Annotated in this window: 111 protein-coding genes, 1 rRNA gene, 1 other RNA gene and 1 pseudogene; 65 read left to right on the plus strand and 49 right to left on the minus strand. The window is 59.8% G+C overall.

The genetic code is table 11. From position 1 onward, the window contains the following. Positions 1-109 (plus strand): 5S ribosomal RNA (rrf, locus tag ACJ8HA_RS16255); the annotation flags it as partial. Between the two features lie 256 nt (positions 110-365). Further along, entirely contained in the window at positions 366-1,676 is a 1,311-nt protein-coding gene (locus ACJ8HA_RS16260) for an MFS family transporter (protein ID WP_025304008.1), read from the plus strand. Positions 1,677-1,712: 36 nt separating this feature from the next. Here ACJ8HA_RS16260 and pssA read toward each other — a convergent pair whose 3' ends face one another. From pssA to trxC, 4 genes are all read right to left on the minus strand, one after another. Further along, positions 1,713-3,068 (minus strand): CDP-diacylglycerol--serine O-phosphatidyltransferase, encoded by a 1,356-nt coding sequence (pssA, locus tag ACJ8HA_RS16265; protein WP_025304007.1) that lies wholly within the window; start codon positions 3,066-3,068, stop codon positions 1,713-1,715. A gap of 152 nt (positions 3,069-3,220) precedes the next feature. Next, on the minus strand, positions 3,221-5,869 hold the full coding sequence (locus tag ACJ8HA_RS16270) for a bifunctional acetate--CoA ligase family protein/GNAT family N-acetyltransferase (protein WP_351165264.1): 2,649 nt from the start codon (positions 5,867-5,869) through the stop codon (positions 3,221-3,223). Positions 5,870-5,917: 48 nt separating this feature from the next. Then, entirely contained in the window at positions 5,918-6,607 is a 690-nt protein-coding gene (locus tag ACJ8HA_RS16275) for a tRNA-uridine aminocarboxypropyltransferase (protein WP_038629863.1), read from the minus strand. Between the two features lie 115 nt (positions 6,608-6,722). Further along, entirely contained in the window at positions 6,723-7,142 is a 420-nt protein-coding gene (gene trxC, locus ACJ8HA_RS16280) for a thioredoxin TrxC (protein ID WP_004928868.1), read from the minus strand. A 207-nt stretch (positions 7,143-7,349) separates the two neighbouring features. Here trxC and ACJ8HA_RS16285 point away from each other — a divergent pair, with 207 nt between their 5' ends. Next, entirely contained in the window at positions 7,350-8,438 is a 1,089-nt protein-coding gene (locus ACJ8HA_RS16285; RefSeq protein WP_442515401.1) for a tRNA/rRNA methyltransferase, read from the plus strand. Between the two features lie 60 nt (positions 8,439-8,498). Here ACJ8HA_RS16285 and emrB read toward each other — a convergent pair whose 3' ends face one another. The 7 genes from emrB to ACJ8HA_RS16320 form a co-directional block, all read right to left on the minus strand. Continuing rightward, complete coding sequence (gene emrB / locus ACJ8HA_RS16290; protein ID WP_043143795.1) at positions 8,499-10,037, minus strand: multidrug efflux MFS transporter permease subunit EmrB; 1,539 nt, start codon at positions 10,035-10,037, stop codon at positions 8,499-8,501. A 17-nt stretch (positions 10,038-10,054) separates the two neighbouring features. Then, complete coding sequence (gene emrA / locus ACJ8HA_RS16295) at positions 10,055-11,227, minus strand: multidrug efflux MFS transporter periplasmic adaptor subunit EmrA (protein ID WP_043143796.1); 1,173 nt, start codon at positions 11,225-11,227, stop codon at positions 10,055-10,057. Positions 11,228-11,250: 23 nt separating this feature from the next. After that, positions 11,251-12,702: an efflux transporter outer membrane subunit gene (locus tag ACJ8HA_RS16300; RefSeq protein WP_025304002.1), complete on the minus strand. Its 1,452-nt coding sequence runs from the start codon at positions 12,700-12,702 to the stop codon at positions 11,251-11,253. A gap of 27 nt (positions 12,703-12,729) precedes the next feature. Continuing rightward, positions 12,730-13,248, minus strand: coding sequence for a transcriptional repressor MprA (mprA, locus tag ACJ8HA_RS16305; RefSeq protein ID WP_025160249.1), 519 nt, complete (start codon positions 13,246-13,248; stop codon positions 12,730-12,732). Between the two features lie 161 nt (positions 13,249-13,409). Then, positions 13,410-13,757 carry an L-valine transporter subunit YgaH gene (gene ygaH / locus ACJ8HA_RS16310; protein ID WP_025304001.1) on the minus strand — a complete coding sequence of 116 codons (348 nt, stop codon included), beginning with the start codon at positions 13,755-13,757 and terminating at the stop codon, positions 13,410-13,412. Beyond that, a complete protein-coding gene (locus ACJ8HA_RS16315; protein ID WP_025304000.1) occupies positions 13,747-14,493 on the minus strand; it encodes an AzlC family ABC transporter permease in 747 nt (248 codons plus the stop codon). The genes ygaH and ACJ8HA_RS16315 overlap by 11 nt, the downstream gene beginning before the upstream one ends. A gap of 121 nt (positions 14,494-14,614) precedes the next feature. Next, entirely contained in the window at positions 14,615-15,814 is a 1,200-nt protein-coding gene (locus ACJ8HA_RS16320) for an MFS transporter (protein ID WP_025303999.1), read from the minus strand. Positions 15,815-15,919: 105 nt separating this feature from the next. On the opposite strand from ACJ8HA_RS16320, the gene ACJ8HA_RS16325 reads away from it, so the two are divergent. Further along, the gene (locus ACJ8HA_RS16325) at positions 15,920-16,798 is read left to right on the plus strand and encodes a LysR family transcriptional regulator (RefSeq protein WP_016929849.1); all 879 of its coding nucleotides are present in this window, start codon (positions 15,920-15,922) and stop codon (positions 16,796-16,798) included. Between the two features lie 30 nt (positions 16,799-16,828). On the opposite strand, the gene proX is transcribed toward ACJ8HA_RS16325, so the two are convergent. The 3 genes from proX to proV form a co-directional block, all read right to left on the minus strand. Then, positions 16,829-17,830 carry a glycine betaine/L-proline ABC transporter substrate-binding protein ProX gene (proX, locus tag ACJ8HA_RS16330; protein WP_142591353.1) on the minus strand — a complete coding sequence of 334 codons (1,002 nt, stop codon included), beginning with the start codon at positions 17,828-17,830 and terminating at the stop codon, positions 16,829-16,831. Between the two features lie 69 nt (positions 17,831-17,899). Next, the gene (gene proW / locus ACJ8HA_RS16335) at positions 17,900-19,006 is read right to left on the minus strand and encodes a glycine betaine/L-proline ABC transporter permease ProW (RefSeq protein WP_049296142.1); all 1,107 of its coding nucleotides are present in this window, start codon (positions 19,004-19,006) and stop codon (positions 17,900-17,902) included. Continuing rightward, complete coding sequence (gene proV / locus ACJ8HA_RS16340) at positions 18,999-20,201, minus strand: glycine betaine/L-proline ABC transporter ATP-binding protein ProV (protein WP_016929846.1); 1,203 nt, start codon at positions 20,199-20,201, stop codon at positions 18,999-19,001. Before proV ends, proW begins: the two co-directional genes overlap by 8 nt. Positions 20,202-20,327: 126 nt before the next feature. On the opposite strand from proV, the gene ACJ8HA_RS16345 reads away from it, so the two are divergent. Beyond that, positions 20,328-20,591, plus strand: a complete 264-nt coding sequence (locus ACJ8HA_RS16345; protein ID WP_127146528.1) for a hypothetical protein — start codon at positions 20,328-20,330, stop codon at positions 20,589-20,591. 16 nt (positions 20,592-20,607) lie between these two features. Here ACJ8HA_RS16345 and ACJ8HA_RS16350 read toward each other — a convergent pair whose 3' ends face one another. Together ACJ8HA_RS16350 and ACJ8HA_RS16355 are read right to left on the minus strand one after the other, a co-directional pair. Continuing rightward, positions 20,608-21,294 carry a response regulator gene (locus ACJ8HA_RS16350; protein ID WP_025303996.1) on the minus strand — a complete coding sequence of 229 codons (687 nt, stop codon included), beginning with the start codon at positions 21,292-21,294 and terminating at the stop codon, positions 20,608-20,610. A gap of 32 nt (positions 21,295-21,326) precedes the next feature. Further along, entirely contained in the window at positions 21,327-22,919 is a 1,593-nt protein-coding gene (locus ACJ8HA_RS16355; protein ID WP_060434285.1) for an ATP-binding protein, read from the minus strand. A 326-nt stretch (positions 22,920-23,245) separates the two neighbouring features. On the opposite strand from ACJ8HA_RS16355, the gene ACJ8HA_RS16360 reads away from it, so the two are divergent. Further along, a complete protein-coding gene (locus tag ACJ8HA_RS16360) occupies positions 23,246-24,601 on the plus strand; it encodes a 2-hydroxycarboxylate transporter family protein (protein ID WP_033635692.1) in 1,356 nt (451 codons plus the stop codon). Positions 24,602-24,699: 98 nt separating this feature from the next. Here ACJ8HA_RS16360 and ACJ8HA_RS16365 read toward each other — a convergent pair whose 3' ends face one another. Beyond that, positions 24,700-25,671 (minus strand): patatin-like phospholipase family protein, encoded by a 972-nt coding sequence (locus tag ACJ8HA_RS16365; protein WP_025303993.1) that lies wholly within the window; start codon positions 25,669-25,671, stop codon positions 24,700-24,702. Positions 25,672-25,877: 206 nt separating this feature from the next. Between ACJ8HA_RS16365 and ACJ8HA_RS16370 the strand changes: the two genes are divergently transcribed. From ACJ8HA_RS16370 to ACJ8HA_RS16390, 5 genes are all read left to right on the plus strand, one after another. Beyond that, the gene (locus tag ACJ8HA_RS16370) at positions 25,878-26,822 is read left to right on the plus strand and encodes an MBL fold metallo-hydrolase (protein ID WP_089196200.1); all 945 of its coding nucleotides are present in this window, start codon (positions 25,878-25,880) and stop codon (positions 26,820-26,822) included. Positions 26,823-26,975: 153 nt separating this feature from the next. Beyond that, complete coding sequence (locus ACJ8HA_RS16375; protein WP_025303991.1) at positions 26,976-27,716, plus strand: SDR family oxidoreductase; 741 nt, start codon at positions 26,976-26,978, stop codon at positions 27,714-27,716. Positions 27,717-27,780: 64 nt separating this feature from the next. Then, positions 27,781-27,975 carry a DUF1289 domain-containing protein gene (locus tag ACJ8HA_RS16380; protein WP_049205216.1) on the plus strand — a complete coding sequence of 65 codons (195 nt, stop codon included), beginning with the start codon at positions 27,781-27,783 and terminating at the stop codon, positions 27,973-27,975. 77 nt (positions 27,976-28,052) lie between these two features. Beyond that, positions 28,053-28,340, plus strand: coding sequence for a CopG family ribbon-helix-helix protein (locus tag ACJ8HA_RS16385; RefSeq protein WP_038872812.1), 288 nt, complete (start codon positions 28,053-28,055; stop codon positions 28,338-28,340). Then, a complete protein-coding gene (locus tag ACJ8HA_RS16390; protein WP_043138388.1) occupies positions 28,340-28,627 on the plus strand; it encodes a type II toxin-antitoxin system RelE/ParE family toxin in 288 nt (95 codons plus the stop codon). The genes ACJ8HA_RS16385 and ACJ8HA_RS16390 overlap by 1 nt, the downstream gene beginning before the upstream one ends. A gap of 43 nt (positions 28,628-28,670) precedes the next feature. On the opposite strand, the gene nrdF is transcribed toward ACJ8HA_RS16390, so the two are convergent. The 5 genes from nrdF to ACJ8HA_RS16415 all read right to left on the minus strand — a co-directional run bounded on the left by nrdF (position 28,671) and on the right by ACJ8HA_RS16415 (position 33,125). Continuing rightward, positions 28,671-29,642, minus strand: a complete 972-nt coding sequence (gene nrdF, locus ACJ8HA_RS16395; protein ID WP_033639549.1) for a class 1b ribonucleoside-diphosphate reductase subunit beta — start codon at positions 29,640-29,642, stop codon at positions 28,671-28,673. Between the two features lie 8 nt (positions 29,643-29,650). Beyond that, positions 29,651-31,795 carry a class 1b ribonucleoside-diphosphate reductase subunit alpha gene (gene nrdE, locus ACJ8HA_RS16400; protein ID WP_071845116.1) on the minus strand — a complete coding sequence of 715 codons (2,145 nt, stop codon included), beginning with the start codon at positions 31,793-31,795 and terminating at the stop codon, positions 29,651-29,653. Then, complete coding sequence (gene nrdI / locus ACJ8HA_RS16405; protein WP_004928930.1) at positions 31,777-32,181, minus strand: class Ib ribonucleoside-diphosphate reductase assembly flavoprotein NrdI; 405 nt, start codon at positions 32,179-32,181, stop codon at positions 31,777-31,779. Before nrdI ends, nrdE begins: the two co-directional genes overlap by 19 nt. A gap of 9 nt (positions 32,182-32,190) precedes the next feature. Continuing rightward, positions 32,191-32,421 carry a glutaredoxin-like protein NrdH gene (nrdH, locus tag ACJ8HA_RS16410; protein ID WP_004928934.1) on the minus strand — a complete coding sequence of 77 codons (231 nt, stop codon included), beginning with the start codon at positions 32,419-32,421 and terminating at the stop codon, positions 32,191-32,193. Positions 32,422-32,693: 272 nt separating this feature from the next. Next, positions 32,694-33,125, minus strand: coding sequence for a carboxymuconolactone decarboxylase family protein (locus ACJ8HA_RS16415; RefSeq protein WP_089196199.1), 432 nt, complete (start codon positions 33,123-33,125; stop codon positions 32,694-32,696). Between the two features lie 95 nt (positions 33,126-33,220). Here ACJ8HA_RS16415 and pdxR point away from each other — a divergent pair, with 95 nt between their 5' ends. Then, the gene (gene pdxR, locus ACJ8HA_RS16420; protein ID WP_060448127.1) at positions 33,221-34,645 is read left to right on the plus strand and encodes a MocR-like pyridoxine biosynthesis transcription factor PdxR; all 1,425 of its coding nucleotides are present in this window, start codon (positions 33,221-33,223) and stop codon (positions 34,643-34,645) included. A gap of 67 nt (positions 34,646-34,712) precedes the next feature. Here pdxR and ACJ8HA_RS16425 read toward each other — a convergent pair whose 3' ends face one another. Next, complete coding sequence (locus tag ACJ8HA_RS16425) at positions 34,713-35,021, minus strand: DUF883 family protein (RefSeq protein WP_004928950.1); 309 nt, start codon at positions 35,019-35,021, stop codon at positions 34,713-34,715. Positions 35,022-35,250: 229 nt separating this feature from the next. Here ACJ8HA_RS16425 and asr point away from each other — a divergent pair, with 229 nt between their 5' ends. After that, the gene (gene asr / locus ACJ8HA_RS16430; protein ID WP_060445240.1) at positions 35,251-35,556 is read left to right on the plus strand and encodes an acid resistance repetitive basic protein Asr; all 306 of its coding nucleotides are present in this window, start codon (positions 35,251-35,253) and stop codon (positions 35,554-35,556) included. A 195-nt stretch (positions 35,557-35,751) separates the two neighbouring features. Here asr and ACJ8HA_RS16435 read toward each other — a convergent pair whose 3' ends face one another. Then, positions 35,752-36,132 carry a DUF4440 domain-containing protein gene (locus ACJ8HA_RS16435; protein ID WP_089196198.1) on the minus strand — a complete coding sequence of 127 codons (381 nt, stop codon included), beginning with the start codon at positions 36,130-36,132 and terminating at the stop codon, positions 35,752-35,754. Continuing rightward, positions 36,129-37,511, minus strand: a complete 1,383-nt coding sequence (locus ACJ8HA_RS16440; RefSeq protein WP_049205208.1) for an MFS transporter — start codon at positions 37,509-37,511, stop codon at positions 36,129-36,131. Before ACJ8HA_RS16440 ends, ACJ8HA_RS16435 begins: the two co-directional genes overlap by 4 nt. A 105-nt stretch (positions 37,512-37,616) precedes the next feature. Here ACJ8HA_RS16440 and ACJ8HA_RS16445 point away from each other — a divergent pair, with 105 nt between their 5' ends. The 3 genes from ACJ8HA_RS16445 (at position 37,617) to ACJ8HA_RS16455 (ending at position 40,225) form a co-directional block, all read left to right on the plus strand. Continuing rightward, positions 37,617-38,522, plus strand: coding sequence for a LysR family transcriptional regulator (locus ACJ8HA_RS16445; RefSeq protein ID WP_025303981.1), 906 nt, complete (start codon positions 37,617-37,619; stop codon positions 38,520-38,522). Between the two features lie 89 nt (positions 38,523-38,611). Further along, complete coding sequence (locus tag ACJ8HA_RS16450; protein ID WP_089196196.1) at positions 38,612-39,784, plus strand: MFS transporter; 1,173 nt, start codon at positions 38,612-38,614, stop codon at positions 39,782-39,784. 102 nt (positions 39,785-39,886) lie between these two features. Further along, positions 39,887-40,225 carry a DUF2002 family protein gene (locus ACJ8HA_RS16455; protein ID WP_025303979.1) on the plus strand — a complete coding sequence of 113 codons (339 nt, stop codon included), beginning with the start codon at positions 39,887-39,889 and terminating at the stop codon, positions 40,223-40,225. A gap of 26 nt (positions 40,226-40,251) precedes the next feature. Here ACJ8HA_RS16455 and ACJ8HA_RS16460 read toward each other — a convergent pair whose 3' ends face one another. Both ACJ8HA_RS16460 and ACJ8HA_RS16465 read right to left on the minus strand, forming a co-directional pair. Further along, on the minus strand, positions 40,252-40,698 hold the full coding sequence (locus ACJ8HA_RS16460) for a DUF1198 family protein (protein ID WP_025303978.1): 447 nt from the start codon (positions 40,696-40,698) through the stop codon (positions 40,252-40,254). A gap of 67 nt (positions 40,699-40,765) precedes the next feature. Next, positions 40,766-41,101 carry an MbeD/MobD family mobilization/exclusion protein gene (locus ACJ8HA_RS16465; protein WP_004928976.1) on the minus strand — a complete coding sequence of 112 codons (336 nt, stop codon included), beginning with the start codon at positions 41,099-41,101 and terminating at the stop codon, positions 40,766-40,768. Positions 41,102-41,285: 184 nt separating this feature from the next. Between ACJ8HA_RS16465 and smrA the strand changes: the two genes are divergently transcribed. Next, the gene (gene smrA / locus ACJ8HA_RS16470) at positions 41,286-41,858 is read left to right on the plus strand and encodes a DNA endonuclease SmrA (RefSeq protein ID WP_049205202.1); all 573 of its coding nucleotides are present in this window, start codon (positions 41,286-41,288) and stop codon (positions 41,856-41,858) included. A gap of 50 nt (positions 41,859-41,908) precedes the next feature. Here the strand turns inward: smrA and ACJ8HA_RS16475 are convergent, their stop codons facing one another. After that, positions 41,909-42,322: a DoxX family protein gene (locus ACJ8HA_RS16475; RefSeq protein ID WP_016929826.1), complete on the minus strand. Its 414-nt coding sequence runs from the start codon at positions 42,320-42,322 to the stop codon at positions 41,909-41,911. 192 nt (positions 42,323-42,514) lie between these two features. Here ACJ8HA_RS16475 and ACJ8HA_RS16480 point away from each other — a divergent pair, with 192 nt between their 5' ends. Together ACJ8HA_RS16480 and ACJ8HA_RS16485 are read left to right on the plus strand one after the other, a co-directional pair. Beyond that, entirely contained in the window at positions 42,515-42,745 is a 231-nt protein-coding gene (locus ACJ8HA_RS16480; protein ID WP_025303975.1) for a (4Fe-4S)-binding protein, read from the plus strand. Position 42,746: 1 nt separating this feature from the next. Next, on the plus strand, positions 42,747-43,025 hold the full coding sequence (locus tag ACJ8HA_RS16485) for a GNAT family N-acetyltransferase (RefSeq protein ID WP_025303974.1): 279 nt from the start codon (positions 42,747-42,749) through the stop codon (positions 43,023-43,025). A gap of 32 nt (positions 43,026-43,057) precedes the next feature. On the opposite strand, the gene ACJ8HA_RS16490 is transcribed toward ACJ8HA_RS16485, so the two are convergent. After that, positions 43,058-43,240: a YodC family protein gene (locus tag ACJ8HA_RS16490; protein ID WP_025303973.1), complete on the minus strand. Its 183-nt coding sequence runs from the start codon at positions 43,238-43,240 to the stop codon at positions 43,058-43,060. A 120-nt stretch (positions 43,241-43,360) separates the two neighbouring features. On the opposite strand from ACJ8HA_RS16490, the gene ACJ8HA_RS16495 reads away from it, so the two are divergent. Next, on the plus strand, positions 43,361-43,876 hold the full coding sequence (locus ACJ8HA_RS16495; RefSeq protein WP_442515402.1) for a DUF1543 domain-containing protein: 516 nt from the start codon (positions 43,361-43,363) through the stop codon (positions 43,874-43,876). On the opposite strand, the gene ACJ8HA_RS16500 is transcribed toward ACJ8HA_RS16495, so the two are convergent. Continuing rightward, the gene (locus ACJ8HA_RS16500) at positions 43,871-44,797 is read right to left on the minus strand and encodes a LysR substrate-binding domain-containing protein (protein ID WP_089196193.1); all 927 of its coding nucleotides are present in this window, start codon (positions 44,795-44,797) and stop codon (positions 43,871-43,873) included. The two genes, ACJ8HA_RS16495 and ACJ8HA_RS16500, sit on opposite strands and share 6 nt — an antisense overlap. Positions 44,798-44,882: 85 nt before the next feature. Here ACJ8HA_RS16500 and ACJ8HA_RS16505 point away from each other — a divergent pair, with 85 nt between their 5' ends. Continuing rightward, on the plus strand, positions 44,883-45,383 hold the full coding sequence (locus ACJ8HA_RS16505; protein ID WP_025303970.1) for a GNAT family N-acetyltransferase: 501 nt from the start codon (positions 44,883-44,885) through the stop codon (positions 45,381-45,383). A 59-nt stretch (positions 45,384-45,442) separates the two neighbouring features. Here ACJ8HA_RS16505 and ACJ8HA_RS16510 read toward each other — a convergent pair whose 3' ends face one another. Then, a complete protein-coding gene (locus ACJ8HA_RS16510; protein ID WP_089196192.1) occupies positions 45,443-46,177 on the minus strand; it encodes a class I SAM-dependent methyltransferase in 735 nt (244 codons plus the stop codon). Between the two features lie 98 nt (positions 46,178-46,275). Here ACJ8HA_RS16510 and ACJ8HA_RS16515 point away from each other — a divergent pair, with 98 nt between their 5' ends. The 7 genes from ACJ8HA_RS16515 to ACJ8HA_RS16545 all read left to right on the plus strand — a co-directional run bounded on the left by ACJ8HA_RS16515 (position 46,276) and on the right by ACJ8HA_RS16545 (position 52,310). Continuing rightward, the gene (locus tag ACJ8HA_RS16515; protein WP_043138456.1) at positions 46,276-46,728 is read left to right on the plus strand and encodes a GNAT family N-acetyltransferase; all 453 of its coding nucleotides are present in this window, start codon (positions 46,276-46,278) and stop codon (positions 46,726-46,728) included. A 112-nt stretch (positions 46,729-46,840) separates the two neighbouring features. Next, the gene (locus ACJ8HA_RS16520) at positions 46,841-47,257 is read left to right on the plus strand and encodes a DUF2946 domain-containing protein (protein ID WP_235614425.1); all 417 of its coding nucleotides are present in this window, start codon (positions 46,841-46,843) and stop codon (positions 47,255-47,257) included. Positions 47,258-47,328: 71 nt separating this feature from the next. Next, a complete protein-coding gene (locus ACJ8HA_RS16525; protein WP_197813309.1) occupies positions 47,329-48,990 on the plus strand; it encodes a DUF2534 family protein in 1,662 nt (553 codons plus the stop codon). A 352-nt stretch (positions 48,991-49,342) separates the two neighbouring features. Next, positions 49,343-49,990: a hypothetical protein gene (locus ACJ8HA_RS16530; protein WP_072271560.1), complete on the plus strand. Its 648-nt coding sequence runs from the start codon at positions 49,343-49,345 to the stop codon at positions 49,988-49,990. Further along, positions 49,950-50,174 (plus strand): hypothetical protein, encoded by a 225-nt coding sequence (locus ACJ8HA_RS16535; protein ID WP_055317294.1) that lies wholly within the window; start codon positions 49,950-49,952, stop codon positions 50,172-50,174. Before ACJ8HA_RS16530 ends, ACJ8HA_RS16535 begins: the two co-directional genes overlap by 41 nt. A 607-nt stretch (positions 50,175-50,781) precedes the next feature. Continuing rightward, a complete protein-coding gene (locus ACJ8HA_RS16540) occupies positions 50,782-51,603 on the plus strand; it encodes a hypothetical protein (RefSeq protein WP_074055572.1) in 822 nt (273 codons plus the stop codon). Beyond that, the gene (locus ACJ8HA_RS16545) at positions 51,600-52,310 is read left to right on the plus strand and encodes a hypothetical protein (protein WP_197813311.1); all 711 of its coding nucleotides are present in this window, start codon (positions 51,600-51,602) and stop codon (positions 52,308-52,310) included. Before ACJ8HA_RS16540 ends, ACJ8HA_RS16545 begins: the two co-directional genes overlap by 4 nt. A gap of 201 nt (positions 52,311-52,511) precedes the next feature. Here ACJ8HA_RS16545 and ACJ8HA_RS16550 read toward each other — a convergent pair whose 3' ends face one another. The 5 genes and pseudogenes from ACJ8HA_RS16550 to smpB form a co-directional block, all read right to left on the minus strand. Further along, a complete protein-coding gene (locus tag ACJ8HA_RS16550) occupies positions 52,512-53,072 on the minus strand; it encodes a HEPN domain-containing protein (RefSeq protein WP_197813313.1) in 561 nt (186 codons plus the stop codon). A 2-nt stretch (positions 53,073-53,074) separates the two neighbouring features. Continuing rightward, a complete protein-coding gene (locus ACJ8HA_RS16555) occupies positions 53,075-53,464 on the minus strand; it encodes a hypothetical protein (protein ID WP_074055569.1) in 390 nt (129 codons plus the stop codon). A 346-nt stretch (positions 53,465-53,810) separates the two neighbouring features. Further along, positions 53,811-54,011: pseudogene (locus ACJ8HA_RS16560) on the minus strand (tyrosine-type recombinase/integrase); the annotation flags it as partial. A 109-nt stretch (positions 54,012-54,120) separates the two neighbouring features. Continuing rightward, positions 54,121-54,484: a transfer-messenger RNA gene (gene ssrA, locus ACJ8HA_RS16565) on the minus strand. A 49-nt stretch (positions 54,485-54,533) separates the two neighbouring features. Further along, a complete protein-coding gene (gene smpB, locus ACJ8HA_RS16570; RefSeq protein WP_016929804.1) occupies positions 54,534-55,016 on the minus strand; it encodes an SsrA-binding protein SmpB in 483 nt (160 codons plus the stop codon). A 161-nt stretch (positions 55,017-55,177) separates the two neighbouring features. Here smpB and ACJ8HA_RS16575 point away from each other — a divergent pair, with 161 nt between their 5' ends. Beyond that, complete coding sequence (locus tag ACJ8HA_RS16575) at positions 55,178-55,612, plus strand: type II toxin-antitoxin system RatA family toxin (protein ID WP_197811334.1); 435 nt, start codon at positions 55,178-55,180, stop codon at positions 55,610-55,612. Then, positions 55,605-55,889 (plus strand): RnfH family protein, encoded by a 285-nt coding sequence (locus ACJ8HA_RS16580; protein ID WP_039568596.1) that lies wholly within the window; start codon positions 55,605-55,607, stop codon positions 55,887-55,889. The genes ACJ8HA_RS16575 and ACJ8HA_RS16580 overlap by 8 nt, the downstream gene beginning before the upstream one ends. Before the next feature lie 118 nt (positions 55,890-56,007). On the opposite strand, the gene bamE is transcribed toward ACJ8HA_RS16580, so the two are convergent. From bamE to nadK, 3 genes are all read right to left on the minus strand, one after another. Next, entirely contained in the window at positions 56,008-56,346 is a 339-nt protein-coding gene (gene bamE / locus ACJ8HA_RS16585; RefSeq protein ID WP_004929101.1) for an outer membrane protein assembly factor BamE, read from the minus strand. A gap of 240 nt (positions 56,347-56,586) precedes the next feature. Further along, a complete protein-coding gene (recN, locus tag ACJ8HA_RS16590; protein WP_049204928.1) occupies positions 56,587-58,248 on the minus strand; it encodes a DNA repair protein RecN in 1,662 nt (553 codons plus the stop codon). A gap of 86 nt (positions 58,249-58,334) precedes the next feature. Beyond that, positions 58,335-59,213, minus strand: coding sequence for an NAD(+) kinase (nadK, locus tag ACJ8HA_RS16595; protein ID WP_019452304.1), 879 nt, complete (start codon positions 59,211-59,213; stop codon positions 58,335-58,337). Positions 59,214-59,338: 125 nt separating this feature from the next. Between nadK and grpE the strand changes: the two genes are divergently transcribed. Continuing rightward, positions 59,339-59,923 carry a nucleotide exchange factor GrpE gene (gene grpE / locus ACJ8HA_RS16600; RefSeq protein ID WP_025303955.1) on the plus strand — a complete coding sequence of 195 codons (585 nt, stop codon included), beginning with the start codon at positions 59,339-59,341 and terminating at the stop codon, positions 59,921-59,923. Between the two features lie 56 nt (positions 59,924-59,979). Here grpE and ung read toward each other — a convergent pair whose 3' ends face one another. Next, entirely contained in the window at positions 59,980-60,663 is a 684-nt protein-coding gene (gene ung / locus ACJ8HA_RS16605) for a uracil-DNA glycosylase (RefSeq protein WP_033635636.1), read from the minus strand. 346 nt (positions 60,664-61,009) lie between these two features. Here ung and grcA point away from each other — a divergent pair, with 346 nt between their 5' ends. The 3 genes from grcA to ACJ8HA_RS16620 all read left to right on the plus strand — a co-directional run bounded on the left by grcA (position 61,010) and on the right by ACJ8HA_RS16620 (position 63,287). Then, the gene (gene grcA / locus ACJ8HA_RS16610; protein WP_004929114.1) at positions 61,010-61,393 is read left to right on the plus strand and encodes an autonomous glycyl radical cofactor GrcA; all 384 of its coding nucleotides are present in this window, start codon (positions 61,010-61,012) and stop codon (positions 61,391-61,393) included. 183 nt (positions 61,394-61,576) lie between these two features. Beyond that, positions 61,577-62,539: a DUF2974 domain-containing protein gene (locus tag ACJ8HA_RS16615; RefSeq protein WP_025303953.1), complete on the plus strand. Its 963-nt coding sequence runs from the start codon at positions 61,577-61,579 to the stop codon at positions 62,537-62,539. Further along, the gene (locus tag ACJ8HA_RS16620) at positions 62,532-63,287 is read left to right on the plus strand and encodes an ankyrin repeat domain-containing protein (RefSeq protein WP_442515403.1); all 756 of its coding nucleotides are present in this window, start codon (positions 62,532-62,534) and stop codon (positions 63,285-63,287) included. Before ACJ8HA_RS16615 ends, ACJ8HA_RS16620 begins: the two co-directional genes overlap by 8 nt. A 52-nt stretch (positions 63,288-63,339) precedes the next feature. Here the strand turns inward: ACJ8HA_RS16620 and srmB are convergent, their stop codons facing one another. Beyond that, positions 63,340-64,662 carry an ATP-dependent RNA helicase SrmB gene (srmB, locus tag ACJ8HA_RS16625; RefSeq protein WP_025303951.1) on the minus strand — a complete coding sequence of 441 codons (1,323 nt, stop codon included), beginning with the start codon at positions 64,660-64,662 and terminating at the stop codon, positions 63,340-63,342. A 99-nt stretch (positions 64,663-64,761) separates the two neighbouring features. Here srmB and trmN point away from each other — a divergent pair, with 99 nt between their 5' ends. Then, positions 64,762-65,541: a tRNA(1)(Val) (adenine(37)-N(6))-methyltransferase TrmN gene (gene trmN / locus ACJ8HA_RS16630; protein WP_025303950.1), complete on the plus strand. Its 780-nt coding sequence runs from the start codon at positions 64,762-64,764 to the stop codon at positions 65,539-65,541. Between the two features lie 38 nt (positions 65,542-65,579). On the opposite strand, the gene nadB is transcribed toward trmN, so the two are convergent. Next, complete coding sequence (nadB, locus tag ACJ8HA_RS16635; protein ID WP_197813319.1) at positions 65,580-67,181, minus strand: L-aspartate oxidase; 1,602 nt, start codon at positions 67,179-67,181, stop codon at positions 65,580-65,582. A 214-nt stretch (positions 67,182-67,395) separates the two neighbouring features. Here nadB and rpoE point away from each other — a divergent pair, with 214 nt between their 5' ends. Genes rpoE through rseC form a run of 4 tightly spaced genes read left to right on the plus strand, consistent with a single transcriptional unit; the run spans position 67,396 to position 70,087 of the window. Continuing rightward, positions 67,396-67,971: an RNA polymerase sigma factor RpoE gene (gene rpoE / locus ACJ8HA_RS16640; RefSeq protein WP_004929136.1), complete on the plus strand. Its 576-nt coding sequence runs from the start codon at positions 67,396-67,398 to the stop codon at positions 67,969-67,971. 30 nt (positions 67,972-68,001) lie between these two features. Next, the gene (gene rseA / locus ACJ8HA_RS16645) at positions 68,002-68,655 is read left to right on the plus strand and encodes an anti-sigma-E factor RseA (RefSeq protein WP_016929795.1); all 654 of its coding nucleotides are present in this window, start codon (positions 68,002-68,004) and stop codon (positions 68,653-68,655) included. Then, a complete protein-coding gene (rseB, locus tag ACJ8HA_RS16650) occupies positions 68,655-69,611 on the plus strand; it encodes a sigma-E factor regulatory protein RseB (RefSeq protein WP_025303948.1) in 957 nt (318 codons plus the stop codon). The genes rseA and rseB overlap by 1 nt, the downstream gene beginning before the upstream one ends. Continuing rightward, positions 69,611-70,087 (plus strand): SoxR-reducing system protein RseC, encoded by a 477-nt coding sequence (rseC, locus tag ACJ8HA_RS16655; protein WP_004929144.1) that lies wholly within the window; start codon positions 69,611-69,613, stop codon positions 70,085-70,087. Before rseB ends, rseC begins: the two co-directional genes overlap by 1 nt. On the opposite strand, the gene ACJ8HA_RS16660 is transcribed toward rseC, so the two are convergent. Beyond that, on the minus strand, positions 70,084-70,920 hold the full coding sequence (locus tag ACJ8HA_RS16660) for a hypothetical protein (protein ID WP_164067825.1): 837 nt from the start codon (positions 70,918-70,920) through the stop codon (positions 70,084-70,086). The genes rseC and ACJ8HA_RS16660 overlap by 4 nt on opposite strands. A gap of 519 nt (positions 70,921-71,439) precedes the next feature. Between ACJ8HA_RS16660 and lepA the strand changes: the two genes are divergently transcribed. The 7 genes from lepA to acpS all read left to right on the plus strand — a co-directional run bounded on the left by lepA (position 71,440) and on the right by acpS (position 77,991). Next, the gene (gene lepA / locus ACJ8HA_RS16665) at positions 71,440-73,239 is read left to right on the plus strand and encodes a translation elongation factor 4 (protein ID WP_173888356.1); all 1,800 of its coding nucleotides are present in this window, start codon (positions 71,440-71,442) and stop codon (positions 73,237-73,239) included. Positions 73,240-73,271: 32 nt separating this feature from the next. Then, on the plus strand, positions 73,272-74,249 hold the full coding sequence (lepB, locus tag ACJ8HA_RS16670) for a signal peptidase I (protein ID WP_015378805.1): 978 nt from the start codon (positions 73,272-73,274) through the stop codon (positions 74,247-74,249). A 235-nt stretch (positions 74,250-74,484) separates the two neighbouring features. Then, positions 74,485-75,165, plus strand: coding sequence for a ribonuclease III (rnc, locus tag ACJ8HA_RS16675; RefSeq protein WP_004929158.1), 681 nt, complete (start codon positions 74,485-74,487; stop codon positions 75,163-75,165). Then, positions 75,162-76,070 carry a GTPase Era gene (gene era, locus ACJ8HA_RS16680; protein WP_025303944.1) on the plus strand — a complete coding sequence of 303 codons (909 nt, stop codon included), beginning with the start codon at positions 75,162-75,164 and terminating at the stop codon, positions 76,068-76,070. Before rnc ends, era begins: the two co-directional genes overlap by 4 nt. Positions 76,071-76,076: 6 nt before the next feature. Continuing rightward, a complete protein-coding gene (recO, locus tag ACJ8HA_RS16685; RefSeq protein ID WP_004929165.1) occupies positions 76,077-76,808 on the plus strand; it encodes a DNA repair protein RecO in 732 nt (243 codons plus the stop codon). A gap of 71 nt (positions 76,809-76,879) precedes the next feature. Next, positions 76,880-77,611, plus strand: coding sequence for a pyridoxine 5'-phosphate synthase (gene pdxJ / locus ACJ8HA_RS16690; protein ID WP_025303943.1), 732 nt, complete (start codon positions 76,880-76,882; stop codon positions 77,609-77,611). Beyond that, positions 77,611-77,991, plus strand: a complete 381-nt coding sequence (acpS, locus tag ACJ8HA_RS16695; RefSeq protein ID WP_004929169.1) for a holo-ACP synthase — start codon at positions 77,611-77,613, stop codon at positions 77,989-77,991. Before pdxJ ends, acpS begins: the two co-directional genes overlap by 1 nt. A gap of 44 nt (positions 77,992-78,035) precedes the next feature. Here the strand turns inward: acpS and ACJ8HA_RS16700 are convergent, their stop codons facing one another. The 3 genes from ACJ8HA_RS16700 to ACJ8HA_RS16710 all read right to left on the minus strand — a co-directional run bounded on the left by ACJ8HA_RS16700 (position 78,036) and on the right by ACJ8HA_RS16710 (position 80,924). Further along, positions 78,036-78,296, minus strand: coding sequence for a YfhL family 4Fe-4S dicluster ferredoxin (locus ACJ8HA_RS16700; RefSeq protein WP_025303942.1), 261 nt, complete (start codon positions 78,294-78,296; stop codon positions 78,036-78,038). A gap of 91 nt (positions 78,297-78,387) precedes the next feature. Further along, a complete protein-coding gene (locus ACJ8HA_RS16705; RefSeq protein ID WP_197825282.1) occupies positions 78,388-79,932 on the minus strand; it encodes a sulfatase-like hydrolase/transferase in 1,545 nt (514 codons plus the stop codon). 143 nt (positions 79,933-80,075) lie between these two features. Then, positions 80,076-80,924, minus strand: a complete 849-nt coding sequence (locus tag ACJ8HA_RS16710; RefSeq protein WP_016929788.1) for a MurR/RpiR family transcriptional regulator — start codon at positions 80,922-80,924, stop codon at positions 80,076-80,078. 167 nt (positions 80,925-81,091) lie between these two features. On the opposite strand from ACJ8HA_RS16710, the gene murQ reads away from it, so the two are divergent. From murQ to yfhb, 3 genes are read left to right on the plus strand one after another with little or no spacing between them, the layout of a single operon-like run. Further along, on the plus strand, positions 81,092-81,985 hold the full coding sequence (murQ, locus tag ACJ8HA_RS16715) for an N-acetylmuramic acid 6-phosphate etherase (RefSeq protein ID WP_025303940.1): 894 nt from the start codon (positions 81,092-81,094) through the stop codon (positions 81,983-81,985). A gap of 18 nt (positions 81,986-82,003) precedes the next feature. Next, entirely contained in the window at positions 82,004-83,371 is a 1,368-nt protein-coding gene (locus ACJ8HA_RS16720; protein ID WP_025303939.1) for a PTS transporter subunit EIIC, read from the plus strand. A gap of 3 nt (positions 83,372-83,374) precedes the next feature. Further along, positions 83,375-84,031 (plus strand): phosphatidylglycerophosphatase C, encoded by a 657-nt coding sequence (gene yfhb, locus ACJ8HA_RS16725; protein ID WP_025303938.1) that lies wholly within the window; start codon positions 83,375-83,377, stop codon positions 84,029-84,031. Between the two features lie 45 nt (positions 84,032-84,076). Here the strand turns inward: yfhb and ACJ8HA_RS16730 are convergent, their stop codons facing one another. Beyond that, a complete protein-coding gene (locus ACJ8HA_RS16730; protein WP_127146612.1) occupies positions 84,077-85,129 on the minus strand; it encodes a DUF2157 domain-containing protein in 1,053 nt (350 codons plus the stop codon). 117 nt (positions 85,130-85,246) lie between these two features. On the opposite strand from ACJ8HA_RS16730, the gene tadA reads away from it, so the two are divergent. After that, positions 85,247-85,753 carry a tRNA adenosine(34) deaminase TadA gene (gene tadA / locus ACJ8HA_RS16735; RefSeq protein WP_049204917.1) on the plus strand — a complete coding sequence of 169 codons (507 nt, stop codon included), beginning with the start codon at positions 85,247-85,249 and terminating at the stop codon, positions 85,751-85,753. Here the strand turns inward: tadA and mltF are convergent, their stop codons facing one another. Beyond that, positions 85,754-87,214, minus strand: coding sequence for a membrane-bound lytic murein transglycosylase MltF (mltF, locus tag ACJ8HA_RS16740; RefSeq protein ID WP_025303935.1), 1,461 nt, complete (start codon positions 87,212-87,214; stop codon positions 85,754-85,756). A 274-nt stretch (positions 87,215-87,488) separates the two neighbouring features. Here mltF and purL point away from each other — a divergent pair, with 274 nt between their 5' ends. The 15 genes from purL (at position 87,489) to ACJ8HA_RS16815 (ending at position 109,418) form a co-directional block, all read left to right on the plus strand. Continuing rightward, the gene (gene purL, locus ACJ8HA_RS16745) at positions 87,489-91,382 is read left to right on the plus strand and encodes a phosphoribosylformylglycinamidine synthase (protein WP_197819548.1); all 3,894 of its coding nucleotides are present in this window, start codon (positions 87,489-87,491) and stop codon (positions 91,380-91,382) included. An 887-nt stretch (positions 91,383-92,269) separates the two neighbouring features. After that, positions 92,270-93,706, plus strand: a complete 1,437-nt coding sequence (locus tag ACJ8HA_RS16750; RefSeq protein WP_025303933.1) for a sensor histidine kinase — start codon at positions 92,270-92,272, stop codon at positions 93,704-93,706. 3 nt (positions 93,707-93,709) lie between these two features. Further along, a complete protein-coding gene (gene qseG, locus ACJ8HA_RS16755; RefSeq protein ID WP_050505132.1) occupies positions 93,710-94,582 on the plus strand; it encodes a two-component system QseEF-associated lipoprotein QseG in 873 nt (290 codons plus the stop codon). Continuing rightward, on the plus strand, positions 94,579-95,919 hold the full coding sequence (gene glrR, locus ACJ8HA_RS16760) for a two-component system response regulator GlrR (RefSeq protein WP_025303931.1): 1,341 nt from the start codon (positions 94,579-94,581) through the stop codon (positions 95,917-95,919). The genes qseG and glrR overlap by 4 nt, the downstream gene beginning before the upstream one ends. 130 nt (positions 95,920-96,049) lie before the next feature. Beyond that, positions 96,050-97,672 (plus strand): NAD+ synthase, encoded by a 1,623-nt coding sequence (locus ACJ8HA_RS16765; RefSeq protein ID WP_025303930.1) that lies wholly within the window; start codon positions 96,050-96,052, stop codon positions 97,670-97,672. A gap of 11 nt (positions 97,673-97,683) precedes the next feature. After that, positions 97,684-98,022: a nitrogen regulatory protein P-II gene (gene glnB, locus ACJ8HA_RS16770; protein WP_004847623.1), complete on the plus strand. Its 339-nt coding sequence runs from the start codon at positions 97,684-97,686 to the stop codon at positions 98,020-98,022. A 204-nt stretch (positions 98,023-98,226) separates the two neighbouring features. Then, positions 98,227-99,150: a LysR substrate-binding domain-containing protein gene (locus ACJ8HA_RS16775; RefSeq protein WP_004941365.1), complete on the plus strand. Its 924-nt coding sequence runs from the start codon at positions 98,227-98,229 to the stop codon at positions 99,148-99,150. Between the two features lie 115 nt (positions 99,151-99,265). Beyond that, positions 99,266-100,729 carry a gamma-aminobutyraldehyde dehydrogenase gene (locus tag ACJ8HA_RS16780; RefSeq protein WP_043138131.1) on the plus strand — a complete coding sequence of 488 codons (1,464 nt, stop codon included), beginning with the start codon at positions 99,266-99,268 and terminating at the stop codon, positions 100,727-100,729. Positions 100,730-100,802: 73 nt separating this feature from the next. Then, complete coding sequence (ydcS, locus tag ACJ8HA_RS16785; protein WP_025303928.1) at positions 100,803-101,957, plus strand: putative ABC transporter substrate-binding protein YdcS; 1,155 nt, start codon at positions 100,803-100,805, stop codon at positions 101,955-101,957. 53 nt (positions 101,958-102,010) lie between these two features. Further along, positions 102,011-103,039, plus strand: coding sequence for an ABC transporter ATP-binding protein (locus ACJ8HA_RS16790; protein WP_015378790.1), 1,029 nt, complete (start codon positions 102,011-102,013; stop codon positions 103,037-103,039). 1 nt (position 103,040) lies between these two features. Next, positions 103,041-103,985, plus strand: coding sequence for an ABC transporter permease (locus ACJ8HA_RS16795; protein WP_025303927.1), 945 nt, complete (start codon positions 103,041-103,043; stop codon positions 103,983-103,985). Continuing rightward, on the plus strand, positions 103,975-104,781 hold the full coding sequence (locus ACJ8HA_RS16800) for an ABC transporter permease (protein ID WP_004941378.1): 807 nt from the start codon (positions 103,975-103,977) through the stop codon (positions 104,779-104,781). Before ACJ8HA_RS16795 ends, ACJ8HA_RS16800 begins: the two co-directional genes overlap by 11 nt. A gap of 35 nt (positions 104,782-104,816) precedes the next feature. After that, entirely contained in the window at positions 104,817-106,241 is a 1,425-nt protein-coding gene (patD, locus tag ACJ8HA_RS16805) for an aminobutyraldehyde dehydrogenase (RefSeq protein WP_049200734.1), read from the plus strand. Between the two features lie 85 nt (positions 106,242-106,326). Beyond that, the gene (locus tag ACJ8HA_RS16810; RefSeq protein ID WP_148123688.1) at positions 106,327-108,237 is read left to right on the plus strand and encodes an NAD(P)/FAD-dependent oxidoreductase; all 1,911 of its coding nucleotides are present in this window, start codon (positions 106,327-106,329) and stop codon (positions 108,235-108,237) included. Then, positions 108,234-109,418, plus strand: a complete 1,185-nt coding sequence (locus tag ACJ8HA_RS16815) for a c-type cytochrome (protein WP_260516130.1) — start codon at positions 108,234-108,236, stop codon at positions 109,416-109,418. The genes ACJ8HA_RS16810 and ACJ8HA_RS16815 overlap by 4 nt, the downstream gene beginning before the upstream one ends. 37 nt (positions 109,419-109,455) lie before the next feature. On the opposite strand, the gene hmpA is transcribed toward ACJ8HA_RS16815, so the two are convergent. Then, complete coding sequence (gene hmpA, locus ACJ8HA_RS16820; protein ID WP_043138113.1) at positions 109,456-110,646, minus strand: NO-inducible flavohemoprotein; 1,191 nt, start codon at positions 110,644-110,646, stop codon at positions 109,456-109,458. Positions 110,647-110,671: the final 25 nt, after the last annotated feature.

Raw genomic sequence — 110,671 nt, forward strand, 5'->3', positions numbered from 1 at the left:
GCAATAGCGCGGTGGTCCCACCTGACCCCATGCCGAACTCAGAAGTGAAACGCCGTAGCGCCGATGGTAGTGTGGGGTCTCCCCATGCGAGAGTAGGACACTGCCAGGCATCAAATAAAGCCGAAAGCCCTGAACTGACGTTCAGGGCTTTTTGCTATGTGTAAAATGGAAAATCCCCGTTGTAATCCGCTTCAGCTTTCATCGTACTGTTTAATATTCATCACAAAACCAACGCATTGTTTCTCTGAATATCAGATATTCTTCGTCCGCTATTAAGTTTGGCTGTTAACTTATAAATAACAATAAAGTAACACCTGGCGGCAGGACGCCGAATTTCATCATTGCTATGGCTCGGAGAAAACATCATGACAGAAACAACCTCGGCTCTTGGGGATGAGCACGGCACCGAACAGGGAGCGCTGGATAACAAGAAACGCATTTTCGCTATCGTCGGGGCTTCGTCAGGCAATCTGGTGGAGTGGTTTGATTTTTACGTCTACTCCTTCTGCTCAATCTACTTTGCTGCCTCATTTTTTCCGGCGGGCAACAGTACGACACAGCTGCTGCAAACCGCCGGGGTATTCGCCGCCGGCTTCTTCATGCGACCTATCGGAGGTTGGTTATTCGGCTACATCGCTGACAAGCATGGCCGGAAAAACTCGATGCTGATTTCGGTCTGCATGATGTGCGCCGGATCGCTGGTGATCGCCTGCCTGCCGACTTATGAATCAATCGGCAGCTGGGCGCCGGCGCTGCTGCTGATTGCCCGCCTGTTCCAGGGGTTGTCGGTAGGGGGGGAATATGGCACCAGCGCCACCTACATGAGCGAGGTGGCAATCAAGGGGCGGCGTGGCTTCTACGCCTCGTTCCAGTACGTGACGCTGATCGGCGGGCAACTGTTGGCGCTGCTGGTTTTGGTGATCTTACAGCAAATATTGTCCGGCGAAGAGCTGAAAGCCTGGGGATGGCGTATTCCGTTTGCCTTGGGGGCGGTGTTGGCGGTGGTTGCGCTGTACCTGCGCCGCTCGCTGAATGAAACCTCCGATGCGAAGACGCGTAACCACAAAGATGCCGGTTCGCTGACGGGGCTGTGGAAGAACCGCAAGGCATTCCTGATGGTGCTGGGCTTTACCGCCGCCGGTTCGCTGACCTTCTACACCTTCACCACCTACATGCAAAAATACCTGGTGAACACCGCTGGTATGGACGCCAAGCTGGCCAGCGCCATCATGACCGTGGCGCTGTTCGTCTTTATGCTGCTGCAGCCGGCGGTAGGCGCGTTTTCGGACAAAATCGGCCGTCGCAGCTCGATGCTGATCTTCTCAGCCTTCGCCACGGTGTTGACGGTGCCGATCCTGTTTGCCTTGAAAGAGGTGACCAACCCCTTTATGGCGTTCGGTCTGATCGTGTTGGCGCTGTTCGTTGTCAGCTTTTACACCGCGATCAGCGGGTTGCTTAAAGCCGAGATGTTCCCGCCGGAGGTACGCGCGTTAGGGGTAGGCTTGTCTTATGCGGTGGCGAATGCCCTGTTCGGTGGTTCGGCGGAATATGTCGCGTTGTCGCTTAAATCGTTTGGCGTGGAGAACGCTTTCTTCTGGTATGTCTCCGGCATGTGCCTGCTGGCGCTGCTGGTCTCGCTCCGGTTGCATCGCAAAGGCAAGGAGATACAGCTGTAATAAAAACCCCGGCCTTGGCCGGGGTCAGCATACCGCTTACAGGATACGGCTAATCAGCCGATCGATGCGGATACGGCGCAGACGCCGAATCAGCTTACGCACCTTGATCGGGTACTGCTGAATGCTTTGCAGCTCCTGATAATGGCCGACCACGGTGGTGTGAGTGCGGATGCATTCCAGCTCTTTTTGCCGCTGCTCGCGCATTTCCTGCTTGGGATCGTGGATCAGAATGGCGTTTTCCAGATCCAGCCGCCAGGCGCGCGGGTTGAGATTATTGCCGGTAATCAGCTGCCACTCTTCGTCTACCCACATGCCTTTCAGGTGATAGCTGTTATCGCCATCCTTCCACAGACGCACGATCAGCTGTCCGGTGTCGATATAACGCTGCAAGCGGCTCAGAAAGCGGCGCAGGTTGATCTCGTACAGGTAGGGCAGCGCGCCGATGATTTTGAACGGCTGGTCCTCCGGAATATAGAAGTCGTTGGCGGTCTTGTCGCCGACGATGATCTCCACCTGTTTGCCCTGGCGCAGCAGATAAATGATGTTGCGCACCAGCAGCGCCGGCAGGTTGAAATAGGGAGTACACAGCGTCAGTTTCTGGTCGGCGCACGACATCAGGTGATGAATGGTTTTATTCAGCACGCTTTGCTTGCCAAGCCCAACCAGCGGCGTCACCGCCAGCTCATCGTTGCCGGCCTTGCCGCGGAAGTGGTAACCCGCGCGGCGCAGGGCGAAACGGAACAGACGGGTCTCGTTTTTGATCTCCGGGCTTTTCGGCCGATCGCTGCGATCGAGGCGTTGTACGGCGCCGGCGGTGAGCAGATGCTGCTTGATGTAATCGATCAGGGTATCGGCCAACACCTCATTGGTGATCAGCTGGTAGCGATCGTAACGGTATTTCTCATGCTGATGCAGATAAACGTCGTTGATGCTGGCGCCGCTGTAGATCACGGTATCGTCGACCACAAAGCCCTTCAGGTGCAGAACGCCCAACGCTTCGCGGGTATTGACCGGCACGCCGTAGATCGGCACCGACTGTTCCGGATGTTGGCTGGCCATGGCGCAGTACCAGTCGGCGTTGGTATTGGCGGCGGCGGCGCCGATTCGCCCGCGCTGTGCGCGGTGCCAGTCGACCAGTACGCAGATTTCCAGCTCGGGCCGACGCTGCTTGGCTTGATACAGCGCGTTGAGGATCTCGCGCCCGGCGTCGTCATGCTCCAGATACAGGGCCACCAGATAGATGCGTTGGGTGGCGTTGGCGATGGCGCTCAGCAGCGTGGTGCGAAAATCGGACGGCGCGTACAACGTACGAACATCAGCAACCGTCTGGGGGAGTTTGGGCAGTTGTGCAAGGTGTTGTTGATGTTTGCTACGTTTAAATTTTGACAACATCACAGTGCGTTTCTTCTCTCATGATTGATGGCCGGAACGCCACAGGCATAAAAACAATAAACCGAATAATCGGGCGATAATACCATTAGTTGCCCCGATTGTGCGTATGTTTTGGCGTTAAGTGGTGGATTCGTAGCGCATTGCGACGCAGGTCACTGCGCGTCGGCGGCCTGCAGCGGCAGCGTCAGATTGACGATGCCGTCCTCAAGCTGCACCTCGATGCCAAAGCCCAGTCGCTGCGCCAGCGCGATCATGCCGCGGTTATTCGGCATGGTGATGCCGCTCAGGCGGGTCAGGCCATGCGCGCGCGCGTAGGCGATCATTTTCTCCAGTAGCTGACGGCCTAGGCCCACGCCTTTGAGATCGGAACGCACCAGTACGGCGAACTCGGCGTCGGTGTTGTCCGGATCGGACAGCGCGCGGGTCACACCGATGATCTCGTCTGCGCGCACCGCCACAAAGGCCATTTCTCGATCGTAGTCGATCTGCGTCATGTTGGCCAAATCGTCATGGGTAAACTCGTTGATCTCGCTGAAGTAGCGATAATAGAGGTCTTCCTTGGTCACCCGGTCGATGAAATGTTTCAGCGCCGGTTCGTCTTCCGGCAGGATCGGGCGGAACAGGCACTGGCTGCCGTCTTTCAACGCGATGGTCTCTTCCAGCTCATGCGGATAAGGGCGGATCGCCAGCCGCGCCTGCGGATCGCCGCTGAACGGCGCGAGCTGCATCGAAACGTCCAGCAGGGTGAATTCGCTGCCGGAGGCCAACACCGGGTGAATATCCAGCCGGGCGATCTCCGGGCAGTCGAGGATCAGGTTGGAGACCTGCACCAGCAAGCGGCTTAGTCCAGGGATATCTAAAGGCCGCAGCGCGCTGCGCCCGCGGATCTTGCCGCCTTTCACCGCCTGCAGCACCAGATAACGCGCCAGCGCCATGTTCAGCGGCGGCAGCGCGACCGCCACCTGATTTTCCTGGCGCCACTCCACGCCGCCTTCACCCAGCATGATCAGCGGGCCGAAAATGGCATCCTGCTCCACCGCGATGCGCAGCTCCTGGGCGCCGGCGCGGTTGGCCATGCTCTGCACCAACAGGCCATGGATGCGCGCCTGGGGGTAGGTACGCTTCACACGGTCAAGGATCGCCTCCGCCGCGCGCTGCACTTCGGTCGCGGTGCGCAGGTAGAGCATCACACCCTGAACTTCCGATTTGTGCGGAATATCCGGCGAACGCAGCTTCAGCGCCACCGGGTAGCCGATCTGTTCGGCGATATGTACCGCTTCGGCGCTGTCTTCAGCGATCCAGGTTGGCAGGGTGCTCAGGTCATAAGCCTGCAGAATGGATTGCACCTCGTGGGTATCCAACTGGGTGGCACCTTCGGCCAGCGCCTGATGGATCAGGCGGTGAGCGTCGGCGGTATTGGCGGTCAGGCCGACCGGCAGCGCCGGGGTCTCTTTCAGTTGCTTTTGGTTGCGGCGGTATTCCACCATATGCATAAAGGCGGTGACCGCGCCTTCCGGCGTGCGGTAGGTGGGAATGGCGGCCTCGGTAAACTGCCGGCGCGCCTCTTGAGAAGAGTATTCGCCGCACCAGTTGGTCAGCAAGGTGATGCGCTTGCCGCGCGTATGGCGATGCAGCGCGTCAATCAGCCGCTGCGCCGTGGCGGTGCCCGGCGCCGCCGCACTCGGCGCATGGATCAGAAGCAGCGCGTCATAGTCGTGGCTGTCGAGCAGCGCTTCGAGAGCCGCCAGGTAGCGCTGCGGCGTGGCGTCGTCGCGCAGATCGAGCGGGTTGCCGGCGCGAATGAAATCCGGCAGCGCGTCGCTCAGCTTCGCCAGGCTTTCCTCGCTCAGCGTCGCCAGCTTGCCGTTGCGGCCGAGCAGTTCGTCCAGCGCCATCGCCGCCGGCGCCGCGCCGTTGCTGACGATCATCAACCGTTCCCCCCGCAGCGGATGCATATGGCTGAGGGTTTCCACCGCGGAGAACAGCTCGTGAGTATCCTGCACGCGCAGCAGGCCGGCGCGCTGGATGGCGGCGTCATAAGCGGCGTCCAGCCCCAGCTGGCTGTTGAGCAGTAATTGCGCCTGTTGGCTGCGGCCGCTTTTGATCACCAGAATGGGCTTGTTGCGTGAGGCGCTGCGCGAGGCGGAGAGAAAGCGTCGTGCGTCGCTGATGTTTTCCAGATACAGCAGGATGGCGCTGGTCTTGCTGTCGCGCGCCAAAAAGTCGAGCAGGTCGTCGACGTCGATGTCCAGGCTGTCGCCCAGCGCGATGAAGTAGGAGAAGCCGACTTCGCGCTGCTGCGCCCAGTCGAGAATGGTGTTGGCCACGGCGGCGGACTGCGAGATAAACGCCAGCTTGCCCTTTTGGATCGGCACCGGCGAGAAGCTGGCGTTGATGCCCTGCCACGGCGCCAGCAGCCCCAGGCTGTTGGGGCCCAACAGCCGCATGGCGTGGCGCTGCGCGCAGGCCTTCAGCTCGGCGAACTGTTCCGGTGGCGAAGAGAGCACGATGGCGGTTTTGCAGCCGCGTTGGCCCAGCGCGTCGATCAGCACCAGATTACGCTTGGCGTGGGTGCAGATGATCGCCAGATCCGGCGTCAGCGGCAGGCTGGCGACGTCGGGATAGGCCATGACGCCGCATACCGCCTTGTAGCGCGGCGTAACCGGCAAGATGGGCCCACCGAAACCGCCGGCCAGCAGGTTGCTCATCATCAGGTTGCCGGCGCGGCCCGGCTGCTGCGAAGCGCCCAGCACGGCGATCGATTTGGGACGTAGTAGCGCTTCTAACCCTCGCTGGCTCATGCACGGCTCCTTTTGGCAACGTTACGCCTGATTTTAGGCGCTTTATGGCTACATTGCTGTGACCGGTGCCTCCGGCCGGGTCGGTTTTCCCGCCAGATACTGTTGACGGAAATAGCGGAAATGCTGATTCAATCCGTCGGCGGCCGGCAGATCGCCCGCCTGTTGCAACAGGGCGGCGGCCACTTCCGCCGTGCAGTGCTGCTCGGCGCGGCTGGCTTCGCGCAGCTGATAGTCGGATGCGGCATCGACGTTGAGTGAAAACACCGGGAATTGATTGAGATACGGGCTTTTACGGAACATTTTGCGCGCTTCTGCCCAGGTACCGTCCAGCATGATGAACAGCGGCGGTTTACCGCCGACGGGCAGCTCATTGAACACCGGCCGTTCGGCGTCGGCGTAGGACGCGGGGAACACCACATAAGGCTGCCGCGTCGGATCGTTGATGGCTGCCAGCAGGGCGGGATCGACCTCGGTACGCGACCAGAGGAACGCCTGGGTGTCCGGCAGGATATCGGCGATCAGGCGCCCGGTGTTGCTGGGCTTGAGCGGCTCGGCGCCGAACATGATCAGGCAGAAGCGGCTGCCGGCCTGCTGCGGGCGAATGGTGTCACACAGGCAGTTTTTATGCGGCAGCAGGCAACCCTGACAACGCGCCACCCGGCAACCGCGCGCTAAAAAAGGGCGGGTGGCGCGGTCTAAACGGAATTGGCGCAGGCGAAGTACGGCGTTGTCGGTCATAACGATCCTGGGGGAAAAACCGCTATTGTAACGCAGAAAAAAGCCCGCCGGGAGGGGCGGGCTCGATCGGGGCGCGTTCGCGCGCGATGGCGGGATACGGCCTATACTTGCGGAATCACACTAACTCGTTGAGCCAGTTGTCAAACGGCGCCTTCGGCATCGCGCCGTTGAGCATGTCGACCATCTTGCCCTGACGGAACACCATGATGGTCGGGATGCTGCGGATGCGGAAACGGGCGCTCAGCTCCGGTTCGGCTTCGGTGTTCACTTTCACGAAGCGCACTTTGCCGGCGCGCTCTTCGGCCACGTCTTCAAAGATCGGCGCAAAGCTGCGGCACGGGCCGCACCACGGCGCCCAGAAATCGACCACGACCGGCAGATCGTCCTGCAGCAACTGGTCCAGCGTGGCGGCGGTGGCGTTGATCACTTCACCGTCGAAGAGCTCGTGGCCGCAGCGGCCGCATTTCGCGTTGTCCGCCAGACGTTCTTCCGGCACACGGTTGGTGGCATTGCAAGCTGCACAAACTGTATTCATGTTGACCTCGGGTACTGAGAAAACCGGGTCCCCGCAACGCGGTTGCGGAGATGTTTCTTTAATGCTGACAATTATCGGCAAAACCCGGCGCGTGAACAATGAGGTTTGTTCAATGGATGTGATAGTTGGGAGCTTTTAGCGCAAGTTGGTGGCTTCGTGCACCAACATCAGGTAATCTTCGCGCCCTGCGCGTTGGTGGAGAAGACAATGAACGATTCATTTAGTGGCAAGAACGGTAAAGTCAAAGTGATGTACGTCCGCAATGACGACGACAATGGCGATGACCGCAACAAGAATAAACGTCCGGCTGGCAAAGGCCGTCCGGCTGACGGTGCGCGCTCGGGCCGCACTGGTCAAGACAAGGCGCGTGGCGGCAACGATCGCCGCGGCGCCGACTCCCGCCGCAGTGAAAGCGATCGTCCTCGCCGTCCGGCGCGCACTGAAGATCGCGGTGGCAACGAGTCACCGTGGAGAACCGTCTCGCGGGCACCGAATGAAGAGCCGGCGTTCGATCACGGTGGCATCAGCGGCAAAAGCTTCATCGATCCGGAACAGCTGCGCCGCCAGCGCGCGGAAGAAACCCGCGTTTACGGTGAAAACGCCTGTCAGGCGCTGTTCGCCAGCCGCCCGGAAGCGATCGTGCGCGCCTGGTTCGTGCAGTCGGTCACGTCGCGCTTCCGTGAAGCGCTGCGCTGGATGGCTGCTAACCGCAAAGCCTACCACGTGGTGGATGAGGAAGAGCTGGCCAAGGCTTCCGGCACTGAGCACCACGGCGGCGTCTGCTTCCTGATCAAAAAGCGTCAGGGCCTGGATGCGCAGACCTACCTGAAAACCGCACCGGCGACCGACTGCGTGCTGGCGCTGGAAGAAGTGGGCAACCCGCACAACCTGGGCGCCATCGTCCGTTCGTGCGCCCACTTCGGCGTCAACGGCGTGCTGCTGCAGGATCCGGCGCTGCTGGAGTCCGGCGCGGCGGTGCGTACCGCAGAAGGCGGCGCGGAGCACATCAAGGCGATCAACGCCGATGATTTCCTGTCGGTGCTGGATACCTTCCGCAAGGCGGGTTACACCATCGTCACCACCTCCAGCCACAAAGGCACCGCGCTGGCGCAGGCCAAGCTGCCGGCCAAGATGGTGCTGGTGCTGGGCCAGGAGCGTGACGGCCTCAGCGACGGCGCCTGGCAACAGGGCGACATGAACGTGTCTATCGGCGGCACCGGCAAAGTGGAAAGCCTGAACGTTTCCGTGGCGACCGGCATTCTGCTGGCGGACTGGTGGCGTCAGAATCAGGCGTAATCTGTTCTACGTCGGATAAAAAAACGGGCGCCCCAGGGCGCCCGTTTCGTTTATTGAAGCTTAGTGAGCGCCGCCGCCCCCACCGCCGCCAGAGCTGAACGGCGGTTTCGCCACCCATACCAACACCAGCAGTACCAGGAACACCCCGGCCGACAGCCAGAAGATCTCGTTGGCGGAGATGATCAGGCCCTGGGCGGTGATCTCGTTAGCGATATACGCCGACGCCTGCTGCTTGCTCATGCCGAGCTGCTCCAGTTGCCGGTACATCTCCTGCGACTGCGGGTTGTACGGGTTGACGAACTCCGTCAGCTGCGAATGGTGCTGCGATTCGCGCTGCGTCCACAGGGTGGTGGTGATCGAGGTACCGATCGAGCCCGCCAGGGTTCGCGTGAAGTTCGACAGGCTCGATGCCGCCGCCATACGCTCCGGCGGCAGGCCGGACAGCGTGATGGTGGTCAACGGCATGAAGAAGCAGGCGATGGCGAAGCCCTGGACGAACTGCGGCCAGGCGGAAGCGCCGAAGTCCATGCCCGGTTCAAACGTATAGGCGCGCCAGTAGAAGCACACGGCATACATGATGAAGCTGAAGGTCACCAGCCTGCGCATGTCGAGCCGGTTGCCGAACTTGCCGATGATCGGCGACAGCAGCACTGGGATCAGCCCGACCGGCGCCGACGCCAGCCCGGCCCAGGTGGCGGTATAGCCGTACACCTCTTGCAGCAGCTGCGGCAACAGCACGATGGCGCCGAAGTACAGCATGTACGCCAGACTGATGCACAGGCAGCCGATGGTGAAGTTGCGCGACTTGAACAGCGACAGATCCACCACCGGATGGTCATCCGTCAGCTCCCAGACCACCAGGAACAACAGCGCTACGACCGCCACGACGGTCAGGGTGATGATCTCGGTCGAGTTGAACCAGTCCAGCTCCTTGCCCTGATCGAGCATCACCTGCAGCGAACCGATGCCGACGATCAGCAGCACCAGTCCAACCGTGTCGATCGGTTTGATCTCGGTTTTGGTTTCTCGCCCCTTCAGCGTCGCCATCGCCGCCATGATAACGAAGGCGCCGATCGGGATGTTGATGAAGAAGATCCAACCCCAATGGTAGTTGTCGCTGATGTAACCGCCGAGGATCGGCCCGAAGATCGGCGCGACGATAACGGTCATCGACCAGAGCGCCAGGGCCATCGCTCGCTTGGCGGGCGGGTAGTTGTTCAGCAACAGGCTCTGCGACAGCGGGATCAGCGGCCCGGCCACCACGCCCTGGATCACGCGGAAGAAGATCAGCATGCCGAGGCTGTTGGAGATGCCGCACAGCCAGGAAGCGAGGACGAACAGCGCGGTGGACCAGAGGAACAGCCGCACTTCGCCGATGCGCTTCGCCAGCCAGCCGGTGATCGGGATCGAGATGGCGTTCGCCACGCCGAACGAGGTGATCACCCAGGTCCCCTGCGAGTTGGAAGACCCGAGGTTACCGGCAATGGTGGGGATCGCCACGTTGGCGATGGTGGAGTCCAGCACCTGCATGAAGGTCGCCATGGCGAGCGCGACCGTCATCCAGGCGAGCTGGGCGCCTTCAAGCGGTTTCTGTGGCAAGATGGCCTCCCGCGCGCTTAGCCGGCGTTCGCATGGATCACGTCAGCGATCAGCTGGTTAACCGGCGCCAGATTCAACGCCAGCGCGTCGCTCTGGTACAGCGGTTTGTCGCGCACCACGTCAGACAGCACGCGGCCGTCCAGATTGGCGGTGTCGACGGTCACCAGCGTCGAAAGACCGATGCGCAGCGGATGATCGGCCACCTGCTTGGCGTCGAGCTCAATACGCACCGGCAGACGTTGCACCACCTTGATCCAGTTGCCGGTGGCGTTCTGGGCCGGCAGCAGCGAGAAGGCGCTGCCGGTGCCCATATCGATACCGACCACTTTGCCTTGATACACCACGTCATCGCCGTAGACATCGCTGACTACCGTTGCCGGCTGGCCGATACGCATGTTGGCGATCTGGGTTTCCTTGAAGTTGGCGTCAACCCAGATGTGATCGGCCGGCACCACCGCCATCAGCGGCGAACCGGCGGCGATCTGCGCGCCGACCTGCACGCTGCGGCGCGAGACATAACCGGTAATGGGGCTGATCACTTTGGTACGCTGCAGCGCCAGCCAGGCGTCACGCATCTGCGCGGCGGCCTGTTGGATTGCCGGCTGCTGTTCCAGCGGGGTATTCAGTACCATCGCCTGGTTGGCGTTGTATTGCTGCACCGCCACTTCCAGCGCGGCCTTGGCGCTGTCGACCGCATCGCGAGCGTGTTGCAGCTCTTCGCGGCCGATGGCGTCAACGCTGCCCAGCACCACGCGGCGTTTCAGATCGTTCTCGGCCTTGCTCAGATCGGTCTTGCGCAGGGCGATGTTGGCCTGATACTGCTTGCTGTTGATGATCAGCTGGTGGGTCTGACGCACGCTGTTGGCCAGGCCGGTTTTGGCGCGTTCAAACGCCTGCTCGGCATCGGTCGGATCGAGCGTCAGCAGTACGTCACCCTGCTTGACGTAGTCGGTGTTGTCGAAATTGACGCTGTTCACGCTACCGGACACCTGGGCCATGATCTGCACCTGGTTGCCGGAGACGTAGGCGTCGTCGGTTTCCTGATGATGACGCAGCACCAGGAACCAATACACTAAGTAAGCCACCCCTATAACAATGAAAATAACCGTCAGCAACAGCAGCCAAAATTTACGCTGCTTCTTTTTGCCGCTCGGCTGCTGCGGGTTTTGGATTTCCGCGCTCGCGCTCATGGTGTTCTCCAAGCCTTATATTATTATGCTTTCGAATCCGCTGCGGCCGGGGCCTGATAGCCACCGCCCAGCGCACGGATCAGTCCTATCTTCGCCTGCAGTAAGTTGCTGCTGGCATTTAACTCCGCCTGTTGCTGCTGCAATAGCTGCGTCTGGCTGGTCAACAGATCGTCGCGCCCGATAATCCCTGCCTGGTAACGGGCGTTAGCGACCTGATACACCTGTTGCATCGACTGGGCCGCGGACGCCGCCTGCAGCTGCTGTTGCGCAGAACTCTGCTGGATGGTGATGGCGTCGGCGGTTTCCTGTACCGCATTCAGGATGGTTTGGTTATAGGATTCCACCGCTTCGTCATACAGCGCGGATTCCTCGCCCAGCTTGCTGCGCAGCGCCCCGGCGTGGAAGATCGGCAGCGAAATCGCCGGCATCACGTTCCAGGCCTGGCTGGCCGCTTCAAACAGATTCGGGCTGGTGCCACTGGTGTTGGTGGTCATCAGGCCGGCGAAGGCTGAAATGGTCAGGCTGGGGTAAAACTCCTTACGTGCGGCGCTGACGCGCTGGCTGTAAGACTCCACCAGCTGGCGTTGCGCGGCGATGTCCGGGCGTTTGCCCAGCAGATCCGCCGTCAGCTCGCCCTGCGGTGCCATCAGGTTGTCTGCGGGCAACGGCACCTGACGCAGGTGCTGCATGGCGTTCGGCCCTTGGCCCGCCAGCGCGGCGAGCTGGTGTCTGAGCTGTTCGATTTGCGACTGCAACTGCAGAATCTGCTGTTTAGCGACGTCGGACTGCGCCTGGGTTTGTTGCGGCACGTCGACGCCGGTCAGCCCGGCCTGATAGCGCTGTTGGCGCAGCGCGGTCAGGCGTTCATTGTTGTTCACTTCCTGCTGCAGCAGCTTCTCGAGCGCCAGATTGCTTTGCAGCTGGTAGTAGGCGGACGCCACCGAACTGGTCAGCGTCAGCGCCGCCTGTTCCTGCTCGGCGCGCGCAGCGTTCACTTGCGCTTTGGCGGCGTTCACCTGGTTGCGGTATTTACCCCACCAGTCGAATTCGTACGCCAGGTTCAACCCCAGGGAGTTGGAGCTTGAATAGATCGGCTTATGCGGATACCCCAACCCCATATTGACGTTTTGCGGCACGCGTTGACGCTGGGTGCTGGCGTTCAGATCCAGGTTCGGCCCGTTGGCGGCGTTGGCTTCGCCCACCACGCTCTGCGCTTCGCGCACGCGGGCGGCGGCTTGACGCAGGGTCGGCGAGTTTTGCAGCGTCTGCGTCATCAGGGCATCCAACTGCGGATCCTTGAGGGCGCGCCACCACTGCGGGCTGACGGCCAGCGAACTGACTTTCGGCTGAGCCAACTGCAGGCTCTGCGGATCCATCAGCGTGGATTGCGGGGCAATATTATCGGTAGAAGCACACCCGGCCAGCAGCAATACGGCGAACAGCGGGGTGAATCTCCAGTTAAATGGGGATCGCATAATAGGTACCTGAACAGAAATTGTGAATTAGGATAACTGTTCTGTGATTTCCATTTGATCCAGACGTGCCAGCAATTTGCGCGTCAGCTGTTCCAGCTGTTTTTGCTCATCGTCGGTCAGCGTGGACCACAGGAAATGCAGACATTGGTGCTGCGGCGGCAGCAGTTGACTGAGAAATTCTTCCCCCTGCGGCGTCAGATGTAGATGCAGGCAGCGGCGATCGTTATCGCTTTCACGGCGCTCGATCCAACCGCGTTTCTCCAGCTCGTCGGCGATGCGGGTCGCATTGGTGCGCGAGGAGCCTAAGGCAGAGCTTAGCTCAGAAGGTTGGATGCTGTGGCTCTCCTGCGCATCCAGGGTAATCAGCGCCATAAACAGTGTTTCGTTAATCCCCTGCGCCTTCAGCATCTTGTTGCGATTTTCCAGCAACTTGCCTTGCATGTGCATGCACAGGCGGGTCAGCAGGATTTCCTGATACGGGAAATCTTTCTGCCGGGTGGCGCGGAAATTCAGCATTTGTTCTATGGGGGCAAACGAGCTTTCCATAATTTAGGGCCTCATTAATTTCGTTCGAGATAGTAACGACGGTGACTAATAATGTAAATGTTCAGCCGTGCGGATAATTTAGCAATTCGTGTCATTTGTCAGAGTTTGTAAAGATGTGGCGCATGAAAACGCCAAAGCGAAGCCAAACGTTCGGCGCGGCGTCAGCCTGGACCGAAAAGCATTAACAGCTTTAATGTGACGCCAAAGGCCGTCGCGCCGAGCAGCGTCGACAGAATGATGCTTTTACTGCGGTAGAAGCACAGCGCCAGCGCGGCGAACCCCGCCAACGTCGGCAGCAGCTTGTCCGGTTCGCGCATCACCACCGGCGTGCTGGAGACCACCAGCAGGGCGCAGATCGAGGCGATGCCAATGCTGTCGAGTAGCAGGGCGGCTTTACCGCGTTTGAGGCCGGGCTGGGCGCGCGCCGGCGCCAGCCGCAGCGGCAGATAACGGAACAAGTAATTGGCGCAGCCCACCACCAGGCCGATCACCAGCACATCAGTGTTCATGGCTGGCCTCCGCAGGGGCAGGTTGGAACAGAGCGGCGACGCAACCGGCGCCGATGCCGGCCAAAATGGCGACCGGGATGGAGAACAGCACCACGCCGAGCAGCGCACCGGCCAATGAGGCAGCGATGGTCAGGCTCTGCGGGCGCCGGAAAGCGGCCAGCAGGAAACTGAGAAACAGCGCCGGCAGCATGAAGGCCAGCGAGGCCTCGATCACCGGGAACTGCTCCAGCGGGCCGTTGCCGAACAGCGCGCCGAGCGCGGTGCCGGCTACCCAGGAAAGCCAGGAACAGAGCGCGATGCCCAGCATCCAGTTTTCGCTCCAGCTGCGGTTATTGCGCATCAGCTTGGCGGTGGCGGCGGCGAAGACCTCATCGGTCAGACCAAAAGCCCACATTGCCGTTTTACCGGGCGACATGCGCGAGACGATACGGTGACGCAGCGCCGGGCCGTACAGCAGGTGGCGCACGTCCATCGCCATCACCGTCAACGCGGAGACCCACAGCGACATGCCGGCGCTCAGCAGGGCGGTGATCACGAACTGGCTGGCGCCGGCGTAGATGATGCAGGAGAAGAAAAGGCTTTCCAGCGGGGAAAAGCCCAGTTTGACGGCGCTGAGGCCGAAGGCGAACGCCACCGGGACATACCCGATGACGATCGGCAAACTGTCGACGACGCCGTTGGCGAAGGTGGCGCTGACGGCGGGCGGATTGAGGCTGTCTGCAGCTTGGCTTTGCATGGTTGTGGATCGCAGGGTAGATAGGACTTCAATAGTTTATGCCCAGAACATTACCAGAGAGTAAGTAATGTTTATACCCTGCACCGCTAATAAATTTCTTTAGTGACTATTTGCACGATAATCAGATTGTCGCTGGCCCTTGCGGATCGTGGTGCTTGCCGAGCCACCAGGTCAGCAGGTTGAGCAGGCATAACACCCCGCCGGCGGCGGCCACGCCGTACCAGCCGGCATGCTGATAGGCCGAGGCGGAGAGCAGAGAACCGAGCGCGCCGCCGATAAAGTAGCTGGTCATGTAGCCGGCTGTCAGGCGGTTGCGCGCGTCCGGCATGATGCGGTACATCACGCTCTGGTTGGTGACGTGCACCGCCTGCACCGCCAGATCGAGGATCAGAATGCCGGCGATCAGCGCCCATAGCGACTGTTTGGCTAACGCGATAGGGATCCAGGACAGCAGTAACAACACCAGGCCGACGGTGGTGGTCAACCCGGCTTTACCTTTGTCCGCCAGATGTCCGGCGCGCGAAGCGGCCAGCGCCCCGGCGGCGCCCACCAGGCCGAACAGCCCGATCACCCCCTCGGAATAGTTGAACGGCGGCGCGGCGAGCAGAAAGGCCATTGAGGTCCAGAGCACGCTGAAGTTGGCGAACGAAAGGGCGCCGAGGATGGCGCGGGTGCGCAGCAACGGCGTGCGGCAGAACAGGCTGAAGATCGAGGCCAGCAGCTGCGGATAGTTCAGCCCGGAGTGTTGCTTATAGCGCGGCAGCGCGCGCCACAGGATCAGCGCCATCAGGATCATCAGCACGCTGGCGACCCAGTAGATGGTGCGCCAGCCGCCGAACGACGCCAGCGCGCCCGCGACGGTTCGCGCCAGCAGGATGCCGAGCAGCAGGCCGCTCATGATGATGCCAACGGTCTTGCCGCGCTTTTCCGGGTGGGCCAGCGTGGCGGCCAGCGGCACCAGGATCTGCGCCACTACCGAGAACAGCCCGGTGAGCGCGGTGCCGAGGATCATCATCGGCAGCGTGGCGGAGGTGGCGGTGATCAGCATGCCCCCGGCGGCCAGCAGCGTCATGAACACGATCAGGCCGCGGCGTTCGAACATATCGCCGAGCGGCACCAGCAGCAGCAGGCCGGTGGCGTAACCGAGCTGCGCGGCGGTGACGATAAAGCCGGCCTGGTTGACCGACAGGTTGAAACTGGTGGCGATGGTTTCCAGCAGCGGTTGCGCGTAATAGTTGCTGGCGACCGCCAGGCCGGTGGCGATGGCAATCAGCACGGTCAGCGCCGGGCTGAGGCCCGGATGGGCGTTTTGTGGATTCATGATTTTTTCATCACGGGAAGAAGATAGCGCGCAGTATCCGGCAACGCGTCTGCGGAAACCAATGTATAATTTTCATTTGATTTATCTCATTTCAAGATAGATGCCATGAACCTGAAACAGATCCGCTATGCGCTGGCGGTGGCGGAAGAACAGAGTTTCACCCGGGCGGCGCAGCGCTGCCATACGGTGCAGTCGGCGCTCAGCCACCAGATCGCAAAACTGGAAGAAGAGCTGGGCTGTACGCTGTTTGAACGCACCTCGCGACGGGTGCGGTTGACCCCCGCCGGCCAGGCTTTCATTCCGTCTGCGCAGCGCCTGTTGGCGGCGCAGCAGGCGCTGGTGGAAGAGGTGACCGCCGCCGGCGATGCGGTGTCCGGCACCCTGACCATCGGCACAATTTCAACCATAAACGCGATTGATCTGACCGAAAAACTCGACAAGTTTCATCGCCACTATCCGGCGGTGAACATCCGCCTGTACGTTGGCATGAGCGAAGCCCTGCTGGAGGATGTGCGTCAGCAGAAGTGCGATATGGCGTTCGTCGGCATCTGGCCCGGCGATGTCGATTTACTGCCGATGTCGCACCGGCAGTTGACCGATGAGCCATTGGTGGCGCTGGTGGCGCCGCAGCACCCGCTGGCCAACCGCGAGCGGGTGAACCTGCAGGCGTTGGCGGAAGTGCCGCTGGTGGATTTCTACAGCGGCACCGGTGCGCGACGCCAAACCGATCGCGCCTTCCAGGCGGCGGGTATCCGCCGGCACGTCAGTTTTGAAATCGATCATATCGAATGGCTGGAAAATCTGGTGCGGCGCGGATTGGCGGCGGGTATCGTACCTGTCTCGACCGCGCAACGCTTAAGTGCGCTGGTGTCGATTCCGATTGAAGACGGGCCGCGGCGCCAGGTGTATTGCATCTGGCCGCAGCCTTTGTCGAACGCCGCCGCACGTTTTTTACAGTTCAGCGGCATCGATATGGCGGGGTAGGGGCGCGGCAAAGGCGGCGCCCCTGAACGGTTACGACTTCGCCGCTTCGGCGGCGGTTTTCACCCAGCCGTCGAAGGTCGCCTGGTGCGCCTTGATCCAGCCGTTAACGTGGTTCTGGATATCGGCTTCCGAAGCCTGGCCTTCATGCATGCGCAGGTTTTGCGCATTGATGTCGGCGATCGGCAGCTTCATGATGGCGAACAGCTTGGCGGCCGCAGGATTGGCTTCGGCCCACTGCTTGTTGGCGGCGATGCGCATGGTGTTGACCGGGAAGCCGTAGTTGGCGCCGTTAGGCAGCTTGGTGTCGACGTTCTTCTGCTCGCCCGGCAGCGAGGAGAACGGCACCTGCAGCCAGACCACGTCGCGGCCCGGCGCCATCACATCACTGACCCAGTACGGTGTCCAGGTGTAATACAGCACTGGTTTGCCCTCTTTGTAGCGGGTGATGGTGTCGGCGATCATCGCCGCGTAGTTGCCCTGGTTATGCTCGACGGTGTTGCTCAGGCCATAGGCCTTGATGTGGTGATTGATCACCGCTTCGCAGCCCCAACCCGGGGTGCAGCCAGTCAGATCGGCCTTGCCGTCGCCGTTGGTGTCGAACAGCTTGGCGATCTTGGGATCCTTGAGCTGTTCGACGTTGGTGATGTGATACTGCTCGGCGGTTTTCTTGTCGATCAGGTAACCCTGCGCGGCGCCGTTGACGTAGACGCCTTCGCGGTAGAACTTGGCGTCGCCGCCGGCGGCCTTGTACTGATCGGCGTGCAGCGGGTCCCAGTTGACCGCGATAAAGGTCGCATCGCCGGAGGCAATGGAGGTGTAGGCGACGTTGTAATCCACTTCACGCGGTTCCTTCACGTCGTAACCCAATTTCTCCAGCGCCTTGCTGACCAGCAGCGTCTGGAACGTCTCTTCGGAAATGGTGCTTTGCACCGGCTGTACCGCGATCCCCTTGCCGGGTAAGTCTGCCGCGATGGCGCTCTGTGAGCCAATCAGCGTCGTCAGGGCGAGAGCCCAGATGCCCGTGGTGCGCATAGTGTTTCCCCTCTTTCGATGTGGTGGTGTCATAGCCCGCCGGGGCCGCAGCCGCCGGCGGGAAAAGCGTCAGGCCTGTTTGATGAACGGGCGAGTCAGCAGCCCGATGGGGCCGCGGCGATACCAGCGGCCGATGCCCTTGCTGCGGCGATCGCGCCCCAGCGATTGGGTGAGGCGATCGAGAATGATCGCCAGGATTACGATGCCGACCCCGCCGACGGCGGCCAGGCCCATGTCCAGCCGGCCGATGCCGCGCAGCACCATCTGCCCCAGACCGCCGACCGCGATCATCGAGGCAATGACGACCATCGACAGCGCCAACATCAGGGTCTGGTTCACGCCGGCCATGATGGTCGGCATCGCCAGCGGCAGCTGCACCTTGAACAGCAGCTGCCGCGGGCTGGCGCCGAAGGATTCGGCGGCCTCGATCAGATCTTCCGGCACCTGCTTGATGCCCAAAATGGTCAGGCGCACGATCGGCGGCAGCGCGAAGATAATGGTGACCACCACGCCCGGCACGTTGCCGATGCCGAACAGCATGACGATCGGCACCAGGTAGACGAAGGCCGGGGTGGTTTGCATCGCGTCGAGCAGCGGCCTTATCACCTTGGCAGCGTGCTTGCTGCGCGCCAGCCAGATGCCGAGCGGCAGGCCGATAAGAATGCAGAAGAACAGCGCGGTCAGCACCAGCGCCAGCGTAACCATCGCCTGCGACCAGGCGCCGATGGCGCCGATGGCGACCAGGGAGAGCAGCGTGGCGGCGCCCATGCCGAGGCCCGAGACCTGCCAGGCGAGCAGCGAGAACACCAGAATGGCGATCGGCGCCGGCATGCCCAGCAGCAATTGCTGGAAGCCACTCAAGATCATATCCACCGGCACGCGAATGCCCTGGAACAGTGGGCGGAAGTGCAGCACCAGCCAGTCGATGCCTTGCGTGACCCAGGAGTCGAACGGCACCCAGGCCTTATGGAACGGGTCGAGCAGGCTGAAGTGTTCAGGCTGCGCCGGGGCGCTGCTGAGCCAATCTGCGCCTTGTCCGGCGGCGTCATGAGCGGCCGGCGGCGGCGCGCTGGACCAGGCGTCGCCGGCGTTGGCGGCGGCATCGTGAGCGGGTGCTGCGCCGGCATCTGCCGGTGCGGTAGCCCAGGGATCTTGGGTTTGCGTGGTATCACTCATTGGTTGAGCCCTCCTTGTCCAACGCCTGCAGCAGCATGGCCTTGGAGATGATGCCGAGATAGTTATGTTCTTCGCTCACCACCGGCACCGCGCAGGGCGCCTGGGCGACCAGGGAAATCAGATCGCTGAGCGGCGTATCGGCCGGCACGGCGGCAGGGGCCTCGAGCAGGGCATCGTCCAGCGTTTGATTGGCGGACAGCGCCTTTTTCAGCGACTCTATCGACACCACGCCAATAAATTTCTTCCCGCGTTCAACAACATAACCATAATCACGGTCCTCATCGCGCAGCAGCTGCAGCGCCGATCGGGGGCCAAAGCCGGGGGTTTTGCGGATCAGCGTCACCGGGCGCCGTTGGGCGATATCCTTGGCGCTGAACACGTGACTGATGTCCACGCCGCGGAAGAAGGTGCGCACATAGTCGTTGGCCGGGTTGTTCAGGATCTCGTCCGGTGTGCCGACCTGGATCACCTCACCGCCCTGCATGATGGCGATGCGATCGCCGATACGCATCGCCTCGTCCAGATCGTGGGAAATAAACACGATGGTGCGCTGATGCTGGGCCTGTAATTTCACCAGCTCATCCTGCATTTCGGTGCGAATTAACGGATCGAGCGCCGAGAAAGCCTCGTCCATCAATAATATATCCGGGTTATTGGCCATGGCGCGGGCTAATCCTACGCGCTGACGCATACCGCCGGATAATTCATCCGGATAAGACAGCGCATAATTCTCCAGCCCGACCTGACGCAGGGCATCCAGCGCTTTTTCCTGACGTTCCTGCAACGGTATGCCGGCTAATTCCATACCAAAGGCGGTATTATTCAGGACATTCATGTGCGGCATCAGCGCGAAGGATTGAAATACCATGCTGATCTTATTTCGCCGCACGGTGCGCAGCGCGGTGTCGGATATTTTGGCGATGTCCTCACCGTCGATCAGCACCTGACCGCGGGTGGGTTCTATCAGACGATTGAGAAGGCGTACCAGGGTGGACTTGCCGGAACCGGAGAGCCCCATGATGACAAATATCTCGCCTTCTTCAATGGCCAGAGTGGCGTCTTTTACGCCGAGCGATAAGCCGGTTTTTTCAAACAGCCGATCTTTTGTCAGACCTTTATCCAGCAGTTTGAATGCGCGTTCCGGGTGTTCGCCAAATATCTTATACAGGTTCTTTACTTCGAGTTTAATTGCCATGCAATTTGCTGTTTCCTCTGGTTTAATTAACGCGTTATGGGCTGTCCTTAGCAAAATAAAAGAGCTTTTTACCCTAACACAGTGAATATCTGAGACAACCCTCAATGTCATTTAAATGGGATATTAGTGGTTTACATCAAGGTTTTAATTAGCTATGGTAATTTGGCCCGTGACTCAAAATTGACGGCCGTTATTCGCCATAATGGTTTGGTTTTTGAGGAAATAACGCGGTGTGGGGCGATGAGCTATTTCGGTTTTACGCCTGCCGTTCGGATAATAAAAAACCCGACCAGAGGCCGGGTAAAAGTCATCAGTATTTCATCAGTTTTAACGACAGGTGCCGATATCGAGGGGGATATCGTCGAGCGCTATGTTATCGCCGTAATATGACAGCCAGATGGCAGCCTCAGGCCTTGCGGTACAGCCGCCGCGGATGGCCAATATTGCCGTACAACATCTCTACCCGCACGAACTGGGTGGCGACGCAATATTCCAGATAACGGCGGGCGGTGGTCTTGCTGATGCCGACCTGCTCCACCACGTCTTCCACCGCATGCGCCACCGTCGGCTGGGCGATAAACAGCGCCTGCACCAGCTCTAGGGTATTGGTTTCGATGCCTTTAGCGCTCGGCTCGCTGGAGAACTGCTTCGACTGCAGGTTGTACAGCGCATCGACGTTATCCTGATCGATGATCTTGAAGGTACGCTGGGTCTGTACGAACTGCATGAAACGTTCGAGCGAATTGCGCAGCCGCTTGTAGGACACCGGCTTGATGATGTAGTCGAAGGCGCCGTTGCGGATCGCTTGGCTGCAGGTATGCATGTCGCTGGCGGCGGTGATGAAGATCACCGAACAGGCGGGGTTCTTCACCGCCGGCTCTTCCATCAGCTCGATGCCCTGACCGTCCGGCAGAAAGTTATCCAGCAGGATCAGGCGCGGCTGGTGCGCGTTGGCTTTGGCTCGCGCTTCGGCCAGCGTAGCGGCGTAAGCCACCACCCGCAGGTTGAAATTTTTCTCGATGAACTCCGCGTGCAGCGTCGCCAGTTGCGGCTCGTCTTCCACGATCAGAACGTCCAGTGCTTGGTGTGACATAATCGGGTGCTCAAAAAATCGGGTTATGGGTTTTATTTAGGGATAAATATAGAGAATATCGCGCCGTGCGGCTCGTTGTCCGACACTTCTATGCTGCCATGCGCCTGCGCCACGTGGCTGGCGACCAGATGCAGGCCGATGCCGTGGTCGCTTTTATCCGCTTTGGTGGTGACGCCCTGTTCAAACAGCGTATCACGAATCTCCTCAGCGATGCCGGTACCGCGATCCGCCACCTCGATCACCAGCTCGTCGCTGCCATCGCTGATATAGAGTTCGATCGCATCGTGCGGCGCCGGGCGGTGCAGCGTCGCCTCCACCGCATTATCCAGCAGGTTGCCGACGATCGACATCAGTTCGGTCTCATTCAGCGCCGCCGGGATCTGCCGCAGCTGGCAGGCCGGATCGAAGCGCAGCTCGATGCCTTTTTCTCTGGCGCTGGAATATTTGCCCAGCAGCAGGCCGCACAGCGCCGCCGAACTGAAGCGCTGCGAGATGAAATCGAGGATCTCCTGCGCGCCCTCCGACTGGGCTTCCACATAGCGAATAGCCTCGTCGTAGCGCTGCATATGCAACAGCCCGGCCAGCGTGGCGGTCCAGTTCAGCTGCTCGTGGCGCATGATGCGCAGGTTGTCGGCATAGCGTTTCACCTGGCTGAGCTGGCTGCTCAGGGTATTGATGTCGTTCTTGTCGCGGAAGCTGATCACCCAGCCTTGCAGCTCCTGCTCCTGCATGATGCGCACCCGGCTGGCGATCACCCGCACGTGGTTGAAGCGGCACACTTCGTCGTGCGTATCCTGGCCCAGTTGCGCGGCGGCGAAGAAGTCCGGCTGCGCCTGGATCACGTCGCCGATTGGTCGGCCCAGCAAGCTGGCGGCGGGCTGGTGTAGATCCAATAGCTCGCGCGCCGCATGGTTGATGGTGATGATCCGCAATTGCGGATCGATGGCGATCACGCCCTCATAAATGGCTTCCAGCAGCGCTTTTTGCTGGCGCACCAGCAGCGCGATCTCTTTCGGTTCCAGCCAGAACATCTGGCGCTTGAGATTTTTCGACAGCAGCCAGGAAAAAACGAACAGGGCAATCAGCAGCAGCACGATAGAGCCGATAATTTGCGTCAACGTCCTGGCATTTAAATTATCGATATGCGATTTCAAATAACCGACGGAAACGATGCCGATCACCTGATTATTTTCATCCAGGATCGGCGCCTTGCTGCGTAATGATACGCCGATGCCGCCCTTGCGAATGGAAATAATGCTTTTCCCTTCCAGCACCTCTTTATTATCGCCGCCGATCATCGGTGTGCCCAGGCGGCCTTCGTATTCGGAATGATAAAGATGGCGGGCATGATTATCGCCGATGACGATATAGCTGGCGTCGCTGCTGGCGCGGATTCTTTTCATCAGTGCGGCGATCCTGGCGGCGTCGTTGTTTTCCACCGCGTCCACCAGCGAAGGGATAAGGGCGATTTCCCGCGCCTGCACCTGGGCGCGGGCGCCGAGATCGCGGTGCAGTTGCGCATCCAACTGGTAATAGGTATAGGCGCCGATACAGGTCAGCAGCAGGCAGGAGAAGGCCACCAGGCACAGAAACAGTTTGATTTGAAATGAGAGTTTGAGGCGCATGGTGGAGCTTCACCGTAAAGAGATCCTGAAGCCTTACCCTATCACGATAAGCGGGGTCTGTAATATTGCGCTCGATCAACTTGTGATCCCTCACACGGGATTAGAGTGAACCGGACGAGAATTGTTCGCCTGCGATAAAGTTGATAAGCTTTAAAATAAAAGCGGTATTAACACCATTAAAACCACGCCGGTTTTTACATAATCTTAATTAACCCCATAGAAACCATAACCACCATTAAAAACCCTTTTTAACTTTGAACATAGTCACAGCAGATAATCCGTGCGCTTCTCTATGATGGCTGAACAAACTAATAAGAGGCCAGATTATGAGCACAACAGATGATTCTTACCTCGTAGCCAAAGACAAGGCCGCCGATATTCCTCTGCGTGAGAAATGGTGGCGGATACTGGACAATTATAAAGTAGGGATTATTCCGTTACCGTTCTTTATTCTGGCCGGCGTATTGATTCTGCTCGACTGCCTGGAAGGCAAATTGCCGAGCGATATCGTGGTGATGGTGGCTACCCTGGCGTTCTTCGGTTTCGCCTGCGGCGAATTCGGCAAGCGCCTGCCGCTGATCGGCAAAATGGGCGCGGCGGCGATCTGCGCCACCTTCATTCCTTCCGCGCTGGTGCACTATGGCCTGCTGCCGGACGTGGTGGTGGAGTCGACCACCAAGTTCTACAAATCGACCAACATTCTTTATCTCTACATCTGCTGCATTATCGTCGGCAGCATCATGAGTATGAACCGCCAGGTGCTGATCCAGGGCTTCCTGCGCATCTTCATTCCGATGCTATGCGGCGAGATCGTCGGCATGCTGGTGGGGATGGGCGTCGGCATGGCGCTGGGCCTGGAGCCGTTCCAGATCTTCTTCTTCCTGATCCTGCCGATCATGGCCGGCGGCGTGGGTGAAGGGGCGATCCCGCTGTCGATGGGCTACGCGGCGATCCTGCACATGGAGCAGGGCGTGGCGTTGGGGCGCATTCTGCCGATCGTGATGCTCGGCAGCCTGACCGCCATCGTCATCGCCGGCCTGCTCAACCAATTGGGCAAGCGTTATCCGCACCTGACCGGCGAAGGCAGCCTGATGCCGAGCAAGCAGGGCGACAGCGACATGAACGCGGTGGAAAAAATCAGCGGCAAGGTGGACGTCAGCACCATCGCCTGCGGCGCGCTGCTGGCCATCCTGCTGTATATGGTAGGCATGCTGCTGCACCGCCTGATCGGTCTGCCAGCGCCGGTGGGCATGCTGTTCGCCGCCGTAGCGGTGAAGCTGGCGCACGGGGTGTCGCCGCGCATTCAGGAAGGCTCGCAGGTGGTGTACAAATTCTTCCGCACCGCCGTGACTTATCCGATCCTGTTCGCGGTCGGGGTGGCCATCACGCCGTGGCAGGAGCTGGTGGACGCGTTCACCGTACAGAATCTGATCGTGATCGTCACCACCGTCAGCGCGCTGGTGGCGACCGGTTTCTTCGTCGGCAAGAAAATCGGCATGCATCCTATCGACGTGGCGATTGTCTCCTGCTGCCAGAGCGGGCAGGGCGGCACCGGCGACGTCGCGATCCTCACCGCCGGTAACCGCATGTCGCTGATGCCGTTCGCCCAGATCGCAACCCGTATCGGCGGCGCTATCAACGTCTCGCTGTCGCTGCTGGTATTAGCCAAGTTCTTCGTATAACTCCTATAAATCCTTAGCGTTACTTTGCCTTTCCCCGCCCCCGCGGGGATTTTTTTTGCCCGCGCGCCGGCCGTACGCGCAGGAAGGGATAATACCGGTTACGCTGCCTGTTTCATGGCGGCGTCATACCACGCGAAGTAGCGCTCTACGCCGCGACGGCCGGATTCGATCAGCGCGCGTTTCTTCTCCTCGCTGATGCCGAACTCCAGCGTGCCGACGTCGAGCGTATCGACATACACGGTGCGCTTCCAGTCATCGCTGTCCAGATGCACCTTGGTTTGGATGTCCAGCATCACGTTGGCCACCGCCAGGGTGAAATCAAACAGGTTGTTGACCGGCGTGCGCGGGCCGGCCTGACCGGCGGCCTGGGCGATTTCGCCGGCGGAGTCGAGGCGAAGGCCCAGGGTGCGGGTGTTGATGCGTTGGCTGGAGGCGTCGATGTAAGGCGGCGTGGCGGAGAAGTCATAGTCGAACAGTCGCACCGGGTAGTTGTCGATCATGCCGCCGTCGATGCACAGGTCGCCCAGAGTATTGTTCTTCGCCACGAAGGCGAAGGGGAACGACATCGAAATGCGCAGGCCGTCCGCCACTTTCATGCGCGGCGTGGTACGGTGAGAATAAACCTCTCGCTGGCCGCTGTTGAGGTTGGCGCCGATAAAGTAAATCGACTTGAACCCTTTCGCCGCCTTCATCGCTTCGAACTGCTCGAAGGTGATATCCGGGTTGCCGGTATACTGCTTGATAATATCGCGTGACCATTGATAGAAATAATCGCCGGGCGCGATGCCGTATTGATTAAACAGGCGATAGGCATCCTGGATCGTACCGAAAAAGCCGCCGTTATAATCGAGGAATTTTTTAAAATCCATCGCCGACAGAATCTTGGTGACGTCCGCCGAGCTGCAGCCCAGGCCGACCAGCAGCGCGGCGATGGCGCCCGCCGAGGCGCCGGAGGTTTGCTTGATCTGCGGCATGATGCCTTTGGCTTCCAGCAATTCCAGCGCGCCGCCATAGGCGATGCCTTTTACGCCGCCGCCTTCAAAGACCAGATTTTCGAATTGGTAGTTCATGATATTTCCTCACTCGTGGTTTAGGGAGTAAGAAAAATAACGAAGTCGCGAACCGGAAAATATTGATTGGGGTTGTGTGAGTCGGCAAACAAAATTATTCATAATAAATATATTGTTCATATATTTATCAAAGGCATTTATTAAACAGGCGCATCGGGATTTTTGCGTCAATACTTAGCGCTGTTCAATTCTCGCAAGGAGTCATCATGTTCTGGAAACGTTGTCTGCTGGGCGCGGCGCTGGCCGTTATGTCATTACAGGCCGGGGCCGCCGCGCCGCAGGCTAAAACCCCGACGCCGGGATTTTATCGCATCATGCTGGGCAGTTTTGAAGTGACCGCGTTGTCCGACGGCATCATTCGTTTGCCGGCGGACAAGCTGTTGCTAAACACCACGCCGCAGCAGATCGCCGCCGGGTTGGCCGAGCGGCATCAAAGCCTGCCGGTGGTCACCTCGGTCAATGCCTATCTGATCAATACCGGCGATAAGCTGGTGATGATCGACAGCGGCGCCGGCCAACTGCTGGGCGACGGCCTGGGCAAGCTGGCGGATAACCTGCGCGCGGCGGGTTACCAGCCGGAGCAGGTGGATGAGATCTACCTGACCCACATGCACCCGGACCATCTCGGCGGCCTGACGCACGACGGCAAGGCGGTATTCCCCAATGCGGTGGTGCGCGCCGCCAGCCAGGACGCGGACTTCTGGCTAAGCGCGGACAAACTGAAACAGGCTAGCGCGGGCAGTAAAAGCAACTTCGAACGGGCTCAGGCGGCGATCAAGCCGTATCAGGCGACCGGTCACTTTAAGCCGTTCAGCGGCGACGGTGAGCTTTCCCCGGGCATTGCCGCCTTTGCCGCCCACGGCCATACGCCGGGGCATAGCGTGTATCAGGTGACCAGCCAGGGCCAGAAGCTGTTGCTGTTGGGGGATCTTATCCACGTGGCAGCGGTGCAGTTGCCGCATCCGAAGGTGGCTATCAGCTTTGACAGCGACGCCAAGGCGGCAGTCGCTCAGCGGCTGCGGATATTTGGCGACAGCGCGCGGCGGAGCGAGCTGGTGGGGGGCGCACACCTGTCGTTCCCGGGGTTGGGGTATCTGAACCGCCAGGGCGACGGTTACACCTGGGTGCCATTGAACTACGGCGCGCTGTAAGGGAGATGGCCGCCCAACGGGCGGCCATCGTAAGCGCCTTGGGGACATTGTTCGATAATTTGGGATGATGATGCCAGAGAATCGGGGCTTATTCGCCATGATAAAGAGTGCATGATTAACATTACCCTCGTCGTTTTCTTTAAGGATCTCCCGATGAATCAGAAAACTCCCTCCGTCGCCATCGTCACCGGCGCATCGCGCGGTATCGGCGCCGCCATCGCCGAGCGCCTGGCCGCCGATGGCTTTGCCGTCATCATCAACTATTCGGGCAACCCGGCGCCGGCCTATGAGCTGGTGGGCAAGATAGAACAGCGCGGCGGCCGCGCCTTGAGCATCAAGGCCGACGTCAGCGATGCGGCTGCGGTTGCCCAGCTGTTCGACAGCGCCGAACAGGCGTTTGGCGGCGTCGACGTTCTGGTCAATAACGCCGGGGTGATCGCGCTAGCGCCGGTGGCGGACATGCATGATGAAGACGTGGATCGCCTGCTCGACATCAACCTGAAAGGCAGCTTCAATGCGATGCGCGAGGCGGCGAAGCGCCTGCGCGACAACGGCCGCATCATCAACTTCTCTTCCAGCGTGGTGGGGTTGCTGCAGCCGGGTTACGGTATGTATGCCGCCAGTAAGGCGGCGATCGAAGCGCTGACCAGCGTGCTGGCGAAAGAGCTGCGCGGCCGCAATATCACGGTGAACGCCGTCGCGCCGGGGCCGACCGCCACCGGTTTGTTCCTCGACGGCAAAACCCCGGAGCTTATCGAGCGGCTGGCGAAGATGGCGCCGCTGGAGCGCCTGGGCACGCCGGACGATATCGCTGCAGCGGTGGCTTTCCTCGCGGGGGCCGACGGCGGCTGGATCAACGGCCAAACCCTGCGCGCCAACGGCGGCATCATCTGATTGACGACGCGCCGCCGCAGGATCGGGTATCCTGTGGCGGAACTCATCACATCAAGGGCAGCGTATGGCGGGCGACAATCAGCAATTCCAGCACGGCGTGAGATCGCCCTGCGTCAGCCTGTGTCGCATCGACGACGAAACCCAGCAGTGCCGGGGATGCCGGCGCACGCGGGCGGAAATCGCCGCCTGGCCGACCGCCAGCGACGCGGAGAAACGCGCTATTTGGCGGCAGCTTGAGCTGCGTCAATCGGTGAAATAATCCTCTGCATTATTGCGCTGTCAGACTTCATGTAGCACAATTGAGCTACATGTGATTGACCGACGTTGGGAGCGATTATGTCGACGACGACCATCCGTATTCCAGATGAGCTTAAAGCCCGAGTCGCTGCCGTCGCCGAGCAGGCTGGCGTGACGTCTCACAGCTTTATTTTGCAGGCAATAGCGGAGAAAACGCAGCAAGAAGAGTTGCGCCGCGACTTTGAGAATGAAGCGGAAAAACGCTATGCCAAGATAATTGCGACGGGAGAGACGGTCTCTTGGAAAGAGATGCGCGGTTATTTGGAAAATTACGCAGCCGGTAACACTGACGCTGTTAAACCTCCGGTAAAAAAATTGGGGCGCTGATGGCAAACGTCGAGTTGGCGCCAGAGGTCAGGGATGATATCGAACGTATTCTCGCTCATTTGGCTCAGTATGGTGCCGTGGATCCAGGGCGGCGCATTCAGGAAATCATCCAGGCGATTGCGGTATTGGAACATAATCCATTGATCGGACGAGCCCTTGGCTCAGGGCTGCGTGAATTGATTATTGGGCAGCAAGTTCGCGGTTATTTGGCGCTCTACAAATATATCCCTGATATCGATACGGCGTTTGTTCTGGCGATCCGTAGTCAGAAAGAACAAGGGTATTGAATGCACGATACCGGCCTGAAAGACCGGTATCGCTGTCATGTTCTCAGAAGTCCCAGTCCTCATCCTCGGTGTTGACCGCCTTGCCGATGACGTAGGACGACCCTGACCCGGAGAAGAAGTCGTGGTTTTCGTCGGCGTTTGGCGACAGCGCCGACAGGATCGCCGGGTTGACCTCCGCCATCGCCGGTGGGAACAGCGCTTCATACCCCAGGTTCATCAGCGCCTTGTTGGCGTTGTAGTGCAGGAAGGTCTTCACATCTTCCGTCCAGCCGACGCCGTCGTACAGCTCCTCGGTGTAGCGCACCTCGTTGTCGTACAGGTCCTGCATCAGATCGAAGGCGAAATTTTTCACCTGTTGGCGCCGTGCGGCGTCCACTTTCTCCAGCCCTTTCTGGAACTTATAGCCGATATAGTAGCCGTGCACCGCCTCGTCGCGAATGATCAGGCGGATCAGATCGGCGGTGTTGGTCAGCTTGGCGCGGCTGGACCAGTACATCGGCAGGTAAAAGCCCGAATAGAACAGGAACGACTCGAGGAACACGCTGGCGACCTTTTTCAGCAGCGGATCGTCGCTGCGGTAGTGCGCCAGAATGATGCCGGCTTTCTTCTGCAGCGCGCGGTTTTCCTCGCTCCAGCGATAGGCGTCGTCCACGTCCGGCGTTTGGCACAGGGTGGAGAAGATTGAGCTGTAAGAGCGGGCGTGCACCGCCTCCATAAAGCTGATGTTGGAGTACACCGCCTCTTCGTGCGGCGTCAGCGCATCGGCGATCAGGGCCGGCGCGCCGACGGTGTTCTGGATGGTGTCCAGCAGCGTCAGCCCGGTAAACACCCGAATGGTTAGCTGCTGCTCCTTCGGCGTCAGCGTGGCCCAGGACGGGATATCGTTGGACAGCGGCACCTTCTCCGGCAGCCAGAAGTTGGAGGTCAGGCGGTTCCATACCTCCAGATCCTTGTCGTCTTCGATAATGTTCCAGTTGATGGCGCGCACCAGCGGCGCCGATGTTACGGTCGTCATAAATTGCCTCACAGCGCGCAGGACACGCAGCCCTGCACCTCGGTGCCTTCCAGCGCCATCTGGCGCAGGCGGATGTAGTAAATGGTCTTGATGCCTTTGCGCCAGGCGTAGATCTGCGCGCGGTTGATGTCGCGGGTGGTGGCGGTATCGCGGAAAAACAACGTCAGCGACAGCCCCTGATCGACGTGTTGCGTTGCGGCGGCATAGGTATCGATGATTTTTTCCGGGCCAATCTCGTAGGCATCCTGGTAATACGCCAGGTTGTCGTTGGTCATGTACGGCGCCGGGTAGTAAACGCGGCCGATCTTGCCTTCCTTGCGGATCTCGATACGCGAGACGATCGGATGGATGCTGGAGGTGGCGTTGTTGATGTACGAGATGGAACCGGTCGGCGGCACCGCCTGTAGGTTCTGATTGTACAGCCCGTGCATCATCACCGACTGGCGCAGCGCGCGCCACTCGTCGCGGCCCGGAATGGCGATGCCGGCGGCGGCGAACAGCTCGCGCACCCGCTCAGTCTGCGGCAGCCAGTCGCGCTCGGTGTACTTGTCGAAGTACTCGCCGCTGGCATAGCGCGAGTGCTCAAAGCCGTCGAACGCGCCGCCACGTTCTATCGCCAGCCGGTTCGAGGCGCGGATGGCGTGATAGGCCACGGTATAGAAATAGAGGTTGGTGAAGTCGATGCCTTCTTCCGAGCCGTAGAAAATGCGCTCGCGCGCCAGGTAACCGTGCAGATTCATCTGGCCCAGGCCGATGGCGCGGGCGCTGCGGTTGCCCTCGGCGATCGACGGCACCGAGCGGATATCGCTCATGTCGGCCACCGCGGTCAGCGCGCGGATCGCGGTCTCGATCGCCTTGCCGAAGTCCGGCGCGTCCATGGTTTTGGCGATATTCAGCGAGCCGAGGTTGCAGGAAATGTCCTTGCCGATGCGATCGTAGCTCAGATCTTCGTGATAGGTGCTGGCGCGGTTGACCTGCAGGATCTCCGAACACAGGTTGCTCATGTTGATGCGCCCGGCGATCGGGTTCTCCCGGTTGACCGTGTCCTCGAACATCACGTAGGGATAGCCGGATTCGAACTGGATCTCCGCCAGCACCTGGAAGAACTCGCGTGCGTTGATGCGCGACTTGCGGATACGCTTGTCGTCCACCATCTCGCGGTATTTTTCACTGACGCTGATTTCAGACAGCGGCGTGCCATACACCCGTTCGACGTCGTAGGGCGAGAACAGGTACATCTCTTCGTTGTTCTTCGCCAGCTCGAAGGTAATATCCGGGATCACTACCCCCAGCGACAGCGTCTTGATGCGGATCTTCTCGTCGGCGTTTTCCCGCTTGGTGTCGAGAAAACGCAGGATATCCGGGTGGTGGGCGTTGAGATACACCGCGCCGGCCCCCTGGCGCGCGCCGAGCTGGTTGGCGTAGGAGAAGGCGTCTTCGAGCATTTTCATGATCGGAATGACGCCGGAGGACTGGTTCTCGATGCGCTTGATCGGCGCGCCCACTTCGCGAATATTGCTCAGCATGAAGGCTACGCCGCCGCCGCGTTTCGACAGCTGCAGCGCGGAGTTCACCGCCCGGCCGATCGATTCCATATTGTCTTCGATGCGCAGCAGGAAGCAGGAGACCAGCTCACCGCGCTGGCGTTTGCCGCAGTTGAGGAAAGTCGGCGTGGCCGGCTGGAAGCGGCCCGAAATCATCTCCTCCACCAGATCCTGCGCCAGGGCGGTGTCGCCCGCCGCCAGTGTCAGCGCCACCATGCACACCCGGTCTTCGTAGCGTTCCAGATAGCGCTTGCCGTCGAAGGTTTTGAGCGTATAGCTGGTGTAGTACTTGAAGGCGCCGAGGAAGGTCTCGAAGCGGAATTTCTTGGCGTAGGCCTGCTGGAACAGCTGCTTGATAAACGGGAATTCATACTGCGCCAGCACCTGCGGCTCGTAGTAGCCTTCCTCCACCAGATAGCGCAGCTTTTCCTCCAGGTTATGGAAGAACACGGTGTTTTGGTTGACGTGCTGCAGGAAGTAGTGCCGCGCTGCCAGCCGATCTTTATCGAACTGGATCCGGCCTTCCGCATCGTAAAGATTGAGCATCGCGTTGAGCGAATGGTAATCCAGCGCGCCCGTCTCGGGCCTGGTCAGTTCTGTCGTTGCCAAAATGCGGTTACTCCCTGTCTAACGTTTTCAACGTCTTGCGTCGTGCCGAGCAGCTCGAAGCGGTACAAAAAAGGCACCTGGCATTTTTTGGCGATGATGTCGCCGGCGATGCCGTACGCTGCGCCGAAGTTGGTGTTCCCAGCGGCGATGACGCCGCGCAGGTATGAACGGTTTTGCGGAACGTTGAGAAAGCGGATCACCTGGATCGGCACCGCGCCGACGGCGCTGCCGCCGCCATAGCTGGGTACGATCAAGATATAGGGTTGTTCCATCAGCAATTTGCTGCGGGCGCCGGCGATCGGAATGCGGATCGCCGGCAGGCCCAGTTTCTCAACGAACCGATGGGTGTTCTCCGAACTGCTGGAGAAATAGACCAGCGGATTCATCGTCGAGCCTCAGCAGGTGAGCGCCAGCGCGCCGATTTTGTCCGGCCGGAAACCGGACCAGTGGTCGTCACCGGCGATAATCACCGGAACCTGCTGATAACCTAAGGATTTAACGTGGTTCAGCGCCTGCTGATCCTGGGTGAGGTCGATCACCTGATAATCAATCCCCTGTTTATCAAATGCGCGATAAGTGGCGTTGCACTGGACACAGTCCGGCTTACTGTAAATAATAATGCTCATGATTCGCATTTACCTTTAGGCTGAAGGAAAGGCGGGCAAGTCAGATAACGGAGCATCGTTCCTGGCGTTTCTGACGGCGTTATCAACCGAACGACATTCCCTGCGGCTGACTCATAAAATACTATATGTAGATATTTGTTTTATCAACCACGCTATATATGGTGTTTTGTGGGGTTGGGTGCGCAGGCCGCGCTGGGGCTGGAAAAGGCGAGGGAAAAATTTTTTGCGGGTGAGAAATTCCCCCTCTCAGTGAAGAGGGGGAGTCGAGCGCATTACTGACGCATGCTGACGGCCAGACGATTAAAGGCGTTCATGATGCTGATGGCGAAAGTCAGATCGGCGATCTCGGTATCGCTGAAGTGCGCTTTCAGCGTCTCGAAAGCGCTGTCCGGCGCGCCGGTGGCGGCGATCAGCGTCACTGACTCGGCCCATTCCAGCGCGACGCGCTCGCGCTCGCTGAATTCATGGCTGACGCGCCAGCCCGCCAGCGTATCCAGCTTGGCATGGCTGAAGCCGCTTTCACGCAGCGCTTTGCCGTGCATGTCCAGGCAGTAGGCGCAGCCGTTGATCTGCGAAACGCGCATAAACATCAACTCGATGGTCGCCTTGTCCAGGGCGCCTTTCTCCAGCGCCATCAGCGCGCCCACCATATTTTTGTACGGGGCGGGCGCCAGCTCGGCATAGTTCAAACGTTGCTTAATCATGGTCAACCTCAATCGGTAGTAACGAAATCATGGCGCTACTTTAGCGGCCTTATGGTCTATGCTATAGGGCCATAAAATGATTATTTAACCGGGCCATAATGCCAACTTTCCTGACCTCGCTGCGGCTGGACAGCCGGCTCGCCGAGCCGCTGTACCGGCAGATTTACCAGCGGATTAAAGACGCCATTACCCAGAGCAGCCTGGCGGCAGGCAGCCGGTTGCCCTCAGTGCGCGGGTTGGCGAGCGATCTGGGCGTGGCGCGCGCTACGGTGGAAAGCGCCTACGCGCAACTTATTGCCGAAGGTTTCTTGCAGAGCCGCGGGCAGGCGGGCACCTATGTCTCGCCACAGCTGCCACACATGCCGCCGGGCGCGGTCCCCGCTGCGCCACCGCTGGCGGCAATGGCGCCCGATCCGCTGCAGCCGCAAGGCATGCTGCAGCCTTTCCAGCTGGGGGTACCGGCGCTGGACGCGTTTCCACGGGCGCTGTGGCAGCGCATTGTCGCCCGCCAGCTGCGCGGTTCCACGGTGGCTTCTCTGGCACTGCCGCCGGCCGGCGGCCTGTCTGAGCTGCGTGAGGCGATCGCCCATTACCTGCATTTGTCGCGCGGCATCAGCTGTCGGCCGGAGCAAATTTTCCTCTGTGCCGGTTATCCGGCGTTGTTGGACTGGGTGACGGAGACGCTGTTACATGCCGGCGACGCGGTATGGATCGAAGATCCCGGCTATCCGGTCACGCGTCCGCTGCTGCTGGCCGCCGGCGTCAGGCCGGTCGCCGTGCCGGTGGATGAACAGGGCATGGACGTGGCCGCCGGTATTCTGACGGCGCCTGAGGCGCGGCTGGCGGTGGTGACGCCGACCCATCAAAGCCCGCTCGGCGTCTCGCTCAGCCTGGCGCGGCGCATGGCGCTGCTCGACTGGGCGCAGCAGCGCGGGGCCTGGATCCTCGAGGATGACTACGACAGCGAGTTTCGCTATCACGGGCGGCCGCTGCCGCCGCTGAAAAGCCTCGATGTTCAGGGTCGGGTGCTGTACGCCGGCACCTTCAGCAAAACGCTGTTCCCGGCGCTGCGCATGGCTTATCTGGTGGTGCCCGTCGGTCTGACGGAAACATTCGCGCGCAGCAGCCGGCTGCGTGGCTGCGGTTGCCCGCCGCTGCTGCAGGCCGGCGTGGCGGATTTTATCCGGCAAGGGCATTTCTATCGCCACCTGAAACGCATGCGGCCGTTGTACCGCCAGCGGCGCGAGTGGCTGACGCAGGCGTTGGAGCGACAGCTGGGGGCGTGGCTGACGACGGTGCCGCAACAGGGCGGTATTCAGCTGTTGGCCCGGCTGCGCGACGGCTTGGCGGATGCGCCGTTGGCGGCGCAAGCCTGGCAGCAGGGGCTGGCGGTGCAGGCGTTGTCTGACTGGCGAATCGACCATCCGGTGGGGCAAGGGTTACTGCTGGGGTTCGCCAATTTCAGCCGGCGAGAGGAGGCGGAGCGGGCGGTACAGGGGCTGGCGCAGCTGTTTCGCTAAAATTAAACGGCCCGCGATTTCCGCGGGCCAGACGCACATCTGTTTTATCTTTATGACTGCAGGGGTGTTAACGCCGGGCCAGCAGCACGCCGAGCACGATGCCGACGGCGGCACCGATCCCTACGCCCTGCCAAGGTTTGTCACGCACATAGCTGTCGGCTTGATCGACGGCGTCGCGCGCATGCTGTGTCAGACTGGTGGAGCCGTTGAATCGCGCCCGAGCGTCGCGCAGCACGCCTTTCGCCTTGCTGTGCAGCTCTTTCAGTTCCTCTTTGGTCTTGTCACCGGACTCGCGCAACACTTCATCCAGCGTATCGGCCAACAGAGTGACGTCCTGATCGATATCGCGTTCTGTTCTTTCCGCTTTCTTAAACATTCAGCTCTCCATTTCGACACATGTCTTTTAAGTGTAGACCATGCCGAGAATTGTGTGGCCGATCACGGAAAAAAACCGCCGTCACGCAGGTGTTTGCCGGTGCGTGGGCTTTGTACATTTGGTTACTCGGCGAAACCAATCACTCACGGAAGCGGCGGTTTGATTCCACTAGTATCTGTTTCAACGGCTCCACCGGAGCTTACCGAAACAACACTCTGAGGATTTAAAGATGAAAAAAGTATTAGCGCTGATCGTTGCTGCCACTATGGGTCTGTCTTCTGTTGCTTTCGCTGCTGATACCGCAGCTACTGCTCCGGCTACCACCACCGCGCCAGCTGCGACCACCACTACCGCTGCGCCAGCGGCTGCTGCTGAAAAAGCGCCAGCTAAAGCAACGCATCACAAGAAAGCCAAGCACCACAAAAAAGCGCCAGCCCAGAAAGCTCAGGCCGCTAAAAAGCACCACAAAAAAGCGCCAGCTCAGAAAGCCCAGGCTGCTAAAAAACACCACAAAAAAGCCGGTAAAAAAGCTTAATTAAGTGATGTTTGCGGAACCGGAAGGTTCCGCACTCTCCAGCCCGTATTCCAGACACCCGGTTCTTCCGGGTGTCTTCTTTTGAGGCGACGAACGATGATCCATCGCTATCTGTTTGAAGTCATTTTCAGCGCGGTAACCCTGTGTGGGGTGATCGTCGGTTGGGAATTGTTTTTGGCCGGCAGCTTCCTGTGATCATTGCGCTGCGGCAGTTTCGTGCAAATGCCGCCAGCCGAGCGCGTCGGGCAGGCGTTCAAACACCACCGTGGAGTAGCGCAGCGTGGCGGTTTGTCCCGGCAGACTCTGTTTTTCCCGGTAGCTGACTACCGCGCCCGTCGGCCATTCGGCCACCAGCTTCATCTCTTCTATCTCGATTTCCAATCCCGGTTTGGCGGCGCGATGCGCGCGGAAAAAAGCGCACAGCGCGGTGAAATCCAGCGGCGCGCCGTTCAGCGCGATCATGCTGAATTCCGGCGTAAAGCGCGCCAGCAGCGCTTGCTCTTCTCCGGCGCCTTTGCCCAGCCAGCGTTCAATGGCGATGTGGGCGTCGATCACTTCGGTAAAATACGGGTTCATAAAGCATCCTGTTGAGCGTTGAGTTGGCGCACGATGGCGCGGTTGGCGAGGCGCAGGCACAGCAACAGCGGGATAAATACGCTGGCGCCCGCCAGAATGAAGCAGGTTCGGTAGGCCGCCGCGGGCGGCAACACGGCCAGCAGCAGATTCAGCAGCAGGCTGAGCAGCGCCACGCCGAGGCAAAAACTGAGCTGGCGGTTGATGTTCCACAGCGCGCTGGCGTCCGCCAATTGGCCGTCGGGGATCTGCAGGAACGCGCTGCTCTGTGCGGTGCTGCTGCACAGGCTGCCGCCAAACCCCATCAGGGCGAAGGCGGCGATCTGCAACGCGTGCTGCCCGGCCAGGTCGATCTGCGCCAGCGTCAGCATGCCGGCGCCTTGCAACAGACAGCCGGCGATCAGCAGCGGCCGCGGGCCGAGGCGGTTAAAGCTTTTGCCGGTCAGCGTGATGGCCAGGAACGACGCCAGCGCCCAGGGCAGCATCAGGCCGCCGACCTGTGCGGCGGGCATCCCCAGCTGGTTTTGCAAATACAGCATCGCCACCAGGCTGACGCCGATGAACAGGCCGGGAATGCACAAATAAACCGCCATGGCGTTGCGCAGCAGCGGATCGGCGACCAGCCGCAGGTTCAGCAGCGGCTGCGGGGTACGCAGGCTATGGCGCAGATAATAGGCCAGCACCAGCAGACCGGTGGCCAGCAGCGCCGCGCCGGAAGCTTGATGGCCGGCTTCGCTCAGCCGGGTCAGGCCGAGCAGCAGCAGCGTCAGCGCCGCGCAGGCGCTCAGTAATCCTGTCGCGTCGAGCGGTTTGCGCGCCGCCGTCGGCGTTTCCGCACGCAGCCACAGCGCCGCCAGCGCCAGTGCCAGGGCCGCCAGCGGCAGGTTGGCGAAAAACACCCAGCGCCAGTCCAACCGATCGACGAGCCAGCCGCCCAGCGCCGGTGACAGCGCCGGTGCCAGCAGCCCCACCAACATGATGGCGGCCGACAGCCCGGCGCGTTCATGGCTGCGGTACAGCTGATAGGTCAGCGTTTGGCCGATGGGGATCAGCAAGCCGCCGCCCATGCCCTGTAGGGTGCGCCAGCCGATCAGCGCGCCGATGCTGTCGGCGTTGCCCGCGCCGAGGGTGGCCAGCATGAACAACGCCAGCGACAGCAGAAACACCCGCCGTCCGCCGATGCGCTGCGCCAGCCAGGCGCTGAGCGGGATCACCAGCGTCAGGCCGAGAATATAGCCGTTGCTGACCCACGCCAGTTGGCTGACCGACGCCCGCATCGCCTGGCCGATGGCGGGGTAGGCGACGTTGGCGATAAACATATTGATCAGATCGACGAAAAAGCCGAGCAGATAGACGATTGCCACTTTGCTGCGATAAGACATGGTGCCTCCGGTTGAAGGCGAGCAGTGTATCGGGGGGAAAAGTGCGGATAAATCGGCGGCGGGCGATTACACTGTCAAAATTATTTTGACAATAAGGGCGACGAAATGCTGAATTTGCAGCGTCTGGCGATCTTTGCGGCAGTGGTGGAAGCGGGCAGCTTTACCGCGGCGGCGGCGGCGCTGGGACAAACCAAGGCGGTGGTGAGCTTTAACGTCAAGCAGCTGGAGAACGAGCTGGGGGTGTCACTGCTGGCGCGCAGCACCCGGCGGCTGTCGCTGACCGATGCCGGCGAACGCTTCTACCAGCGCAGCCTGCAGCTGCTGCAGGAGGCGGAAAATGTGCTGGACGACGTGCGTCGCGATCATCACGGGCTGAGCGGCGTGCTGCGTATCACCAGCACGCCGGAGTACGGCGCCCAGGTGGTGGTGCCGGCGCTGGCGGCATTTTCGCGACAGCATCCGCGGCTGCGCATCCAGCATGTCTCTTCTTCTTATCATGCCGATCTGATCTCTGAGCGCTTCGACGTGGCGATCCGTCTGGGCCAGCTGGCGGATTCCAGCCACCGCGCGGCGCTGATCGACAGCTTTGCCATCTTTCCGGTGGCGTCGCCGGGTTATCTGGCCGACCGGCCGATTCATTCGCTGACGGATCTGGCGCAGGCGCAGTGGATCGCCCACAGCCGGCTCAGTTCGCCGCTCAGCTGGCAGGTGGTCACGCCGCAGCGCGAAGCGGTGCTGTTCAAGGTTGCGGACGCCGCCACGCTTACCGGCGACAGCGCTGCGGCATTGTTGGCGTTCGCCCTGCATGGCGCCGGGGTGGCGCTGCTGCCGGCGTGGCTGGCGCAGCCCGACATCGATGCCGGCAGGCTGCAGCGGTTACTGCCGGATCACCGTTTCCCCGAGCAGAGCATCTATGCGCTCTACCCGAATACCCGTCACGTGCCGGAGAAGGTGCGGGCGTTTATCGATTTTCTGCGCGCGCGGGTGGCGGCAAAATCGTTAGCGAAATAATAATTCGTTATAACTCTCTCATTTATCATCAAATCTCATCGGGGTATGCTGGAGGGCTTCGTCTACCCGTCCGATGCGAGCCACCTTCGATGACCGCAGAAAATAACCTCCAGCTGAACCGACGTATTTTGTCCGTGGTGATGTTCACCTTCGTCTGCTACCTGACCATCGGCCTGCCGCTGGCGGTGTTGCCGGGATTTGTGCATGACCACCTGGGCTACAACTCGGTGTTGGCGGGCCTTATCATCAGCGCGCAATACTTCGCCACGCTGTTCAGCCGCCCGCACGCCGGGCGTTACGCCGATCAGCTGGGGCCGAAGAAGGTGGTGCTGTTCGGCCTGGCCTGCTGCGGTGCCAGCGGCCTGTTTTACGCGCTGGCGTTCGGCGTTGACGGTTACCCGTGGCTCAGCCTGCTGTTGCTGTGCGTGGGGCGGGTGTTTCTCGGCGTCGGCGAAAGCTTCGCCAGCACCGGTTCCACGCTATGGGGCATCGGCCGGGTCGGGGCGATGCACACCGCGCGGGTGATTTCCTGGAACGGCGTTGCCACCTACGGGGCGATGGCGGCCGGGGCGCCGCTTGGCGTGTACCTGAATCAGCAGTGGGGATTGGCCGGGGTGGCGGCGCTGATCGTGCTGGCGGTTGCGGTGGCGCTGCTGTTGGCGAGCGGCAAGCCGGACGTCTCGATCGCCGCCGGGCAGCGCATCGCCTTTAGCGCGGTGTTCGGCCGCATCTGGGCCTATGGTCTCGGTCTGGCGATGGGCACCGTCGGTTTCGGCGTGATCGCCACGTTCATCACACTTTACTATGCCGACAAAGGCTGGAGCGGCGCGGCGTTTTCGCTGACGCTGTTCAGCTGCGCCTTCGTCGGCATTCGCCTGATCTTCAGCAACGTCATTAACCGCCACGGCGGGTTGAAGGTGACGCTGGCGTCGTTTCTGGTCGAGATCGTCGGGCTGCTGTTGATCTGGCAGGCTGGTGAGCCCTGGATGGTGCAAACCGGCGCGTTGCTGGCCGGCGCCGGTTTCTCGCTGGTGTTCCCGGCGCTGGGCGTCGAGGCGGTGAAACAGGTGCCGCCGCAGAACCAGGGCACGGCGCTCGGCACCTATTCGGCGTTCCTCGACCTGGCGCTGGGCATCACCGGCCCGCTGGCCGGGCTACTGATCGGGCAGACGGGCGTGCCGTCGATCTATCTGGCGGCGGCGCTGCTGGTGGCGCTCGGGGTGTTGCTCACCCTGCGCCTGCTGCAGCGCAGCCGGGCCTGATTCAGGAATAGTCCGAAACCCGGATTCCTTCCCAGAAAATCATTGTTTCGGTGAATGATTACGGTAAGGTCGCTCAGCGGTCCAGAATGAGAGGAGGAATCGATGTATTTACGGCCGGATGAAGTGGCTAAAGTGTTGGAGAATACCGGCTTTGAGCGTGATTATGTCACCGATCAGGCCTATGGTTACCGCAAGGGCGCACACTACGTGTATGTGAATCGCGAAGCGCGGATGGGCAGAACCGCGTTGGTGATCCACCCGGCGCTGAAAGAGAGAAGCGTGCATTTCGCCACGCCGACCTCCCCGGTGCGCTTCAGCGAGCAGTATCTGGAGTTTCCCCTGGATTTAAGCAGCGACACCCCGAACCAGCGCTACGGCATCGCACACGGCTTCAGCTCGCGCGAAGCGCTTTCGCGCTACCTTTACAGCATGTTCCTGTAATCGGTCCCCCGACCCGGGGGACGCTATCAGCCGTGGGCCAACGCTTCGCGGTTGAAACGCTCGTTGTAGGCGCGGCGGAATTGCGCCAGTTCAAACGCATCAATATCCAGCTCGGCGAAGTAAAACAGCGCCGCTTCGGTGTGCTCGGCGTGTAGCTCCGGTGACAGCCCGGCGCGCAGCAGCACGTCACGCCACAGGGCAATCTGCTCGTCGTCCGCCTGTTTGATAAACGTCAGGTAGATGAACAGCAGATAAGCCGCCTGGTGCATCTCTTCGGTGTAGCCATTGTTCAGCATGCGGATAAAGGTCTGGCTTTGGCGGCCGCCCATTTCCTGGATCATCGATTCGATCAGCATCGGCTTGACCCTCAGCAGATGGGCCAGCGAATCGATGGCTTTGCGGGTGTCGGACGTCAAGATGCGGTAACCGATAATGAATACGACGATCAGGGCGGCGAGGATGATCCAGGTCATTTAGGCTTTATTACACTCTCAATACGCCAGAAGAGGGGCGGGAGGCGCTGTGCGACAGCGCCCGCTATCAATGCTGTTCGCCGCTGAAATTACCGACCGCGCTCTGTTGGCGCAGGTGGTGATTGAAGGTGGCCGCGTCTTTGGCCAGCGCGTCCAGATGGGCGCCGAGCATTTTGATCTGCTTGACTAGCGCATGCTGTTCCGGCACCGAACTGGCGGTGCTCAGTTTGCGCGCCAGTTGTTCATTCTGCGCCCGCAGCGCGGCTTCGCGCTGTTTGGCTTCTTCCAGCAGTTGCTGCAGCGCCTGGTAGCTCTGCTGCCATTCGCGGTGTTGCCGTTCGAAGCTGCTCTGCAACTCATTCATCGCATTTTGAAACTGGATTTCCAGCTCGCGCATTGTCATGGGCTCGATCCTTTGCGGCACTCAATGATGGCTTAGCAGTATAGCGAAAACTGTTCGCAAGCTCACCCGTTGACGACAAATGAGACAAATGCCGCTGACAATTCCCGGCTTGCAACCGCGCCAAGGCGTCTTACAATCGACCCCATTCCCAGCCGTAAAGGCTGCCGTTCAAGAGAGGTGGAACATGAGCGAGCAGGAAAAAGACTTTTTTGAACAGGCGATGGCGGACGTGGTGCCGCTGGAGAGCGGACGGCAGACGCTGTACCTCAAGCCGCAGGCGGCGGTGGACAAAAGCGCGCGGCGCGAAGCGCAGCGGCTGCGGCAGGAAAACTTCCTCAGCACCGATTTTCTCGAGGTGATCCCCTGTGAACAGCCGCTGGAGTTCAAAGGGGAAGGCATTCAGCAGGGCGTGCTGGACAAACTGCGCAACGGGCGTTACCCGCCGCAGGCGTCGCTGAACCTGCTGCGTCAGCCGGTTGAAGCCAGCCGGCAGGCGCTGTTCCGTTTCATTATGCAGGCGGAGGCGCAAAATCTGCGTTCGCTGCTGATCGTGCACGGCCGCGGGCGGCAGAACGAAAGCCATCCGAATATCGTGCGCAGTTACGTCGCCAAATGGCTGGCGCAGTTTGAGCAGGTGCAGGCGTTTTGCCGCGCTTTACCGCGCGACGGCGGCGAGGGCGCCTGCTATGTCACGCTGCGTAAATCGGCGCAGGCCAGGGCAGAAAACTTTGAGCGCCACGCCAAGCGCAGCCGGTGAAAGGATAGCCGAAATAAAATGGCCGGCGCATATCGCCGGCCATCGATGAATTATTTATTAAATATTTTATAGTCCAGCGAATAACGGCCGGCGCCGGTCACCGCCAGCAGCAGCAAACCGCCAATGATGCTGATGTTTTTAAAGAAGTTGATTTCGTTGCCCATCATTTCCATGCCGGTCATTTTCCAGAACGGATGGCCGATAAACGCGGTGCCCAAAACATACAGGGCAAAAATGACCGCGATAGGGCGAGTAAACAGGCCGAGAATAAGCGCGATGCCGAAAATAAACTCCACCACCACGGCAACGATCGCCGCCAAATAAGGCATCGGCGTGCCATAGCCTTCCATCGCCGTGACGGTCGCACCGAAGTTGACCAGTTTCATCCAGCCGAAAATGATAAACAGAACCATCAGTAGAATACGGGACAGCAGAATTACGCCGTCTTTTGAGCTATCACCCATTTCGAACTCCTTAGCCACTGTCGGAATTATGTTGTCTTACTGAATAAATATTAGAACAATTTACGTTTTTTTCTAGCGGCGACGGGCGGTTGCGCCACTTTTTTCGTTGGGTGAGACGCGTGGTGAAGCCGACGGCATTGCCTATACTTGAGCCTGGAGCAAAAACAATAAAACAGGCAATGTGAGGCCAAGATGGATGAGGAATTGACCGCCGCCGGTTACCGCCGTTATTCCGGCGACAAGATTGACGTTTATTTTAACAGCGCGATATGCCGCCATTCCGCCAACTGCGTGCGCGGCAACGCGGCTATATTCACCTTGAACCGCCGGCCGTGGATTATGCCGGACAATGCCGAGCCGGCCGAGGTGAAACGCGTTATCGACACCTGCCCCAGCGGCGCACTGAAATATAGGGAGAAATAATATGGATCATAAAATACTGGCAGACGAGAAGCGTTTTTATATCAATGATGAGCAGGGCAAGCTGATCGCCGAGATCTCTTTCGTGCCGAGCGGCGACAAGCTGACCATAATCGATCACACCTGGGTGGATGAGTCATTGAAGGGGCAGGGCGTCGGCAAAAAGCTGGTGGCGTTGGTGGTGGAGAAAATGCGCGCGGAGCAGCGTAAAATCATTCCGCTATGCCCGTTCGCCAAGCATGAGTTCGATACCACCCCAGCCTATCAGGACATTCGCGCCTGAGGCGATAACGGGGCGCGGCGCGCCCCGGTCATTCAGCAGACGCCGAAATCGCCGTCTTCGTGGTACAGCGCCACGTCGCTGGCCTGCACCTCCGTGCGCTGCTCTTTGCCCAGTTCATTCCAGCTGCAAACCAGGGTTTCGCCGTCGATCGCTACCACGGTCATCTTTGGGCCGCCGGTGGTGCGTTGAACAAAATCACCGATATTGAATGCCATGCGTTCCTCCACAACAGATTAAACCTCATCTATTGATAACACAGAATGCCGCCGCCGTTGGCAGGAGTTTCGTTATGTATTAATTTATACAGCGATTATCACCAGGGAGAGCAGACTAACATGCCGGGATTATTGATGTTTTATGTGGGCGGTACGGCGCCGGGCGCCAATATTGAGTTGCACGACGTGCAGTTTGCGGCGGCGGATCGGCCGGAAGAGGCGTATCCGCTGCTGCGTGAAAAGTGGTTCGGCGATAAGCGCAAGGTGCATGTCGACGGCTATGCGCGCATCGACTGGGCGGACGGTTACGACGTGAGCCTGAAGCCTGCGCCGTTTACCGATGAAGAGAAGCTGTTTTTCGTCAACGTGGGCGGCTACCGCAGCGATGAGCTGGCGGAATTGCACCAGTTCGGCCTGTTTGTGGCGCGCTCCGCCGACGAGGCGAAGGAGAAAGCCAAACGGGTACTGCTGACGGACAGCGCGCAGCAGCACAAGGATGACCTGGCCGACGTGGACGACTGCCTGCTGCTGCACGCGCTGCAGGGCTACCACGTTCATTTGCGCGCCAACCCGCACGGCAAACCGGCCCGGCCGCTGTGGCAGGGGTATCTGCCAATCGGCGAACCCGCGTTATAACGCCGCCAGCGCCTGCAGCTGTTGCCGCAACCAGCGGCAGGCCTCCGGCCGGCCGTTCTTGCGGTGCAGGTAGATTTTGATCTGATACGGCGGCACCGGAAACGGCAGGGGATGGATATCCAGCGCCGCCGCCTGCCGCAATTTTTGCGCGGCGTAACGCGGCATGCTCATCACCAGTTTGCTGTCGGCGACGATGAACGGCGCGCCCAGCAGCGAAGGCGTGCGGATGGCGATATCGCGCTGCAGCCCCAGTTTGTCGAGCTGGTAGTCAATGACGCCACGCTGTTCGTTCCACGGTGTCACCACCAGATGACGCGCCTGCAGGTAGTTTTCCAGCGTCAGCTCGCCGTATTTCGCGCTGAACGCGGGCGAACAGATCGCCACATACTCATCCTCTAGCCAGCTCACCTCGTCGATCTCCGGGTAGCTTTCGCCGTCAGTTTCGGTAAAGCCCAGCGCGAAGTCGATGCGCCCCGCCAGCAGATCGTTCAGCGCCACCTTGCGCTCGGAATAGCGCAGCTGAAACGACAGCCCGGGCGCCAGGCGCTGCATCTGCGCCATCAGCGCGGGAAACACCGCGAAGGCGGTGTAATCGGTAATGGCGAAGGTGAAGCTCTCCCGGCTTTCGGCGGGGACGAAGCGCGGGCGCGGATGCAGCCCTTTGGCCAGCAGCGCCAGACTTTCGCTGACGGCCGGGGCCAGGCTGTCGGCATACACCGTTGGGTGCATGTCGTTGCCGACCCGGTAGAACAGCTCGTCCGCCAGCGCCTTGCGCAGCCGGATCAGCGCGTGGCTCAGCGCCGACGCGCTGAGGGCCAGCTCTGCCGCTGCGCGCGTCACCGATCGCAGCCGATAGACCGCTTCGAACACCAGCAGCAGGTTGAGATCGAGGCGTTTCAAATCCAGATGCATGATATTCATTACCTGTTGATGAAAATGCAGTTCATACAGTATTGGAGGCGCGATATGCTGGCAAGCACAGTCATTAACACACTCAGGATTTGCCATGACCATTGAGATTTATCCGGCGCAAAAAAGCGACGCCAAACTGATTCTGGATATGATTATCGAGCTGGCAGTGTACGAAAAGGCGCGCGAGCAGGTGCTGGCCAGCGTGGAAGACATCGAACGCAGCCTGTTTGGGCCGGGCGCCTGTTCCGAAGCGCTGATTTGTACGGTGAACGGCGAGCCGGCGGGTTATGCGGTGTTCTTTATGAGTTACTCCACCTGGCTGGGTAAAAATGGCATCTATCTGGAAGACCTGTACGTGGCGCCGAAGCATCGCGGCGCGGGCGCCGGTAAAAAGCTGCTGCGACACATCGCCCAGCTGGCGTGCGAACGGCAGTGCGGTCGCCTGGAGTGGAGCGTGCTGGACTGGAACCAACCGGCCATCGATTTCTACCTCAGCATCGGCGCGCAGCCGCAGGGCGAGTGGGTGCGCTATCGTATGGAAGGCGAGGCGCTGACGCACTTCGCGGCGCACGGGGCGGCGTTGCCGGCACAATAGCCGTTGGGGGGAGGCGGCCTCCCCAACTGTGGTGATGTGAACGGTTTACTGCGGATCAATCAGGCGGGTTTGCGGGCGGCGAGAATGAAGATCATCGGGCGCTCCTGCTCTTCGCCCAGCGCCGGATTAGCGGCGATTTGCTGCGCGCTGGGGCCCCATTCGTTCAAATGCTGGATGATAAACCCTTGCTGCGCCAGCGGGTTGATATAGCCGCCAAGCGTGCGGTGCTGCTTGATGACGCCTTCCGCCAGCCAGTTGGAAACGCGCTGGCCTTCTCGCTGGTAACCGTTGAGCGGCCAGGATTTCTGCCCGTTGCCGTCGGTCAGCCAGCCCTGCTGCGCCGGGGCGGTGTAGATCGGGTGCTCGGCGGTGAAGATGAACTGCCCGCCGGGTTTCAGCGCGGCGTAAACCGTGGCGAACAGCGCGGGCAAATCCTCGAGGTAGTGCAGCGTCAGCGAGCTGTAGACCAGATCGTAACTTTCCGGCGGCAGCTGCAGCTGCGCCAAATCCTGCCGACGGTACTCGATACCCGCGTCGGCGGTCATCTCCCGCGCCTTGGCCAGCATCTTGTCCGAGACGTCCAATCCCAGCACGTCGGCGGCGTCCTGTTCGCGTGCGCTGCGGCAGAACCAGCCGTAGCCGCAGCCGAGATCGACCACGCTTTTGCCCTGCAAATCCGGCAGGATACGGCGGATGGCGGGCCATTCCGGCGCGCCGTCCAGGCCGTGCTGCGAGCGGCTGAGCTGCGCATAGCCGTCGAAGAAGGCCTGATTGTCATAGATGTTTTGCGTCATGATGACTCCTTAGTGAATGACGGCGGCGGAATGCCGCTGCCATACCGTGCATATTGCTGCATAATTCTACGCTGACAACATGAATAACGGGAATGACGATGGACATGATTTCGGTGCGGCAAGCGCCCGAGCTGGCGCCGCGCGCCATTGCGTATTTTCAGCGGCACTGGGCCACGGCAGAGACGCTGATGATGTATGAAGACGCCATCAACCGCAGCCTCGGCGCCGCCAACCCGCTGCCGCAGTGGTACCTGCTGATGGAAAATGACCAGATCCTCGGCTGTGCGGGGCTCATCACCAACGACTTTATCAGCCGTGGCGAGCTGTATCCCTGGCTGTGCGCGCTCTACGTAGAAGAGACGCAGCGCGGCAGGGGCTACGGCGCCAAACTGATTGAGCATGTAGCTGCGGAAACCCGCCGGCTGGGCTTCCCGCAGCTGCACCTGTGCACCGATCTGGAAGGGTATTACGAACGCAGCGGCTTCGTTTATAACGGGCTCGGGTATCACCCCTGGGGCGAAGCCTCACGGGTCTATTCACGGGCGCTGTGATCGCCCTCGCCGGGGGCGTGTAAGACAAACCTGACTTTTCTTTCACCTCATCGCGCAACGCGGGTTACACTGGCCGCTTGTTCGCCACCGACCGGGTTAATTCGCCGCCGCGATGAGAGTGCCACGTCAGCTACAGCAACGCGTTACCGCCTGCATCGCCATTATGGCGGTGCTGTTGCTGTTTGTGGCGCCGGTGGTGTCGAAATCGCTGATGCACCACCCGATGATGGGCGGCATGATGCAAACGGACGCCGCTATGCCGCACGACATGCACGGGATGGCGATGCCCGCCGCCGAGCATGCCGGCCACCACGGCATGGATCCTGCGGAGATGATTTTCTGCGGCTATTGCGAGCTGCTGATCCACGTGCCGCTGCTGCTGTGGGCATTCGTCCCGCTGCTGTGGCTGATGACGCGCATCGCGCGCCTGCTTTGCGCGCCGCGCATCGTTTCTCCGCCCCTTCGGCGCCTGACTCTGCGGCCGAGCCCGCGCGGGCCGCCCGGCCAACCGTTTTTCCCTATTGCTTGATCATGGGTAACGCCGTCCGTATCGCTGCGGACGGTTTGCCTGCGCGCACAGTTTGAAAAACGAGAAAGGCCATGTCTTCAATAACTAAAACTCCACCTGCCGCATCGCCGCGTGGCGCGATGCTGAACCTGATCAGACGGCTGCATTTTTATATCGGCCTGCTGGTCGCTCCTTTTATTCTGGTCGCAGCACTGACCGGCACGCTGTATGTGCTGACGCCGCAGCTTGAAGAGGCGCTGTATCGTGATGCGCTTTTCACTGAACCGCACGGGCAGGCGAGATCGCTGGCTGACCAGATCGCCGCCGCCCGCCGCGCGGTGGGTGACGAGGCACGCATTTACGCCGTGCGCCCGGCACCCGGCGCAATGGACACCACGCGCGTGCAGTTCGCGGGCGCCGATCTGGGCGCTTCCGAGTCGCGCGCGCTATTTGTCGACCCTTACACTCTGGCGATCAAGGGCGATATGACGGTGTACGGCACCTCCGGCGTGCTGCCGCTGCGCACCTGGCTGGACAAGCTTCACAGCAGCCTGCTGCTTGGCGATCTGGGGCGCAACTACAGCGAGCTGGCGGCCTCCTGGCTGTGGGTGGCCGCGCTGGGGGGCGTGGCGCTGTGGCTGGCGACGCGGCCGAAGCGCAGGCTGAAAAAGGCAAAAGGGGGCTTCGCCGCCAGCCGCCATTGGCATATCACGCTGGGCGTGGCGCTGCTGGCCGGGCTGCTGTTCTTCTCGGCTACCGGGCTGACCTGGTCGCAGTGGGCCGGTGGCAACATCGACGCGCTGCGGGCCAACCTGGGCTGGCTGACGCCGCAGGTCAACACCAGCCTGCAGGCCGATGCGCCGCAGATGCCGGCCGATCCGCACGCCGAGCACCGCGGGATGATGCCGGGCATGAAGATGAACCCTGCCGTGCAGGCCAATGCGCTGAACGGCGACTGGGATCGGGCGCTGCACGCTGCGCGCGCCGCCGGGATCGACGCCGCCAAGGTCGAGCTGCGCCAGCCGAAAGGCGAGGGCAAAGCCTGGACGGTAACCGAAGTGGATCGCAGCTGGCCGACGCAGGTGGACGCGGTTGCCATCGCGCCGCAAAGCTTCGCCGTCATCGATCAGGTGCGGTTCGACACCTTCCCGCTCATCGCCAAGCTGACCCGCTGGGGCATCGACGCCCACATGGGCATTCTGTTCGGCTTGCCGAATCAGCTGCTGCTGGCGGCGTTTGGCCTTGGGCTGTGCTTGATGATCGTGCTGGGTTACCGCATGTGGTGGAGTCGCCGCCCGGCGGCGGGGGCGCAGCATCCGGTGCAGACGCTGGTTGCCGCCTGGCTGGCGCTTTCCCTGCCGGCGCGCGCCGCCACGCTGCTGGTGGCTTCCGCACTGGGGTATTGCCTGCCGGTGATGGGCGTGAGCCTCGCGGCGTTGCTGCTGGTGGACGTATGGCGCTGGCGCGGCCAGCGGCAAGGCCTTCAGAACGAAACGCCGGAAGCGGCCGCCCGCCGCGCCGAGGTGCGCAAGTTCCGCGCGGCGGTGGCGACCGTGGCGGTGGCGGTCGGCTGCGTGATGGGCCGGGCGATCCTCGGCGGCACCGTCGAACAGTTTCAGCTGCCGATCGGTGACTGGAGCGCACAGATGGTGATCATGCAGAGCCTGATGGTGCTGCTGTATACGCTGGTGTTCACCCTGCTGCTTTCCATTCCGCTGTGGTATTTCTTCCTGGGGGAGAAAGAGGGGCGGTGAGGTAGCGTCCGGCATGCCTGCGGGCATGCCGGATATTTGGGAATAGGGCTTAAGCGCGTATCATCTCACCAGATAGGCAATTTCCACTGAAAGGAAGCGAACGATGACGTTTGAATAAGTGTGGGATATGTGTAACTAAATGTATTTATTAATATTTTTGTGCTGTGCTCTATCCATCTGCGCAATTTTGTTCAGAAAGATTTTTCAGTTCTGATCTTCTATAAAATATCCCATCGGGCCGTGCCAAGCCTGGGGCTTTGGCGTACTCCCAAACTGAAAAATGCGTGAATTGGTAATCGCTCCCTGGTTTGGTTATTCTCTGAGCTGGACACATTTTGCTTAAGGAAAGCGAATGGACGCAAAGCAAATTGCACATGGAATTTTGGATGGAATTTCGACTATTCCCAGCGGGATGTATCATGGCGTTGTTCGCACTTGGCAGGGGGCTGGATTGGCTGGTAGTAGCCTCAAGACTAGAAACCAAGAAGAAACAGAACGTTTCGCCCGTATGGTTAAGTCGATGGGTAACAGTGAAGAACCCTTACGACGCCTGATTACTATTGTGATCACTGATTTCTATCAGAAATTAGACGCTAGCGGCAAAGAGTCCATCAATAATAAACTAGCCTATGGTGTCGGTCGTCTTGGTGGGCGAACTGGGGGCCAATTTGCATTGGCGCAATTTGCGGCTCACATGATGCTAAGGAAAGCGACCTCTGCATTAGCGTATAAACAATTTGTACGCTTTGGCGCTTCGTTCACTCTCAACCTTGTAATGTTACAGGGACTTATCGAAGAGGCAGCCCAAGCATCCCGACGAATGCAAGTTAAGTTTCCTCAAACATACCGGAAGGTGTCGGCGTTAAATTTAGATATGGCATATTTCTTGGTTGAGGAGCAACTAGAGCCGTATCTCCAATTCATTAACAGCCACCCTATGCTTTGTAAAGGTATTCAGAATGAACTCTGCAAAATCCTCTCTAACCAGAAAACTCACTAAGTATATAGGGTTAGGTGCTTCGCATGCTTTGGAAGCGATAGTAACCGGCGTTTGCGCGATTGCTGCTTTCATGTCGCTGTTCTTACTTGATGGGGCAGTGATGAAGGTTGCTGGCTTTGTTGGGTTCTTCGTTGCCGGCTATCTAATCACCCTGGCGATTGCATGGCTGCGTGGGGAGCGATAACAAAGTGGCGACGTAATTTTCTTGTCGCCATTACAAAGATTCCACTGTGCCAATCATTTCACCTACTGCATTCCCAAAGCTCTCGCGGGCCTGTTTTTTTACTGGATCTGTGCGGAGCCTTGGACTGTTCCCTGACCTGCGATGATTTGCCGCCGCCGGAAAAAAGAACATTAAACCGTTACCGCCGTTATAGCCGAATTCAAACACTTCACTGATTGAACTGCCTCCGCTGCAATGCTGATTTTGCTGCGGGGCGTTTACCGTTCCTCAAGCCCGAAAACAGCCTTTTTTCTGGCTAGCCTGCCTTGAATCGAGCGTGCATGCATAGGGTGCATGATTTTGCATTAATCCCCAGCTTCTCAAAACAGCTGAAACCCCGCACCACAAGTGCTTACAGGACCTCTTTGTCATGCATGAAATGTGCATGATAAAGTCAGAGCTCGTAGGCGAGGGAGTATTGCGCGCGCAGGCAAACTGCGGAAAATTAAAACTTAAAGCGTTTGCTTAAAAATTTGTATGAAAAATTTCCTGTTATTAGTAAATTGGTGTTTATCTTTGGAATACAAGCTTTTGTATTAGGTGCTAATTATTATACAAGGTGATTATTATGAGGTTTAGCTTTGAGTTGGTTATAGAAAGTGGTGAAGCTGATGTTGATATGGATTACGCACTAAAAACTTTAGCTGGTACCTCGAGTGTGGTTTGCCTCTTAGCCGAGGCCATTTTACGTGGGAGGATTATTGAAAGAAGGACTCAGGCAAACGATATAAGAGCCAAGTTAAAACACAGTTTCAGGGGGTCATATGGACAACGTTTTGATATTGAGATAAATGATAGAACTCTAATATCTCGGCTGAACTCTATTGGAAAGCCCGTTTTCGCTGAGGTTATGACATATTATATATGTGAAGCTTTATATATTGAGTACCCTGCAACTTCCCATGAAGCTCAAACTATAATAAATGAATTAGTTGAGATAGAAGATGAGTTAACTAAAAGAATTAGGTCCCCTTTGAAAGATATGCATAAGATAACAAATAAAAGTGGTTATAATGTTAAGCTTAATTATAAGATGAGAGGGGATGGTGGTAATGTGATAACTCTTAATTCAACAACTGATGATTTAATATCAGATGCGGAAATTGATGAGGCAAGACATGTTATAAGTGCAGTGATAACACGATTCAACTCTATGACTGGTAATGGCAGGTTAATTGTTCAGGGGGGAGAGGATGAAGGTACGGTTGCGTTTGGTTTTTATGATAACTTACGGTATGTAACTGAGGCATATAAATTGAAAATAACACAGAATCTCCACTATAATAATGGCCGCTCTTCTGAACAATGGTCTTACATTACGCTCTCAGTAAATAATCTCAAGATTCAAAGTGGTGATATTATAAAATATCTCATTAGAGATGTAGAATGAAGAAGTTAGGTAAGTTTGGAATTGCAAATTTGGCTGGCGCTACTATTGTTATATTGGCGTGGGTATCTTACTGGCTGATGTTTGGTAACGGAATTAATTTTTCCTCTGACACTGCCGTCTGGGGGCAGTTTGGTGATTTTTTGGGTGGGGTGATTAACCCATTATTAACATTTATTTCTGTTATCTTGTTGATAAACTCTGTAGGTTTACAAAGACAAGCGAATGAGAGCCTTATTGAACTAGAAGACTTCAAAAAAACAGAAGTAAAGTTTTATAATATGCTTGAGTCTCAGCGAGTTAATTTTGAACATTTCAAAATATACATCAACAACAATGGGGTGGAAACTGCCGTTTATAATGGCGAGGCTGTTTTATATATAGAAAATTTAATTCTAGAAAAGATAAATGATGGGGATTCAAAAGAGGCTGTGAAGAGTGCTGTCGAATCTCTAGACAAGTCAGATGCAATATTTAATGTTGTGAGACGATTTTATCTATTGACTAAACTTATTTTGTCAAATATCCAAAAAGAAAAGCATGAGGAGTACTTTGAAACCTGCAGAGGAATGACTGATTATAGATTAATATGTATGCTGGTTATATCCCTTGAGATTTTTGAATGGTCTATAATTGATGAAATCGATCAAAGCTCAATTTTAGATGTGGAGGGTCTAACAGAATACAGGAAAGAATTTTTCATCAAATAATAAATTAGAGATTGATACAAACTAATTAACTTTTTGTTGGTTTGCTAAGTGAATTATAGTTTTTTATTTTATATAGTTGTGGGCTTAATGTGATTGAAGATTATAGACTTACCATAATTAATCGTATTTCAGTTACCGATAATATCATAATCATGGTTTATGTGGTAATAAGCGGGCTGTCAAGCCCGCTTGTTTTTTATTTCAAAAAGATATTTTCCTGATAATTTCAATAAGAGCATCCGTGACTTTCCCAGTTAACTCCGAGGACCAGGGTTTCTCTCCATGAACTATTGAATTTCGTGTTTGTAGAGCCTCTTCAAGTGCAAATACATCAGCTTTGTTTATTTTATTCTCCTCATAAAGGCGAGATATTATAGACCTGAGCGAAAGCTTGGCATGTGAATCATCTTCATTACCAAGTACATATTTGCTAATAATTTCAAATTGAGACCAGGCATCTAAAAACGTTGCTATCTTTTCATACTCTTTGATTTTCGATAACTCCTCTTCTTCACGCTCCTTCCTAAGAATTATTATCGTCCTTGAAAGAAGGGCCAAGGCAATACCAACACCTGAAACCAAAAGTGCCAATTGTTGTTCTCTGTTCAACTCATAAGGTAGCAATGTTAATAAGAAATATGCCCCAGAGAAAATAGCTATTAAGAAACCAAGAATGCTATACACCCTGAGAACCAGGTCGTACCTTTTGCGATAGAATGATTTTTTTGTAATGTTTTGGAGTATTTCTTTGTTGTTATCCATGTTTACTCCTTAATGGTGGATATGGTGACAGCTAGAATTGTTGCTGTCACCACTAAAATAAAAATCAATAAATAAGCGCTATCTTGTAGCTTAGTATCATTGTACATAATACCAGCAAGCAATGACAATATAGCGCTGATAATCTGGAGTATTTTTGGCCACATTCCTTTTTTAGGGCTACCCAATCCTCGTTTCAGGAGAATTTTGGCATCGATAACCATACCTCTGGTTACTTCAGGAGCTCCCTTGGAAGCGTTTCTACCTGCCTCAAGGCGGTTGGTTTCATCTATTAGTTCAGAGGAAAATTCTTCTATTGCAGTTTTCAAAGTTTCTTGCGCTTGGGCACTGAATCCATTTAAATCTTCATCAGGTATCTCTATCTTTATAGACATTTCAATCCTATTTTATTATTTGAAACGTTTTATCCGTAGTATAGATTGGGACGAGACTTGTAAGATCAATAAACACCTTAACCCACAATCCCTTGTGCTTTCAATTAGTTTCAATGCCTACTATGTAACATTAACGTATCTTCGTAAAGAATTGCTTAGTAATGAAGGTGTTTCTTCAATTTTAACAGAAGTTACCGAGTAGGCAAGATTCTATACTTGTGGGAGTACATAAAATGTAATTTTTATTTTCGACTTATTCGACCTAGCAGCTACATTTTTCTAACCAATAACAATAAATACTTAAATGCTAAATTTTTTAACTTTCCGTCCCCACTAATTCATCAACTCAATGCGTTGAGCGATTATATGCTTTTCTCACTTCATTCTTATCACTATGAGCTAAAGCTGCTTCGATTACATCAGTATTAAACTCGGCTTCATTCATTGCTGTGCTTGCAAGAGACCGTAAACCGTGAGCAACAAGTTTTCCGCCATATCCGATACATTTTAACGCAGCATTCGCTGTCTGGCTATTAATCCCGGATTTAGCTGGATATTCTCGGACTACTACAGACACAAAAAAGCCCGCAAACCTAGGTGGTATGCGGGCTTTCCGTACTTCTCCGGACTTATCTGGTAATACCCGGATCATCATTTGGTGGAGCTGGGGGGATTTGAACCCCCGTCCGAAATTACTACACCGTCGGCACTACATGCTTAGTCCAATCTTTACATTCGCCGGCCAGCTGCGGATGGACACGCTACTGACAGACTAGCCTGATTGAGTTTAACGCTTCAGCCCCAGGCAGGACGTCCACGCGATCTCTTTTGGGTTTGACCTCTCTTGATCCCCGTCCTAAGAGCGGAGGCTAGGGAGAGAGGGCTCTAAGCAGGGTATTAAGCTGCTAAAGCGTAGTTTTCGTCGTTTGCGACTATTTTTTTGCGGCTTTTTACGAGGCCAACCGCCCCTCGGCATGCTCCTAGGGCTTCGCAAATCCCGTCGAATCCAGAATCAGCCCCAAGTAACTTTGTGCAGTATACCAGAAGTTTACCTCGATAAGCCAGCGGCTTAACGATTGGCGTGCTTCATGATACGGGCTTTCGCCGTCTGCCATTCGCGATCTTTGATGTCATCGCGTTTGTCGTGCTCTTTCTTGCCTTTGGCTACGCCGATCTTGATCTTGCTCCAGGCATTTTTCCAATACAGGGACAAGGCCACCACGGTGTAACCGTCGCGGTTGACGCGGCCGAGCAGGGTATCCAGCTCGCGTCGGTTCAGCAGCAGTTTACGGGTACGCGTCGGATCGCACACCACATGCGACGAAGCCACGTTGAGAGGGGTGATGGTGGCGCCAAACAGATAGGCTTCACCGTCACGGAACGTCACGTAGCTGTCGCTGAGGTTGGCTTTGCCTGCACGCAGCGATTTAACTTCCCACCCTTGCAGCGACAGGCCCGCCTCGAACTCTTCTTCAATGAAGTATTCGAAACGCGCGCGCTTGTTTTGAGCAATGGTGGCGGAACCGGGTTTGTGTGCTTTTTTCTTTGTCATAGTGCGTTCATTATACTGGATGCTTCAGCGAAAGAAATCCTTTCCCGTTCAGCACCTGCGCAATTTTTCGCATTTTTGGCGCCCTCATCCCTTAGCAGATTTTTTGTTTGCCGCCAGATAAATGGTATTATCTGTACGTTTTATGTCTTACAGGAAATGATATGCCCCAGATCAGTCGGTCTGCATTAGTGCCGTTCAGCGCCGAGCAGATGTATCAGTTGGTTAACGATGTTCATTCTTACCCCGATTTTCTGCCAGGCTGCACCGGTAGCCGGGTGCTTAACGCTACCTCCAACGAAATGACCGCCGCGGTGGACGTCGCCAAGGCCGGTATAAGCAAGACTTTCACCACGCGCAATACGCTGCTGGATAACCAGAGCATCAATATGCAGCTGGTCGATGGCCCGTTCCGCAAGCTGATGGGCGGCTGGCACTTCACGCCGCTGAGCGAAGAGGCCTGCAAGGTGGAGCTGCACCTGGACTTCGAGTTCACCAACAAACTGATTGAGCTGGCGTTCGGCAAGGTGTTCAAAGAGCTGGCGGGCAACATGGTGCAGGCATTCACCCAGCGGGCGAAAGAGGTCTACAGTGTCTGACATCCAGGTCGAGGTGGTGTACGCCTTGCCGGAGCGTCAGTACCTGCGCAAGGTGAAGCTGGCCGAGGGCAGCAGCGTCGAGCAGGCGATCCAGGCTTCCGGCCTGCTGGAGCTGCGCCAGGATATCGATCTCAAGAGCAACAAAATCGGCATCTACAGCCGCCCGGCCAAGCTGGGCGATACGCTGAACGACGGCGACCGGGTGGAGATCTACCGGCCGTTGCTCGCCGATCCGAAAGAGCTGCGCCGGCAACGGGCAGAAAAGGCAAAAAAATAAGGCGCTATGAGCGCCTTATTTTTTTATCTGAAACTGATTTTCTCTTCCGCGTTGCAGCCTGCGACTGTCATGAGGAACACCATGCCCCCTCATGGGCCGGAAGAGCGGGCGGCACCGATTACTTGGTCAGCGCCGGTTTGTTCTGGATATCGGTCAACACGCCTGCGCTGTCGAAGGTCAGCGTCAGCGTCTGCTGGGTGATATCTTCATGGCCAGGCTGCTGGCGGAACACATAGAACCACGTCTGAGTTCCGAACGGGTCTTGCAGCATTGGGGTACCCAATGTGTAAGCGACCTGTTGTTGGGTCATCCCTTTCTGAATTTTCGCCACGTCGGTCGACGTCAGGTAGTTCCCCTGGTTGATGTCAGGACGATAAACCACCTTTTCAAAAGTAGAACAGCCTGCAGTCAGCATCACAAGAACTACAGCGGCGGCAGTCAGCGTTTTACAGCGCATAGTAATCACATTCCTTTAGGGCATAGGATGCCGATGATAATAGACCTTGCGGCAGTTGGAAACCTTTATACCCTTCATCTTTCACGTTGCGACGCATTGGCTTTCCTTTAGCACCTCAAGCGCTTGGCCTGTTTCGGGCCGTTGAGGAGGCTTAAGATCACCGCCGCGCCGCACTTTAGATATATTTCGGGTCAACAGCGTCACTGTCAGACCGCAGGAAAGTGAAAAAGTTGAGCTTTTTTATGCCGCCAGCAGTTCTTTGGCGTTCGCCAACGTATTGCGGGTGACTTCGCTGCCACCGAGCAGGCGCGCCAGCTCCTGCAGCCGGGCGCGTTTATCCAGCGGCGCCATCTGGGTTTCGGTGACCGTGCCGTCGGTCTGCTTGCTGACGAACAGGTGCTGATGCCCGCATCCGGCCACCTGCGGCAGGTGAGTCACGCACATCACCTGGGTGGATTCGCCGAGCTGGCGCAGCAGACGGCCGACGATGGCGGCAGTCGGGCCGCTGATGCCCACGTCCACCTCATCGAAGATCAGCGCCGGGGTTTCCATCTTGCGGGCGGTGATCACCTGAATGGCCAGCGCGATGCGCGACAGCTCACCGCCGGAGGCGACCTTCGCCAGCGGTTGCAGCGGCTGCCCCGGGTTGGTGGAGACGCAGAACTCGGTGCGGCTGGCCCCTTCGGCGCTCAGATGCTGCGGTTCGAAGCGCACGTCGATGTTGAATTTGCCGTGCGGCATGGAGAGCGCCTGCATGCTGTCGGTGATGAGCGTGGTCAGCTCGGCCGCGTAGTGCAGGCGTTTCTGGTGCAGCTCTTCCGCCAGCGCCAGCGCCTGCTGATGATGCTGGGTGACCGCCTCGTTCAGGTGCTCATGATCGCTTTCCTGCTGCGACAGCAACTGCTGTTCATCCAGCAACTGCTGATGCAGCTGCGGCAGCTCTTCCGGCGCAACCTGGTGTTTGCGCGCCAGGCTGATTTGGCGCGACAGGCGCTGTTCCAGCTCGTGCAGGCGGTTGGGATCGAGATCCATGCGATCGGCGTAGTGGCGCAGCTCGTCGCTGGCTTCGCTGATCTGGATAGAAGCCTCTTCCAGCATGTCCAGCAGGCCGCTGAGCTTGTCGTCCAGCCCGGCCAGTTCAAGCAGCAGGTGTTTGGCGCTGTAGAGCTGGCTGAGCATGTTGTTCTCGTCGCTGTCGGCCAGCAGCTGCAGCGTCTGCTGGCTGAGGGTCAGCAGCTGGCCGCTGTTGGCCAGGCGCTTGTACTCGGCGTCGGTCTGTTCGAACTCGCCGGCCTGCGGCGCGAATTCGTTCAGCTCTTTCAATTGGTATTGCAGCAGCTGCTTGCGCGCTTCGCGCTCGATGGATTGCTGCTGATGGTGCGCCAGCTCGCGGCAGCTCTGGTGCCAGCGTTGGTAGGCCTGGCTCATCGCCGCCAGCAGGGCGGGTTCGTCGGCGTAGGCGTCGAGCAGCGCTTTTTGGTGCTCCGGCTTGAGCAGCAGCTGATGGGCGTGTTGACCGTGGATTTGGATCAGGCGTTGCCCCAGCTCGCGCAGCTGCGACAGCGGCACGGCGGTGCCGTTGATAAAGCCGCGCGAACGGCCGTCGGCGTTGATCACCCGGCGCAGCAGGCATTCGTTGCTGTCGTCCAGCTGGTTCTGTTCCAGCCATTCGCGCGCGGACGGGGTGTCCGCCAGCGAGAAGCGGGCGCAGAGGTCGGCGCGGGCGGCTCCCAGGCGCACCACGTTGCCGTCGGCGCGGTTGCCGAGGCACAGCCCCAGCGCATCGATGGCGATGGATTTGCCGGCGCCGGTTTCACCGGTGATCGCCGTCATGCCCGGTTGAAAATCGATTTCCAACTCACGAACGATAGCAAAGTTGCTGATGGTTAATTGCGCCAGCATGGGAACCTTCCTGTGTATAAACACATGACTGTAGTTTCATACAGTATAAACTGGTTTTATATACAGTAAAGTGGCTGGCACAGATTTTAGAACAATTTTTTCGACCAGCCCAGCTTGGTGCTTAACGTGTTGAAATAGCTGTAGTCCTTCGGGTGAATCAGATTCAGGTGGAAATCGCTGCGGCGGATCAGCACTTCTTCGCCTTCCTGGATAGGCAGCGCGATCTGGCTGTCGCAGCTGATCTCCAGATCGCTGCCGATCTGCGAGAATTTCAGGCGGATGGTGCTGTCGCCGTTGATCACCAGCGGCCGGGCGGAAAGGGTGTGCGGGAACATCGGCACCAGCGCGATCGCCTCCAGCGATGGGGTGAGGATCGGCCCGCCGGCGGAGAGCGAGTAGGCGGTGGAGCCGGTCGGCGTGGCGATGATCAGGCCGTCGGAGCGCTGCGAGAAGGCGAAGCGATCGTCGATGTACACCTCGAATTCGATCATGTGCGCCACTTTGCCGGGGTGCAGCACCACTTCGTTGATGGCGGTGCTGATGCGGCACTGCTGGTGCTCTTTATGCACGATGGTTTCCAGCAGGAAACGCTGTTCGTCGATGTACTCGCCTTCCAGCACGTCCGCCAGCTGCTGCAGGGCGTTGTCGGGATCGAGATCGGTGAGGAAACCGAGGTTGCCGCGGTTGACTCCGATTACCTTGATGTCGTAGCGCGCCAGCACGCGCGCGGCGCCGAGCATGTTGCCGTCGCCGCCAACCACCACCGCCAGATCGGCGCGCTGGCCGATATCCGCCAGGCTGCCGGTGACGGCGTCTTTCAGCCCCAAATCATGGGCGATTTGGCGTTCGACCATCACCGAATAGCCGCGGGCGACCAGCCAGTGGAACAGCATCTCGTGGGTTGCCAGCGCTGAAGGGTGACGCGGGTGGCCAACAATGCCAATACAGGCGAATTTTTTATTCATTTGTTGTGATTTTCCTCACCGGGACCCGTTTATGCCCCACATTGTGACCGGTTGACTTGAAACCCCGGTTTTGATCCCCATAATAAGCCAAGTTGCGAGATTAATGCTAAAACGCGGAGATATTCATGAGTAGTAAAGAACAGAAGACGCCAAACGAGCAAGTCTCGGAAGAAATGGAACAACACGCTCATCACGATGATACGCTGCCGGAAGCGGCGGAAGGCGTCGATCTGCGCGATGCGCGTATCGCCGAACTGGAAGCCCAACTGGCGGAAGCGCAGCAGCACGAGCGCGACAGCCTGCTGCGCGCCAAAGCGGAAGCGGAAAACATCCGCCGCCGCGCCGAACTGGACGTCGAGAAAGCGCACAAATTCGCCCTGGAGAAATTCTCCGGCGATCTGCTGCCGGTGATCGACAACCTGGAGCGCGCGCTGGATCTGGCGGATAAAAACAATCCTGAACTGGCCGCGATGATCGAAGGCATCGAGCTGACGCTGAAATCGCTGCTGGACGTGGTGCGCAAGTATGGCATCGAAATCGTCGGCGACGTCAACGTGCCGTTCAACCCGGAAGTGCATCAGGCGATGAGCATGATGGAATCCGCCGATCACCAGCCGAACCACGTGATGATGGTGATGCAGAAAGGTTATACGCTGAACGGTCGCCTGCTGCGTCCGGCGATGGTTGCGGTCTCCAAAGCCAAGGCGTAATCGCCCCGGCAACGGCATAAAGAAAGGCACCCGAGGGTGCCTTTTTTGTCTCTGGATTATGCCTGCGGCAGGCGCGGCATCCAGTCGATCGGCGTGAGCCCTTGCTGCTCCAGCAGCTGATTGGCCTGCGAGAAGTGGCGGCAGCCGAGGAAACCGCGGTGCGCGGAGAGCGGTGACGGGTGCGGCGCCTTCAGCACATGGTGGCGGTTGCGGTCGATAAAGTTGCCTTTCTTCTGCGCGTGCGAGCCCCACAGCAGGAACACCACGCCTTCGCGGTTCTCATTCAGGGCGGCGATCACCTTATCGGTAAAGGTTTCCCAGCCCAGGTTGGCGTGCGAGTGCGCGCGGCCGCCTTCCACTGTCAGCACGGTGTTGAGTAGCAGCACCCCCTGTTCAGCCCAGCTTTGCAGGTAGCCGTGATCCGGGCGTTCGAAGCCGGGAATGTCGGTCGCCAGCTCTTTATACATGTTCACCAGCGACGGCGGCGCCGGCACGCCGGGGCGCACCGAGAAAGAGAGGCCGTGCGCCTGATTGGGCCCGTGATACGGATCCTGGCCGAGGATGACGACCTTGACGTCCGCCAGCTCGGTATAGCGGAAAGCGTTGAACACGTCCTTCTGCGGTGGATAAATGGTCTTACCGGCCTGGCGCTCAGCGGCAACAAAGGCGAGCGTTTCAACAAAATAGGGCTGCTCTTTCTCTTTGCCGATCACGTCATGCCAGGTGAGGGAGGTGGCCATAAACGCTCTCCTTTGTTTTCTTTAGCAATTCATGGGCTATAGCTTACCGTTTCGGCACGCGCAGCGAAACCCGCTTTTCATTTCTCACTGTCACGCGTAATGCAATTATTTTTGAAAATTTACAAAAATAATTGGTTTTTGCCGCAGTGGGAAAATTGATATAAAACATAAATTTGCCCCTTCATGCCCTGTGCCTACCCGGTAAAAATTGACTTTAATCAAGGAACTGGCCCGGTCAGGCTGGTATACAGAACAACAAGACAACAATGGTTTTACCAAATGGCCGAAACCAGAATTGGGTTTTCTCACGACGTGAATTTTTACGCCCTTGTACGGAGGCAACATAATGATTACCGGTATTCAAATTACCAAAGCGAACGACCAGGCGCTGGTGAATTCTTTCTGGCTGCTGGATGATGAAAAAGCGGAAGCTCGCTGCGTGTGCGCCAAGGCCAACTACGCGGAAGATCAGGTTGTCGCAGTGAGCGACCTGGGCCAGATCGAATACCGTGAAGTGCCGCTGGAAATGCAGCCGACCGTGCGCGTGGAAGGCGGTCAGCACCTGAACGTCAACGTGCTGCGTCGCGAAACCCTGGAAGACGCGGTCAAGCACCCGGAAAAATACCCGCAGCTGACCATCCGCGTGTCCGGTTATGCGGTACGCTTCAACTCTCTGACGCCGGAACAGCAGCGCGACGTTATCGCCCGCACCTTTACCGAAAGCCTGTAATTTGCGGCGCAGTCAATCAGGGAGCTTCGGCTCCCTTTTCTGCGTTTGGTGGCCGAAAACCGAACGCGGATCACATTCTGTACAAAGATAAGCATTTCTAATACAGAACTCATCCGACCTGCCGATAGCTAAATCAGCACCTATTCAGGTGCTCAATAAAAAGTCTATCGACAAGGAGTCGGCATGAGTATGCCTTTAAGTTTTACCTCTGCAGTATCCCCGGTGGCCGCGATCCCTACACCTCGCGCCGCTGCCGAGACGGCGACGGCGGCGCAGCCTGCGGCAGCGCCGGCAAATCCAGCGCCGGTGGCCACCCCTTCGCAGAACACGCTCAATGCGCAGAACCTGTTGAATACGCTGGTCGGCGATATCTCCGCGGCGGCCCCGACGGCGGCGGCAGCGCCAGGCGTGACACGGGGGCAACAATCGCAGGAAGGTGATTATGCGTTGGCGCTGTTGGCCAAGGACGTTTATTCACTGAACGGCCAGGGCGCTGCCGGGTTCAACCGCCTGAGCGACAGCGCGCTGCTCGGTTTTGGCATCGATCCCGCCAGCCTGCACGACGCGGGCAGCGGTTTCCAGGCCGGGGTTTACAGCAACGACAAGCAGTATGTGTTGGCGTTCGCCGGCACCAACGACTGGCGCGACTGGCTGAGCAACGTGCGGCAGGCGACGGGCTATGACGATGTGCAGTACAATCAGGCGGTTGCCGCTGCCAAAAGCGCCAAGGCGGCCTTTGGCGATGCGCTGGTGATCGCCGGTCATTCGCTTGGCGGTGGCCTGGCGGCCACGGCTGCGCTGGCGACCGGTACCGTCGCGGTCACCTTCAACGCGGCTGGGGTTTCGGATTACACCCTGAATCGCCTGGGTATCGATCCGGCGGCGGCGAAGAAAGATGCCGAAGCCGGCGGCATTCGCCGCTACAGCGAGCAATATGACATGCTGACCAGCACCCAGGAGTCGACTTCGCTGATCCCGGACGCCATCGGCCATAACATCACCTTGGCCAACAACGATACCCTGACCGGCATCGATGACTGGCGGCCGAGCAAGCATCTGGATCGCAGCCTGACGGCGCACGGCATCGACAAGGTGATAAGCTCGATGGCGGAACAAAAGCCGTGGGAGGCGAAGGCCAATGCCTGAAGGGCGTCGCTTGCGGCGGGCGCTGGCGATAGCCTTACTGGCGCTGGTCGCGGTGACCGGTTTACTGATGATGGCTAAGGAGCAACAGATGGGGCAGGAGATTTCGCCGTTTGACGGCCGCAGCAATCTGGTGCTGGCTCAGGCGGTGGCGCGTGGCGATACGCAGGGTATCCGTGCACAGGCCACGCAGGATCGCTTGCGCGAACGGGGCGATCGGCAGGTCACGCTGTTGCAGTGGGCGGTGCTTTCGCAGCAGCCGGGTAGCGTGCAGGCGTTGCTGGATCTCGGCGCCGACCCGGCGGCGGCGGGGCTGGACGGCAACAGCGCGCTGCACACCGCGGCGATGCTGCAAGACGCGCAGTACCTGCGGCTGTTGCTGGCCGAAGGGGCGCAGGTGAACGTGCGTAATGCCGTTACCGGCGCCACGCCGCTTGCGGCGGCGGTGCTGGCCGGGCGCGAAGAGCAACTGCGGCTGTTGCTGGCGGCCGGAGCGGACACCACCTTGAGCGATCGGCTGGGGGATACTCCGCTGCATCTGGCGGCGAAGATTAACGCGCCGCACCTGGCGCTGCTGCTGTTGCAGGCCGGGGCCGATGCCCGGGCACGCAACCAGCAGGGCGTCGTGTTCCAGTTTTACTTCTCGCAAACGCCGGCGCATTTGCAGAATGACGAGCTGAAGGCGCAGTTCCGCGAACTGGATAAATGGCTGCAGGGGCACCGTCTGGCCACGCACTACGCGCAGCAGTAAACGCCCATAAAAAAACCGCCTGTACAGGCGGTTTTTTCTTAGGCAGCGGTGGTTATTCCGCGTCGCCGGCCGGTTTGGCCTTCGCCTGACGGCGTTTGCCGACGTTTTTGGCGTCGCGATGGCGCACTTTCACCTTGGCCTTTTCTTTGTTCTTCGCCTTGTCTTCCGCGCGCTTGGCCAGCACTTTCTTCGACGGTTTACCGTTGCTCTTCTCGTTCGGCACCTTGGTTTTCGGCCGCAGTTCGTCGATCACGCGCGCTTTCAGCGGCTCGTTCAGGTAACGGCCCACTTTGCCCAGCAGCAGATGGTCGTGCGCTTCCACCAGCGAAATGGCGGTGCCTTTGCGCCCGGCGCGGCCGGTACGCCCGATGCGGTGCAGGTAGGTATCCGCCGTGCGCGGCATGTCGAAGTTGAACACGTGGGTGATATCGAGGATATCCAGGCCACGTGCGGCAACGTCGGTGGCGACCAGCACGTTAACCCGGCCATCCATCATGCGTTTGACCGCCTCGTTGCGTTTGGCCTGCACCATTTCGCCTTCGAGATAGCAGGTGTTGATGCCCGCTTCGCGCAGCCAGGTGGCCAGCTCATGCACGCGCTCGCGCTTGCGCACGAAGATCACCGATTTCTGCACGTCTGGCTGCTGCAGCAGGTGGATTAGCAGCGCGGTTTTGTGCTGCACGTCATCGGCGCGGTAGTACCACTGCAGGATCTTTTTGCGTTCGCGGCGCGACGGATCGGCCTCCACTTCCACCGGCTCTTTCAGGATGCGCTCGGCGAATTCGCGGATCGCTTCGCCTTCCAGCGTGGCGGAGAACAGCAGCGTCTGGTTGCGCCAGCGGGTTTCGGCGGAGATGGTTTCGATGTCCTGCGCGAAGCCCATGTCGAGCATGCGGTCGGCTTCGTCGAGGATCAGGGTTTCCACCGCGCGGCAGTCGAAGTTCTCTTCTTTAATGTATTGCAGCAAGCGGCCGGTGGTGGCGACCACCACGTCCTGGTTTTCGCTGAACACTTCCGCGTGGTTCATGTAAGCGACGCCGCCGGTGATGGTGGCGATATCCAGCGAGGTATGAGCAGCCAATTCACGCGCCTGGTCGGCGACCTGCATCGCCAGTTCACGCGTTGGCGTCAGGATCAGCACGCGCGGCGGGCCGGATTTTTTGCGTGGAAAGTCCAGCAGGTGCTGCAAAACGGGCAGCAGGAAGGCGGCGGTTTTGCCGGTGCCGGTCGGAGCCGAACCTAAGACGTCGCGCCCGTCCATCGCCGGCGGGATCGCTGCGGCCTGAATGGCGGTGGGGCGATCGTAGCCTTTGTCGCGCAGCGCGTCGATCAGGCGGTCATCGAGTTCGAGTTCGGAAAAAGTGGTTGCTGTCATGGTCTACCTCTACTTGGGGCGCCGATTATAGACGGGTTGGCCGCGATCTTCACCTATTTAAGCGGAAAGCCGCTCTTTTCCCGCCGATCAGATTGCCTTATGCTACGCCAGTTTTATAGCCAGGTGGTGAGTGTGAGCAAGCGATCGAAAGCCGATTTTACCCCGCGCCGCGGGGGTTTTACCTTTAAACAATTCTTTGTCGCCCACGATCGTTGCGCCATGAAAGTGGGCACCGACGGGGTGCTGCTCGGCGCCTGGGCACCGCTGGGGCAGGCGCGCCGGGTGCTGGACATCGGCTGCGGCAGCGGGCTGATCGCGTTGATGCTGGCGCAGCGCAGCGGCGACGAAGTGACCATCGACGCGGTGGAACTGGATGAAGCCGCCGCCGGCCAGGCGCGCGAAAACGCGGCGGAATCGCCGTGGCCACAGCGCATCCGCGTGCATGCGCAGGATATTCATCATTATGCGCAGCGGCATGCCGCTGAGTATGATCTGATCGTCAGTAATCCGCCGTATTTCGAGCCGGCGGTGGCCTGCCGCGACCAGGCGCGCCACAACGCGCGCTACACCGAAACCCTGACGCACGGCGCGCTGTTGGCCTGCGCGGCGCAGCTGCTGGCGGAACAGGGGACGTTCTGCGTGGTGCTGCCGCACGACGTTGGCGCCGAATTCGAACGCCTGGCGCTGCAAAGCGGCTGGCATACGGCGGTGAAAGTGAACGTCAGCGACCGGGCCGATACGCCGCTGCACCGGGTGTTGCTGGCGCTGACACGGCGCGAAACGCCGCTGCAGGCGCAGGCGCTGGCGATCAAACAGGCCGATGGCAGCTACACCGACGATTTCCGCCGATTGATCACCGACTTCTACCTGTTCTACTGAAAAGAAAAGGGCGCCGATAAGGCGCCCTGTCGCAGAGTTTAAGGCTGCAAAATGGTCGGCAGCGCTTCCGGCAGCAAATCCGGGTAGTCCAGCGTGTAGTGCAGGCCGCGGCTCTCTTTGCGTGCCATGGCGCTGCGCACGATAAGCTCGGCCACCTGCACCAGATTGCGCAGCTCCAGCAGGTTGTTGGAGATGCGGAAGTGCGCGTAGTACTCGTCGATTTCCGCCTGCAGCGTGTTGATGCGGCGCAGGGCGCGCTCCAGCCGCTTGGTGGTGCGCACGATGCCGACGTAATCCCACATGAACAGCCGCAGCTCGTGCCAGTTGTGCTGAATCACCACCCGTTCGTCCGCATCGTCCACCCGGCTTTCATCCCAGTGCGGCACCTGTTTGGCCTGCTGGATGAACGGCAGGCGCTGCAGAATGTCTTCCGCCGCCGACCAACCGTAAACTAGGCATTCCAACAGCGAGTTCGACGCCATGCGGTTGGCACCGTGCAGGCCGGTGTAGCTGACTTCGCCGATGGCGTACAGCCCGTCGAGATCGGTGCGGCCGTGCTGATCGACCATCACGCCGCCGCAGGTGTAGTGCGCCGCCGGGACGATGGGGATCGGTTGCCGAGTCAGATCGAAGCCCAGCGTCAGCAGCTTTTCGTGGATCATTGGGAAGTGCTGGGTGATGAACTCCGCCGGCTTGTGGCTGATGTCCAGGTACATGCAGTCGGTACCCAGGCGCTTCATTTCATGGTCGATGGCGCGGGCGACGATATCGCGCGGGGCCAGTTCGCCGCGTGGGTCGACATCCGGCATAAAGCGGCTGCCGTCCGGGCGCTTCAGGTAAGCCCCTTCGCCGCGCAGCGCTTCGGTCAGCAGGAAGTTGCGCGCCTGCGGGTGGAACAGGCAGGTTGGGTGGAACTGGTTGAACTCCAGGTTGGCGACCCGGCAGCCGGCGCGCCAGGCCATGGCGATGCCGTCGCCGGAGGAGATATCGGGGTTGGTGGTGTATTGGTACACCTTGGCCGCGCCGCCTGTCGCCAACACCACCGTTTTGGCGCGGTAGGTTTCCACCTGCTCCAGCTCGCGGTTCCAGACGTAAGCGCCCACGACTCGGCGGGTGCCCGGCAGGCCGATTTTATTCGAGGTGATAAGGTCAACCGCGTTGCGGCGCTCCATCACGCAAATATTGGGGTGAGCGCTTGCTTTCCCCACCAGCGTGGTCTCTACTTCCTTACCGGTCGCGTCCGCGGCGTGCAGGATGCGGCGATGGCTGTGGCCGCCTTCGCGCGTGAGGTGATAATGCGCCTCGCCCTGCGCGTTGATCTCGGTGTCGAACAGCACGCCCTGATCGATCAGCCACTGCACGCAGTGGCGCGCGTTGCCGGCGATGAATTCGACGGCCTCTTTGTCACACAGGCCGGCACCGGCAATCAAAGTGTCATCAACGTGTGAGGCAATGCTGTCCGTCTCATCGAACACCGCGGCGATCCCGCCCTGGGCGTAAAAGGTGGCCCCCTCGCTGAGCGGCCCCTTGCTGAGAACGGTAACCTTACAATGCTGCGCCAGGCGCAGCGCCAGTGACAGGCCCGCAGCGCCGCTGCCGACGATCAGGACATCGCTAACATGTTCAGATGATGGTTGCATAACGTATGATGTGTGCAGAAGAAGAGTGAATTTCATGTTAGCCTAACTGTCCGGGCAAAAGCCACGGATAGGGTGACATCAACAGAAAAAACAATGGCGATATGGAACTTCGTGTTCTATATGAACTCCAAGCGAGTGCTTGCTCAGGAAAATAATGTATGGCTGGCAGTACAATTTTACGCGTGGAGACGGATTTGGGGAGAGTTTACCTCGGATGAGCGAGCAGTTAACGGATCAAGTTCTGGTCGAGCGGGTCCAAAAGGGCGATCAGAAGTCGTTTAACCTACTGGTAGTGCGCTATCAGCATAAGGTGGCGAGTCTCGTTTCCCGCTATGTGCCGCAGGGCGATGTGCCCGATGTGGTGCAGGAGTCGTTTATCAAGGCCTATCGCGCACTGGAATCGTTCCGTGGCGACAGCGCTTTTTATACCTGGTTGTATCGAATCGCCGTGAACACGGCAAAGAATTATCTGGTTGCTCAGGGGCGCCGTCCGCCATCCAGTGATGTGGACGCCAACGATGCGGAAAATTACGAAAGTGCGGGCGCACTGAAAGAAATTTCGAACCCTGAGAACTTAATGTTGTCAGAAGAGCTGAGACAGATAGTTTTCCGTACCATTGAGTCTCTCCCTGAGGATCTTCGCATGGCGATTACCTTGCGGGAGTTGGATGGTCTAAGCTACGAAGAGATAGCCGCCATCATGGATTGCCCGGTCGGAACCGTACGTTCGCGTATTTTCCGCGCCCGGGAAGCTATCGATAATAAAGTTCAACCGCTGATCCAGCGTTAGCAATGGCGGGCACAGGAAGGGTACTTAGGCATGCAGAAAGAAAAGCTTTCCGCTCTGATGGATGGTGAATCGTTCGACAGCGAGCTGTTGAGTTCTCTGTCGCAAGATCGAACGCTTCAACAAAGCTGGCAGAGCTATCACCTGATACGTGACACACTGCGAGGTGATGTCGGACAAGTGATGCATCTCGACATCGCCGATCGCGTAGCCGCTGCACTTGAGAAAGAACCCGCCCGGCTGGTACCTTCCGCCGTTCAGGAATCTCAGCCGCAGCCTCACACCTGGCAGAAAATGCCGTTCTGGGACAAAGTGCGTCCTTGGGCGAGCCAGATTACGCAAATCGGTATGGCGGCCTGCGTGTCTCTGGCGGTGATCGTCGGCGTGCAGCAGTACAACCAGCCTTCTGCGCCATCGAACGCGTCCGAATCGCCGGCCTTCACTACGCTGCCGATCATGGGCCAGGCCTCGCCGGTCAGCCTGGGCGTGCCTGCCGACAGTTTCTCTACCGGCAGCGGTCAACAGCAGCAGGTGCAGGAACAGCGTAAGCGTATCAACGCCATGCTGCAGGACTATGAGCTGCAACGTCGCCTGCATTCGGATCAGCTGCAGCTTGAGCAAGGCAACCCACAACAGGCTGCCATTCAGGTTCCCGGAACTCAGTCTTTAGGAATGCAACAGCAGTAATGAAGCAAATCTGGTTCTCCGTTTGTTTATTGACGGGCAGCCTGCTCTATTCCAGCATCGCCCCGGCGCAGCCAACTGCGTCCGGGGCGTTATTGCAACAGATGAGCAGCGCCAGCCGTTCTCTCAATTACGAGCTCGCCTACATCAGCATCAGCAAGCAGGGAATCGAGTCGTTGCGCTATCGCCATGCGGTGATCGGCAATGTGCCGCTCGGCCAGCTGCTGCATATGGATGGCCCGCGTCGCGAAGTGTTGCAGCGCGGCGGCGGGATCAGCTACTTCGAACCCGGTCTGGAACCGTTCACGCTCACCGGCGATCACATCGTCGATGCGCTGCCGGCGATCGTCTATGCCGATTTCACTCGTCTGGCCAAGTATTACGACTTCATCTCCGTGGGCAGCACCCGCATCGCCGATCGGCCGTGTGAAGTGCTGCGCGTAGTGGCGCGCGACGGTTCCCGCTACAGTTACATCGTCTGGATGGACGAAGACACCAAGCTGCCGCTGCGGGTGGATTTGCTCGATCGCGACGGCGAAACGCTGGAGCAATATCGGGTGATCTCCTTCGCGGTCGGCGCCGACGTGCAGGGCGCGATGCAGGGGCTGCTCAAAGCCAACCTGCCGCCGCTGCTGTCGCTGCCGGCGGTGGAAAACGTCCAGCTGAGCTGGAGCACCGGCTGGTTGCCGGCCGGCGTGGACGAGGTGGCGCGCAATCGCCGCAAATTGCCGAATGTCGCCGTGCCGGTTGAATCCCGGCTCTACAGCGACGGCCTGTTCAGCTTCTCGGTCAACGTCAGCCCGGCGGGCAGCGGAGCCGGGCAGCAGTACTACCGTCAGGGGCGCCGCACCATTCAGACCGAAGTGCGCGCGGGCAACGAAATCACGATTGTGGGCGAATTGCCGCCGGCGACGGCCAAGCGCATCGCCGACAGCATTTCTTTCAAGGTATCGCCGTAATGATGAAAGAGTGGGCCACGGTGGTTTCGTGGCAACAGGGCGTAGCGCTGCTGCGCTGTGAACCCAAGGCCGGCTGCGGCAGCTGCACCGCGCGCTCCGGCTGTGGCGCGCGTGCGCTGAACGAGCTGGTGCCGGAAACCGAGCATCAGCTGCAGGTGCATATCGATCAGCCGCTCGAACCGGGGCAGCGCGTCGAGGTCGGCATCGCGGAAGGCAGCCTGCTGCGCTCCGCCATGCTGGTTTACCTGACGCCGCTGCTGGGCATGATGCTGGGCGGCACGTTGTTGCAATATTGTTTCGGCAGCGACGCCTCGGCGGCAGTCGGCGCCGTACTGGGCGGCGGGGCGGCCTTTATGCTGGCGCGCCGGTTGGCTCGACGTCTGGGTGAGCAGGCCGACTACCAGCCGGTGGTGCTGCAGATTGGGTTGCCGCCTACCGCGATGCGCATGCAGGCGGAAAACTCCCCGCTGATTTAAACCGATGGCCGCGTCATCGCCGGGTTGTGATAGGCGGTGATGCGGTTGTGGATCATATGCTCCAACAGCGCGATGAACAGATCGGCGCTGAGCAGCGAATCGTAGTTAATCGCGAACAGCAGATTTCCCTGGCCGTCGAGCAAGCGGATGCCGCGCTGCGGATGGTTTTCCAAGGTGCGGATCTGCTCGATCGGCACGTTTCCCCGTTCAGTCGTCAGCAAGGTGGCGCTCAGCTGCAGCGTTTCGGTCGGCGTGCCTTGCCGCTTGCCGAGCAGCAGCTGCCACAGCCAGCGCGCGTCGCCCTCAACGGTGTGAAACGACACCGTCTCCCCTTGATAGAGCGCATTCAACGCCAGCGGCCCGCGCTGTTGCAGCTGTTGGTCGACGATCACGTCCGCCAATCGCCACGAATGGGCGATATTGCTGAAAACCGTGCACCAGGGCTGATCTGCGCCGGTGCGAAACGCCGTGACGTCAAACAGCCCGCCAAAAGCCTTGCCGCCGCGAAAGCGATAGATATCACCGATCTTCTCAAACGGGATGAAACGCTCTTTGTGATGGTGGTCGTCAAAGACCCGCACGCCGTGCTCGTACAGGCGATAGGTCAGCGTTGGGCGCAGATAATGCCGCAGCGCCAGCAGCGTACAGCCGAGTAAAATCGTGCCCGCGCCGGCCTGCAACAGCGTGATGACCTCGCTCTCGTCAATGCTGCTCAGCAGCGGCAGCACCAACAGCGCCGCCCCCACGCTAAACAGCAGCGCCGCCGCTGCCAGAATGCCCCAGTTGACCTTCGAAAAATCGTGCCGGCTCAGCATTTGCCCTTTATCGATCATAATGCACCTTCCAATCAACGTACGCAGATATGCTGGTGAACCCCGGTGGGCCGCCGATGTTGTGCCCTGAATAATGTTTTGTCGCGGAGTTCATGTCCTTTCTATCCGAGGCGAGGTGGTGGCGTATATGGGGTTTTTCCTAAAGGAAGTGAGGCAAAATTGAATTCTAAGAGGTTGATCCAAATATTCTTTTTCGATAATTTCAGAAGGGGTTTATTGCGCTGCGGCCGGTTATGTATTAGCGCCGGAGTTTGATGGCCACGGAGCACCGGCAAACCTCGGGTTCAGGCTGTATCGTCCGCGTTAACATCTGTTTTCACCCGCCGGGGCGACCTGTAACATTTAGCGGCGCATAATAGAATGCCTTCACTGCACCGATCGCTAGGTTTTCAGTGGTGTGGCATGTAGAATGCAGCGATTCAGGTGCAAGACGGCCTCACCCATTCACTGTCGCTTTAGGTCCATGCGGGTTTCTATAGGCGAGTAATTCAGAAATACCAAGGCAGAAAAACTTTTATAATGAAGCATATACGAAATTTCTCCATTATTGCCCATATTGACCACGGTAAGTCGACGCTGTCTGACCGCATTATCCAAATCTGCGGTGGCTTGTCCGACCGTGAAATGGCTGCGCAGGTGCTCGATTCCATGGATCTGGAGCGCGAGCGCGGCATCACCATCAAGGCGCAGAGCGTAACGCTGGATTATAAAGCGCTGGATGGGCAGACCTATCAGCTTAACTTTATCGACACCCCTGGCCACGTTGACTTCTCCTATGAAGTCTCCCGCTCGCTGGCGGCCTGCGAAGGCGCGCTGCTGGTGGTGGACGCCGGTCAGGGCGTAGAAGCCCAGACGCTGGCCAACTGCTACACCGCGATCGAAATGGATCTGGAAGTGGTGCCGGTGTTGAACAAAATCGACCTGCCGGCCGCCGATCCGGATCGCGCCGCGCAGGAAATTGAAGACATCGTCGGCATCGACGCTACCGATGCGGTGCGCTGCTCGGCCAAAACCGGCGTCGGTGTGCCTGAGGTACTGGAGCGTCTGGTGCGCGACATTCCTGCGCCGCAGGGCGATCCGGATGCGCCGCTGCAGGCGTTGATCATCGACTCCTGGTTCGATAACTACCTGGGCGTCGTGTCTCTGGTGCGCGTCAAGAACGGCACGCTGCGCAAGGGCGACAAGATCAAGGTCATGAGCACCGGCCAGGTGTATAACGCCGATCGTTTGGGCATCTTCACGCCGAAGCAGGTCGATCGCGACGTGCTGAACTGCGGCGAAGTGGGCTGGCTGGTCTGTGCGATCAAAGACATCCTCGGCGCGCCGGTGGGCGATACCCTGACGCAGGCGCGTCAGCCGGCGGATAAAGCGCTGCCGGGCTTCAAGAAAGTGAAGCCGCAGGTGTACGCCGGTCTGTTCCCAATCAGCTCCGACGACTATGAATCTTTCCGTGATGCGCTGGGCAAGCTGAGCCTTAACGACGCGTCCCTGTTCTACGAGCCGGAAAGCTCCACCGCGTTGGGCTTCGGCTTCCGCTGCGGCTTCCTCGGTCTGCTGCACATGGAGATCATTCAGGAACGTCTGGAGCGTGAATACGATCTGGATCTGATCACCACCGCGCCGACGGTAGTCTACGAAGTGGAAACCACCGGCAAAGAAGTGATCTACGTCGACAGCCCGTCCAAGCTGCCGCCGCTGAACAACATCCAGGAACTGCGCGAGCCGATCGCCGAATGTCACATGCTGATGCCGCAGGAATACCTGGGCAACGTCATCACCCTGTGCGTTGAGAAACGCGGTGTGCAGACCAACATGGTTTACCACGGCAACCAGGTGGCGTTGACCTATGAAATCCCGATGGCGGAAGTGGTGCTCGACTTCTTCGACCGCCTGAAGTCCACGTCGCGCGGTTATGCGTCGCTGGATTACAACTTCAAGCGTTTCCAGGCCTCCGACATGGTGCGCGTGGACGTGCTGATCAACAACGAGCGCGTGGATGCGCTGGCGCTGATCACCCACCGCGACAACTCGCAGTATCGCGGCCGTGAATTGGTGGAAAAGATGAAAGATCTGATCCCGCGTCAGCAGTTCGACATCGCGATTCAGGCGGCGATCGGCACGCACATCATCGCGCGCTCCACCGTGAAGCAGCTGCGTAAAAACGTGCTGGCGAAATGCTACGGCGGTGACGTCAGCCGTAAGAAAAAGCTGCTGCAGAAACAGAAAGACGGTAAGAAGCGCATGAAGCAGGTCGGCAACGTCGAGCTGCCGCAGGAAGCGTTCCTGGCCATTCTGCACGTCGGTAAAGACGGCAAGTAACCGCGACGAGTTCGCGAAACGAGGGAGTTTGCATGGCGAATATGTTTGCCCTGATCCTGGCGTTGGCCACCCTGGTCACCGGGATCATCTGGTGCTTCGAGCGCTTTAAATGGGCGCCGGCCCGCCGCGCGAAGATTGCGGCGGTCAACGAGCAGACCGCGGGCGCAGTAGACGATAAAACGCTGGCGAAAGTGGCTAAGCAGCCAGGCTGGGTAGAGACCGGGGCATCGGTCTTCCCGGTGTTGCTGCTGGTCTTTGTGGTGCGCTCGTTTATTTACGAACCGTTCCAAATCCCGTCCGGCTCAATGATGCCGACGCTGTTGATTGGCGATTTCATTCTGGTGGAGAAATATGCTTACGGCATTAAAGATCCGATAACCCAGACCACGCTAATTGAAACCGGTCATCCGAAGCGCGGCGATATTGCGGTATTTAAATATCCGCTGGATCCGAAGCTGGATTATATCAAGCGCGTGATTGGCCTGCCGGGCGACCGTATTACTTACGATCCGGTGAATAAGCGCGTCACGGTGCAGCCGTCCTGCAACAGCGGGCAGTCCTGCGATACCGCGCTGGCGGTCACCTACGCCGACGCGCAGCCGAGCGACTTCGTACAGCTGTTCAGCCGCAGCGGCATGGGCGAGGCCAGCAACGGCTTCTATCAGATCCCGCTGAACGATAACGTGCCGTCGGGCGGTATTCGCATGCGTGAGCGCCAGGAAAGCCTCGGCAACGTCACGCATCGCATCCTGACCGTGCCGGACGCGCAGGATCGGGTGGGCGCTTACTACCAACAGCCGGGTAAACCGCTGGCGGAGTGGGTGGTGCCGGCCGGGCATTACTTCATGATGGGCGACAACCGCGATAACAGCGCGGACAGCCGCTACTGGGGCTTTGTGCCGGAGAAGAATCTGGTGGGTAAAGCCACGGCCATCTGGATGAGCTTTGAAAAACAGGAAGGTGAGTGGCCTACCGGCGTGCGTTTCAGCCGGATCGGCGGTATTCATTAATCGCTGACTGATTCCCTGTTAATTTCACGCCGCAGCCTACTGCGGCGTGAAAGATTAAGGGGATATAAACACAGCATTATGTTTCCACTCGTTGTAGAATACTTTCTCGAGCGATAAAAAGTTGGCCCCTGCTGGGAGCCACTGCAAACGAAACAGCTTTGGATCGGCTTTCGGCGAAGCAGGCCTGTTCCGTATGCTGCAAGTTTTTGACGCATTCTTGATCTATTGGTAACTCATGAACCCCATCGTAATAAACAGGCTGCAGCGGAAGCTGGGCTACACTTTTCAACAGCAGGAGCTTTTACTGCAGGCTTTGACTCACCGCAGCGCCAGCAGTAAACACAATGAACGTCTTGAGTTTCTGGGTGACTCGATTCTGAGCTTTGTCATCGCCAATGCGCTCTATCATCGCTTTCCTCGCGTAGACGAGGGCGACATGAGCCGCATGCGCGCCACGCTGGTGCGCGGCAATACGCTGGCGGAGATGGCACGCGAGTTTGACCTGGGCGAATGTCTGCGGCTTGGGCCGGGCGAATTGAAAAGTGGTGGGTTCCGCCGCGAGTCAATCCTGGCGGATACGGTGGAGGCATTGATCGGCGGCGTGTTCCTGGACAGCGACATCCAGACCGTCGAGCGCCTGATTTTGGACTGGTATCGCAGCCGGTTGGACGAAATCAGCCCCGGTGATAAGCAGAAAGACCCGAAAACCCGTTTGCAGGAATTTTTGCAGGGGCGTCATCTGCCGTTGCCTTCTTATTTGGTGGTGCAGGTTCGCGGTGAAGCGCACGACCAAGAGTTTACCATCCACTGCCAGGTGAGTGGTTTGAGCGAGCCCGTGGTGGGCACCGGCTCAAGCCGCCGTAAAGCCGAGCAGGCGGCAGCGGAACAAGCGCTGAAAAAGCTGGAGCTTGAATGAGTGAAGTAAAACAACACTGCGGTTTTATCGCCATCGTCGGCCGCCCGAACGTGGGCAAATCGACGTTGCTGAACCAACTGCTGGGGCAGAAGGTTTCCATTACGTCGCGTAAGCCGCAGACGACCCGTCACCGCATCATGGGCATCGACACCGATGGCGCCTATCAGGCGATCTACGTCGATACCCCTGGGCTGCACATCGAAGAAAAACGCGCCATCAACCGTTTGATGAACCGCGCGGCCAGCAGCTCGATCGGCGACGTCGAACTGGTGATTTTCGTGGTCGAAGGCACCAACTGGACCGCCGACGACGAAATGGTGGTCAACAAGCTGCGCAGCCTGCGCTGCCCGGTATTGCTGGCGATCAATAAGGTCGATAACGTCACTGACAAATCCAAGCTGTTGCCGCACATCGCGTTCCTCAGCCAGCAGATGAATTTCCTCGACGTGGTGCCTATCTCCGCCGAGAAGGGGATGAACGTCGACACCATCGCCGGCATCGTGCGCAAGCTGCTGCCGGAAGCGGAACACCACTTCCCGGAAGACTACATCACCGATCGCTCCCAGCGCTTTATGGCGTCCGAGATCATCCGTGAGAAGCTGATGCGTTTCCTGGGCGAAGAGCTGCCCTATTCGGTGACGGTAGAAATCGAACAGTTCGTGGCCAACGATCGCGGCGGTTACGATGTGCATGGCCTGATCCTGGTCGAGCGCGAAGGCCAGAAGAAAATGGTCATCGGCAATAAAGGCGCCAAGATCAAAACCATCGGCATCGAAGCGCGCCAGGACATGGAAAAGATGTTCGACGCCAAAGTGCATCTGGAGCTGTGGGTGAAAGTGAAATCCGGTTGGGCGGACGACGAACGTGCGCTGCGCAGCCTGGGCTATGTTGACGATCTGAAGTAACGACCCGTGGACGGCTGGGAGCGCGCTTTCGTCCTGCATGGGCGGCCGTACAGTGAAACCAGTCTGATGCTGGATCTGTTTACCGAAGGTCATGGGCGGGTGCGCTTGCTGGCGAAAGGCGCGCGCAGCCGCCGCTCCAATCTGAAGGGTTGCCTGCAGCCCTTTACCCCCCTGTTAGTGCGCTGGGGCGGGCGTGGCGAAGTGAAAACGCTGCGCAACGCCGAAGCGGTCTCCCTTGGTTTACCCCTCAGCGGCATGATGCTCTACAGCGGCCTGTATGTGAACGAGCTGCTGGCGCGCGTGCTGGAGCAGGAAACCAACTACTCGGTGCTGTTCTTCGACTACCTGCAATGCCTGCAGGCGCTGGCGGCGGAAGACAGTTCGCCGGAACAGGCGCTGCGTCAGTTCGAGCTGGCCCTGTTGCACCACCTGGGTTACGGCCTCGATTTCCTGCACTGCGCCGGCAGCGGCCTGCCGGTGGATGATGCCATGACCTACCGCTACCGCGAAGAGAAGGGCTTTATCGCCAGCCTGGTGGTGGATCACTACAGCTTCACCGGGCGCGAACTGCGCGCGCTGGCGGAGCGTCAGTTTCCCGATGCCGAGACGCTGCGCGCCGCCAAGCGTTTCACCCGCATGGCGCTGAAACCCTACCTCGGCGGCAAGCCGTTGAAGAGCCGCGAACTGTTCCGCCAGTTTGTGCGCAAACAGCCGAATACGCCGGTCGACGACGCCTGACCTTTTCCCCTTTTGCCGCCCTGCGCCCGCGTGTAAACTGCTGACACTGAAAATCGTATTTAGAGGTTGTCATGGCTGATTTGCTGCTGGGCGTCAATATCGATCACATCGCCACGTTACGTAACGCGCGCGGAACCCAATACCCGGATCCGGTTCAGGCGGCATTCATTGCCGAACAGGCGGGGGCCGACGGCATTACCGTGCATCTGCGCGAAGACCGCCGCCACATCACCGACCGCGACGTGCGCTTGCTGCGCCAGACCATCCAGACGCGCATGAATCTGGAGATGGCGGTGACCGACGAGATGCTGGATATCGCCATTGAGCTGAAGCCGCATTTCTGCTGCCTGGTGCCGGAAAAACGCGAAGAAGTGACCACCGAAGGCGGCCTGGACGTCGCCGGTCAGCTGGACAAAATGAGCGTGGCGGTTGAGCGCCTGGCGCAGGCGGGCATTTTGGTCTCGCTGTTCATCGATCCCGATCATCGCCAAATCGACGCGGCGGTGGCGGTGGGCGCCCCGTATATCGAAATCCACACCGGTGCCTACGCCGAAGCGCAGGGCGAGCTGGCGGTACAGGCCGAGCTGCGCCGCATCGCGGTCGCCGCCGCCTACGCGGCCGAGAAGGGGCTGAAGGTCAACGCCGGCCACGGCCTGACCTATCACAACGTGCAGCCGATCGCCGCGCTGCCGGAAATGCACGAGCTGAACATCGGCCATGCGATTATCGGCCAGGCGGTGATGAGCGGGCTGCCGGCCGCGGTTGCCGACATGAAAGTGCTGATGCGGGAAGCGCGCCGGTAATGGCGGTGCTCGGGCTGGGTACCGACATCGTCGAGATGGCGCGTATCGAAGCGGTGGTGGAGCGCAGCGGCGATCGTCTGGCGCGCCGCGTGCTGAGCGACGCCGAGTGGGCGCTGTATCAGCAGCACCAGCAGCCGATTCGCTTTCTGGCCAAACGTTTCGCCGTGAAAGAGGCCGCTGCCAAGGCGTTCGGTACCGGCATTCGCAACGGCCTGGCGTTCAATCAATTCGAAGTGTTCAACGATGCGCTGGGCAAGCCGAATATTCGTTTGCACGGCCGCGCCGCCGAGCTGGCGGGGGAGATGGGGGTCACCGCGATCCACGTTTCGCTGGCCGACGAGCGGCGTTATGCCTGCGCGACGGTGATCGTCGAAAGCTGAAAAGAGAAAGGGCGCCTATGGCGCCCTTGTCAGTCCTGCGGCGATTAAATGCGATCGGCGTGGTGCAACACCACGAACTTGTCCCACAGCTGTTCGTTGCTCTCGCGGTGCTGCGGATCGGTAATGATGGTGTTGTCGATCGGGCAGACCTGCTGACAGGTCGGCGTATCGTAATGGCCGACGCACTCGGTGCAGCGGTCGGTATCTATCTGATAAATTTCATCGCCCATCGAAATTGCCTGGTTCGGGCATTCCGGCTCGCACATGTCGCAGTTGATGCATTTCTTGGTAATCAGCAGTGCCATTGTCAGTTATCTTTCCATCGGTGTGCTCGGGCTGGCGCGCAATCTATCATAGAATCGCCGCGCAACGGGCACTTTTTCGTCATCTTACCGCTTAGGGTAACTCAGGCGGATCGTCAGCCAACTGATCGAAATCAACCATTCTCTGCCCGTCAAACGCCCAGCGTTTATCTGCATCTGCGATACGTATCGTAGGCATCACTTCGGGATGGGCAATCCGTATTCCCGCCTCTTGGGCAAACAACCCGATAAAATCGAACGCGCTTAAGGGATCATCAATGATCTGGTGCTGTTGGTCGCGATCGCTCAGCACCAGCAACGGCACCTGGTAATTCTGCCGGGTATCGCCGCTGTGGCGTAAAGAACGCCCACCGCCGATATCCTTGTGGGAAAGGCCGTGATCGGAGAAATAGAACAGTTTAAACGGTGTGCCACTCTGTTTCAGGCTGTGATAAACCTGCTCGATAAAACGGTCGGTCTTGCGGTAGGTAGAGAGATAGCAGGCCAGTTCCTTATTCGGCGACTCGACGCTCGGCGGTTCGCCGTTAAGCCGCTCGCAAAAGTCGGCGTGCGAGCCCATCAGATGCAGCACATACAGATTGCCTTGTCCCTGGCGACGCAATAATGGGTCAAATATCGGCAGCAGCGCATCGTCATCGGTATTGCGCGATTGGAAGTCGCCTTTCTTCAGGAAATAATGGCTATCGCTGAACATGGCGATTTTTGATACCGGCGTATCGAATTGTCCGAACATGCCCTGATTGGACAGCCAGTGGGTTTTGAGACCGGCGGCTTTTGCCAGGGTGATGATATTATCTCCGATGGCAATGTTGTGGCCGTTGCTCAAAGCCAGCGTGCGAGGAAGCGATTCGAACGTATTTGGCGCAGTGGAAATATAATTGCTGTAAAATCGTCCATTGGCATTATCCAGAAACGGCGTAGTGGACACCGGATAACCAAATAATGACATATGATCTTTGCGCATACTTTCGCCGACGATAATGACATAGTTTTCATTCGTCGGTGCGCCTGCGGTTATTGACCAGGTACCCGGTGTTGTAGCACCGGCACTTAATTCATCAACCTGCTGTTGGTATTGATGGTAAGCCGAGTAGAGGGATAAAAAGAAGTCAGGCAATTTAAGATTCGCCACACCGCCATTGAAGGCTCTGGCGATAATGATAACCATCAGCAGGGCTAGCAAGGGAAGTATAGTTTTTTTTGAAATGGCTTGCCGCCAAATAAATAGGCCGAGAATGGCCAGCATAACCAGAATGGCGGCGGGCAGCAGATAACAACTGGCCGGCAGGGTCTGCAAAAACTCCCTCGCTTCTATGAGGTTGGTTTGTAACAGGGCGGACATCACGGCAGCGGAAGGGGTACCGTAAATGGCCCCGACCGGCGCATACAGCGCGCACAGCAGAATAAACGGAATAATCAGGCCGTATCGGGTAAGTGAATGAATAGATAATAATAGCAAAGTAAGCGCAATAAAAAGAATATCAATACCTTTTCCACCGCTGTATCCCATCGCCTTGATTAGAATCAATGCAGTAATGACATAGAGCAAAAAGGTACGCAGAATCGGATGCGTCACGGAATGCCGCAACTTATCTAAAATAACAGTGTGTGTATTCATAATGGTATCGTTAAATAATGCTGTCCATGCACGCTCAATTATTGATCGATAATTGAGCAGGTCACCGCCCGCACATTATTTTTCGAATGCAGAGAAGGGAAATAATTGAACTGGCGGCGTTTTATCGGCCGCCATTATACGCGTCAAACCAACTTTTTCATTAACTGTTCGCTGTGCTTGATGCGATCGCGGGCATGATCGAGATCGTGCTGGATCAATGCCATAAACAGCAGGTCGGTGAGGGCGAACTGGGCGGTGCTGGAGGAGATGGCCGCGCTGCGGGTATGGGGCTCTTCGGCGATGGTATAGAGACAGTGGTCCGCGCGCTGCTGCAGACCATTGGGCGAGAAACTGGTCAACGCCAACACCCTGGCGCCGGCCTGGCGCGCCTCTTCCGCTGCCAGATTGATTTCACGCCGTTCACCGCTGAAGGAGATCGCCAGCAGCAGATCGCGCTTGTCCAGCGCCTGCACCGCTGCCAGCTGAACGTGCATGTCCGCTTCGGCCACCGCCATCACGCCGATTTTCAGCAGCTTGAAGGAAAAATCCTTGGCCACCAGCCCGGAGGCGCCGATGCCGATCAGCATCACCCGGCGCGCCTGGCGCAGCATATCCAGCGCCTGATGCAGCCGCTCTTCGCTGTTGATGTCCAGCGTCGCGCGCAGCGCCGCCTGCTTTTCCGCCAATAGCTTTTCACCGACGGTTTTCAGCGTGTCGCTGCTGAGGATGTGGTTGTGGACGGTCACTACCGGTTCTGCCTGCGGCTGGGCCAGCGTTTCGCTCAGCGCCAGCTTCAGCGCCGGGAAACCTTTATAGCCCAGTTTTTGGGCGAACTTGACCACGCTCGACTGGCTGATGCCGGCCAACTGGGCCAGCTTTTGCGAGCTGAGATGGCGCGCCTGCTCGGCGTTATTCAGCAGAAAGTCCGCCAGCTTGCGGTCGTTTTGCGCCAGTGTCGGATACATCTGGCGAATGCGCAGAAGGGTACTCATTGTTCTTTCCCTGGAAACCAGCGGCCATTTTGCCATGCAGAGGGCGAAAACGCGCGGTGAAAATTTTTGTGAGCTCACCGTTAAAATAGCAAATAGCGCTCGCTTTGTTGAATAAAATATTCAAATATTGATTTAATTTTGTGAATTAAAAATTCAAAGGTGAACAGATGAACTTAGGCGCACTGGTATCGGAAACCCGCAACCCGGCCACCATGGGGCTGGATGAGATGTCGACGTTGGACATGGTCCGCTGCTTTAACCAGGAAGACCGCAAGGTGCCGGAGGCGATTGAAAAGGTGCTGCCGGCGATTGCGCAGGCGGTCGATTTGGCTGCGGCGGCGCTGAAGGCCGGCGGCCGGCTGATTTATTTGGGCGCCGGCACCAGCGGCCGCCTGGGCGTATTGGATGCCTCCGAGTGCCCGCCGACCTTCGGCGTGCCGCACGGCGTGGTGGTGGGGCTGATCGCCGGCGGGCCGGGCGCGCTGCTCAAAGCGGTGGAGGGGGCGGAAGACGACGAGGCCCTGGGCGAAGCCGATCTCCGGGCGCTGAACCTCACCGCCGTCGATATGGTGGTGGGGTTGGCGGCCTCGGGGCGCACGCCCTACGTGATCGGCGCCCTGCGCTATGCGCGCGGGCTGGGCTGCCCGACGGCGGCCATCTCCTGCAACCCGGATTCGCCGATTGCGCACGAAGCGCAGGTGGCGATTTCGCCGGTGGTGGGGCCAGAGGCGCTGACCGGTTCGACTCGCCTGAAATCCGGCACCGCGCAGAAACTGGTGCTCAACATGCTGTCGACCGGCGCGATGGTCAAACTGGGCAAGGTCTACCAGAACCTGATGGTGGACGTGAAGGCCACCAACGTCAAACTGGTGGATCGCGCTTGCCGCATCGTGGTGGAGGCCACCGGCGCAGAACGCGCTCAGGCGGAGGCGGCGCTGGCGCAGACCGGCTTCGAAGTCAAACCGGCGATCCTGATGATCTTGGCCGGCGTCAGCGCCGAAGAGGCGCAGCAGCGGCTGCAGCGGCACGACGGCTACCTGCGCGCGGCGTTGGTGCGTTAATTGACGGTGGGGGTGGCGATGGACAAGACAACGGCATTGGCGACACAGATCTTGGCGGGCGTGGGGGGCGAGGGCAATATCCTCAAACTGGAGAACTGCATGACGCGGGTGCGCGTTGAGGTCAGCGACGAGCAGCGTCTGGATCTGGCCGCCCTCAAGCAGTTGCCCGGCGTGAAGGGCTATATCAAACAGGGCGAGCAGCATCAGTTTATCGTCGGCCCGGGCGCCGCCGCCAAGGTGGTGGACGCCATGCGCGGGCTGTTGAGCGGCAATGCACAGCCCGCTGCCGCCGTCGGTGACGCCGCCCGCACCAAGGCGCAGGCTAAGCAAAAATACGCTGCGCCGATGAGCGGCGCGCTGAAAAAGCTGGCCGACGTTTTTATTCCGCTGATCCCGGCGTTTATCGCCTCGGGGCTGATCACCGGCATCATCAACCTGCTGAAACGGCCCGACATCGCCGGTCAGTTGGCCGTGGACTACCCGAACGTGCTGGGGCTGCTGGCGATATTCGGCAGCGCGGTATTTGCCATCATGAACATTCTGGTTGGGGTGAACGCCGCGCGGGTGTTCGGCGGCTCACAGGCGATGGGCGGCGTGATGGCCGGGATCCTCTCCAGCCCGGCGCTGGCGCAGATCACGTTGTTCGGCGAGGCGCTGCAGCCGGGGCGCGGCGGGGTGATCGCCGTGCTGCTGGTGGTGGCGTTGATGTGCTGGGTGGAGAAACGCCTGCGTACGCTGTTGCCGGAGTCGGTCGAACTGATCCTTAACCCACTGCTGACCACGCTGGTCACCGCCTCGTTGGCGATCCTGATCCTGCAGCCGGTCGGGGGGGTTATTTCCGATGCCATCGCCCACGGCGCCAATCTGGCGATCGACAAGGGCGGGCTGCTTGTCGGGGCGCTGCTCTCGGGGCTGTTCCTGCCGCTGGTGCTCTCCGGCCTGCATCAGGGGCTGGTGCCGATCCACGTCGAGCTGGTGCAGGCGCACGGTTCCAACCCGCTGCTGCCGATCCTGGCGATGGCCGGCGTCGGTCAGGTGGGGGCGGCGCTGGCGGTGCTGTTGAAAACCCGCAATGCGCGGCTGAAGAAGGTGATCAAAGGGGCGTTGCCGGTCGGCATTCTCGGCATCGGCGAGCCGCTGATCTTCGGGGTGACGCTGCCGCTGGGGCGGCCGTTTATCGGCGCCTGCCTCGGCGGGGCGGTCGGCGGTGCGCTCATCAGCTACTGGAAGGTGGCGACGGTGATTACCTTCGGCATTTCGGGGCTGCCTTTGGCGTTGACCATCGTCTCAGGTAAGGTGATGTTGTATCTGGCGGGGATGCTGATTACGATTATCGCCGGTTTTCTCTTCACCTGGATGATGGGGTTCAACGATCCCGAGGAGTAGCGTTTGAGCGACAAGCAGCAACCATCGGCCGCAGAAGGGCGCCGCGTGGTCTTTTTCGATCTGGACGGCACTTTGCATCAGGAGGATATGTTCGGCAGTTTCTTGCGCTTCCTGCTGCGCCGTTTACCGCTGAATCTGCTGCTGGTGATACCGCTGTTGCCATTGATTGGCCTGGCGCTGTTGCTGCTGGGGCGCGCCGCGCGCTGGCCGATGAGCCTGTTGCTGTGGGCGATCACCTTCGGGCGCTCCGAAGCGACGCTGAAGGCGTTGGAGCGGCAGTTTATCGAGGCTTTCCGCCAGAAGGTGACCGCGTTTCCGGTGGTGCAAATGCGCTTGCGGCAGTATTTGGATGAGCACGATGCCGAGGTGTGGCTGATTACCGGCTCGCCGGAGCAACTGGTGGCGCAGGTCTATCGGGATTCGGCGTTTCTGCCGCGGGTGCGATTGGTCGGCAGCCGCATCGCGCGCCGCTATGGCGGCTGGGTGCTGACCTTGCGCTGTCTGGGCGTACAAAAAGTGGTGCAGCTGGAGCAACGGCTCGGTGCGCCGCTGAAGCTGTACAGCGGTTACAGCGACAGCAAGCAGGATAACCCGCTGCTGTTTTTTTGCGAACACCGCTGGCGGGTAAGCAAGCAGGGCGAGCTGCAGCAGCTGGAATAAACAAAGGGCGGAGAATTCCGCCCTTTGCTGTTATCGCTACCGCGATCAGTCGTCGGTTACGTCGTGCGGTTTGCGCCCCAGTTGCCAAATCTTCTCCGCATAATGCCCCAACGCCCACAGGCTCAGGCCGAGCAGCGCGAAGAAAATCGCCTTCGGCATGCTGTCCCAGAAAAACTCGAACAGGCGGGTATAGAGGTTGATGCCGAGGAATGTCAGCCCGAAACCGCGCAGCATGGCGTCGTCATGCTTCAACCCCAGCCAGATGGCGGCGAGGGCGGCCAGCCCGAACAGCAGGCTCCAGTGGAACAGCTCAATCTGGCGCGCGCGGTACCAGCTGTCGAGATCGCCGTAGTTGCCAAAGATGGATAGCAGCCACAGCGCGATGAACAGGTACAGCAGGCCCATCGCCAGCGACACCCGCTGCAGGCCGCGCTGCGCCAACAGCGGCCGCAGCAGCAATGCGGCGGCGATCAGCACCGCGCCGAAGGCGATAAAGCGAATCGGGTAGCTCATGCCGAGCCAGTAGGCGCCCCAGCCGGACAGGTAGCCGGTTTCGGCGCCGAAGGCATTGCCGAGCGACAGCAGGGCGAACCACCACACCAGCCCGGAGCGGCTGAACCAGCCGATCGCGCCGTACAGCAGCGCGGCGACCAGCAGCAGTACGGAAACCCGGCCGCTGCCGTTATCCAGCCAGACCCCCAACTGCCATAAGGCGCAGGCGGTGAGCAACACGGCGACAAACAGCGCCGCCTCATTGCCGTAGCGTTTTTCCGGGTGCCGTTGGCGGCGGCGCAGCGCCCAGACGTAGGCCAGCGCCGCCAGTACGCCGGCGATCGCCATGCGCACCGGCGCGTCGAAGCGGAACAGTTCGCTCAGCCATTCAAGCAGTGCGCTGTCGGCGAACAGGCTGGTGACGGCGATCAGCAACGAGGCCAGCGCGGCGAGAAACGCATAGCGCGCCAGCCGTCGCCAGTCGAAAGGTTGTACGTCCACATGCAGCAGCAACTGCTGCCGTTGCTCGGGTGTCAAGGCGCCTTCCCCAACCCAGCCGTCCAGCGCCTTGCGCACCACGACGGCGTTCTTTTTACTGAGTTTCATGTTTCTTGTCCCTGAATCACACGCTGATTCGGCCAGTATAGCCATTGGCGGGCGGCTACGACAAAGGGAGGCTAGTGTGTATAATGCCCGCCGCAAAAGCGCACGAGGAATTATGCGATGACTGAATATAACGATGAGTACTGGATGCGTCAGGCATTGCAGCTGGCCCTGCGCGCGCAGGAAGAGGGCGAGGTGCCGGTGGGTGCGCTACTGGTGCTGGACAATCAGGTCATCGGCGAGGGCTGGAACCGCCCGATCGGCCGACACGATCCAACCGCGCACGCCGAGATCATGGCGCTGCGCCAGGGCGGCGCGGTGCTGCAAAACTACCGCTTGTTGAACGCCACGCTGTACGTCACGCTGGAGCCCTGCGTGATGTGCGCCGGTGCGATGGTGCACAGCCGTATCCGCCGGTTGGTGTATGGCGCCGCCGACGAGAAAACCGGCGCGGCCGGTTCGCTGGTGGACATTTTGCGCCATCCGGGCATGAACCATCAGGTGGAGATCGTCTCGGGCGTGCTGGCGGACGAATGCGCCGCCACCCTGAGCAATTTCTTCCGCCTGCGCCGCGAACAGAAAAAAGCGCTCAAGCTGGCGCAGCGGGCGGCGGATACGCCGGAATAATCAGTAGTTGAGCGCCAGTTCCGGCATCACCGTCGGATAGCCTTTCCCCAACGCTTCCTGCTCGGCGGCCGCTTGCGCCGCCTTTCTCTCTTTTTCCTGCAGATAACCCACCAGGCTGACCTGGTAGCGGCGGATGTTCTCTACATAGTTGTAGGCTTCTCGCCCACGCGCATAACCGTAGGTCAGCTGCGGGTAGTAGCGCTTTTGGCTGAGCATCGGCAGGCGCTGTTTGACGTCGACCCAGCTGTCCGGATTGCCTTTTTGCGTTTTGGTCAGCTTGCGTGCGTCCAGCATATGGCCCCAGCCCATGTTGTAGGCCGCCAGCGAGAACCAGATGCGCTCGTCTTCCGGCACGCTGTCCGGCACCTTGGCCATTAGTCGCTGCAGGTAGAGCGCGCCGCCCTGAATGCTCTCTTCCGGATCGAGGCGGTCGTTGACCCCCAGGCCGTCGGCGGTGGCGCGGGTCAGCATCATCAGGCCACGCACGCCGGTGGGGGAGGTGGCCTGCGGATTCCAGTGCGATTCCTGATAGGCGATGGCCGCCAGCAGCTTCCAGTCGATCTCGTTGGCGTGCTTCTCGAACAGTGGGCGGAAGTTGGGCAGCACCGAGTCGATGGCCGACAGGAAGGTTTTGGTGTCCACATAGTCGAAGCTGCCGACGTGGCCGAGGTATTTCTCCTCCAGCCGCGCCAGGGTGCCGTCGTCCACCATTTGACTGTAGAAATCCAGCATCGCTGCGTACAGGCTGTCGTCGCCGTCACGTTTGAGATACCAGGTGACCGGCTCTTCGTCGGTGACGTCGAACGCCACCGCCAGCTGCGGATGGATGCGCTGCAGCAGCGCGATGGTCACCGAATCGCCGAGGGTGTAGTCCAGCTTGCCGTCGGCAACCCGCTCCAGCAGCTCTTTGGAGGTGAGATCGCTGGAGGACTCCCAGGTGAGATCCGGGTATTTATCCTGCTTGAGCTGTTTTAGCGTGCTGACGTGCGCGGAACCGGAGGCGACCGCCAGCTTGCCTTTGATGTCGGCGAAGCTTTTCGGCCGCGGGGTGCCCAGTCGGTACACCAGCTGTTGGGAAACAGAGTAGTAGGCCGGGCCTGTGCGTGCGCGGCTCAGGCGTTCCTGGTTGTAGATAAGGCCTGCCGCCAGCAGGTCGGCGTCGTCGTCGTCCAGATCGTCGAACAGGTCATTGATGTTCTGATGGGGGATCACCACCAGCTTCACCCCGAGGTAGTTGGCGAAGCGCTTGGCCAGTTCGTAGTCGAGCCCACCCGGCCCTTGCTTGGTGTTGAAATAGGTCAGCGGGGAGTTCAGCGTGCTGATACGCAACTCGCCGCGGGAAATGATCTCCTGGAGTTGCCCGCCCTGGCCGCTGCGCCAGGTGATATTGGGCCACAGCGCGAGAGCCAGAAGCAGGGTGACAACGCCGATGAGGATGTAGTTTATTTTAAGACGTTTCAAATAGTTATCCAGTGGTGGCACAGGTACGCCGGCGACGACAACCGCGACTTTTCTCATGGTTAAATCACCAGTGCGGGGGCATTTTGCGCAACAAAACGCCAGTGTGCAACTTTATTGACACGTTATGACAATTCGTCGGTGCGGCACGCTTTTATCAATAATCCCTACGCAAACGGTTTCGTCGGCGGCGAGGATTCTCTATAATGACGCGCGTTTTCCCCTGTTGCGCCCAATGAAGCGTCTTATCCGTCGCTTCGAAGACGAGAGAACTTTGATTATGGAAATTCTGCGTGGTTCGCCCGCTTTATCGGCTTTTCGCATTACCAAACTGCTGTCCCGCTGCCAGGACGCTCACCTGCCCGTCAGTGATATCTACGCCGAGTACGTCCACTTTGCCGATGTTAGTGCACCGCTAAGTGCCGAAGAACACGCCAAGCTTCAGCGTCTGCTCAAGTACGGTCCTTCTCTCGCCGAACACGCTCCCGAAGGCCGGTTGCTGCTGGTTACGCCACGTCCGGGCACCATTTCTCCCTGGTCTTCCAAAGCCACCGATATTGCCCACAACTGCGGTTTGCAACAGGTGCTGCGGTTGGAACGCGGCCTGGCGTTCTACGTCAAGGCGCCCGAGCTGACGGAAACCCAGTGGCGCCAGCTCGCCGCGCTGCTGCACGATCGCATGATGGAAACCGTCTTCAGCGAGCTGCAACAGGCCGAACAGCTGTTCGCGCACCATCAGCCGGCGCCGTATCAGTCGGTCGATGTGCTGGGCGCAGGGCGCGCCGCGCTGGAGCAGGCCAACGTCCGGCTCGGCCTGGCGCTGGCGCAGGACGAGATCGACTATCTGCTGAATGCCTTTACCGGTTTGGGGCGCAACCCGACGGATATCGAACTCTATATGTTCGCGCAGGCCAACTCCGAGCACTGCCGCCACAAGATTTTCAACGCCGACTGGATCATCGACGGCGAACAGCAGCCTAAATCGCTGTTCAAAATGATCAAGAACACCTATGAGCAGACGCCGGACTACGTGCTGTCGGCGTATAAAGACAACGCCGCCGTGATGGAAGGCTCGCAGGTCGGTCGCTTCTTCGCCGCGCCGGAGAACGGCACGTACGATTACCATCAGGAAGATGCGCACATCCTGATGAAGGTAGAAACCCACAACCACCCGACGGCGATCTCACCGTGGCCGGGCGCCGCGACCGGCTCCGGCGGCGAGATCCGCGACGAGGGCGCCACCGGCCGCGGCGCCAAGCCGAAGGCCGGCCTGGTGGGCTTCTCGGTGTCCAACCTGCGCATTCCCGGCTTTGAACAGCCGTGGGAGCAGGATTTCGGCAAGCCGGAACGCATCGTCACCGCGCTGGATATCATGACCGAAGGCCCGCTGGGCGGCGCGGCATTCAACAACGAATTCGGTCGTCCGGCGCTGCTGGGCTACTTCCGTACCTATGAAGAGCGCGTCAACAGCCATAACGGCGTGGAGCTGCGCGGCTACCACAAACCGATCATGCTGGCGGGCGGTATCGGCAACATCCGCGCCGATCATGTGCAGAAAGGGGAAATCACCGTCGGCGCCAAGCTGGTGGTGCTGGGCGGCCCGGCGATGAATATCGGCCTGGGCGGCGGCGCAGCCTCGTCGATGGCGTCAGGCCAGTCCGATGCCGATCTGGACTTCGCTTCGGTGCAGCGCGACAACCCAGAAATGGAGCGCCGCTGTCAGGAAGTGATTGACCGCTGCTGGCAGCTGGGCGACCAGAACCCGATCCTGTTTATCCATGACGTCGGTGCCGGCGGCCTGTCCAACGCCATGCCGGAGCTGGTGAGCGACGGCGGCCGCGGCGGCCGCTTCGAGCTGCGCGATATCCTCAACGACGAGCCGGGCATGAGCCCGCTGGAAGTGTGGTGCAACGAATCGCAGGAACGTTACGTGATGGCGATTGCCCCGGCGCAGATGGCACAGTTCGACGAGATTTGCCGCCGCGAGCGCGCACCTTATGCGGTGATCGGCGAAGCGACCGAAGAACAGCACCTGACGCTGAACGACCGCCACTTCGACAACCAGCCGATCGACATGCCGCTGGACGTGCTGCTCGGCAAGACGCCGAAAATGACCCGCGACGTTACCCGCCTGCAGGCGCATGGCGAGGCGGTGCAGCGTGAGAACATCACGCTGGCCGACGCGGTGAAACGCGTGCTGCATTTGCCGGCCGTTGCGGAGAAAACCTTCCTGATCACCATCGGCGACCGCACCGTTACCGGCATGGTGGCGCGTGACCAGATGGTCGGCCCGTGGCAGATCCCGGTGGCCGACTGTGCGGTCACCACCGCCAGCCTGGACAGCTATTACGGCGAAGCGATGTCGCTCGGCGAACGCGCGCCGGTGGCGCTGCTGGACTTCGCCGCCTCCGGCCGCCTGGCGGTCGGGGAAGCGCTGACCAACCTGGCCGCCACGGAAATCGGCAGTCTGAAGCGCGTGAAGCTGTCCGCCAACTGGATGGCCGCCGCCGGCCACCCGGGTGAAGACGCCGGCCTGTACGAAGCGGTGAAAGCGGTGGGCGAAGAGCTGTGCCCGGCGCTGGGCATCACCATTCCGGTGGGTAAAGACTCCATGTCGATGAAAACCCGCTGGCAGGAAGGCAATGAACAGCGTGAAATGACCTCGCCGCTGTCGCTGGTCATCACCGCCTTCGCTCGCGTGGAAGACGTGCGCCACACCGTGACGCCACAATTGCGCACCGATAAGGGCGACAGCGCGCTGCTGTTGATCGACCTGGGCAACGGCCATAACGCGCTGGGCGCCACCGCGCTGGCGCAGGTTTACCGCCAACTGGGCGACAAACCTGCCGACGTGCGCAACGTTGCGCAGCTGGCGGGCTTCTTCAACGCCATGCAGCAGCTGGTGGCCGATCGCGCGCTGCTGGCTTACCACGATCGCGCCGACGGCGGCCTGCTGGTGACGCTGGCGGAGATGGCCTTCGCCGGTCACTGCGGCGTAGAGGTTAACCTCGATGGCCTCGGCGACGATGCGCTGGCGGTGCTGTTCAACGAAGAGCTGGGCGCGGTGATCCAGGTGAGCGCCGAACGCCTCGACGACGTGAAGCGGGCGTTCGCGCAGCACGGTCTGACCGACAACGTGCATCACATCGGCAGCGTGCAGGCCGGCGATCGTTTCGTCATCACCCAGCACGGCAAGGCGCTGTACAGCGAAAGCCGCAATACGCTGCGCACCTGGTGGGCGGAAACCACCTGGCAGATGCAGCGCCTGCGCGATAACCCGGCGTGCGCCGATCAGGAACATCAGGCCAAGCAGGATGAACAAGATCCTGGCCTGAACGTGAAACTGACCTTCGCACCCGAGGAAGACATCGCCGCGCCGTACATCGCCAAGGGCGCTCGCCCGAAAGTGGCGGTGCTGCGCGAGCAGGGGGTGAACTCCCACGTTGAAATGGCGGCGGCGTTCCACCGCGCCGGCTTTGACGCCGTGGACGTGCACATGAGCGATCTGCTGGCAGGGCGCCGCGATCTGCAGGACTTCCACACGCTGGTGGCCTGCGGCGGCTTCTCTTACGGCGACGTACTGGGTGCTGGCGAAGGCTGGGCGAAGTCTATCCTGTTCAACGAGCGGGTGCGTGACGAGTTTGAGGCGTTCTTCCACCGTCCGCAGACGCTGGCGCTGGGCGTATGCAACGGCTGCCAGATGATGTCCAACCTGCGTGAGCTGATCCCGGGCGCCGAACACTGGCCGCGCTTCGTGCGCAACCTGTCGGATCGCTTCGAGGCGCGCTTCAGCCTGGTGGAAGTGGCGGCCAGCCCGTCGCTATTCATGCAGGGCATGACTGGTTCGCGCATGCCGATCGCCGTTTCCCACGGTGAAGGGCACGTCGAAGTGCGCGATGCGGCGCATCTGGCGGCGCTGGAAAGCCACGGCCTGGTGGCGCTGCGTTTCGTCAACAACGCCGGTCAGGTGACGGAAGCTTACCCGGCTAACCCGAACGGTTCGCCGAACGGCATTACCGCCGTGACCAGCGCCAACGGACGTGCCACGGTGATGATGCCGCACCCGGAACGCGTGTTCCGCACGGTGAGCAACTCCTGGCACCCGGAAGAGTGGGGCGAGGACAGCCCGTGGATGCGCATGTTCCGCAACGCCCGTAAGCAGCTGGGCTAAAAACGGCCACCACCGTACAGAGGGCGCAAGCAATTGCGCCCTTTTTTATGGCCGGCGTTCGCCGAATGGCGGCAGTGTCTGCATTTAGCGACAGGCGCTATTTTCCCTGTCGCTAAATGGAGACATTTAACCGTTTGATTTTATTGGTGGTAAGCGGGTTTGGCTTTAGTTGTCTGCATTTGGCGACAGCGCGGCGTTTTTTTCATCGCTCATCGGGGCGTGATGCGCAAAGAAATTTGCTGATATAATTTTATTTTTTAATAAAATCATGTGATTATAATTTTAATTGCAAAGTTGGCACGCAACGTGCATTATTCTCGTCAGTTGCTCATTCAACTTTTTATGACGGCGCCGTCATTAGACGGCAAATCGCCTCATAAGCCTCCGAATGATGCCAAAGAAATGGTGCCTATCGTCCAACTAAACCGATAACAGACCGTGCAAGCGGCTTTATCAAGCATCGGGCGACACGTGGAGTGAGGCACCGCCTGTATCCAACTGTGATGAAGGGTTCATCAATCCTGGATACTTACGGATGCTATTCGTCCTGTTCGATGCCAGCCGCTGCGCTACATCACCCTGGGGACGAGGTTCAAGGGCATCCACACTTTCCTTGCGTTGGGGCAAGTTTCTTGCCCCGATGTCAATTCTCAACGCTGCGCTTATCCCTGTTTCGTTGCCTATGCCCTCGAACGCAGACGCTCTCCCCATACTCTCGCTTTCGCACCGGTTGATGCTGCCGGGGCCGCATGTCGTCGGCAGGCCAGGCCTATGGGCGCGGTTCACCAATCCCGCGGCTTTTTCCTTGTGCGTTCAGGATTCTCCCTTGCCGGGCTTTTTTCTTTCCGGCGAGTCAGTTAGCATCGTGACAGAGCTGAGAGAATGAGATGATTTCGTTGAAAAAATGGCGTTTATTTCCCCGTTCGCTGCGGCAATTGGTGCTGCTGGCCTTTCTGTTGGTGCTGCTGCCGCTGTTGGTGCTGGCCTATCAAGCCTACCAGAGCCTGGATCACCTCAGCGCGCAGGCGGCGGACATCAACCGCACCACGCTGGTGGACGCGCGGCGCAGTGAGGCGATGACCAGCGTGGCGCTGGAGATGGAGCGCAGCTATCGTCAGTACTGCGTGCTGGTCGATCCTACGCTGCAGAAGCTGTACCAGAACCAGCGCAAGCAATATTCGCAGATGCTGGACGCCCACGCGCCGATTCTGCCGGACGAGCGCTACTACCAAACGCTGCGTCAGTTGCTGACCCAGCTGGCGGCGATCAAATGCCATAACAGCGGGCCGGACCAAGAGGCTTCGGCCTTGCTCGAATCGTTCTCCCGTTCCAACGCCGAAATGGTGCAGGCCACGCGCGCGGTGGTGTTCTCGCGCGGCCAGCAGCTGCAGCAGGCCATCGCCGAGCGTGGCCAGTTCTTCGGCTGGCAGGCGCTGCTGCTGTTCCTGGTCAGCGTGCTGCTGGTGGTGCTGTTTACCCGCATGATCATCGGGCCGGTCAAGGCCGTGGAACGGATGATCAACCGCCTGGGGGAGGGGCGCGCGTTGGGCAGCACTGCATCGTTCAAAGGGCCGCGCGAGCTGCGTTCGCTGGCGCAGCGCATCATCTGGCTGAGCGAGCGGCTGGCGTGGCTGGAATCGCAGCGCCACGAATTCTTGCGCCATATCTCGCACGAGTTGAAAACGCCGCTGGCCAGCATGCGCGAAGGCACCGAGCTGCTGGCCGACGAGGTGGCGGGGCCGCTGACTTCCGATCAGAAAGAGGTGGTGACGATCCTCGACAACAGCAGTCGCCACCTGCAGCAGCTGATTGAACAGCTGCTGGATTACAACCGCAAACTGGCCGATGGCCCGGCGGAACACGAGAACGTCGAGCTGCGCGAGATGGTCGATTTGGTGGTCGCCGCGCACAGTTTGCCGGCGCGGGCGAAGATGATTTCCACCGAAATCGTGCTGGAGGCGGAAATCTGCTGGGCAGAGCCTACGCTATTAATGCGCGTGCTGGATAATCTCTACTCCAATGCGGTGCACTACGGCAAGGAATCCGGTAACATTTGGATCCGCAGCCGTCAGGTTGGACAACGGGTGCAAATCGACGTCGCCAATACCGGCACGCCGATCCCCGAGGCTGAAAGAGCCATGATTTTCGAGCCTTTTTTCCAGGGTAGTCACCAGCGAAAAGGGGCGGTAAAAGGAAGCGGACTGGGGTTGAGCATCGCTCAGGACTGTATCCGTCGCATGCGCGGTGAGCTGCAACTGGCGACGGTCGCCGGTGCAGACGTCTGCTTCCGCATTGAACTGCCGTTAACCGCCGAGAATGAATAAATAATGTACACATGGTCTAAGCGCCTTCGTCTTTCACAGACCGAACGTTCACCGCGTGCCACGCACAGAGCGCCGCTCGGCAAACGCCCGATCAGCTGGTTGGGTGCCGTCTTCTTTATGCCGCTGTTGCTGGCGGGCTGCGTCGATCGTGCCGTCAGCGGCGGCCTGAACTCTCAGCAGCAAGAGGCGATCCCGGATACCAAGGTGATCGATTACCGCACCGCGGCTTGCGATACCCTGTGGCAGTTGGACGACAAGGATGCGCTGGATAATGCGCTCTACTGGCTGCGCGCGATGGACTGCGCCGATCGCATCGGCTCGACCCAGGCGCGTGCGCTGGCGAAAACGGTGCCGGGTGACAGCTGGTCCGGCGTTTTCAAACAGAGCATCCTGCTGGGTAGCGCACAGCCGACCTCTGGCGAACGCCGCCAGATGATCGACAGGATCAACAGCTATCGGATGGAGTTCCCCGGCTCGCTGCGTCCACTGACGCAGCTGTGGCGCCAGCAGCAGATGCTGCAGATCACGCTGTTCGATGAGAAAGCGCGCTATCAGCATCTGCAGGAGAGCAGCGACAGCCAGATCGATTCGCTGCGCCAGAGCCAGGCGCGTTTGCAATCGCAGCTGCAGGACACCTCGCGCAAGCTGGAAAACCTGACCGACATCGAGCGCCAGCTCTCTTCGCGCAAGCAGCTGCAAGGGGAAATCCCGGACAACGGCGCGGGCTCGCAAAAGGGCGAAGCCGCCGGTAAAAACGGCGCGGCCGCCAAAGGGGCTGAGCCGCAGGACGAGCCGGAAAAGGGCACCGCGCTGCCGGTTGAACCGGAAGACACCTATACGCCGCCCCCTGCCAATAAGGAGTCCCACGCGCAATGACCGCACGCAAACCGGCCAACCTGTTATTGGTTGACGACGATCCCAGCCTGCTGAAGCTGCTGGGCATGCGCCTGACCAGTGAAGGTTTTCACGTCACCACCGCCGAAAGCGGCCAGGAAGCGCTGCGCCTGCTGGCGCGCGAACAGATCGATCTGGTGATCAGCGATCTGCGTATGGACGAGATGGACGGCATGGCGCTGTTCGCCGAGATCCAAAAACATCAGCCGGGCATGCCGGTGATCATTCTCACCGCGCACGGTTCGATTCCCGATGCGGTGGCCGCCACCCAGCAAGGGGTGTTCAGCTTCCTCACCAAACCGGTGGATCGCGATGCGCTGTACAAGGCCATCGACGAGGCGCTCGCGCTGTCGGCCACCCCGGCCGGCGACGAGGCCTGGCGGGAAGACATCGTCACCCGCAGCCCGCTGATGCTGCGCCTGCTGGAGCAGGTGAAAATGGTGGCGCAGTCCGACGTCAGCGTGTTGATCAACGGCCAGAGCGGCACCGGCAAAGAGGTGGTGGCGCAGGCGATCCACGCCGCCAGCCCGCGCGCCGGCAAGGCGTTCATCGCCATCAACTGCGGCGCGCTGCCGGAGCAGCTGCTGGAGTCCGAACTGTTCGGCCACGCCAAGGGCGCCTTTACCGGCGCGGTCAGCAGCCGCGAAGGGCTGTTCCAGGCGGCGGCGGGCGGCACGCTGTTCCTCGACGAAATCGGCGATATGCCGCTGTCGCTGCAGGTGAAGTTGCTGCGTGTGCTGCAGGAGCGCAAGGTGCGGCCGCTGGGCAGCAACCGCGATCTGGACATCGACGTGCGCATCATCTCCGCCACCCACCGCGATCTGCAAAAGGCGATGGCGAAGAACGAGTTCCGCGAGGATCTCTACTACCGCCTCAACGTGGTGAACCTGAAGATCCCGGCGCTCAACGAGCGCGCCGAAGACATTCCGCTGCTGGCCAACCACCTGTTGCGCGAAGCGGCTCAGCGGCACAAGCCGTTCGTGCGCAGCTTCTCGACCGACGCCATGAAGCGGCTGATGACCGCCAGCTGGCCGGGCAACGTGCGTCAGCTGGTCAACGTCATCGAGCAGTGCGTGGCGCTGACCTCGGCGCCGGTGATCAGCGAAGCCCTGGTGGAGCAAGCGCTGGAAGGAGAAAACACCGCGCTGCCGACCTTTGCCGAAGCGCGCAACCAGTTTGAGTTGCACTACCTGCGCAAGCTGCTGCAGATCACCAAGGGCAACGTGACCCAGGCCGCACGCATGGCGGGCCGCAACCGCACCGAGTTTTACAAATTGCTGTCGCGTCACGAGCTGGACGCCAACGATTTCAAAGAATGACAGATTCCCGCCGGTGCCTGCCACGCAGGTTCTCAACAAATCCGGCGGAATGATTTACACTCCGTTCTCTTTGCCGCGGCGCGCCCCGGCGTAGAGCACCATGGAACGTATTAAGCGGGATCGTACACAAATGAGCAGATCACTTTCCATCGCCCTGGCCCAGCTGAACCTGCTGGTCGGCGACATTGAAGGCAACACCGAACGCATGTTGCAAATCGTGCAGGAGCAGCAGAAGGCGGGAGCCGATCTGGTCATGTTCAGCGAACTGGCGCTGTCCGGCTACCCGCCGGAAGACCTGCTGTATCGCAATGATTTCTACCAGCGCTGCGACGCGCAGCTGCTGCGCCTGCAGCAGGCCTCCGCCGAGACGGCGATCCTGGTCGGCCACCCGTGGCGCGAAGGCGACAAGCTGTATAACGCGCTGTCGCTGTTTGCCGAAGGGCGCCTGCTGACCCGCTACTTCAAGCAGCAGCTTCCGAACTACGGCGTGTTTGATGAGAAGCGCTATTTCCATGCCGGCAACGACACCTGCGTGGTGGAGCTGAAAGGCTACCGTCTGGGGCTGCTGATTTGCGAAGATCTGTGGTTCCCTGAGCCGATCGACGCCGCCAAGGCGGCCGGCGCGGAGATTATCCTGTCGATCAATGCCTCGCCGTATAACCGCGAAAAACCATATATCCGTAAAACGCTGATGGCCGGCCACTGCCAGCGCACCCAGCTGCCGCTGGTGTACCTCAACCAGGTCGGCGGCCAGGATGAGCTGATCTTCGACGGCTGCTCCAAGGTATTCGACGCCGCCGGCACCATGACCCACCGTCTGGCGGCCTTCGACGAGCAGGTGACTCGTCTGGAATTCAACGAGCTGGCCGTGGTGCCGATGGCCGATCCGGCCGCTGAACTGCCGCAGCTGGCGCAGGTGTATCAGGCGCTGGTGCTGGCGGTGCGCGACTACGTGACCAAAAACGGCTTTAAAGGCGCGGTGCTGGGGCTGTCCGGCGGTATCGACTCGGCGCTGACGCTGGCGATTGCCGTGGATGCGTTGGGTAAAGACAAGGTGCAGGCGCTGATGATGCCGTTCCGCTATACCGCGGATATCAGCATCGCCGACGCCAAGGAAGAGGCGGAAATCCTTGGCGTGGAGTTCGATATCGTCTCCATCGAACCGATGTTCGACGCCTTTATGGGCCAGCTGTCGCCGATGTTCGCCGGCACCGAGCGTGACACCACCGAAGAAAACCTGCAGGCGCGTTGCCGCGGGGTGGTGCTGATGGCGCTGTCTAACAAACGCCGTAGCATCGTGCTTACCACCGGTAACAAGAGCGAAATGGCGGTGGGTTACGCCACGCTGTACGGCGATATGGCCGGCGGTTTCGACGTGTTGAAAGACGTGCCGAAAACGCTGGTGTTCAAGCTGTCCGAATACCGTAATACCGTCTCCTACGTGATCCCGCAGCGGGTGATCGATCGTCCGCCGTCCGCCGAGCTGGCGCCGGATCAGGTCGATCAGGACAGCCTGCCGCCGTACGATATCCTGGATGCGATCCTGGAAGGCTACGTTGAGCGTGACAAGTCGGTCGCCGATCTGGTGGCCGAAGGGTTCGACGAAGCGATCGTGCGCAAGGTGATCCGCCTGGTGGACATCAACGAATACAAGCGGCGTCAGGCCGCCGTCGGGCCGCGCATCACCGCCCGTAACTTCGGCAAAGACCGCCGCTACCCCATCACATCCGGTTTTGGCCGCAAAAATTGGTAAAAGGAAAGAAGATGAAAAAGATCGACGCGATTATCAAGCCGTTCAAACTGGATGACGTCCGCGAAGCGCTGGCCGAAGTGGGCATCACCGGCATGACGGTCACCGAAGTGAAAGGTTTCGGCCGCCAGAAGGGCCACACCGAGCTATACCGCGGTGCCGAGTACATGGTCGACTTTTTGCCTAAGGTGAAGATCGAGATCGTGGTTGCCGACGACATCGTTGACACCTGCGTGGAAACCATCATGCAGACCGCGCAGACCGGCAAGATCGGCGACGGCAAGATCTTCGTCTTCGACGTGGCGCGCGTGGTGCGCATCCGTACCGGCGAGCAGGACGAAGAAGCGATCTGATCCTCTGCCATCAAGGGCGCAGCGTGCTGCGCCCTTGTCATTTCTGTCCTCCGCGCATCATGCTTCTTCGCCTCGCCGTTTCCCCCTTTTTGCCTGTCAGCATTCTAAAAAAGCGAACGCTATCGCGTTTTTGATACTTTTCCCGATCGCTTCGTGGCCGGCGTCTACACTCAACGCAATGTTTTTGCTTGAGGAATCCCCCCCATGATGACGTTACGCCAAATCCGCCACTTCATCGCCGTGGCGGAAACCGGGTCGATCTCCGCCGGCGCCCAGGCGGTGTTTGTCTCCCAGTCTTCGCTGACGCTCGCTATCCAGCAGCTGGAAACCGAGATCGGCGTGCGGCTGTTCGATCGCCACGCCAAGGGCATGACGCTGACCCATCAGGGGCATCAGTTTTTGCGCCAGTCGTATCTGATCCTGGCGACGGTGGACAACGCCAAGCGCAGCCTGCAGATCGGCACCGAAAGCCTGACCGGCAAGCTGACCGTCGGCGTCACCAGCCTGGTGGCCGGCTACTTTCTGGTGGAGCTGCTCACGCGCTTTAAATCGGCCTATCCCAACGTCACCGTGCAGGTGGTTGAAGATGAACGCCCGTACATCGAGCATCTGCTGGTTAGCGGCGAGATCGACATCGGCGTGCTGATCTTGTCGAACATCGAGGACCGCGACGCGCTGCAGACCGAGGTGCTGATGCACTCGCCGTATCGCCTGTGGCTACCGCCGCTGCACCCGCTGCTGGAGCACGAGAGCATCAGCCTGGCGGACGTGGCCAAACAGCCGCTGATCCAGCTCAACGCCGATGAAATGGACGTGCACGCGCGGCGCATCTGGGCGCGCGCCGGGCTGAAGCCGGAGATCGCCATGAAGACCGCCTCGACCGAGGCGGTGCGCAGTCTGGTGGCGGCGGGGATGGGGGTCTCCATCCAGCCGGACATGGCGTACCGCGCCTGGTCGCTGGAGGGCAACATGATCGAGGCGCGCAAGCTGGACGATCTGCTGGAGCCGCTGGATATCGGGTTGGCATGGCGGCGCGGCAGCGCGCGGCCGGAGCTGGTGACGCCGTTCCTCACCATCGCGCGCGAGAACGGCAGCAAACACGCCGCCGGGCTTAAGCATTCGATTTAATCGAACGCGTCGTTCAGTATTTAGAATTTGTTGCCCGCCAGAGGCTCGCTTAGGCTGATTAAAACTAACTTATTCACATTTGGTTAACGTTTTTGTCACTTAGGGGCGTCAGGCGATGGCGGATGTGCAGGTTCTCTCAGGTTTGTCCTGTCAGCAGTTCATTAACGGTCAGCTTATCGACGGCGAAGGCCAGCAGGAATGCATCGTCAATCCGGCCAACGGCGAGACGCTGATCGCCCTGACCGAAGCCTCTTCGGCGCAGGTCGGCAGTGCGGTGAAAGCCGCGCAGCAGGCGTTCAGCCACTGGTCGCGCACCACGCCGGCCCAGCGCGCCACGCTGTTGCTGCGCATCGCCGACGCCATCGAGCGGCAGGCGCCGCAGCTGGCGCAGCTGGAAGCCCTCAACTGCGGCAAACCGCTGCATCAGGCGCTCAATGACGATCTGCCGGCGGCGGTCGACGTGTTTCGCTTCTTCGCCGGCGCGGTGCGCACGCAGCAAGGGCAGCTGGCCGGCGAGTATGTGCCCGGCCACACCTCGATGATCCGCCGCGATCCCATTGGCGTGGTGGCCTCGATCGCCCCCTGGAACTATCCGCTGATGATGGCGGCGTGGAAAATCGCGCCGGCGCTGGCGGCGGGCAATACCGTGGTGTTTAAACCGTCCGAACATACGCCGCTGACCATTCTGGCGCTGGTGCCGGCGCTGCAGGAGATCCTGCCGCCGGGCGTGCTGAATATCGTCTACGGCGGCGGTGAAGGGGTCGGCAGCCAGCTGGTGGGGCACCCGCAGGTGCGGCTGGTGTCGGTCACCGGCGATATCGTCACCGGGCAAAAAATTCTTCAGGCGGCGGCCAAAAGCGTCAAGCGCACCCACCTGGAACTGGGGGGCAAGGCGCCGGTGATCGTCTGCGACGACGCCGATCTCGACGAGGTGGTCAACGGCATTCGCACCTACGGCTATTACAACGCCGGCCAGGACTGCACCGCCGCCTGCCGCATCTACGCGCAGGCGGGCATCTATCCCAAACTGGTGGACGCGCTGGGCGAGGCGGTCGCCAGCCTGCGCTTCGCCCGCAAGCGCGATCAGGACAACGAGATCGGCCCGTTGATAAGTAGCCGCCAGCGCGATCGCGTCGCCAGCTTCGTCGAGCGGGCGCTCAGCCAACCGCATATCGAATTGATCACCGGCGCCGCGGCCCACTCCGGGCCGGGGTTCTACTACCAGCCGACCCTGCTGGCGGGCTGCCTGCAAAGCGACGAAATCGTGCAGCGCGAGGTGTTTGGCCCGGTGGTCAGCGTCACGCGCTTCGAGCATCTGGCGCAGGCAGTCGAGTGGGCCAACGACTCGGAATACGGGCTGGCTTCGTCGGTGTGGACGCAAAATATCGATCGGGCGCTGCACATCGCCGCCCATCTGCAGTACGGCAGCACCTGGATCAACACCCATTTCACCTTGGCGAGCGAGATGCCGCACGGCGGCCTGAAACGCTCCGGCTACGGCAAGGATCTGTCCAGCGATTCGCTGCAGGATTACAGCGTTGTCAGACACGTAATGGCGAAGTTCAAAGCCAGCTTCTAGCGGTTCTATAAAGCAAAATCGGGCGGCAGCCGTTCCCTGCCGCACACAGATACGCAACACAGGGGTAATTACGATGAGAAAAACTACCGCAGTCACCACCACCGTCTCCGCGCTCTGTCTCACCGTGCTGTGCGGCCTGGCCCAGGCGGCCGATCTGCCGCAGTCACTGGGCAAAGGCGAAGGCCGGCTGGATATCATCGCCTGGCCCGGCTACATCGAACGCGGCCAGTCCGACAAAAACTACGACTGGGTCACCCAGTTTGAGAAGCAAACCGGCTGCGCGGTGAACGTGAAGACCGCCGCTACCTCCGATGAAATGGTCAGCCTGATGGCCAAAGGCGGCTACGATCTGGTGACCGCCTCCGGCGACGCCTCGCTGCGCCTGATCTTCGGCAAGCGGGTGCAGCCGATCAACACCGCGCTGATCCCGAACTGGAAGAACATCGATCCGCGCCTGCTGAACGGCGCCTGGTACACCGTGGACGGCAAAACCTACGGCACGCCGTACCAGTGGGGGCCAAACCTGCTGATGTACAACACCAAAACCTTCCCGACGCCGCCGGACAGCTGGGCGGTGATCTTCCAGCAGCAGAACCTGCCGGACGGCAAGAGCAACCAGGGGCGGGTGCAGGCTTACGACGGCCCGATCTACATCGCCGACGCGGCGCTGTTCCTGAAGGCCACCCAGCCGCAGCTCGGCATCAGCGATCCTTATCAGCTCAACGAAGAGCAGTATCAGGCGGCGCTGAAGCTGCTGCGCAGCCAGCACGCGCTGATCCACCGCTACTGGCACGATACCTCGGTGCAGATGAGCGACTTTAAAAACGAAGGCGTGGTGGCTTCCAGCGCCTGGCCGTATCAGGCCAACGCCCTGAAGGGCGAGGGGCAGCCGATCGCCACCGTGTTCCCGAAAGAGGGCGTGACCGGCTGGGCGGATACCACCATGTTGCACAGCGACGCCAAACACCCGAGCTGCGCCTACCAGTGGATGAACTGGTCGCTGGAGCCGAAGGTGCAGGGCGACGTGGCGGCCTGGTTCGGGTCGGTGCCGGCTTCGCCGGCGGGCTGCAAGGCCAGCGCGCTGCTGGGTGAGAAGGGCTGCGAAACCAACGGCTTCAACCAGTTCGACAAAATCGCCTTCTGGAAAACGCCGCAGGCGCAGGGCGGCAAGTTCGTGCCGTACAGCCGCTGGACCCAGGACTACATCGCCATCATGGGCGGCCGCTAAGCCGCGGGGCGCAGCCCGCTGCGCCCGAATCACATCCGTATGGAGCACAGAAAATGACCATTGCCGTGCAATTCATCGATGTTTCGCGGACTTTCGGCGATGTTCGCGCCGTGGATCGGGTATCCATCGATATTCAGGACGGGGAATTCTTCTCCATGCTCGGGCCGTCCGGCTCGGGCAAAACTACCTGCCTGCGCCTGATCGCCGGCTTTGAACAGCTCACTTCCGGCTCGATTCGCATCCACGGCCAGGAAGCCGCCAACCTGCCGCCGTACCAGCGCGACGTGAACACCGTGTTTCAGGATTACGCGCTGTTCCCGCACATGTCGGTGCTGGAAAACGTCGCCTACGGCCTGATGGTGAAGGGCGTCGCCAAACGCGAGCGGCTGGCGCGGGCGCAAGAGGCGCTGGAGAGCGTGGCGCTCGGTTTCGTCGCCGAACGCAAGCCGGCGCACCTGTCGGGCGGCCAGCGTCAGCGCGTGGCGTTGGCGCGCGCGCTGGTCAATCGGCCGCGGGTGCTGCTGCTGGACGAGCCGCTCGGCGCGCTGGATCTCAAGCTGCGCGAGCAGATGCAGGGCGAGCTGAAGAAGCTGCAGCGCCAGCTGGGCATCACCTTTATCTTCGTCACCCACGATCAAAGCGAAGCGCTGTCGATGTCCGATCGGGTGGCGGTGTTCAATAACGGCCGCATCGAACAGGTGGATACGCCGCGCGAGCTTTACATGCGGCCGAAGACGCCGTTCGTCGCCGAGTTCGTCGGCACCTCCAACGTGGTACGTAGCGAGCTGGCGCAGCGCCTGCTCGGCGAAAGTCGAACCTTCTCGATCCGGCCGGAACATATCCGCCTGCTGGAGCAAGGCGGCGCGGCGCAGGACGAGATTCAGGTGCAGGGCACGCTGCAGGAAATCCATTACCAGGGCGCGGCCACACGCTATGAAATCGCGCTGAACGGCGGCGAAAAGCTGCTGGTCAGCCAGGCCAATCCGCAGTGGATCGCCGAAGGGCAACAGCGGCAGATCGGCCAGCCGATCGTCGCCTGCTGGCCGCGCGCGGCGATGGTGCCGCTGCTGGAGGAGAGGTGAGATGGACATGAGCATCGATTCCCCCTCGGCGCGCGGCGGTACCGTGCGCGCGCTGTCGACCTGGCTTTATCGCCGGCCGACGCTGTATCTGCTTTTGCTGCTGGTGCCGCCGCTGCTGTGGTTCGGCGCGGTGTACCTCGGTTCGCTGCTGACGCTGCTGTGGCAGGGGTTTTACACCTTCGACGATTTCACCATGGCAGTGACGCCGGACCTGACCTTCGCCAACCTGGCGGCGCTGTTCAACCCGGCCAACTACGACATCATCCTGCGCACGCTGACCATGGCGGTGCTGGTGTCGCTGGCCAGCGCGGTGCTGGCGTTCCCCATCGCCTATTATATGGCGCGCTACACCAGCGGCCGCGTCAAGGCGTTCTTTTATATCGCCGTGATGATGCCGATGTGGGCCAGCTATATCGTTAAAGCCTATGCCTGGACCCTGCTGCTGGCGAAAGACGGCGTGGCGCAGTGGTTCCTGCAGCACCTGGGGCTGGAGCCGCTGTTGGCTTCGCTGCTGACGGTGCCCGGCGTCGGCGGCAACACGCTGTCGACCTCGGGGCTGGGGCGTTTTCTGGTATTCGTCTATATCTGGCTGCCGTTCATGATCCTGCCGATCCAGGCGGCGCTGGAGCGCCTGCCGCCCTCGCTGCTGCATGCCTCAGCGGATCTGGGCGCGCGACCGGCGCAGACTTTCCGCCACGTTATTTTGCCGCTGGCGGTGCCGGGTATCGCCGCCGGATCGATCTTCACCTTCTCGCTGACGCTGGGCGACTTTATCGTGCCGCAGCTGGTGGGGCCGCCGGGCTATTTCATCGGCAGCATGGTGTACGCCCAGCAGGGCGCGATCGGCAATATGCCGATGGCCGCGGCCTTTACGCTGGTGCCGATCGTCCTGATCGCCATCTACCTTTCCATCGTCAAACGTCTGGGGGCTTTCGATGCACTCTGAACGCGCGCCCTTAGGGCTGAAGCTGGCCGCCTGGGGCGGACTTGTCTTCCTGCATTTCCCGTTGGCGATCATCGCCATCTATGCCTTCAACACCGAGGATGCGGCCTTCAGCTTCCCGCCGAAGGGCTTCACGCTGCACTGGTTTAACGTCGCCGCCGGGCGGCAGGACATCCTCGATGCGGTACTGCTGTCGGCGCAGATCGCCTGCCTGGCGACCGCCATCGCGCTGGTGCTCGGCACCCTGGCGGCGGCGGCGCTGTATCGGCGCGATTTCTTCGGCAAGGACAGCATTTCGCTGCTGCTGCTGCTGCCGATCGCGCTGCCGGGGATCGTCACCGGCCTAGCGCTGCTGGCGGCGTTCAAGGCGCTGAACATCGAGCCGGGCATCCTGACCATCGTCGTCGGCCATGCGACGTTCTGCGTGGTGATCGTGTTCAACAACGTCATCGCCCGGTTCCGCCGCACCTCGTACAGCTTGATCGAAGCGTCGATGGATCTCGGCGCCGACGGCTGGCAAACCTTCCGTTACGTGATCTTGCCGAACCTCGGCTCGGCGCTGCTGGCCGGCGGCATGCTGGCGTTTGCGCTGTCGTTCGACGAAATCATCGTGACCACCTTTACCGCTGGCCACGAGCGCACGCTGCCGCTGTGGCTGCTGAACCAGCTTGGCCGCCCGCGCGACGTGCCGATCACCAACGTGGTGGCGCTGTCGGTGATGCTGTTGACCATGCTGCCGATCCTCGGCGCTTACTACCTAACCAAAGGTGGAGAAAGCGTCGCCGGCAGCGGCAAATAATTTCCTTACCCGACCTCTGATAAAAGGATAACCCTATGCAAAGCCAACTGTTGATTGACGGCCAACTGGTGAATGGCCAGGGCGCGACCCAGCCGGTGTATAACCCGGCGACCGGCGAAGTGATCGCGCAGGTGGCGGAGGCCAGCCCGGAGCAGGTCGATCGCGCGGTGCTGGCGGCGGATGCCGCGTTCGCCGCCTGGGGGCAAACCACGCCGAAGGAGCGCGCCGAGCATCTGCTCAAGCTGGCAGATCTGATCGACGAGCATGCCGAGACCTTCGCCAGGCTGGAGTCGCTCAACTGCGGCAAGCCTTATCACTGCGTGTTGAACGACGAACTGCCGGCGGTGGCCGACGTGTTTCGCTTCTTCGCCGGGGCCAGCCGCTGCCTGACCGGCATGGCCGCCGGCGAGTATCTGGCCGGGCATACCTCGATGATCCGCCGCGATCCGCTCGGCGTGGTGGCTTCGATCGCCCCGTGGAACTACCCGCTGATGATGGCGGCCTGGAAACTGGCGCCGGCGCTGGCGGCGGGCAACTGCGTGGTGATTAAGCCTTCGGAGCAGACGCCGCTGACCACTTTCAAACTAGCCGAACTGGCCGCCGGGCTGTTCCCGCCGGGCGTGCTCAACGTGCTGTTCGGCCGCGGCGCCGGCGTCGGCGATCGACTGACCGGGCATGACAAGGTGCGCATGGTGTCGCTGACCGGCTCGATCGCCACCGGCGAGCACATCATCGCCCACACCGCCGCCGGCATTAAGCGCACCCATATGGAGCTGGGCGGCAAGGCGCCGGTGCTGGTATTCGACGATGCCGATCTGCAGCAGGTGGTGGACGGCATTCGCGGCTTCGGTTTCTACAACGCCGGGCAGGATTGCACCGCCGCCTGCCGCATCTACGCGCAGAAAAGCATTTATCCCGAGCTGGTGAAGCGGCTGGGCGAGGCGGTGGCCAGCCTGAAGATTGGTGCGCCGGACGACGAGAGCACCGAACTGGGGCCGTTGATTACCGCCCAGCATCTGGAGCGGGTGGCCGGTTTTGTCGAGCGCGCCAAAGCGTTGCCGCACGTGCAGGTGGTGACCGGCGGCGAGAAGGTGAAAGGGCCGGGTTACTATTTCCAGCCGACGCTGTTGGCCGGCGCGCGCCAGGAAGATGAGATCGTGCAGCGCGAAGTGTTCGGCCCGGTGGTGACGGTGACGCCGTTTGACGATGAAGAGCAGGTGCTGGCCTGGGCGAATGAATCCAACTACGGGCTGGCGTCGTCCGTGTGGACCCGCGACGTGGGCCGCGCGCATCGCTTAAGCGCCCGGCTGCAATATGGCTGCACTTGGGTGAACACCCACTTCATGCTGGTGAGCGAAATGCCGCACGGCGGCCAAAAACTGTCCGGTTACGGCAAGGATATGTCGATGTACGGGCTGGAGGATTACACGGCCATTCGTCATGTAATGTTCAAACATTGATTTTACAGTAATTATCCGCACAATAGCGCGGCCTTCGAGCCGGCTCCGGCCGGCTGATGATAATAAAAATTGAAAGGAAGCCTATATGGGTATCACCAGACGCGATTTTCTCAACGGGGTGGCGATCACCATCGCCGCCGGGTTGACGCCGCTGCAAATCTTGCGCGCGTCGCCGCAAACCGCCAATCAAACCCTGTACTACCCGCCGGCGCTGACCGGGCTGCGGGGTAACCATCCGGGCTCGTTCGAGCATGCGCATCAACTGGGGCGCGACGGCAAAACCTTTGATTTCGGCAGCGTACCCGCCGTTGAAGAGTTCGATCTGGTGGTGGTCGGTGCCGGCATCAGCGGGTTGGCGGCCGCCTGTTTCTGGCAGCAGCTGAAAGGCGAGCAGCAGCGCATTCTTTTGATCGACAACCATGACGACTTCGGCGGCCACGCCAAGCGCAACGAATTCAACACCGACGACGGCATGCTGCTCGGCTACGGCGGCAGTGAATCGCTGCAGTCGCCGCGCTCCAACTTCAGCCCGGTGGCGATGGGGCTGCTGCGCAAGCTCGGCGTCGATATCGACCAACTGGAGCAGGCGTTTGACACCACCTTCTACCCGGATCTGAACCTGAGCCGTGGGGTTTACTTCGATCGCAAGAACTTCGGCGTCGACAAGGTGGTGAGCGGCGATCCGGGCCGCACGGTGGCGGACGACATTCCGCGCGATCGCCTCAACGGCCGCTCTTATGAAGCGTTCATCGGCGATTTCCCACTGCCGGAAAGCGATCGCCAGGCGCTGATCGCGCTGCATACGGTGGAGAAAGATTATCTGCCGGAGATGACGCTGGAGCAGAAGGTCGAGTGGCTCGATACCCACAGCTACACCCAGTTCCTGCGTGAAAAAGTGGGCCTGAGCGAGCTGGCGATCCGGTATTTCCAGCAGACCACCAACGACTTCCAGGCGGTGGGCATCGACGGCACCTCGTGCAGCGATGCACGCATCTGCGATCTGCCGGGCCTCGGCGGCATGAATCTGCCGCCGCTGGACGAAGAGTCGCAGGCGGATCTCGACGATCCTTACGTGTTCCACTTCCCGGACGGCAACGCCACGCTGGCGCGCCTGATGGTGCGCAAGCTGATCCCGGCGGTGGCGCCGGCCGGCAAAGACATGAACGACGTGGTGCTGGCCAAATTCGACTACAGCCAGCTCGATCGGCCGGAGTCGCCGGTGAAGCTGCGTTTAAACAGCACCGGGCTGCACGCGGCCAACGTCGGCGACAAGGTGGAAGTCACCTATATGACCGGCGAGAAGATGACCAAGGTGCGCGCCGGGCAGGTAGTGATGGCCGGCTACAACATGATGATCCCGTATCTGGTGCCGGAGATGTCGCACGAGCAGCAGGAGGCGCTGAAGCAGAACGTCAAGGCGCCGCTGGTGTACAGCAAGGTGGTGATCCGCAACTGGCAGCCGTTCATTAAGCTGGGCGTGCACGAAATTTATTCGCCGGCCGCGCCGTACAGCCGCGTGAAGCTGGACTACCCGGTGAGCATGGGCGGGTACCAGCACCCGCGCGATCCGGATCGGCCAATCGGCCTGCATATGGTGTACGTGCCGACGCTGCCGGGCAGCGGCCTCAGCCCGCGCGAGCAGTCGCGCAAAGGGCGCGCGCTGCTGCTGGGCACGCCGTTCGAGGTGCACGAACAGATGATCCGCGAACAATTGCAGGGCATGTTGGGCGACGCCGGTTTCGACCATCAGCGCGACATTCAGGCGATCACCGTCAACCGCTGGTCACACGGTTACTCCTACTTCCTCAACGGGTTGTTTGACGACGAAGATGAAGCCAAGAAAATCATCGAAACGGCGCGGCAGCCGATCGGCAAGATCGTTATCGCCAACTCCGATGCCGACTGGAGCCCGTACGCCAACTCGGCGATCGATCAGGCGTGGCGTGCGGTGAATGAACTGGCCTACGGCAAGGTTGCCGCCAAGGAGGGAGCATGAGTCTGCGCTCGCTGTACCTGTTGAGCCTGCTGGCCGCCGGCGGTTCTGCCCAGGCGATGTCGGCCGGGGAATACGTCGCCAAAGCCGGTGATTGCACCGCCTGCCATACCGCGCCGGGCGGCGCAGAATTGGCGGGCGGCATGAAGTTCCCGACGCCGCTCGGGGCTATCTACGCCACCAACATCACGCCGGACAAGCTGCACGGCATCGGCGCTTACTCATTCGAAGAGTTCGATCGCGCCATGCGGCAGGGGATCGCCAAAGACGGTCACCGGCTTTATCCGGCGATGCCGTACACCTCGTACGCCAAAATGAGCGCGGAAGACATGCGCGCGCTGTATGACTATCTGATGAAAGAGGTGCCGGCGCAGAACGTCGCCAACCGCGACAGCGATATCAGCTGGCCGCTGTCGATGCGCTGGCCGCTGGCGGTGTGGAACTCGCTGTTCCACGACGACCAGCCGTATCAGGCAGATCCGCATCAAAGCGCCGAGTGGAACCGCGGCGCCTATCTGGTGCAGGGCGCGGGCCATTGCGGCAGCTGCCACACGCCGCGCGGCTGGGCGATGCAGGAGAAGGGCCTGGACGGTAAGGCGCCGGTATTCCTGAGCGGCGCCGAGCTGGACGGCTGGTACGCCTCCAATCTGCGCGGCCTGCCGCCGGAAGAGGTGACGGCGCTGCTGAAAACCGGGCGCAGCCGCCATGCGGCGGTCGCCGGGCCGATGAGCGAGGTGGTAACCCACAGTACGCAGTATCTCAGCGACGGCGATCTGAACGCCATCGCGGTGTACCTGCGCAGCCTGGCGCCGGAAACCGCCGCCAAAGCCGCTGCGCCAGCCACGCAGGCGGATAACCCGGGTGGCAAGGCGACCTATGCAATGTACTGCTCGACCTGCCACGGCAATAAGGGGGAGGGTACCGACTTCGCCATTCCGGCGCTGGCAGGCAATGCCACGGTAACGGCGGACAATCCGCTGACCGCGCTGCGGGTGGTGCTGGAGGGGGCGCATACGCCGATCACGCAGCAGGCGATGGCGTTCGACATGCCGGCTTACGGCTGGGCGTTGAACGATCGGCAGGCGGCGGATCTGATGAGCTATCTGCGGGGAAGCTGGGGCAACCAGGCGGCGCCGGTGACGGTGCAGCAGGTCCAGGACGCGCGCCAACTGCAGGCGAAATGAAGAGGGAGCGCGGTCTGACGGCCGCGCTCCGCAAGCATTACAGCACTTTATGCGGGCCGAAGCATTCGTAGTGGATGCGTTCGGCCTCTACGCCCATCTCCAGCAGCTGTTTGCCCACGAACTGCATGAAGGCCACCGGGCCGCAGAAGTAATAGTGCATCTGCGGATCGGCCAGGCTGCCTTGCAGCGCGCTCAAATCCATCAATCCGCGGCTGTGGTAGTCGCGGCCTTCCACGTCATCGGCACCCGGCTCGCGGTACCACACATGGCGGCTCAGATTTGGCATACGGCCGGCAATATCCGCTACCTCATCGGCAAAGGCGTGTACGCTGCCGTTTTCCGCCGCGTGCAGCCAGTGGACCTGCGCCTGATGTTGGCTGTCGTGCAGGGTGTTGAGCATGCCGAGCATCGGGGTTTGGCCGACGCCGGCGGAGATCAGCGCCACCGGCGTGGTCGGCGCCACGTCGAGGAAGAAGTCGCCGTGCGGCGGGGCGATGTCGATCACGTCGCCTTCCTGCGCCTGCTGGTGCAGGTAGTTGGACACTTTCCCCTGATCTTCGCGCTTCACCGCGATGCGGTAGAACTCGCCGTTTGGCGAGGTGGTCAGCGAGTACTGGCGAATTTCCTGATGCTCCAGGCTGTCGTGCTTGATGTAGACCGCCAGGTATTGCCCCGGTTTGAAGTCCGCCACCCGGCCGCCGTCCACCGGCGCCAGCACGAAGCTGCAGATCACGTCGCTCTGCGGCTGTTTCTTCAGGATGCGGAATGCGCGCAGATCGCGCCAGCCGCCGTTGTCGGTTTCGCTCTGCTGATAAATCTGCTCTTCACGCTGGATAAATACGTTGGCCAGCACGCCGTAGGCCTTGCCCCAGGCGTCCAGGACTTCCTGGCCCGGGCTGAACATTTCGTCCAGCGTCGCCAGCAGGTGACCGCCGACGATTTGGTACTGCTCCGGCTGGATATTGAAGCTGGTGTGCTTCTGCGCGATGCGCTCCACCGCCGGCAGCAGCGCCGCCAGGTTCTCGATGTTGGCGGCGTAGGCGCAGATGGCGTCGAACAGCGCTTGACGCTGATCGCCGTTGCGCTGGTTGCTCATGTTGAAAATATCTTTCAATTCCGGGTTATGCGCGAACATGCGATCGTAAAAGTGGGCGGTCAGCTTCGGCCCGGTCGCAGCCAGCAGGGGAATGGTGGATTTCACGGTGGCGATGGTTTGGCTATCCAGCATGGAAGCGCTCCTTAGGTTAGGATCT

Source organism: Serratia sp. CY33802, from assembly GCF_052169095.1.
In the GTDB taxonomy this organism is placed as follows: domain Bacteria; phylum Pseudomonadota; class Gammaproteobacteria; order Enterobacterales; family Enterobacteriaceae; genus Serratia; species Serratia bockelmannii.

Excerpts from the sequence above, each read along its gene's own strand:
- ACJ8HA_RS16700 (WP_025303942.1), bottom strand. The coding sequence starts at position 78,296 with ATGGCACTGCTGATTACCAAGAAATGCATCAACTGCGACATGTGCGAG.
- rpoE (WP_004929136.1), top strand. The coding sequence starts at position 67,396 with ATGAGCGAGCAGTTAACGGATCAAGTTCTGGTCGAGCGGGTCCAAAAG.
- bamE (WP_004929101.1), bottom strand. The coding sequence starts at position 56,346 with ATGCGCTGTAAAACGCTGACTGCCGCCGCTGTAGTTCTTGTGATGCTG.
- ACJ8HA_RS16300 (WP_025304002.1), bottom strand. The coding sequence starts at position 12,702 with ATGCGATCCCCATTTAACTGGAGATTCACCCCGCTGTTCGCCGTATTG.
- ACJ8HA_RS16370 (WP_089196200.1), top strand. The coding sequence starts at position 25,878 with ATGTTCTGGAAACGTTGTCTGCTGGGCGCGGCGCTGGCCGTTATGTCA.
- ACJ8HA_RS16505 (WP_025303970.1), top strand. The coding sequence starts at position 44,883 with ATGACCATTGAGATTTATCCGGCGCAAAAAAGCGACGCCAAACTGATT.
- proX (WP_142591353.1), bottom strand. The coding sequence starts at position 17,830 with ATGCGCACCACGGGCATCTGGGCTCTCGCCCTGACGACGCTGATTGGC.
- ACJ8HA_RS16555 (WP_074055569.1), bottom strand. The coding sequence starts at position 53,464 with ATGTCTATAAAGATAGAGATACCTGATGAAGATTTAAATGGATTCAGT.
- ACJ8HA_RS16520 (WP_235614425.1), top strand. The coding sequence starts at position 46,841 with ATGAGAGTGCCACGTCAGCTACAGCAACGCGTTACCGCCTGCATCGCC.
- nrdF (WP_033639549.1), bottom strand. The coding sequence starts at position 29,642 with ATGACGACCGTAACATCGGCGCCGCTGGTGCGCGCCATCAACTGGAAC.
- ACJ8HA_RS16730 (WP_127146612.1), bottom strand. The coding sequence starts at position 85,129 with ATGAAACTCAGTAAAAAGAACGCCGTCGTGGTGCGCAAGGCGCTGGAC.
- ACJ8HA_RS16275 (WP_038629863.1), bottom strand. The coding sequence starts at position 6,607 with ATGACCGACAACGCCGTACTTCGCCTGCGCCAATTCCGTTTAGACCGC.
- patD (WP_049200734.1), top strand. The coding sequence starts at position 104,817 with ATGCAAAGCCAACTGTTGATTGACGGCCAACTGGTGAATGGCCAGGGC.
- ACJ8HA_RS16550 (WP_197813313.1), bottom strand. The coding sequence starts at position 53,072 with ATGGATAACAACAAAGAAATACTCCAAAACATTACAAAAAAATCATTC.
- ACJ8HA_RS16765 (WP_025303930.1), top strand. The coding sequence starts at position 96,050 with ATGAGCAGATCACTTTCCATCGCCCTGGCCCAGCTGAACCTGCTGGTC.
- pdxJ (WP_025303943.1), top strand. The coding sequence starts at position 76,880 with ATGGCTGATTTGCTGCTGGGCGTCAATATCGATCACATCGCCACGTTA.
- ACJ8HA_RS16355 (WP_060434285.1), bottom strand. The coding sequence starts at position 22,919 with ATGCGCCTCAAACTCTCATTTCAAATCAAACTGTTTCTGTGCCTGGTG.
- ACJ8HA_RS16425 (WP_004928950.1), bottom strand. The coding sequence starts at position 35,021 with ATGTTTAAGAAAGCGGAAAGAACAGAACGCGATATCGATCAGGACGTC.
- ACJ8HA_RS16270 (WP_351165264.1), bottom strand. The coding sequence starts at position 5,869 with ATGAGCCAGCGAGGGTTAGAAGCGCTACTACGTCCCAAATCGATCGCC.
- ACJ8HA_RS16460 (WP_025303978.1), bottom strand. The coding sequence starts at position 40,698 with ATGACCTGGATCATCCTCGCCGCCCTGATCGTCGTATTCATTATCGGT.
- ACJ8HA_RS16620 (WP_442515403.1), top strand. The coding sequence starts at position 62,532 with ATGCCTGAAGGGCGTCGCTTGCGGCGGGCGCTGGCGATAGCCTTACTG.
- ACJ8HA_RS16495 (WP_442515402.1), top strand. The coding sequence starts at position 43,361 with ATGCCGGGATTATTGATGTTTTATGTGGGCGGTACGGCGCCGGGCGCC.
- ACJ8HA_RS16705 (WP_197825282.1), bottom strand. The coding sequence starts at position 79,932 with ATGAATACACACACTGTTATTTTAGATAAGTTGCGGCATTCCGTGACG.
- ACJ8HA_RS16260 (WP_025304008.1), top strand. The coding sequence starts at position 366 with ATGACAGAAACAACCTCGGCTCTTGGGGATGAGCACGGCACCGAACAG.
- proW (WP_049296142.1), bottom strand. The coding sequence starts at position 19,006 with ATGAGTGATACCACGCAAACCCAAGATCCCTGGGCTACCGCACCGGCA.
- ACJ8HA_RS16540 (WP_074055572.1), top strand. The coding sequence starts at position 50,782 with ATGAGGTTTAGCTTTGAGTTGGTTATAGAAAGTGGTGAAGCTGATGTT.
- ACJ8HA_RS16380 (WP_049205216.1), top strand. The coding sequence starts at position 27,781 with ATGGCGGGCGACAATCAGCAATTCCAGCACGGCGTGAGATCGCCCTGC.
- ACJ8HA_RS16710 (WP_016929788.1), bottom strand. The coding sequence starts at position 80,924 with ATGAGTACCCTTCTGCGCATTCGCCAGATGTATCCGACACTGGCGCAA.
- ACJ8HA_RS16365 (WP_025303993.1), bottom strand. The coding sequence starts at position 25,671 with ATGAACTACCAATTCGAAAATCTGGTCTTTGAAGGCGGCGGCGTAAAA.
- ACJ8HA_RS16350 (WP_025303996.1), bottom strand. The coding sequence starts at position 21,294 with ATGTCACACCAAGCACTGGACGTTCTGATCGTGGAAGACGAGCCGCAA.
- smpB (WP_016929804.1), bottom strand. The coding sequence starts at position 55,016 with ATGACAAAGAAAAAAGCACACAAACCCGGTTCCGCCACCATTGCTCAA.
- ACJ8HA_RS16515 (WP_043138456.1), top strand. The coding sequence starts at position 46,276 with ATGGACATGATTTCGGTGCGGCAAGCGCCCGAGCTGGCGCCGCGCGCC.
- emrA (WP_043143796.1), bottom strand. The coding sequence starts at position 11,227 with ATGAGCGCGAGCGCGGAAATCCAAAACCCGCAGCAGCCGAGCGGCAAA.
- ACJ8HA_RS16815 (WP_260516130.1), top strand. The coding sequence starts at position 108,234 with ATGAGTCTGCGCTCGCTGTACCTGTTGAGCCTGCTGGCCGCCGGCGGT.
- nrdI (WP_004928930.1), bottom strand. The coding sequence starts at position 32,181 with ATGAATCCGCTGGTCTATTTCTCCAGCAGTTCGGAGAACACCCATCGG.
- ACJ8HA_RS16750 (WP_025303933.1), top strand. The coding sequence starts at position 92,270 with ATGATTTCGTTGAAAAAATGGCGTTTATTTCCCCGTTCGCTGCGGCAA.
- asr (WP_060445240.1), top strand. The coding sequence starts at position 35,251 with ATGAAAAAAGTATTAGCGCTGATCGTTGCTGCCACTATGGGTCTGTCT.
- lepA (WP_173888356.1), top strand. The coding sequence starts at position 71,440 with ATGAAGCATATACGAAATTTCTCCATTATTGCCCATATTGACCACGGT.
- ACJ8HA_RS16320 (WP_025303999.1), bottom strand. The coding sequence starts at position 15,814 with ATGAATCCACAAAACGCCCATCCGGGCCTCAGCCCGGCGCTGACCGTG.
- glnB (WP_004847623.1), top strand. The coding sequence starts at position 97,684 with ATGAAAAAGATCGACGCGATTATCAAGCCGTTCAAACTGGATGACGTC.
- ACJ8HA_RS16790 (WP_015378790.1), top strand. The coding sequence starts at position 102,011 with ATGACCATTGCCGTGCAATTCATCGATGTTTCGCGGACTTTCGGCGAT.
- ACJ8HA_RS16720 (WP_025303939.1), top strand. The coding sequence starts at position 82,004 with ATGGACAAGACAACGGCATTGGCGACACAGATCTTGGCGGGCGTGGGG.
- ACJ8HA_RS16475 (WP_016929826.1), bottom strand. The coding sequence starts at position 42,322 with ATGGGTGATAGCTCAAAAGACGGCGTAATTCTGCTGTCCCGTATTCTA.
- rnc (WP_004929158.1), top strand. The coding sequence starts at position 74,485 with ATGAACCCCATCGTAATAAACAGGCTGCAGCGGAAGCTGGGCTACACT.
- rseB (WP_025303948.1), top strand. The coding sequence starts at position 68,655 with ATGAAGCAAATCTGGTTCTCCGTTTGTTTATTGACGGGCAGCCTGCTC.
- trxC (WP_004928868.1), bottom strand. The coding sequence starts at position 7,142 with ATGAATACAGTTTGTGCAGCTTGCAATGCCACCAACCGTGTGCCGGAA.
- ACJ8HA_RS16795 (WP_025303927.1), top strand. The coding sequence starts at position 103,041 with ATGGACATGAGCATCGATTCCCCCTCGGCGCGCGGCGGTACCGTGCGC.
- nadB (WP_197813319.1), bottom strand. The coding sequence starts at position 67,181 with ATGCAACCATCATCTGAACATGTTAGCGATGTCCTGATCGTCGGCAGC.
- ACJ8HA_RS16615 (WP_025303953.1), top strand. The coding sequence starts at position 61,577 with ATGAGTATGCCTTTAAGTTTTACCTCTGCAGTATCCCCGGTGGCCGCG.
- ACJ8HA_RS16440 (WP_049205208.1), bottom strand. The coding sequence starts at position 37,511 with ATGTCTTATCGCAGCAAAGTGGCAATCGTCTATCTGCTCGGCTTTTTC.
- lepB (WP_015378805.1), top strand. The coding sequence starts at position 73,272 with ATGGCGAATATGTTTGCCCTGATCCTGGCGTTGGCCACCCTGGTCACC.
- ACJ8HA_RS16575 (WP_197811334.1), top strand. The coding sequence starts at position 55,178 with ATGCCCCAGATCAGTCGGTCTGCATTAGTGCCGTTCAGCGCCGAGCAG.
- grpE (WP_025303955.1), top strand. The coding sequence starts at position 59,339 with ATGAGTAGTAAAGAACAGAAGACGCCAAACGAGCAAGTCTCGGAAGAA.
- srmB (WP_025303951.1), bottom strand. The coding sequence starts at position 64,662 with ATGACAGCAACCACTTTTTCCGAACTCGAACTCGATGACCGCCTGATC.
- ACJ8HA_RS16500 (WP_089196193.1), bottom strand. The coding sequence starts at position 44,797 with ATGAATATCATGCATCTGGATTTGAAACGCCTCGATCTCAACCTGCTG.
- ACJ8HA_RS16450 (WP_089196196.1), top strand. The coding sequence starts at position 38,612 with ATGACCGCAGAAAATAACCTCCAGCTGAACCGACGTATTTTGTCCGTG.
- ACJ8HA_RS16325 (WP_016929849.1), top strand. The coding sequence starts at position 15,920 with ATGAACCTGAAACAGATCCGCTATGCGCTGGCGGTGGCGGAAGAACAG.
- ACJ8HA_RS16455 (WP_025303979.1), top strand. The coding sequence starts at position 39,887 with ATGTATTTACGGCCGGATGAAGTGGCTAAAGTGTTGGAGAATACCGGC.
- ydcS (WP_025303928.1), top strand. The coding sequence starts at position 100,803 with ATGAGAAAAACTACCGCAGTCACCACCACCGTCTCCGCGCTCTGTCTC.
- ACJ8HA_RS16800 (WP_004941378.1), top strand. The coding sequence starts at position 103,975 with ATGCACTCTGAACGCGCGCCCTTAGGGCTGAAGCTGGCCGCCTGGGGC.
- ACJ8HA_RS16315 (WP_025304000.1), bottom strand. The coding sequence starts at position 14,493 with ATGCAAAGCCAAGCTGCAGACAGCCTCAATCCGCCCGCCGTCAGCGCC.
- ACJ8HA_RS16415 (WP_089196199.1), bottom strand. The coding sequence starts at position 33,125 with ATGATTAAGCAACGTTTGAACTATGCCGAGCTGGCGCCCGCCCCGTAC.
- ACJ8HA_RS16535 (WP_055317294.1), top strand. The coding sequence starts at position 49,950 with ATGAACTCTGCAAAATCCTCTCTAACCAGAAAACTCACTAAGTATATA.
- ACJ8HA_RS16435 (WP_089196198.1), bottom strand. The coding sequence starts at position 36,132 with ATGAACCCGTATTTTACCGAAGTGATCGACGCCCACATCGCCATTGAA.
- ACJ8HA_RS16485 (WP_025303974.1), top strand. The coding sequence starts at position 42,747 with ATGGATCATAAAATACTGGCAGACGAGAAGCGTTTTTATATCAATGAT.
- nrdH (WP_004928934.1), bottom strand. The coding sequence starts at position 32,421 with ATGAGCATTATTATTTACAGTAAGCCGGACTGTGTCCAGTGCAACGCC.
- smrA (WP_049205202.1), top strand. The coding sequence starts at position 41,286 with ATGAGCGAGCAGGAAAAAGACTTTTTTGAACAGGCGATGGCGGACGTG.
- tadA (WP_049204917.1), top strand. The coding sequence starts at position 85,247 with ATGACTGAATATAACGATGAGTACTGGATGCGTCAGGCATTGCAGCTG.
- ACJ8HA_RS16810 (WP_148123688.1), top strand. The coding sequence starts at position 106,327 with ATGGGTATCACCAGACGCGATTTTCTCAACGGGGTGGCGATCACCATC.
- ACJ8HA_RS16445 (WP_025303981.1), top strand. The coding sequence starts at position 37,617 with ATGCTGAATTTGCAGCGTCTGGCGATCTTTGCGGCAGTGGTGGAAGCG.
- ACJ8HA_RS16285 (WP_442515401.1), top strand. The coding sequence starts at position 7,350 with ATGAACGATTCATTTAGTGGCAAGAACGGTAAAGTCAAAGTGATGTAC.
- murQ (WP_025303940.1), top strand. The coding sequence starts at position 81,092 with ATGAACTTAGGCGCACTGGTATCGGAAACCCGCAACCCGGCCACCATG.
- rseC (WP_004929144.1), top strand. The coding sequence starts at position 69,611 with ATGATGAAAGAGTGGGCCACGGTGGTTTCGTGGCAACAGGGCGTAGCG.
- ACJ8HA_RS16510 (WP_089196192.1), bottom strand. The coding sequence starts at position 46,177 with ATGACGCAAAACATCTATGACAATCAGGCCTTCTTCGACGGCTATGCG.
- ACJ8HA_RS16545 (WP_197813311.1), top strand. The coding sequence starts at position 51,600 with ATGAAGAAGTTAGGTAAGTTTGGAATTGCAAATTTGGCTGGCGCTACT.
- ACJ8HA_RS16775 (WP_004941365.1), top strand. The coding sequence starts at position 98,227 with ATGATGACGTTACGCCAAATCCGCCACTTCATCGCCGTGGCGGAAACC.
- proV (WP_016929846.1), bottom strand. The coding sequence starts at position 20,201 with ATGGCAATTAAACTCGAAGTAAAGAACCTGTATAAGATATTTGGCGAA.
- grcA (WP_004929114.1), top strand. The coding sequence starts at position 61,010 with ATGATTACCGGTATTCAAATTACCAAAGCGAACGACCAGGCGCTGGTG.
- nadK (WP_019452304.1), bottom strand. The coding sequence starts at position 59,213 with ATGAATAAAAAATTCGCCTGTATTGGCATTGTTGGCCACCCGCGTCAC.
- ACJ8HA_RS16465 (WP_004928976.1), bottom strand. The coding sequence starts at position 41,101 with ATGACAATGCGCGAGCTGGAAATCCAGTTTCAAAATGCGATGAATGAG.
- trmN (WP_025303950.1), top strand. The coding sequence starts at position 64,762 with ATGCTACGCCAGTTTTATAGCCAGGTGGTGAGTGTGAGCAAGCGATCG.
- pssA (WP_025304007.1), bottom strand. The coding sequence starts at position 3,068 with ATGTTGTCAAAATTTAAACGTAGCAAACATCAACAACACCTTGCACAA.
- ACJ8HA_RS16360 (WP_033635692.1), top strand. The coding sequence starts at position 23,246 with ATGAGCACAACAGATGATTCTTACCTCGTAGCCAAAGACAAGGCCGCC.
- recN (WP_049204928.1), bottom strand. The coding sequence starts at position 58,248 with ATGCTGGCGCAATTAACCATCAGCAACTTTGCTATCGTTCGTGAGTTG.
- ygaH (WP_025304001.1), bottom strand. The coding sequence starts at position 13,757 with ATGAACACTGATGTGCTGGTGATCGGCCTGGTGGTGGGCTGCGCCAAT.
- ACJ8HA_RS16490 (WP_025303973.1), bottom strand. The coding sequence starts at position 43,240 with ATGGCATTCAATATCGGTGATTTTGTTCAACGCACCACCGGCGGCCCA.
- ACJ8HA_RS16780 (WP_043138131.1), top strand. The coding sequence starts at position 99,266 with ATGGCGGATGTGCAGGTTCTCTCAGGTTTGTCCTGTCAGCAGTTCATT.
- hmpA (WP_043138113.1), bottom strand. The coding sequence starts at position 110,646 with ATGCTGGATAGCCAAACCATCGCCACCGTGAAATCCACCATTCCCCTG.
- era (WP_025303944.1), top strand. The coding sequence starts at position 75,162 with ATGAGTGAAGTAAAACAACACTGCGGTTTTATCGCCATCGTCGGCCGC.
- ACJ8HA_RS16530 (WP_072271560.1), top strand. The coding sequence starts at position 49,343 with ATGGACGCAAAGCAAATTGCACATGGAATTTTGGATGGAATTTCGACT.
- ACJ8HA_RS16525 (WP_197813309.1), top strand. The coding sequence starts at position 47,329 with ATGTCTTCAATAACTAAAACTCCACCTGCCGCATCGCCGCGTGGCGCG.
- acpS (WP_004929169.1), top strand. The coding sequence starts at position 77,611 with ATGGCGGTGCTCGGGCTGGGTACCGACATCGTCGAGATGGCGCGTATC.
- glrR (WP_025303931.1), top strand. The coding sequence starts at position 94,579 with ATGACCGCACGCAAACCGGCCAACCTGTTATTGGTTGACGACGATCCC.
- ACJ8HA_RS16660 (WP_164067825.1), bottom strand. The coding sequence starts at position 70,920 with ATGATCGATAAAGGGCAAATGCTGAGCCGGCACGATTTTTCGAAGGTC.
- ACJ8HA_RS16385 (WP_038872812.1), top strand. The coding sequence starts at position 28,053 with ATGTCGACGACGACCATCCGTATTCCAGATGAGCTTAAAGCCCGAGTC.
- qseG (WP_050505132.1), top strand. The coding sequence starts at position 93,710 with ATGTACACATGGTCTAAGCGCCTTCGTCTTTCACAGACCGAACGTTCA.
- ung (WP_033635636.1), bottom strand. The coding sequence starts at position 60,663 with ATGGCCACCTCCCTCACCTGGCATGACGTGATCGGCAAAGAGAAAGAG.
- rseA (WP_016929795.1), top strand. The coding sequence starts at position 68,002 with ATGCAGAAAGAAAAGCTTTCCGCTCTGATGGATGGTGAATCGTTCGAC.
- ACJ8HA_RS16480 (WP_025303975.1), top strand. The coding sequence starts at position 42,515 with ATGGATGAGGAATTGACCGCCGCCGGTTACCGCCGTTATTCCGGCGAC.
- ACJ8HA_RS16375 (WP_025303991.1), top strand. The coding sequence starts at position 26,976 with ATGAATCAGAAAACTCCCTCCGTCGCCATCGTCACCGGCGCATCGCGC.
- ACJ8HA_RS16390 (WP_043138388.1), top strand. The coding sequence starts at position 28,340 with ATGGCAAACGTCGAGTTGGCGCCAGAGGTCAGGGATGATATCGAACGT.
- mprA (WP_025160249.1), bottom strand. The coding sequence starts at position 13,248 with ATGGAAAGCTCGTTTGCCCCCATAGAACAAATGCTGAATTTCCGCGCC.